This window comes from Ferrimonas balearica (assembly GCF_019802085.1).
GTDB lineage: Bacteria > Pseudomonadota > Gammaproteobacteria > Enterobacterales > Shewanellaceae > Ferrimonas > Ferrimonas balearica_B.
Map to the genome: position 1 here is coordinate 1247215 of NZ_JAHVHV010000001.1, position 114689 is coordinate 1361903.

104 protein-coding genes (2 of these 104 only partly in view) are annotated in these 114689 nt (G+C 63.2%); 46 read left to right on the top strand and 58 right to left on the bottom strand.

The window, feature by feature from the left end:
- The 11 genes from dmpG to KUV81_RS05815 form a co-directional block, all read right to left on the bottom strand.
- A protein-coding gene (dmpG, locus tag KUV81_RS05765; RefSeq protein ID WP_261389201.1) for a 4-hydroxy-2-oxovalerate aldolase crosses the window boundary here: on the bottom strand, positions 1–646 show its 5' portion. The gene continues 380 nt to the left of window position 1, outside the view; 646 of the gene's 1026 nt are visible here — the first part of the coding sequence; it begins with the start codon at positions 644–646; the stop codon falls past the left edge of the window.
- Positions 639–1565 (bottom strand): acetaldehyde dehydrogenase (acetylating), encoded by a 927-nt coding sequence (locus KUV81_RS05770; RefSeq protein ID WP_222542882.1) that lies wholly within the window; start codon positions 1563–1565, stop codon positions 639–641. The genes dmpG and KUV81_RS05770 overlap by 8 nt, the downstream gene beginning before the upstream one ends.
- A 9-nt stretch (positions 1566–1574) precedes the next feature.
- Entirely contained in the window at positions 1575–2363 is a 789-nt protein-coding gene (locus KUV81_RS05775) for a fumarylacetoacetate hydrolase family protein (protein WP_222542883.1), read from the bottom strand.
- 231 nt (positions 2364–2594) lie between these two features.
- Positions 2595–3554: a phosphotransferase gene (locus tag KUV81_RS05780; protein WP_222542884.1), complete on the bottom strand. Its 960-nt coding sequence runs from the start codon at positions 3552–3554 to the stop codon at positions 2595–2597.
- Positions 3551–4147 (bottom strand): DUF2238 domain-containing protein, encoded by a 597-nt coding sequence (locus KUV81_RS05785; protein ID WP_222542885.1) that lies wholly within the window; start codon positions 4145–4147, stop codon positions 3551–3553. The genes KUV81_RS05780 and KUV81_RS05785 overlap by 4 nt, the downstream gene beginning before the upstream one ends.
- Before the next feature lie 56 nt (positions 4148–4203).
- Positions 4204–4656, bottom strand: coding sequence for a hypothetical protein (locus tag KUV81_RS05790; protein WP_222542886.1), 453 nt, complete (start codon positions 4654–4656; stop codon positions 4204–4206).
- A 77-nt stretch (positions 4657–4733) separates the two neighbouring features.
- A complete protein-coding gene (locus tag KUV81_RS05795) occupies positions 4734–5555 on the bottom strand; it encodes a methyltransferase (RefSeq protein ID WP_222542887.1) in 822 nt (273 codons plus the stop codon).
- 411 nt (positions 5556–5966) lie between these two features.
- Positions 5967–7103: a GGDEF domain-containing protein gene (locus tag KUV81_RS05800; protein ID WP_222542888.1), complete on the bottom strand. Its 1137-nt coding sequence runs from the start codon at positions 7101–7103 to the stop codon at positions 5967–5969.
- A 130-nt stretch (positions 7104–7233) separates the two neighbouring features.
- Entirely contained in the window at positions 7234–8580 is a 1347-nt protein-coding gene (gene pssA, locus KUV81_RS05805; RefSeq protein ID WP_222542889.1) for a CDP-diacylglycerol--serine O-phosphatidyltransferase, read from the bottom strand.
- Complete coding sequence (locus KUV81_RS05810) at positions 8564–8899, bottom strand: DUF1904 family protein (protein WP_222542890.1); 336 nt, start codon at positions 8897–8899, stop codon at positions 8564–8566. Before KUV81_RS05810 ends, pssA begins: the two co-directional genes overlap by 17 nt.
- Before the next feature lie 179 nt (positions 8900–9078).
- On the bottom strand, positions 9079–9171 hold the full coding sequence (locus KUV81_RS05815) for a YnhF family membrane protein (protein WP_222542891.1): 93 nt from the start codon (positions 9169–9171) through the stop codon (positions 9079–9081).
- Positions 9172–9253: 82 nt separating this feature from the next.
- Between KUV81_RS05815 and dacB the strand changes: the two genes are divergently transcribed.
- The 3 genes from dacB (at position 9254) to KUV81_RS05830 (ending at position 12414) form a co-directional block, all read left to right on the top strand.
- Positions 9254–10663, top strand: a complete 1410-nt coding sequence (gene dacB / locus KUV81_RS05820) for a D-alanyl-D-alanine carboxypeptidase/D-alanyl-D-alanine-endopeptidase (protein WP_222542892.1) — start codon at positions 9254–9256, stop codon at positions 10661–10663.
- Positions 10664–10683: 20 nt separating this feature from the next.
- The gene (locus KUV81_RS05825) at positions 10684–11961 is read left to right on the top strand and encodes a hypothetical protein (RefSeq protein ID WP_222542893.1); all 1278 of its coding nucleotides are present in this window, start codon (positions 10684–10686) and stop codon (positions 11959–11961) included.
- 135 nt (positions 11962–12096) lie between these two features.
- Positions 12097–12414, top strand: a complete 318-nt coding sequence (locus KUV81_RS05830) for a hypothetical protein (RefSeq protein ID WP_222542894.1) — start codon at positions 12097–12099, stop codon at positions 12412–12414.
- Between the two features lie 56 nt (positions 12415–12470).
- Here KUV81_RS05830 and KUV81_RS05835 read toward each other — a convergent pair whose 3' ends face one another.
- The 12 genes from KUV81_RS05835 to gyrA all read right to left on the bottom strand — a co-directional run bounded on the left by KUV81_RS05835 (position 12471) and on the right by gyrA (position 26661).
- Entirely contained in the window at positions 12471–14231 is a 1761-nt protein-coding gene (locus KUV81_RS05835; protein WP_222542895.1) for an acyl-CoA dehydrogenase family protein, read from the bottom strand.
- Positions 14232–14390: 159 nt separating this feature from the next.
- Positions 14391–15194 (bottom strand): SDR family oxidoreductase, encoded by an 804-nt coding sequence (locus tag KUV81_RS05840; RefSeq protein WP_222542896.1) that lies wholly within the window; start codon positions 15192–15194, stop codon positions 14391–14393.
- A gap of 24 nt (positions 15195–15218) precedes the next feature.
- Positions 15219–15914 carry an orotidine-5'-phosphate decarboxylase gene (gene pyrF / locus KUV81_RS05845; RefSeq protein ID WP_222542897.1) on the bottom strand — a complete coding sequence of 232 codons (696 nt, stop codon included), beginning with the start codon at positions 15912–15914 and terminating at the stop codon, positions 15219–15221.
- Between the two features lie 15 nt (positions 15915–15929).
- Positions 15930–17090: a lipopolysaccharide assembly protein LapB gene (gene lapB, locus KUV81_RS05850; protein WP_222542898.1), complete on the bottom strand. Its 1161-nt coding sequence runs from the start codon at positions 17088–17090 to the stop codon at positions 15930–15932.
- On the bottom strand, positions 17090–17353 hold the full coding sequence (locus KUV81_RS05855; RefSeq protein ID WP_261389202.1) for a LapA family protein: 264 nt from the start codon (positions 17351–17353) through the stop codon (positions 17090–17092). Before KUV81_RS05855 ends, lapB begins: the two co-directional genes overlap by 1 nt.
- 125 nt (positions 17354–17478) lie before the next feature.
- Positions 17479–17763, bottom strand: coding sequence for an integration host factor subunit beta (gene ihfB, locus KUV81_RS05860; protein WP_222542900.1), 285 nt, complete (start codon positions 17761–17763; stop codon positions 17479–17481).
- 66 nt (positions 17764–17829) lie between these two features.
- Positions 17830–19500 (bottom strand): 30S ribosomal protein S1, encoded by a 1671-nt coding sequence (gene rpsA / locus KUV81_RS05865; protein ID WP_222542901.1) that lies wholly within the window; start codon positions 19498–19500, stop codon positions 17830–17832.
- A gap of 95 nt (positions 19501–19595) precedes the next feature.
- Positions 19596–20288, bottom strand: a complete 693-nt coding sequence (gene cmk / locus KUV81_RS05870; protein ID WP_222542902.1) for a (d)CMP kinase — start codon at positions 20286–20288, stop codon at positions 19596–19598.
- Between the two features lie 136 nt (positions 20289–20424).
- Positions 20425–21708, bottom strand: coding sequence for a 3-phosphoshikimate 1-carboxyvinyltransferase (aroA, locus tag KUV81_RS05875; protein ID WP_222542903.1), 1284 nt, complete (start codon positions 21706–21708; stop codon positions 20425–20427).
- A 78-nt stretch (positions 21709–21786) separates the two neighbouring features.
- The gene (gene hisC / locus KUV81_RS05880; protein WP_261389203.1) at positions 21787–22890 is read right to left on the bottom strand and encodes a histidinol-phosphate transaminase; all 1104 of its coding nucleotides are present in this window, start codon (positions 22888–22890) and stop codon (positions 21787–21789) included.
- Between the two features lie 25 nt (positions 22891–22915).
- Positions 22916–23980: a 3-phosphoserine/phosphohydroxythreonine transaminase gene (serC, locus tag KUV81_RS05885; RefSeq protein WP_222542904.1), complete on the bottom strand. Its 1065-nt coding sequence runs from the start codon at positions 23978–23980 to the stop codon at positions 22916–22918.
- Between the two features lie 62 nt (positions 23981–24042).
- Positions 24043–26661 (bottom strand): DNA gyrase subunit A, encoded by a 2619-nt coding sequence (gene gyrA / locus KUV81_RS05890; protein WP_222542905.1) that lies wholly within the window; start codon positions 26659–26661, stop codon positions 24043–24045.
- A gap of 184 nt (positions 26662–26845) precedes the next feature.
- On the opposite strand from gyrA, the gene ubiG reads away from it, so the two are divergent.
- The 5 genes from ubiG to yfaE all read left to right on the top strand — a co-directional run bounded on the left by ubiG (position 26846) and on the right by yfaE (position 32254).
- Positions 26846–27559, top strand: coding sequence for a bifunctional 2-polyprenyl-6-hydroxyphenol methylase/3-demethylubiquinol 3-O-methyltransferase UbiG (ubiG, locus tag KUV81_RS05895; protein ID WP_222542906.1), 714 nt, complete (start codon positions 26846–26848; stop codon positions 27557–27559).
- A complete protein-coding gene (locus KUV81_RS05900; protein WP_222542907.1) occupies positions 27559–28221 on the top strand; it encodes an HAD family hydrolase in 663 nt (220 codons plus the stop codon). The genes ubiG and KUV81_RS05900 overlap by 1 nt, the downstream gene beginning before the upstream one ends.
- A 369-nt stretch (positions 28222–28590) precedes the next feature.
- Positions 28591–30864, top strand: coding sequence for a class 1a ribonucleoside-diphosphate reductase subunit alpha (nrdA, locus tag KUV81_RS05905; RefSeq protein WP_222542908.1), 2274 nt, complete (start codon positions 28591–28593; stop codon positions 30862–30864).
- A gap of 11 nt (positions 30865–30875) precedes the next feature.
- Positions 30876–32012, top strand: coding sequence for a class Ia ribonucleoside-diphosphate reductase subunit beta (nrdB, locus tag KUV81_RS05910; protein WP_222542909.1), 1137 nt, complete (start codon positions 30876–30878; stop codon positions 32010–32012).
- On the top strand, positions 32012–32254 hold the full coding sequence (yfaE, locus tag KUV81_RS05915; protein WP_222542910.1) for a class I ribonucleotide reductase maintenance protein YfaE: 243 nt from the start codon (positions 32012–32014) through the stop codon (positions 32252–32254). The genes nrdB and yfaE overlap by 1 nt, the downstream gene beginning before the upstream one ends.
- A gap of 26 nt (positions 32255–32280) precedes the next feature.
- Here the strand turns inward: yfaE and KUV81_RS05920 are convergent, their stop codons facing one another.
- Together KUV81_RS05920 and KUV81_RS05925 are read right to left on the bottom strand one after the other, a co-directional pair.
- Positions 32281–32754: a VOC family protein gene (locus KUV81_RS05920; RefSeq protein ID WP_222542911.1), complete on the bottom strand. Its 474-nt coding sequence runs from the start codon at positions 32752–32754 to the stop codon at positions 32281–32283.
- A gap of 115 nt (positions 32755–32869) precedes the next feature.
- Positions 32870–34894 carry an FAD-dependent oxidoreductase gene (locus KUV81_RS05925; protein ID WP_222542912.1) on the bottom strand — a complete coding sequence of 675 codons (2025 nt, stop codon included), beginning with the start codon at positions 34892–34894 and terminating at the stop codon, positions 32870–32872.
- 160 nt (positions 34895–35054) lie between these two features.
- Here KUV81_RS05925 and sppA point away from each other — a divergent pair, with 160 nt between their 5' ends.
- Both sppA and ansA read left to right on the top strand, forming a co-directional pair.
- The gene (gene sppA, locus KUV81_RS05930; protein WP_222542913.1) at positions 35055–36890 is read left to right on the top strand and encodes a signal peptide peptidase SppA; all 1836 of its coding nucleotides are present in this window, start codon (positions 35055–35057) and stop codon (positions 36888–36890) included.
- A gap of 99 nt (positions 36891–36989) precedes the next feature.
- Positions 36990–38000 carry an asparaginase gene (gene ansA, locus KUV81_RS05935; protein ID WP_222542914.1) on the top strand — a complete coding sequence of 337 codons (1011 nt, stop codon included), beginning with the start codon at positions 36990–36992 and terminating at the stop codon, positions 37998–38000.
- A 69-nt stretch (positions 38001–38069) separates the two neighbouring features.
- Here ansA and KUV81_RS05940 read toward each other — a convergent pair whose 3' ends face one another.
- The 4 genes from KUV81_RS05940 to KUV81_RS05955 form a co-directional block, all read right to left on the bottom strand.
- Positions 38070–38342, bottom strand: a complete 273-nt coding sequence (locus KUV81_RS05940) for a YeaC family protein (protein ID WP_222542915.1) — start codon at positions 38340–38342, stop codon at positions 38070–38072.
- Positions 38342–38548: a hypothetical protein gene (locus tag KUV81_RS19700; protein ID WP_261389325.1), complete on the bottom strand. Its 207-nt coding sequence runs from the start codon at positions 38546–38548 to the stop codon at positions 38342–38344. Before KUV81_RS19700 ends, KUV81_RS05940 begins: the two co-directional genes overlap by 1 nt.
- A gap of 193 nt (positions 38549–38741) precedes the next feature.
- Positions 38742–39233: a TlpA family protein disulfide reductase gene (locus KUV81_RS05950; protein WP_222542917.1), complete on the bottom strand. Its 492-nt coding sequence runs from the start codon at positions 39231–39233 to the stop codon at positions 38742–38744.
- A gap of 65 nt (positions 39234–39298) precedes the next feature.
- Positions 39299–40723 (bottom strand): glyceraldehyde-3-phosphate dehydrogenase, encoded by a 1425-nt coding sequence (locus KUV81_RS05955; RefSeq protein WP_222542918.1) that lies wholly within the window; start codon positions 40721–40723, stop codon positions 39299–39301.
- A gap of 223 nt (positions 40724–40946) precedes the next feature.
- Here KUV81_RS05955 and KUV81_RS05960 point away from each other — a divergent pair, with 223 nt between their 5' ends.
- Positions 40947–41750, top strand: coding sequence for a DUF2989 domain-containing protein (locus KUV81_RS05960; RefSeq protein WP_222542919.1), 804 nt, complete (start codon positions 40947–40949; stop codon positions 41748–41750).
- A gap of 235 nt (positions 41751–41985) precedes the next feature.
- Complete coding sequence (gene gap, locus KUV81_RS05965; RefSeq protein WP_222542920.1) at positions 41986–42990, top strand: type I glyceraldehyde-3-phosphate dehydrogenase; 1005 nt, start codon at positions 41986–41988, stop codon at positions 42988–42990.
- Between the two features lie 48 nt (positions 42991–43038).
- Here gap and KUV81_RS05970 read toward each other — a convergent pair whose 3' ends face one another.
- The 5 genes from KUV81_RS05970 to zwf all read right to left on the bottom strand — a co-directional run bounded on the left by KUV81_RS05970 (position 43039) and on the right by zwf (position 48203).
- Positions 43039–43452 (bottom strand): WYL domain-containing protein, encoded by a 414-nt coding sequence (locus KUV81_RS05970; protein ID WP_222542921.1) that lies wholly within the window; start codon positions 43450–43452, stop codon positions 43039–43041.
- 117 nt (positions 43453–43569) lie between these two features.
- The gene (locus KUV81_RS05975; RefSeq protein WP_222542922.1) at positions 43570–44205 is read right to left on the bottom strand and encodes a bifunctional 4-hydroxy-2-oxoglutarate aldolase/2-dehydro-3-deoxy-phosphogluconate aldolase; all 636 of its coding nucleotides are present in this window, start codon (positions 44203–44205) and stop codon (positions 43570–43572) included.
- Between the two features lie 9 nt (positions 44206–44214).
- A complete protein-coding gene (gene edd / locus KUV81_RS05980; protein ID WP_409995547.1) occupies positions 44215–46026 on the bottom strand; it encodes a phosphogluconate dehydratase in 1812 nt (603 codons plus the stop codon).
- On the bottom strand, positions 46026–46733 hold the full coding sequence (gene pgl, locus KUV81_RS05985; protein ID WP_222542923.1) for a 6-phosphogluconolactonase: 708 nt from the start codon (positions 46731–46733) through the stop codon (positions 46026–46028). Before pgl ends, edd begins: the two co-directional genes overlap by 1 nt.
- 3 nt (positions 46734–46736) lie before the next feature.
- Positions 46737–48203, bottom strand: coding sequence for a glucose-6-phosphate dehydrogenase (zwf, locus tag KUV81_RS05990; protein WP_222543356.1), 1467 nt, complete (start codon positions 48201–48203; stop codon positions 46737–46739).
- Positions 48204–48466: 263 nt separating this feature from the next.
- Between zwf and KUV81_RS05995 the strand changes: the two genes are divergently transcribed.
- Together KUV81_RS05995 and pyk are read left to right on the top strand one after the other, a co-directional pair.
- A complete protein-coding gene (locus KUV81_RS05995) occupies positions 48467–49321 on the top strand; it encodes a MurR/RpiR family transcriptional regulator (protein WP_222542924.1) in 855 nt (284 codons plus the stop codon).
- A gap of 200 nt (positions 49322–49521) precedes the next feature.
- Positions 49522–50958, top strand: a complete 1437-nt coding sequence (pyk, locus tag KUV81_RS06000) for a pyruvate kinase (RefSeq protein WP_222542925.1) — start codon at positions 49522–49524, stop codon at positions 50956–50958.
- A gap of 57 nt (positions 50959–51015) precedes the next feature.
- On the opposite strand, the gene serS is transcribed toward pyk, so the two are convergent.
- From serS to lrp, 6 genes are all read right to left on the bottom strand, one after another.
- Positions 51016–52305: a serine--tRNA ligase gene (gene serS, locus KUV81_RS06005; protein WP_222542926.1), complete on the bottom strand. Its 1290-nt coding sequence runs from the start codon at positions 52303–52305 to the stop codon at positions 51016–51018.
- 10 nt (positions 52306–52315) lie between these two features.
- The gene (crcB, locus tag KUV81_RS06010) at positions 52316–52693 is read right to left on the bottom strand and encodes a fluoride efflux transporter CrcB (RefSeq protein WP_222542927.1); all 378 of its coding nucleotides are present in this window, start codon (positions 52691–52693) and stop codon (positions 52316–52318) included.
- A complete protein-coding gene (locus KUV81_RS06015) occupies positions 52686–54014 on the bottom strand; it encodes a replication-associated recombination protein A (RefSeq protein ID WP_222542928.1) in 1329 nt (442 codons plus the stop codon). The genes crcB and KUV81_RS06015 overlap by 8 nt, the downstream gene beginning before the upstream one ends.
- Positions 54011–54634, bottom strand: a complete 624-nt coding sequence (gene lolA, locus KUV81_RS06020; protein WP_222542929.1) for an outer membrane lipoprotein chaperone LolA — start codon at positions 54632–54634, stop codon at positions 54011–54013. Before lolA ends, KUV81_RS06015 begins: the two co-directional genes overlap by 4 nt.
- Positions 54631–57021 (bottom strand): DNA translocase FtsK, encoded by a 2391-nt coding sequence (locus KUV81_RS06025; RefSeq protein WP_222543357.1) that lies wholly within the window; start codon positions 57019–57021, stop codon positions 54631–54633. Before KUV81_RS06025 ends, lolA begins: the two co-directional genes overlap by 4 nt.
- A 202-nt stretch (positions 57022–57223) precedes the next feature.
- Complete coding sequence (lrp, locus tag KUV81_RS06030; RefSeq protein WP_222542930.1) at positions 57224–57727, bottom strand: leucine-responsive transcriptional regulator Lrp; 504 nt, start codon at positions 57725–57727, stop codon at positions 57224–57226.
- Positions 57728–57906: 179 nt separating this feature from the next.
- Between lrp and ald the strand changes: the two genes are divergently transcribed.
- From ald to cydC, 4 genes are all read left to right on the top strand, one after another.
- Positions 57907–59025, top strand: a complete 1119-nt coding sequence (gene ald, locus KUV81_RS06035; protein ID WP_222542931.1) for an alanine dehydrogenase — start codon at positions 57907–57909, stop codon at positions 59023–59025.
- 106 nt (positions 59026–59131) lie between these two features.
- Entirely contained in the window at positions 59132–60082 is a 951-nt protein-coding gene (gene trxB / locus KUV81_RS06040; RefSeq protein ID WP_222542932.1) for a thioredoxin-disulfide reductase, read from the top strand.
- Positions 60083–60140: 58 nt separating this feature from the next.
- The gene (cydD, locus tag KUV81_RS06045; RefSeq protein ID WP_222542933.1) at positions 60141–61838 is read left to right on the top strand and encodes a heme ABC transporter permease/ATP-binding protein CydD; all 1698 of its coding nucleotides are present in this window, start codon (positions 60141–60143) and stop codon (positions 61836–61838) included.
- A complete protein-coding gene (gene cydC / locus KUV81_RS06050) occupies positions 61831–63498 on the top strand; it encodes a heme ABC transporter ATP-binding protein/permease CydC (protein ID WP_222542934.1) in 1668 nt (555 codons plus the stop codon). Before cydD ends, cydC begins: the two co-directional genes overlap by 8 nt.
- Positions 63499–63533: 35 nt before the next feature.
- On the opposite strand, the gene KUV81_RS06055 is transcribed toward cydC, so the two are convergent.
- Complete coding sequence (locus KUV81_RS06055) at positions 63534–63980, bottom strand: glycine zipper 2TM domain-containing protein (protein WP_409995562.1); 447 nt, start codon at positions 63978–63980, stop codon at positions 63534–63536.
- Positions 63981–64053: 73 nt separating this feature from the next.
- Here KUV81_RS06055 and aat point away from each other — a divergent pair, with 73 nt between their 5' ends.
- The 3 genes from aat (at position 64054) to infA (ending at position 65751) form a co-directional block, all read left to right on the top strand.
- Positions 64054–64764: a leucyl/phenylalanyl-tRNA--protein transferase gene (aat, locus tag KUV81_RS06060; RefSeq protein ID WP_222543358.1), complete on the top strand. Its 711-nt coding sequence runs from the start codon at positions 64054–64056 to the stop codon at positions 64762–64764.
- Complete coding sequence (locus KUV81_RS06065) at positions 64757–65458, top strand: arginyltransferase (protein ID WP_222542936.1); 702 nt, start codon at positions 64757–64759, stop codon at positions 65456–65458. Before aat ends, KUV81_RS06065 begins: the two co-directional genes overlap by 8 nt.
- Before the next feature lie 74 nt (positions 65459–65532).
- The gene (gene infA, locus KUV81_RS06070) at positions 65533–65751 is read left to right on the top strand and encodes a translation initiation factor IF-1 (RefSeq protein WP_222542937.1); all 219 of its coding nucleotides are present in this window, start codon (positions 65533–65535) and stop codon (positions 65749–65751) included.
- A gap of 48 nt (positions 65752–65799) precedes the next feature.
- Here infA and clpA read toward each other — a convergent pair whose 3' ends face one another.
- Both clpA and clpS read right to left on the bottom strand, forming a co-directional pair.
- Positions 65800–68079, bottom strand: a complete 2280-nt coding sequence (clpA, locus tag KUV81_RS06075; protein WP_222542938.1) for an ATP-dependent Clp protease ATP-binding subunit ClpA — start codon at positions 68077–68079, stop codon at positions 65800–65802.
- A 31-nt stretch (positions 68080–68110) separates the two neighbouring features.
- Positions 68111–68425, bottom strand: coding sequence for an ATP-dependent Clp protease adapter ClpS (clpS, locus tag KUV81_RS06080; RefSeq protein ID WP_222542939.1), 315 nt, complete (start codon positions 68423–68425; stop codon positions 68111–68113).
- 202 nt (positions 68426–68627) lie between these two features.
- Between clpS and cspD the strand changes: the two genes are divergently transcribed.
- Entirely contained in the window at positions 68628–68837 is a 210-nt protein-coding gene (gene cspD, locus KUV81_RS06085) for a cold shock domain-containing protein CspD (protein WP_222542940.1), read from the top strand.
- A gap of 76 nt (positions 68838–68913) precedes the next feature.
- Here cspD and icd read toward each other — a convergent pair whose 3' ends face one another.
- Together icd and KUV81_RS06095 are read right to left on the bottom strand one after the other, a co-directional pair.
- On the bottom strand, positions 68914–70167 hold the full coding sequence (gene icd / locus KUV81_RS06090; protein WP_222542941.1) for an NADP-dependent isocitrate dehydrogenase: 1254 nt from the start codon (positions 70165–70167) through the stop codon (positions 68914–68916).
- Between the two features lie 142 nt (positions 70168–70309).
- The gene (locus KUV81_RS06095) at positions 70310–72568 is read right to left on the bottom strand and encodes an NADP-dependent isocitrate dehydrogenase (RefSeq protein ID WP_222542942.1); all 2259 of its coding nucleotides are present in this window, start codon (positions 72566–72568) and stop codon (positions 70310–70312) included.
- Positions 72569–72708: 140 nt separating this feature from the next.
- On the opposite strand from KUV81_RS06095, the gene rluE reads away from it, so the two are divergent.
- From rluE to KUV81_RS06125, 6 genes are all read left to right on the top strand, one after another.
- The gene (gene rluE / locus KUV81_RS06100) at positions 72709–73353 is read left to right on the top strand and encodes a 23S rRNA pseudouridine(2457) synthase RluE (protein WP_222542943.1); all 645 of its coding nucleotides are present in this window, start codon (positions 72709–72711) and stop codon (positions 73351–73353) included.
- Positions 73350–73799: an NUDIX hydrolase gene (locus KUV81_RS06105; RefSeq protein ID WP_222542944.1), complete on the top strand. Its 450-nt coding sequence runs from the start codon at positions 73350–73352 to the stop codon at positions 73797–73799. The genes rluE and KUV81_RS06105 overlap by 4 nt, the downstream gene beginning before the upstream one ends.
- A gap of 81 nt (positions 73800–73880) precedes the next feature.
- Positions 73881–74984: a tRNA 2-thiouridine(34) synthase MnmA gene (gene mnmA, locus KUV81_RS06110; protein ID WP_222542945.1), complete on the top strand. Its 1104-nt coding sequence runs from the start codon at positions 73881–73883 to the stop codon at positions 74982–74984.
- Between the two features lie 12 nt (positions 74985–74996).
- Positions 74997–75614, top strand: a complete 618-nt coding sequence (gene hflD / locus KUV81_RS06115) for a high frequency lysogenization protein HflD (RefSeq protein WP_222542946.1) — start codon at positions 74997–74999, stop codon at positions 75612–75614.
- 25 nt (positions 75615–75639) lie between these two features.
- The gene (purB, locus tag KUV81_RS06120; RefSeq protein WP_222542947.1) at positions 75640–77007 is read left to right on the top strand and encodes an adenylosuccinate lyase; all 1368 of its coding nucleotides are present in this window, start codon (positions 75640–75642) and stop codon (positions 77005–77007) included.
- Between the two features lie 49 nt (positions 77008–77056).
- Positions 77057–78184 carry a cupin domain-containing protein gene (locus tag KUV81_RS06125; RefSeq protein WP_222542948.1) on the top strand — a complete coding sequence of 376 codons (1128 nt, stop codon included), beginning with the start codon at positions 77057–77059 and terminating at the stop codon, positions 78182–78184.
- 44 nt (positions 78185–78228) lie between these two features.
- Here KUV81_RS06125 and KUV81_RS06130 read toward each other — a convergent pair whose 3' ends face one another.
- A complete protein-coding gene (locus KUV81_RS06130; RefSeq protein ID WP_222542949.1) occupies positions 78229–78651 on the bottom strand; it encodes a DUF4826 family protein in 423 nt (140 codons plus the stop codon).
- A 203-nt stretch (positions 78652–78854) separates the two neighbouring features.
- Here KUV81_RS06130 and KUV81_RS06135 point away from each other — a divergent pair, with 203 nt between their 5' ends.
- Positions 78855–79889 (top strand): Glu/Leu/Phe/Val dehydrogenase dimerization domain-containing protein, encoded by a 1035-nt coding sequence (locus KUV81_RS06135; RefSeq protein WP_222542950.1) that lies wholly within the window; start codon positions 78855–78857, stop codon positions 79887–79889.
- Positions 79890–79932: 43 nt separating this feature from the next.
- Here the strand turns inward: KUV81_RS06135 and KUV81_RS06140 are convergent, their stop codons facing one another.
- Complete coding sequence (locus KUV81_RS06140; RefSeq protein ID WP_222542951.1) at positions 79933–80490, bottom strand: CAP domain-containing protein; 558 nt, start codon at positions 80488–80490, stop codon at positions 79933–79935.
- Between the two features lie 133 nt (positions 80491–80623).
- Here KUV81_RS06140 and KUV81_RS06145 point away from each other — a divergent pair, with 133 nt between their 5' ends.
- From KUV81_RS06145 to KUV81_RS06155, 3 genes are all read left to right on the top strand, one after another.
- Positions 80624–81097, top strand: a complete 474-nt coding sequence (locus KUV81_RS06145; RefSeq protein ID WP_222542952.1) for a YbjN domain-containing protein — start codon at positions 80624–80626, stop codon at positions 81095–81097.
- A gap of 349 nt (positions 81098–81446) precedes the next feature.
- Positions 81447–81860 (top strand): lactoylglutathione lyase, encoded by a 414-nt coding sequence (gloA, locus tag KUV81_RS06150; protein ID WP_222542953.1) that lies wholly within the window; start codon positions 81447–81449, stop codon positions 81858–81860.
- A 35-nt stretch (positions 81861–81895) separates the two neighbouring features.
- Entirely contained in the window at positions 81896–82225 is a 330-nt protein-coding gene (locus KUV81_RS06155; RefSeq protein WP_222542954.1) for a DUF1294 domain-containing protein, read from the top strand.
- A gap of 61 nt (positions 82226–82286) precedes the next feature.
- On the opposite strand, the gene ruvB is transcribed toward KUV81_RS06155, so the two are convergent.
- Both ruvB and ruvA read right to left on the bottom strand, forming a co-directional pair.
- A complete protein-coding gene (gene ruvB / locus KUV81_RS06160; protein ID WP_222542955.1) occupies positions 82287–83294 on the bottom strand; it encodes a Holliday junction branch migration DNA helicase RuvB in 1008 nt (335 codons plus the stop codon).
- Between the two features lie 10 nt (positions 83295–83304).
- Complete coding sequence (ruvA, locus tag KUV81_RS06165) at positions 83305–83928, bottom strand: Holliday junction branch migration protein RuvA (protein WP_222542956.1); 624 nt, start codon at positions 83926–83928, stop codon at positions 83305–83307.
- Between the two features lie 211 nt (positions 83929–84139).
- Here ruvA and KUV81_RS06170 point away from each other — a divergent pair, with 211 nt between their 5' ends.
- Complete coding sequence (locus tag KUV81_RS06170) at positions 84140–84604, top strand: DUF4920 domain-containing protein (RefSeq protein WP_315900043.1); 465 nt, start codon at positions 84140–84142, stop codon at positions 84602–84604.
- 51 nt (positions 84605–84655) lie between these two features.
- Here the strand turns inward: KUV81_RS06170 and KUV81_RS06175 are convergent, their stop codons facing one another.
- From KUV81_RS06175 to KUV81_RS06200, 6 genes are all read right to left on the bottom strand, one after another.
- Positions 84656–85678, bottom strand: coding sequence for a sugar-transfer associated ATP-grasp domain-containing protein (locus KUV81_RS06175; protein WP_222542957.1), 1023 nt, complete (start codon positions 85676–85678; stop codon positions 84656–84658).
- A 208-nt stretch (positions 85679–85886) separates the two neighbouring features.
- Entirely contained in the window at positions 85887–86900 is a 1014-nt protein-coding gene (locus KUV81_RS06180; RefSeq protein ID WP_222542958.1) for a sugar-transfer associated ATP-grasp domain-containing protein, read from the bottom strand.
- A gap of 222 nt (positions 86901–87122) precedes the next feature.
- Positions 87123–87644, bottom strand: coding sequence for a crossover junction endodeoxyribonuclease RuvC (gene ruvC / locus KUV81_RS06185; RefSeq protein ID WP_222542959.1), 522 nt, complete (start codon positions 87642–87644; stop codon positions 87123–87125).
- Positions 87645–87648: 4 nt separating this feature from the next.
- The gene (locus tag KUV81_RS06190; protein WP_222542960.1) at positions 87649–88395 is read right to left on the bottom strand and encodes a YebC/PmpR family DNA-binding transcriptional regulator; all 747 of its coding nucleotides are present in this window, start codon (positions 88393–88395) and stop codon (positions 87649–87651) included.
- Positions 88396–88450: 55 nt separating this feature from the next.
- On the bottom strand, positions 88451–90217 hold the full coding sequence (aspS, locus tag KUV81_RS06195) for an aspartate--tRNA ligase (protein ID WP_222542961.1): 1767 nt from the start codon (positions 90215–90217) through the stop codon (positions 88451–88453).
- Positions 90218–90356: 139 nt separating this feature from the next.
- On the bottom strand, positions 90357–93047 hold the full coding sequence (locus KUV81_RS06200) for a diguanylate cyclase domain-containing protein (RefSeq protein ID WP_222542962.1): 2691 nt from the start codon (positions 93045–93047) through the stop codon (positions 90357–90359).
- Between the two features lie 172 nt (positions 93048–93219).
- On the opposite strand from KUV81_RS06200, the gene cmoA reads away from it, so the two are divergent.
- The 7 genes from cmoA to KUV81_RS06235 are packed head-to-tail and all read left to right on the top strand — an operon-like array spanning position 93220 to position 99840.
- Positions 93220–93951, top strand: a complete 732-nt coding sequence (gene cmoA, locus KUV81_RS06205; RefSeq protein ID WP_222542963.1) for a carboxy-S-adenosyl-L-methionine synthase CmoA — start codon at positions 93220–93222, stop codon at positions 93949–93951.
- On the top strand, positions 93951–94931 hold the full coding sequence (cmoB, locus tag KUV81_RS06210; RefSeq protein WP_222542964.1) for a tRNA 5-methoxyuridine(34)/uridine 5-oxyacetic acid(34) synthase CmoB: 981 nt from the start codon (positions 93951–93953) through the stop codon (positions 94929–94931). The genes cmoA and cmoB overlap by 1 nt, the downstream gene beginning before the upstream one ends.
- 10 nt (positions 94932–94941) lie before the next feature.
- Positions 94942–95703, top strand: a complete 762-nt coding sequence (locus KUV81_RS06215) for an ATP-dependent zinc protease (protein ID WP_261389206.1) — start codon at positions 94942–94944, stop codon at positions 95701–95703.
- 11 nt (positions 95704–95714) lie between these two features.
- Positions 95715–97220: an inactive transglutaminase family protein gene (locus tag KUV81_RS06220; RefSeq protein ID WP_222542966.1), complete on the top strand. Its 1506-nt coding sequence runs from the start codon at positions 95715–95717 to the stop codon at positions 97218–97220.
- Complete coding sequence (locus KUV81_RS06225) at positions 97217–98173, top strand: alpha-L-glutamate ligase-like protein (RefSeq protein WP_222542967.1); 957 nt, start codon at positions 97217–97219, stop codon at positions 98171–98173. Before KUV81_RS06220 ends, KUV81_RS06225 begins: the two co-directional genes overlap by 4 nt.
- Positions 98160–99629, top strand: coding sequence for a M3 family metallopeptidase (locus KUV81_RS06230; protein WP_222542968.1), 1470 nt, complete (start codon positions 98160–98162; stop codon positions 99627–99629). Before KUV81_RS06225 ends, KUV81_RS06230 begins: the two co-directional genes overlap by 14 nt.
- A gap of 34 nt (positions 99630–99663) precedes the next feature.
- The gene (locus tag KUV81_RS06235) at positions 99664–99840 is read left to right on the top strand and encodes a hypothetical protein (RefSeq protein WP_222542969.1); all 177 of its coding nucleotides are present in this window, start codon (positions 99664–99666) and stop codon (positions 99838–99840) included.
- Between the two features lie 121 nt (positions 99841–99961).
- On the opposite strand, the gene KUV81_RS06240 is transcribed toward KUV81_RS06235, so the two are convergent.
- On the bottom strand, positions 99962–100564 hold the full coding sequence (locus KUV81_RS06240; RefSeq protein WP_222542970.1) for an FMN-dependent NADH-azoreductase: 603 nt from the start codon (positions 100562–100564) through the stop codon (positions 99962–99964).
- A gap of 102 nt (positions 100565–100666) precedes the next feature.
- On the opposite strand from KUV81_RS06240, the gene KUV81_RS06245 reads away from it, so the two are divergent.
- From KUV81_RS06245 to KUV81_RS06270, 6 genes are all read left to right on the top strand, one after another.
- Entirely contained in the window at positions 100667–101584 is a 918-nt protein-coding gene (locus tag KUV81_RS06245) for a LysR family transcriptional regulator (RefSeq protein ID WP_222542971.1), read from the top strand.
- 279 nt (positions 101585–101863) lie between these two features.
- Complete coding sequence (locus tag KUV81_RS06250) at positions 101864–103231, top strand: alanine/glycine:cation symporter family protein (protein ID WP_222542972.1); 1368 nt, start codon at positions 101864–101866, stop codon at positions 103229–103231.
- Between the two features lie 201 nt (positions 103232–103432).
- Positions 103433–106492, top strand: a complete 3060-nt coding sequence (locus KUV81_RS06255) for a metallophosphoesterase (protein WP_222542973.1) — start codon at positions 103433–103435, stop codon at positions 106490–106492.
- Positions 106493–106614: 122 nt separating this feature from the next.
- Positions 106615–107925, top strand: coding sequence for a DASH family cryptochrome (locus tag KUV81_RS06260; RefSeq protein WP_222542974.1), 1311 nt, complete (start codon positions 106615–106617; stop codon positions 107923–107925).
- Complete coding sequence (locus KUV81_RS06265) at positions 107922–108059, top strand: DUF2256 domain-containing protein (RefSeq protein WP_222542975.1); 138 nt, start codon at positions 107922–107924, stop codon at positions 108057–108059. Before KUV81_RS06260 ends, KUV81_RS06265 begins: the two co-directional genes overlap by 4 nt.
- Positions 108056–109594: a cryptochrome/photolyase family protein gene (locus KUV81_RS06270; protein WP_222542976.1), complete on the top strand. Its 1539-nt coding sequence runs from the start codon at positions 108056–108058 to the stop codon at positions 109592–109594. The genes KUV81_RS06265 and KUV81_RS06270 overlap by 4 nt, the downstream gene beginning before the upstream one ends.
- A 64-nt stretch (positions 109595–109658) precedes the next feature.
- Here KUV81_RS06270 and pulA read toward each other — a convergent pair whose 3' ends face one another.
- Positions 109659–113975 (bottom strand): pullulanase-type alpha-1,6-glucosidase, encoded by a 4317-nt coding sequence (pulA, locus tag KUV81_RS06275; protein WP_222542977.1) that lies wholly within the window; start codon positions 113973–113975, stop codon positions 109659–109661.
- Between the two features lie 79 nt (positions 113976–114054).
- A protein-coding gene (locus tag KUV81_RS06280; protein WP_222542978.1) for a TonB-dependent receptor crosses the window boundary here: on the bottom strand, positions 114055–114689 show its 3' end. 2302 nt of this gene lie beyond the right edge of the window; only the last 635 of its 2937 coding nucleotides appear in the window; the start codon falls outside the window, past its right edge; its stop codon occupies positions 114055–114057.

Below are 114689 nucleotides of genomic sequence, written 5' to 3' on the forward strand. Positions count from 1 at the left end.
CGGCCTCGATGGCGGCCATGGAGTTGGCCACCCCCATGCCCAGGTTGTGATGGCCGTGAAAGCCCAGCTCGGTGTGTGCGTCGAGTTCCGAGCGCAGCAGCCCGATCCGCTCGGTCACGTCCTCCGGCAGCATGTAGCCGGCGGAATCGGTCACGTAGATGCAGTTGGCCCCGTAACTCTCCATCAGCCGCGCCTGTTCGAGCAGCGTCTCGGGACTGGCCATGTGAGCCATCATCAAAAAGCCAACGGTATCCAGCCCCATCTTGCTGGCCAGTCCGATGTGCTGGGCCGAGACGTCGGCTTCGGTGCAGTGGGTGGCCACCCGCAAGGTGGAGACGCCCAGATCGGCGGCCATGCGCAGATGATCCACGGTGCCGATCCCCGGCAGCAACAGGGCCGAGACTCGTGCCTGGGTCATCTGCGGCACCACCGCCTTGAGGTAGGCCTCGTCGGAGTGGGCGGCGAAGCCGTAATTGACGGAGTTACCCCCCAGACCGTCGCCGTGGGTCACCTCAATCAGGGGAACCCCAGCGGCATCAAGTCCGGTGGCGATGTTCACCATCTCCTCAAGGCTGATCTGATGGGCTTTGGCGTGCATGCCATCGCGCAGGCACATGTCGTGCAGAACAACTTGGCGCTCAGTCATCTTGGCCTCCATGGAAGTTTGGCCAGGTGATCCGGCCGGCAGCGACACCCCGGGCGAGGCTTTCGGCGGTTTCCAGGGCGGCGGCGGTCATGATGTCCAGGTTGCCCGCGTACTTGGGCAGGTGGTCCCCAAGGCCTTCCACTTCGAGGTAGAGGGACACCCTCTGGCCATCGAACACCGGGCCATTCACCAGTCGGTAACCGGGCACATAGCGCTGCACCGCCGCCAGCATCTGCTGGACCGACTCGGTGATGGCGGTGCGATCTGGCGTCCCTTCGGTCAGGCAGTGGACGGTATCGCGCATGATCAGCGGCGGTTCGGCGGGATTGATGATGATGATCGCTTTGCCCTGGGCAGCGCCACCGATCCGCTCGACCCCCAACGCCGTGGTGCGGGTAAACTCATCGATGTTTTGACGCGTGCCCGGCCCCACGGAACGGGACGCCACCGTGGCGATGATCTCGCCGTAGCGCACCGGTTGCACCCGGGAGACCGCCTTGACCATGGGGATGGTGGCCTGGCCACCGCAGGTCACCATATTAAGATTCATGGGCACCGCGCCCTGGTAATCATCCAGATTGACCGGGGGCACACAGAAGGGCCCCAGGGCAGCGGGGGTCAGATCCACCATCACCACCCCAAGGGCATTGAGCTGCTGCGCATGATGGGCGTGGGCCGCGGCCGAGGTGGCGTCGAACGCCAGCTGAATGCCGCTCTCCCGGACCCTGGGCAGCAAACCCTCCAGCCCCTCGGCGGTGGTGTTGATGCCCAGCTGCCGTGCCCGTTCCAGTCCCGGCGAGTCGGGGTCCACCCCCACCATCCACACCGGCTCGATCCACTCACTGCGCTTCATCTTAAGCAGGAGATCGGTGCCAATGTTGCCCGGCCCCAGGATGGCGGCCTTGAGTTTGTTGCTCATCGGGCCCCCTTACACGTCAAACTGCACGGCGCAGGTACCCAGGCCGTCGATGGTCAACTCGAATCGGTCACCGGCCACCACAGGCTCCAGCGGCACCCAGGAACCGGAGAGGATCACCTCCCCGGCCAGCAGCGGGATCCCAAGCTCTCCCAGGGTGTTGGCCAACCAGGCCACCGCCGTCAAGGGGTTGCCCTGCACAGCTCGGCCGAACCCTTCGCTCAAGGGCGCACCGTTCTTGAGTACCCGCATCTGCAGATTGGGCAGGTCCAGGGCACGAGGGTCTCCCGCTTGGTCGCCCAATACGTAGACGCCGCAGGAGGCGTTGTCTGCAACGGTATCTTCAATCCGGATCTGCCAGTTGTGAATGCGCGAGTCCACCACTTCGAAACAGGGGTACACCGCTTCGGTGGCGGCCAGGACCTGCTGCTCGCTCACCCCGGGGCCCTTAAGACTGTCCTTCAGCAAAAAGGCGATCTCCCCCTCCGCCCGGGGCTGGATGAGTCCTGCCCGGCTCAGGCTGACGGTGGCGTCGTTGTCGTACGCCATCGCGTCGGTCAGAAAGCCAAAATCCGGTTGGTGCACGCCCAGCATCTGCTGAACCGCTTCGGAGGTGACGCCGATCTTCTTACCCACCACCTTCTCACCGCTTTCCAAGCGACGGGCCAGCATCTGGCGAGAGATCCGGTAGGCGTCGTTAAGGCTGAGCGTTGTTTCGCTGGTCAGCGGGGGCAAGGTGCGGCCTTCGCGCAGGGCCGCATAGAGGGCATCGCCGTAGCGCTGCCGGGTGTCCTGATCCATGGGGTGTCCTTGTACTCGTTCCGGATTGAGTGAACCAAAGGTCTACCCTAGCACGGCTTTCGTCGCCGGATCTGCCCAAGCGGCCCGAGCCAACCGCCGCTCTCCTGTTGCGCCAGGCTGCCGTTACGCTTGAACGCCCCTTGCCGGTTTCACCCCGCCCTTTGGGCGCTCAAGGGCCAACGCCAAGGCGGCGTCAAGGTGGGGTAACAGGGTGTAAATCATCGAGGCCGCTCAGCGACGCTCGAGCAGCTGAGCCACCAGGGATTTGTTGTAGTCATTGATTTTCCAATGATCCGGCGCCCAACCGTCCAAAAAGCGGGCAAAATCCGCCACCGCCACCGGGTACAGCGCGCGCCAGCAAGATTCAAGATCCGCGCCGTCCACGGGATGCGCCCGAAGGGCCAATAACAACAAATCGAAGTAACGGTCCAGCCAGTAGGGAGTCATCTTGGCCAGGTCGGGGCCCTCATACGCGCACCCGAGCAGATAGGCCAGATCCACCACGCCGACTCCGCCGCCGACGTACTGAAAGTCCACGGCGGCCACCGCCGAATCGGCAAAACAGAAGTTCGCCAGTTTGGCATCGCCGTGTATCAGGGTCTGGTAGGGACAGGTTTTGAGCTGGTCGTCCAACCAATGGGCGGCCCCTTGCAGTCGGGCGTCGGTCATCCGGGCCCACTCCTCGGGCCGGGTATCCAGGTGCCAGTAGCTGCCCTGAGGCCATAGCCCTTCGCTGCTCTGACCCAAATGGGCGGCATGAAACTGCGCCAACCACTGGATGCACAGCTCAATCTGGGTCTCATCGGGTTGGCTCACCCGCAGGGCAAAGCCGCTGGCATCCAGATCTTCAAGCAGCAGCAGGGTCTCCGACTCCAGGCTGGCCACCGCCACGCAGTTTGGCTGGCGCGGCGTCCCCGGCAAGGGCGTACGGCGATACCACTTGGCCTCCACCCGATAGCTGTTGAGCTTGCGCCGATGCGCCAGGTCACTGTTCCAACCACGGGGATGGCTCGCCTGTGCTGGAGGTGCGATCCGTTTGAGGATGATCGTTTGCCCCGGGGAGAGGCGCCACCGCTCCAGGCTGCCGTAGCCGCTCCATAAGCTCTGGATGGTGTCAATGCAGTGCGGATCGGGCGCACCGGTCAGCTTGGACAGTAGTGCCCGGCGGCGGCCCGCCAGTGCGGCGCTCACAGGCGGGCCAACTGGCGATCGTGCCAGCGCCCCAACAGAGTCAGCGCCAGTATGGCCCCCAGCAGGGCAAAGCCCATGTCGCTTTGGGTGTCCCACACGTAGCCCTGGGTGCCCAGGAACGCGTCGGCCCCTTCACCGCTGAGCAGCGCCACCCACCACTCGATGAGCTCATAGAAGGCACTGATGGCCAGACAGACACAGAGGATAAGAAAGTTACGCCAGGCCGCACCGTTCACCACCTTCAGGCGGATCATCAGCTCACGGGCGATGATCGCCGGCACAAACCCCTGCATCAGGTGCCCCACCTTGTCGTAGTTATTGCGCTCAAAACCGAACCAGGGCTTGATGGTGTCGAACAGGGGCACTTCCGCGTAGGTGTAGTGGCCCCCCACCATCAGCACAATGCAGTGCAGCAGGATAAGGCCATAGAGTAAGGGGGTCAGGGGGAATCGCTGGCGGGTGCCCCAAAGAATGGCGGCGCCCAGCAGGGCTGGCAGCACTTCGAGAAACCAGGTGAAGGTGTCCTTCGGTTGATAGCCCGACCAAAGCAGCACCACAACAAAGACCAAGGCCCAAAGTGCGGTTTTCATCATATTGATCCCAATAGCGATTAACTGGCAAGCAGTCTACGCCATGGGGCCGTTCAAGGCTATTTGAGCACCCCTTTGGCGGCCAGGGATTTGGCGTAGAGGTAGAGCAGTAGCGCCACAATGAAGATCACCGCGGTGAACCCCAGGCTGAAGCTGTCACCGATCACCGCCAGACCGTCCACCATCACGTAGTTGTGGATGGTGGTCAGCACCATGCACAACAACGACAACAGAAATACCGGCACCGCCAGGGCCCGGCGCATCAGAAGCAGCACGGAACCCAGAACGCCCCCCCAGACTGCCAGCGCCCAGGCCGCCACCACCCAGGCGGGGAAGCCATAGAAGAACGCCAGCTGGTCCTGACTGAACTGCGCCATGTACTCGGGATTTCGGGTTTGGGTCATCACGTAGTCCAACGCCCCCATGGCGTTCCACAGCAAGGACACCACGGCAATGAGCCACAGGTGCCAGGGGGTTTTGGCGCGTTCGGACTGGAACAGGGGGCGGGCCATGGCAACTCCTTGTTTTCATAGGGAACACCGCTATTAGCTAAGCTAGTCGCGCCCTGCCCGGCCCGCAAGGGAAATGGTTAAATTCTTTCCGCCTGAATCAATAGGTTACGTGGTGTTACCCCCCGTTCCGTAAAACGACTGAGGCGCACCCGGTATCCCTGCTCCTCTAAAAAGCGAACACGGTCAAGCACCAGGTAGAGCTCAACCGGGCGGGCGAACAGCCCCCGAAGCAGGCTGAATCGGCGCAATTGATGCCACTGCTGCCAACCGCTGGCCTCCAGCGCCGCCCAGTCCGGTACGACCTCCAGCACAAAGCCTTTTCGCGCCATGGCCCAACGGCAGAAGGTTTCAAACCCATCACTGAGCTGGGCCTTGGGACAGGAGGGGATCCCTTCGTTGACCCGGGTGGGCCAACGCTCGCGGATCAATGTCCTCAGGCCCAGCCGGTAGGCCATCTCCAGACCCCGCAGTCGACGGACCCGTTGCGGCGCGGTCGCGGTCTCCTGTACCGCGATACGAAGCTCGTCCCGGCTGAGCGCCAGGGCCTGGCGCTGGCCCTGCTGCGACAAGGCTTGGTAGTGCTTGGCTTCGGTCAGGTGGTAACAGCAGGGGCTCAGGGTCAGCCCCTGGCTTTGCGACAAAACAGCGTGTTCCAGCAAGCGACGGTGCAGATCGCCACAGGCGTGCAGCGCAATGGCGTGCAGCTTCGGGGTCAATAACCCAGTGGCCTCGGGCCCCAACGCATCGGCGCAGACAAAACGCTGTTTGGCGTGGGCGCGCTGTGCAAGGCGCTCCCCCTCCTGGCACAGCGTGGGATCCCACTCCAGACTGGTGACCCGAGCCTGACCGGTCAAGGCCACCAGACGGCCCAGGTGCCCTTTACCGGCACACCACTCCAAGACCGGCCCATTCAGGGGCCCCAGAGCGGCGCTGAAGGCTTGGATCTGTTGCCATTTACGTCCCGGGATGTGGCTAAACGCTCTGCCCGGGGCGGCGAGCGAGGCGGGTTCGTCGCTTTGCGGCACAGCAAGCTCTAACTCCTCAAGCCCCTCGACAAAAGGCGAGCAAAGGGCGTGCAACCGCGTCGGTTCCGCTTCCAGTTGGGCAACGTCGTCATCGCTTAGGGCGAGCAGAGCCTGAGCCAGTTCGGGGAACGCTTGGGTCCAGGGAGGCGTGGGAGTACGAAAGGGGTTGGCGCGCCACAGAGGCTCAAGCGCCACAAGGCGGCGATGGAGCTGGGTAAATGGGTTGGCGTAGGTCATGGCGGCCGGTGGCAAGTTCAGGGGCGGGCATTGTACCCGCCCTGGGGGCTAACCCCAAACCGCGCGGTTGCGCCCCTCCTCTTTGGCCCGGTAGAGGGCCCGATCCGCCCGTTTGATCACTGAAGCGACCAGTTCATGGGGCCCGTGACGCTGGGCCACTCCGATGCTGACGGTGAACTGGGCCCGCACGGCGACGCTGCCCTGCTCGTCGGCTTCGTTCTTGGGCTGGGGGATGATCATGGTCTGAGCGTTCAGTGCCCCTTGCAGCTTTTGCAGGGCCGCTTCCACTTCAGCCCGGCTGGCCCGCTTGAACACCAGGGTGAACTCCTCCCCGCCGTAACGGTAGGCTCGGGCACCCCGTACCTTGCGCAGCTGGGAAGCCAGCAGCCTCAGGGCGTTGTCGCCCCAGTTGTGGCCATGGTTGTCATTGAACTCCTTGAAATGGTCCACGTCGATCATGGCGATGTGGGTGCGCTGAGCGGCGTGCTCCAGATCGCCATCCAGGGTCCGCCGAGCCGGAAGCCCGGTCAAGCCATCGCGAAACGCCAGTCGATAGGCCCCGTCAAACACCGAGAGCATCAACAGGGCACTGATCCCGGCATAGAGCAGCACCGCCCCGGGCCAGGGCATCGGCCAGCCACTGACCAGCCAGGCCATGGCCCCCAGCAACAGGGGCGTCAGCATCTCGCTGCGGCCCTGCATCAAACCGAGAAAGTAGCGGGTGGCCGGCAGAAGAAACAGATAGTGCATCGGGGTTTGCACCAGCGCAGGCGGCAGATGGGGCTCCAGCCAATGCCAGGAGAGGCTTTGCAGCAACAGGCACTGCCCCACCAACCAGCCTCCCCACCCCAGCAGGTACCAGGCGTTGGGCGGCGTGCTGGGCAGCCACAACAGGTTCAGGGCCAACAACAGGTAGATGTCGTTATTGCTCAGGACAAAGTACTGCTCCAGGCCGCTGAAAGGCGCCTGGAAGGGATACGCCACCCACAGCAGCAGCCCAAGGTAGCTGTGGTACGCCAAGCGAAACCGCCAGGCCAGGATCACGGTGATCAGCAGCACCACAAAGGGCATCAACTCCACCGACAGGGCGTGGGGATCCAGTTGGGCTTGCCACCAGGGCAATCCCAGGGTCACGGCGGTGACCACCAGGGCACACCAGAGTATTGGGCTCAGTTCCCGAGTCATTGTCACAGTACTTTCAGGGTTCGTCAGTCATGGGCAGCACCGCGGCTTTGAACCGAAATAGCGACCACAGACCGACAGAGGTTAAACGGGGAAGCAAAAGGGCGACCCGGTTGGGTCGCCCTCCTTGGCCTCAGAGCAAGCGTTTGAGCAGCAGGTCCGCCTTGACCCGGCTCAGGCGTCTGAGCAGCTTGGACACCGGCTCCGGGTAGTCCGACAGCCCCTCCAACTCGGCGTGGTTTGATACCCGGCGGGTGTGGGAGAGGATGCACTCCCGCTCCTCGTCAAACTGGCTTTTGATCTCGGCATTGGGGTCCAGCAAAAGCAGTCCGTTCTCCAGGTCCAGCGCCCAGGCTCGGGGGTTTAGGTTGTTGCCGGTCAGCAGGTAGGCGTCGTTGTCCACCTGAATGCCCTTGAGGTGGTAGCTGTTGTCGCCGTGCCACCACAGCTGCAGGTTCAACAGACCGCTGTCGATGTGGCGCTGATGACGCTTGGCGAAGCGCTTGAGGTTGCGCTCGTACAGGTAGGGCAAGGCCCCCACCGGCGAGAACTCGTCGTCCGGTTTGATGTAGAAATCGTTGGCGGTCTTGTCTCCCACCACGATGGTCACCTTCACCCCGCGCTTCATCAACCGGCCGATGGTTTGGGTCAACTGGCTGGGCAGGTTGAAATAGGGGGTGCAGATGAACACCGACGACTCGGCACTGGCCAGCAGTCGGACGATGGTCCGGTTGAGCAGGTTGCCTTGGCGCCCCAGCCCCAACAGCGGGTACACCCGCAATTGATGAGCGCCGGCGCTGCCGGGCAGGCGATACCGGGCTCGGCTCAGCCGCTGCTTCAGCTGCTTGATGCTGCGTCGCAGGGCTTTGGGGCCGGGCACCGGTGCCTCCAGCAGGGAGACCACCGCCTGGCTGTCCAGCAGATCCTCACGCATAAAGGCGTAGAGGCTGTCGGCCAGGGCGCGATTGTGGATCAGGTGGTAACGGTCGTAGCGATAGCGCTCCCCAACCCCCAGGTAGACGTCGTTCAAACTGGCGCCGCTGTAGATCACCCGGTCGTCGATGACAAAGCCCTTGAGGTGCAGCACCCCCGCCCACTCGCGGTTTTTCACCGGAACGCCGTGGATGCCGATCTCGACGCCCGGGTACTGGGCCGCGGTGTCCCGGTAGAACTGGTCGTTACCCACCTGGGGTCCCTTGCCGATCAGGCCTCGCTGAGCGCGGTGATAATCCACCAGCACCTGAACGTCCAGTTCGGGCCGGCGCTGCTTGGCCTGGTAGAGGGCGTGCAGCACCTGGCGTCCCGCGGTGTCGTCCTGTAGGTAGAGCGCTGCCAGGTAGATGCGCTCCTCGGCCGTCTCGATAAGGCGCAGCAGGGTTTCACGGTAGCTGGCGGTATCGAGCAGCACCGTAACCTGGTCCGGGTCAATGGCTTGGCTGGCAAACCCGGTCAGCCACTGGTACTTAGAAATGTTCGCCATTTTCGTAATAATGACGCGGGTCAAGGGCAGTGACGATGACCGCCACGTCGGTCTCCTTCGCACCACTTTGGGCTTGCACGGCCTCGGTGATCAACCGAGCCACCTGGTCCTGAACCGCCAGTCCCCGATCAAACCACAGCAGTTCCACCATGGGGTAACCGCCCCCTTCCTGACCTTGGTAGAAAAAGGTGCTGGGGATGGCTTCGATGGTAATGTGATCGGCGGGGCAGTCGAACAGTTGGCACAGGGGCGCGCTCAGCGTCTTGCTCAACGCCTGAACGTGCTCAACGGCCAGTCCGCGGACTCGCAGGTGGGGCATGCAGAGCTCCAGTAGAATCAAAAATCTAGCGCGCTAGTTAACCAGACCCTCTGGCTTTGGGCAAGGGGCCGCACTTTGATTACTGAGGAATTGAACAACGAATGAGGTTGTCCAACCGATAAGCCGTGAACTGGGTCACGGCTTATTGATTGTATCTGAGCCTGGACAAACCGGTGCCGTCAGGCGTATTGAATAGCTATGACCGCCAGGACGACAATGACCGTCAGGCTTCCCGCCGCGGCCCAGAGGGCGTATCGAAGTTCGGTGCTCATCCTTTTCTCCCTTTGTCAGATCACCTAATCTCATTATGGTCAACACAGAACCCAAATGGCAACAACGGCTTAACACCAAGATATGCGTTACTTTTTTCTCCTGGCCCTGCTGATTGGCCAACCCGCCTGGGGCTCCCCCACGGACTTTCAGGCACTGCTTCCCAAAGGGGCCCAGATGGGCCTGCTGGTTTTGGATGACCAGGGCAGTGTGCTGAGCGCCCACCAGGCGGACACCCTGATGTTGCCCGCCTCAACCATCAAGCTGTTCACCGCCACCGCGGCGTGGCTGGAGTTGGGCGCCGATTTTCGCTACCACACGGAGCTTTCCGGGCCTAAGGTGACCGGCGGCCTGTTGCGGGGTGATCTCACCTTAACCATGCGCGGTGACCCCACCCTCACCCGCGCCGATCTCTTCCACCTGTTCAGCCAACTTCGCCGCCAGGGCGTAGAGCGCATCGACGGGGACCTCATCATCGACGGATTGAGCTTTGAGGGGTACGACCGTGCCCGGGGGTGGCCCTGGGATGATCTTGGGATCTGTTTCGCTGCCCCGGCGTCGGCTTACATCCTGGACCATGGCTGCGCTCACGTTCGCCTCGTGGGCAACGCCCAGCGCTCCAGCGTGCAAAAACCCGCCCATCTGCCCATTACCGTGGACAGCCAGGTCCGCCTCACCGGATTTGAAAAAGCCTGTCCACTGGAGATGGACCGCCTGGGGGACAACCGCTACCGCCTGCGCGGCTGTGCCAACCGCAACACGCCGCTGGCGCTGGCGATCCAGGACCCCGCCCCCTACCTGACCGAGGTGGTCAAACAGCAACTGGCGGAGCTGGGATTGTCCCTGAAGGGCCAGATCCGCTTCGGAGCTGGTGGCGGAGCCGTACTGGTACGCCACCAGTCGGAGCCGCTGGAGTCGCTGCTGCGCACCCTGCTGCACGACTCGGACAACCAGCTGTCGGACAGCTTGCTGCGCACCCTGGCTCAGGCACGCCTCGGTCGGGGCAGCTTTCAGATGGGGGCCGAGGTGATGAATCAGTCCCTCAAACGGCACCTTGGTCTGGACCTGAGCCAGGCTGAGCTGGTGGACGGCTCCGGCCTCTCCCGCTACAACCTGGTGACGCCGAACCAGCTGGGCCAGCTGCTGCACCATTGGCAACACTCCCCCAAACTCCATGGGTTGTCCGAGTTGTTGCCCGTTGCCGGCGTCAGTGGCACCTTGAAACATCGGGCCGGCACCCAACCGGTCAAGGGGCTGTTGCGGGCCAAAAGCGGCAGCTTTGGCCAGGTCGCCAACCTGGCGGGCTTTTTGGATACCCAGGCTGGCGACACCCTTGTGGTGGTGCAGATGGTCAGTGGTTTGGTGGGTGACGAAGCGGCGCGACGCGCTCAGCTCACCGAATTTGAGCAGCTCTGGTACGGCTGCCTGGTCAATCGCTGCCTACCCGAGCTTCAGCGTCAGGCGCAACTGGCCGATACACAGGACAAGGGATAGACAGAACAGGACAACAGCGGATGAGCGAAGGATGGCGACGATTGGCCCAAGCCGCCCGGGGCGAGGCCCTGGTGCACCAGGCTGCACAGGCCTTTTACAGCGAGGGTCGCTGGACGCTTCTGGTGCTGGCCCAACGGGACGGCGACCACGTCCGGGTACTGACCGCCAGTCAGGGGGGGCAACCCCTGGCGCTGGCCGATTACGAGCTTGAACAGGCCCCCTGTCGAGTGCTCTACCAGGCGGAGCGGTTGGTGGACAGCCTGATCTACTGCCCGAACCTGCGCCGTTACGCCGCCTGGCCCCTGGCTCGACAGTTTGAGCTGGGGTGCTACCTGGGGCGCAAGCTGGACCTACCCGCTGCCCTGGGGGAGTTTCACCTCTTCCTGATGGACAAGCTGAGCCGCAGCGAAAAGGAGTTGCCCCAGCGACTGATGAACACCGTTGCCGAGCGTCTGGCGGCGGACCTGCTTCATCAGGCGGAGCGGGCAGAACTGCAAACCCTACGCCAGCTTCAACAAGCCGCGCCCTTTGCCTTTGCCCGGCTGGCCCCCTGGGGCACGCTCCACCAGGTCTCCAAGGGGATGGCGGAGCTGCTGGGCGCCCCCTCCAGCGAACTCAATGGCCAGCCTTTGGCGGATCACCTGGAGCTGGGTACCGGGTTGAGCGTCAAGGCATTGCTGGCGCGCACCAGCGAACTGCGCCAGCCCTGTCAGGTGCAACTGGCCAACGGCCACAGCCGCACCATGGCCCTGCAATTGGTGCCCCTGGACTCCCACCTGGGGTATCTGCTTAGCCTCGCTCCGACGGAGGAGACCGACCCGGTCGCCGACCCATCAATGCCCCTGTCCAACCACCAACAACTGCACAGCCGCCTCCATCAGGAGCTCTCACGGCTTCATCGCAACCACCAGGTCGCGGCGCTGTTCTTTATCGGTATCGAGACGGAGAACTCGCCGGAACCCGCCGCCTGGGCCCAATTGGCGGAGCGGGTCCGCCCCCTTCTGCGCTCCGAGGATCTGGTGGCCCAATTGGACGATCATCACCTGGCGGTACTGACCGCCTGCTTCGATCATCATGGCGAGCCCCCCCGGGCCCAGATGAACGCCATTGCCGGCAAGTTGCATCAACAGGTGGTCGACTGGCAGGCCCCCCTAGGGGGCAAGCTGGTGTTCCGGGGTCGCGTGGTGACCCCCTGGGACAACGATCCCATGGAGGTGCTCGACCCGGGCAAGGCCTCCGACTGGGCCCCCAGCCCGGTCGAATCCGCCCCCTATGGACTGAGCTCGCCCAGCCTCTGAACCCGCTGCCTGCTCAATTGAGACCCAAAATTCAACCCCTTGTTGGGTTTTTCCTTGGGCGCTTTGGCGGATCTCGGCTATACGTTAAAGGGTTAGCTGCACGCTGTATCGCAGTCTGATATGGGAGGCAAAACGATGTCGATGAAGAGTGCGAAAGAGTTTGCAGTGTGGATGATCGATCGCTTCGGCGAGCAGGAGTCCGGTGTGTTCCTCAGCAAGAGTGACCTGAAAGAGCTGTCCGGTCGGCAAACGCTCAGACAGGATTTTATCGCCGATCTCCATTTCGAGTTAACCCGACACGGCATGGGATTCGTCAGTGACGCACTGAAAGAGAAATACTTTCTCTTTTACCTGCCCAACGTGCACTGGAAAGAGGTGGCGGATCGCTACGCGCCACAATCCAACGTGCACAATCTTGCCCGGCCCAGGGTGAGTCAGGGGAACGGTATCTAGCAACAGGGGGCCAACTGGCCCCCTGTTATTCTCAGCTCTGATACCCGCCCGGCGGATTAAAACAGCGCCGCATCCAGATCCATCACCGCCTGTTCCCCGGCGCGCGCCGACGCCAGGTGAGCGCCAAAGCGGGGAAAGAGCCGGGCGAAGTAGAAGCGGGCAATCGCCGCCTTTCGCTCGGTAAACGGGGCGCCGAACTTCGCTTCCTGGCCCTGCGCGGCCGTCACCATCTTAAGCCACAGATAGCCGTAGGTGGCATACCCCAGGGCGTGCAGGTAATCCACTGCCGCGGCGTTCACCGCATCACCGGCGTTATCCCGGGCCTTAAACTCACCGGCAAGATCCAAAAGCTGACCGAAGGCGTCTTCTACCTGGCGCTTCTGTGCAGCCCACTCCTCGCCCACATCGGCAAGATCGCGGCTCACAAGGGCCATCAAGGCCTTCAGTGCAGCGCCCTCTTTGGGCAGCACCTTACGACCCAGCAGATCCAGCGCCTGGATCCCGTTGGTACCCTCGTAGATCTGAGCAATCCTTACGTCTCGGACCAACTGCTCGACGCCGGTCTCACGAATGTAGCCGTGTCCGCCAAACACCTGCTGGGCCAGGACGGTGCTCTCCAGGCCGGTATCGGTCAAAAACGCCTTGGCCAGGGGCACCAGCAGGCCGACCAGGGCGGCAGTGTCCGCTTCCGGTTGGTGCTTGAGTTTGTCCAGTTGAAGACCACTGAGCACCGCCAGGGCCCGCCCGGCCTCGGTCATGGCCGCTACCTGCAACAACATGCGCCGCACGTCCCCGTGAACGATGATGGGATCGGCGCCACTGCCCAGTCCCTGGCCACTGCCCTGCCCCTGCTTACGCTCCCGGGCGTAATCCCGGGCCATCTGGTAGCCGGCCTCGGCACACCCCAGCCCCTGGATCCCGATGGAGAGGCGCTCGTAATTCATCATGGTGAACATGGCGGCCAGGCCTCGATTCACTTGACCGACCAGGTAGCCCTGGGCCTGGTCAAAGTTGATGACGCAGGTAGCTGAGGCTTTGATCCCCATCTTGTGCTCCACCGAGCCACACTCCACGCCGTTGCGCCCGCCCAGGCTGCCGTCGGCGTTGACGGTAAACTTGGGTACCAGGAAAAGGCTTAGGCCGCGGGAGCCGCCGGGCGCGTCCGGCAACTTGGCCAGCACCAGATGGATGACGTTCTCGGCCAGATCGTGATCGCCGCCGGTGATGAAAATTTTGGTGCCGGACAGGCGGTAGCTGCCGTCCTCCTGGGGCACCGCCTTGGTGCGGATGTGGCGCAGATCGGAGCCCGCCTGCGGCTCGGTCATGTCCATGGCACCGGCCCACTGGCCGCTGTATAGCATCGGCAGGTAGCGCTGTTTAAGCTCGTCACTGCCGTGGCTGGCGATGCACAGAGCGGCCCCAGCGGTCAGTGAGCTGTAGAGGGCGAAGGCGTTGGAGGCGCCGTAACACATCTCATCAAACAGCACGCCAAGCATCTTGGGCATCCCCATGCCGCCGTACTCTGGCTCGCCCCCAAGGCCAACCCAGCCCGCTTCGGCGAAGGTGGCGTAGGCCGCTTTAAAGCCGGTGGGGGTGGTCACCTGGCCCGCTTCAAAACGCACCCCCTCTTCATCCCCACCGCGGTTAAGGGGTGCGATCAGCTCGCGGGTGATCCTGGCGCCCTCCTCCAGGATCGCCAACGCGGTATCCATGTCCACAGACTCGGCCAAGGCGGGAGTCTGCTGCCAAAAATCACTGGCCTGGAACACGTCGTCCAATAGGAACTGCATCTCCTGGACTGGGGCCTTGTAGTGCATGGGGGCTCCTTGCAAATGTAAACGATATTTTAAAACGACCGTTTTAGTTTAGAGCCTTGGTCGTCGGGGTCAAGAGGGGCGATGATGGCACAGACGGCGAGTGACCCGGACGATCCGGGTCAAAGAAGGGCAAAGAAAAAGCGGCTCGCGCCGCTTTGTTCAGGAGGAGGCCAGTTGCTGGGCCAGATGACTCATGGCCACGCTGACGCCCCCAAGGGACCAGCCCCCGTCCACGGGCAACACCACGCCGGTGATGTAACTGGCCTGAGGGGAGCTGAGCATCATCGCGGCATCGGCCATGTCCTGCCACTGGCCCAAACGGCCCAGGGGCACAGTCTCCGCCACCTGGCGCTGCAGCGCCTCTCCGGGAGCCAGCCTGTCCATCCCTTCCGTGTTGGCGATGGGGCCGGGCACCAGCGAGTTAACCCGGATCCCTTCCCGCCCCCACTCCATGGCCAGGGTCCGGGTCAGCATATCAACACCGGCCTTGGCCGCGCAGACGTGGGCCTGCATCGGCATGGGTAGGTAAGCCTGGGGCGCGGAGATGTGGATGAGGTGGCCCCCGGGGCGGGTCAAGTGGGCATACCCCAGCCGAGCCACATTGAAGGCCCCCTGCAGATCAATCTCCGCCACGGCTTTGAAACCGTTGGGCGAGAGCTTGGCGGCGGGGACCGGGAAGTTGCCGGCAGCGCCACTGACCAGGATATCGATGCTGGTCCAGTGCTTCGCCAACTGCGCGTAGAGGGCCTCAACCCGTTCCGGTTCGCGCACGTCCACCTCAAGCCCCAGGTGCTGGCCACCGGGGTCCGCCTCCTGAAGCGCCGTCAGAGCCGCCGCCACCTTGTCGGGATTGCGACTGGCCACCGCCAGATGCGCCCCTGCCTGGGCAAAGCCCAAGGCGATCCCCAGATTCAGACCCGAGGTGCCCCCCACCACCAAGACGCGTTTGTCCTTAAACTGCATCGCTCCTCCCGTTCCGCTTTCGGTTTACAGGCTGGCGTTGATCGCCTCGAGGGTCGCCAGGGGATCCTCAGCCTGGGTAATGGGGCGGCCAATCACCAGGTAGTCACTGCCGGCCGCCACCGCTTCCGCCGGGGTCATAACCCGGCGCTGGTCGCCCAAGTCGGCGCCCGCGGGACGGATCCCGGGGGTGACCAGGGCAAAGTCTTCACCCAACTGGGCTTTGAGCAGCCGGGACTCCTGGGCAGAGCACACCACCCCATCCAGACCGGCGTTTTTGGCCAGGGTGGCCAGAGCCAGCACCTGCTCATCATTGCTGCGCTGAACGCCCAGCTCCGGCAGCTCCTCTTCGCCCATGCTGGTCAGCACGGTGACGGCAATGAGTTTGGGGGCCTTGTCACCGTAGGGAGCGAGGGCCGCTTTGGCAGCCACCATCATCTTGCTGCCACCGCTGGCGTGGACGTTAACCATCCAAACGCCCAGTTCGGCCGCGGCGGTCACCGCCTTGGCCACAGTGTTGGGAATGTCGTGAAACTTCAGATCCAGAAATACGTCAAAGCCTCGATTGATGAGGCTTTTTACAAACTCCGGACCAAACAGGGTAAACATCTCCTTGCCCACCTTAAGGCGGCACTGGCTGGGGTCGACGCGGTCGACAAAATCCAGGGCGGCCTGTTGTTGGGCAAAGTCCAGTGCTACCAGCACCTTGGGGTCCGAGTTCATTATGGTCTCCAGTGATTATTCGCCGTCCAAGCCCCGGATCCGTTTGATCTGGCCCCAGGACTTGCACGATGGGCAATGCCAGTAAAGGGTGTGGCCGGGAAAGCCACAGCTCTGGCATCGGTATTTGGGTCTGAGCCGAACCTGCTTCTCCACCAGGTCGGACAGCAGGATCAGGCTGTCTTTGGCCTGGTCTGAGTCCACCAGGTTCAGCTGCATCTTCATCAGGCGGTGAAAGCCACGCATGGTGGGCTGACGCTTGAGCTGGGCCAAGATCAGCTGCTGTGCAACCTCGACCCCGGAGCGGGCCTCCACCAGCTTGGCCAGCGCCAGCAACACCGTCACCTGGCCCTCTTTGCTCAATAGCTGCTCCAACTGCTCATGATAGTCGTCCAACCGCTGAAGGTTGCGATAGGCCGTCTCCATGGCGTCCACCAGTTCCACCGCAAAGCCCCCGTCCTGACGACACAGCCGTTCGAAATGGCCGATGGCTTCTGCCTCTTTGCCCTCGGCCAGCGCCATCCGGGTCAGCTGGATGTTGGCCCGGGCACACTGGCTGTCGGTCTTAAGGGCGGTGGTCAGCAGCTTTTGCTGCGCTTGGGAGTCGGTCTCGGTGGCCGCCAACTCACAATAGTAGTGGGCCACGGTGGGCATCAGGGCCTTGCGGCTGGCGCGCTTGAACCGTTTGGCCACACGGATCGCCTTCCACCACTCCTTGGTGGCCTGGTAGATGGAGAGCAGTTGGCGTTCCGACTCCTCGCTGTGATCCGGGTCTTTGACCAGCTGCAGGAAGATCTCTTCGGCACGGTCGTAGAGGCCGGCGGCCAAAAAGTCCTTACCCAGCTCCATCATGGCCAGATCGCGCTGCTCCAATGACAAGTGGGGCCGGGCAATGAGATTCTGGTGTATGCGGATGGAGCGGTCCACCTCGCCCCGCTTGCGAAACAGGGTGCCCAGGGACAGGTGGGTATCGAAGGTCTCCTCATCCACCTGTAGCAGGTCAATAAAGAGATCCACCGCTTTGTCGGGCTGATCCGACAACAGGAAGTTAAGGCCTTCGTAGTAGTTCTTGGAGAGGGTCTGCTGGCTTTGCTGTTGCCGAATTCGGACGCTGCGCCGGCCCATGTACCAACCATAGGCCGCGGCGATGGGCAACAGCAGAAACAGCAACTCCAGCATCAGTGGGCGTCACTGCCGTTGCCGGAGGTTTCGCCAGAGGCGGCTTTGCCGCGCAACTTTCGGATCGTCAACTTTTGGCGAAGGATGATCCCCAGGGCCAACAGCCAACTGATGGTAAAACCCGCCAGGAAGGTGCCCGCCAGTAGGATCGGCAATGAAAACTCGCCTCTGGCCAGGAAGTAATTGACGGTGACCACTTCATCGTTACGAGCGCCAAAGGCCATCATCAAGACGAACAGCGCCGCGACCACGGCGGTGATCAAAAAGGCTTTCACACTGACCCCGCTAAGCTCTCGTTAAGTAGGAAGGATTATCCATTAAAAACCAGTCTCTTGCCATAAGCGTCAAAAAAAACCCCGCCAGGTTGGCGGGGTTTTATGCGGCTCGCTCATAGCGATTCGTTAACGCGTTCTCGCAGTTCCTTACCGGGTTTGAAGTGAGGGACATACTTGCCGCTCAGTTCGACCGACTCCCCAGTCTTGGGGTTTCGGCCGACGCGGGGAGCGCGGTAGTGCAATGAGAAGCTACCGAAACCGCGGATCTCGATACGATCTCCGTGTTCCAGCGTGCTTGCCATCTGCTCAAGCATCTCCTTGATGGCACCTTCCACCTCTTTACCGGAAAGGTGCGACTGCTTACTGGCCAATCTTTCGATAAGTTCGGACTTAGTCATCCTCGCTCTCCTGCAAGCCAATTACAGTCGCCTACAGGGGAGGAACCCCTCCCCTGATGCAGGCGATCAGTCGTTACGGGCAGCCTTGAAGGCCTCGGCCATGGCGCTGCTGAATACAGTGTCTTCCTGCTGGTTCAGCGCGTCGATGGCTTCTTTCTCTTCCGCTTCGTCCTTCGCTTTGATGGACAGGCTGATGTTGCGGTTCTTGCGGTCTACACCCATGAACTTCGCTTCAACAGACTCGCCCACGCTCAGTACGGTGGAAGCGTCTTCGATACGGTCACGAGAGATGTCAGCTACACGGATGTAGCCTTCGATGTTCTCGCCCAGTTCCACAGTGGCGCCTTTGGCGTCAACGGCGGTAATGGTACCAGTAACAATAGCACCTTTCTTATTGTCGGACAGGTACTTGTTGAACGGGTCTTCTTCGATCTGCTTAACGCCCAGGGAGATGCGCTCGCGCTCGGGGTCAACAGACAGAACAACGGCAGAGATCTCTTCGCCTTTCTTGTACTCGCGTACGGCGTCGTCACCGTTGGCGTTCCAAGAGATGTCGGACAGGTGAACCAGACCGTCGATGCCGCCTTCCAGACCGATGAAGATACCGAAGTCGGTGATGGACTTGATCTTACCGATAACTTTGTCGCCTTTGGCGAAGTTACGGGCAAACTCTTCCCAGGGGTTGGCTTTGCACTGCTTCAGACCCAGGGAGATACGACGACGCTCTTCGTCGATGTCCAGAACCATCACTTCCACGGAATCGCCCAGGTTCACAACCTTGGACGGGTGGATGTTCTTGTTGGTCCAATCCATCTCGGAAACGTGCACCAGACCTTCAACGCCCTCTTCGATCTCAACGAAGCAGCCGTAATCGGTCAGGTTGGTCACGCGACCGGTCAGCTTGGCGCCTTCCGGGTAGCGGTTGGCAATGGATACCCACGGATCTTCGCCCAGCTGCTTCAGACCCAGGGAAACGCGGGTGCGCTCGCGGTCGAACTTCAGCACTTTTACGTTGATCTCATCGCCAACGTTGACGATTTCGCTCGGGTGCTTAACGCGCTTCCAAGCCATGTCAGTGATGTGCAGCAGGCCGTCAACACCACCCAGGTCTACGAAGGCACCGTAGTCGGTCAGGTTCTTAACGATACCCTTAACCTCTTGACCTTCGGCCAGGTTCTCCAGCAGCTGCTCACGCTCAACGCTGTTCTCAGACTCGATAACCGCACGACGGGAAACGACAACGTTGTTGCGCTTCTGGTCCAGCTTGATCACCTTGAATTCCAGGTCTTTGCCTTCCAGGTGAGTGGTATCACGCACCGGACGAACGTCAACCAGGGACCCGGGCAGGAACGCACGGATGCCTTCCAGCTCGACAGTGAAACCGCCCTTGACCTTGCCGTTGATCACACCGATAACGGTTTCCTGATCTTCGGCGGCCTTCTCCAGACGTACCCAAGCTTCGTGGCGCTTGGCCTTCTCGCGAGACAGCTGGGTCTCACCGAAGCCGTCTTCTACCGCGTCCAGAGCGACGTCGACTTCAGCGCCAACTTCGATTTCCAGCTCGCCTTTGGCGTTCTTGAACTGTTCGGCCGGGATCGCGCTTTCGGACTTCAGGCCGGCGTCAACCAGAACGATGCCGTTCTCGATGGCGATTACGGTACCCTTGACGATGGAACCCGGACGGGTTTCCAGGCTCTGCAGGGACTCTTCAAACAGTTGAGCAAATGATTCAGTCATGTAAGTTTAAGTTTCATTAGGTCGTCCACGTTCATCCTGAGCGTGGGGTAGTTGCCTTTCGTTCGCAGCGTCCTGCCGCAAACACCAAAATTGGATCAGCCCAGCTGGGGCTGATCCAAACGCGTCACTACGTGGTTAAGCACCGCATCCAGAACCTGGTCGATGCTCATCCCCGTAGTATCAATTTCCAATGCATCGTCCGCGGGCTTCAGAGGCGCCACCGCACGGGTGGAGTCGCGCTCGTCGCGATCACGGATCTCGCCTAAAAGGCGGTCAATGCTAACATCATAGCCCTTATCCTTCAACTGAGCGAAGCGGCGCTCCGCCCGCTCTTCGGCGCTGGCAGTGAGGAAGATCTTGGCCTGGGCGGTGGGAAACACCACGGTGCCCATGTCGCGCCCATCGGCAATCAGGCCGGGCTGATCCCGAAAGGCCCGCTGACGCCGCAGCAGGGCTTCGCGGACCCGAGGCAGGGCCGCCACCTTGGAAGCCGCGTCTGCGCACTCCTGGGAGCGGATCGCCTTGGACACCTCCTCCCCTTCGAGGATCACCCGGACCCCCTCCTCCGCCGGCTGGAACTGCACATCGAGATGTGCGGCCAGCAGGGAAAGCGCCTCTTCGTTGGCCAACTCCACATCGTGGTGGATGGCGGCCAGGGCCAGGACACGATAGATGGCGCCCGAGTCCAGCAGGTGCCAGCCAAGCTTGTTGGCCAGCAGTTGGCAGATGGTGCCCTTACCGGCCCCACTGGGGCCGTCGATGGTAATAACCGGTGCCTGTTCAGGCATAGTTATCCTCCAAAAAATTCTTGTCTTTCCGACACATCAGTTCAATCACGCCCGGTCGGATGGGCGTGCGCATTATACACGAACTGACGATATTGGCAGGCCAATCTCACCCTTTGGACACATTTTCTTGCCGTTTTCAGCGACTCAGTTGCGCCAGGCGATCAAAGTAGTCCGGAAAGGTTTTGGCGGTGCAGTCGGGATCGTTGATGGTGACCGGAACCCCGCCCACCGCCAACATCGAGAAACACATGGCGATACGGTGATCATTGTAGGTGTCGATCGCGGCATGCTGCAGAGTTTCTACCGGCTCAACCCGCAGGTAATCGTGACCCTCTTCCACCACCGCCCCCACCTTTTTCAGCTCGGTGGCCATGGCGGCCAGACGGTCGGTTTCTTTGACCCGCCAGTTGTAGACGTTGCGGATGGTGGTCGGGCCCTCGGCGAAGAGCGCCGTGGTGGCAATGGTCATGGCGGCATCGGGGATGTGGTTCATGTCCAGGTCCACCCCTTTGAGGGTGCCGCGGCTGGCGGTAATGCTGTCATCCTGCCACTGGATACGCGCGCCCATGGCTTCGAGCACATCGGCAAAGTGCTTGTCCCCCTGCAGGCTCAATCGGCCCACACCGTGGACGGTCACCGGCCCGCCGCCGATGGCGCCGGCGGCCAGAAAGTAGGAGGCGGAGGAGGCATCGCCCTCCACCAGGAAGCGTCCCGGGGAACGGTAACTCTGTCCGGCGGCCACATGGAACACGCGGTAATCCCGGTTCTCCACCTCCACACCGAATCGGGCCATCAGCGCCAGTGTGATGTCGATGTAGGGCTTGGAGACCAGGTCCCCCTCCACTTCGATGGTAAGGCTGTCCTGGCACAGGGGCGCCACCATCAACAGGGCGGTCAGAAACTGAGAGGAGATGGAGCCGTCGATGCTGACCCGACCGCCCTTCAGTATCCCAGCCTGAATTCGCACCGGCGGGTAACCCGCCGCTTCCAGGTATTCAATCTGTGCGGCCAGGGGGCGAAGGGCTTCCACCAGGTGGCCGATGGGCCGCTCCTTCATGCGGGGCTCACCGGTCAGAACGTACTCACCCCGGCCCACCACCAGTGCCGCGCACAGGGGTCGCATGGCGGTCCCTGCGTTGCCCAGGAACAGCTCCAGTGCAGCATCGGATTGAGCGATCGCACCGCCCTGCCCCTTGACCCAGATCTCCCCGGCTTCGGCGTCCCAACGATAGGCCACACCCAACTGTTTCAGGGCATTGAGCATATGGCGGATGTCGTCGGAATCGAGCAGGTTGGTCAGGGTGGTGTCCCCTTCAGCCAGAGCCGCCAACAACAGGGCGCGGTTGGAGATGCTCTTGGAGCCGGGCAGGTAGACGTCACCTTCGACGTGGGCGATGGGGGAGAGAGGTAACTGTTTCATGGTACTCCAAAACGAAAAAGCGGAAGCCGAAGCTTCCGCATAATGGCCTGAAGCCATCGGGATGTCTAGACGGAGAAATCAGCGCTCCGCCAGTACCACATCCATTGCCGCCATAAAGCGGGTATTTTCCTCGGCCGTACCGATGCTGACCCGCAGGTGATTCGGCATGCCGTAGCCAGCGATGGGTCGAACAATCACGCCTTGACGCAGCAGGGCTTCGTAGATGGCACCGGCCTCGCCTACCTCTACCGTGATGAAGTTGCCCACGCTGGGGATATAAGGCAGTTTGCGTTCGGTAAAGTAGGCTTCAAATCGCGCCATCTCGCTGCGGTTAAGCTCGATGCCCGCCGCCAGGTAGGCGTCGTCATCCAGCACCGCGGTGGCCGCGGCCAGGGCCAGGCTGTTGCAGTTAAAGGGCTCGCGCACCCGGTTGAGCAGATCGGCCATCTGGGCGCTGGTCAACGCGTACCCCACGCGCAGGCCTGCCAATCCGTACGCCTTGGAGAAAGTGCGGCTGACCACCAGGTTGGGGTAGCGACTCAGCCACTGGTGGGTGTTGGCGCGCTGCTCGGGCTCAACGTACTCAAAGTAGGCCTCGTCCAGTACCACGATGACCGATTCGGGCACCTTAGCCAGGAAAGCCTCGATGGCGGCCGGGGCCAGATAGGTGCCGGTGGGGTTGTTGGGGTTGGCAACGCAGACCATCCGGGTCTTGTCGGTGATTGCCGCCAGCATGGCGTCCAGGTCGTGTCCCCAGGCTTTGGAGGGGATGGGCACCGCGGTGGCGCCGATGGACTGGGTCAGCAGCGCGTAGACGATAAAGGCGTGCTGGTCGAAGAGCACTTCGCTGTCGGGGGCGACGAAGGTGCGGAACAGGATCTCCAGCACTTCGTTGGACCCGTTGCCCAGGGTGATCTGAGCCGGGTCCACCTGCCAGCGCTCGGCCAGTTTGGCTTTGAGGTAGTAGCCGTTGGCGTCCGGGTAGCGGGTCAGCTCAGTGGTGGCCTGTTCGATGGCCAGGCGCGCCTTGGGGCTCAGCCCCAGCGGGTTTTCGTTGGAGGCCAGCTTGACGATGTTGCTGATCCCCAGTTCACGCTCCAGCTCTTCCACCGGTTTGCCCGGTTGATACGGGTGGAGTCCGTTAACGCCCTGGTTGGCCAGGGTCTTGATATCGATAGACAACGTCCTTTTCCTCTTATATCGGCGCTCAGCGGTGTGAGCGTTCAAACTCTGCCATGAACTGCACCAGGGCCTCGATGCCGGCCATGGGCATGGCGTTGTAGATGCTGGCGCGCATCCCCCCCACGAGGCGGTGGCCCTTGAGGGCGCGCAGGCCGGCGGCCTCCGCTTCGGCCAGGAAGCGCTTGTCCAACTCCGCATCCGCAAGCTGGAATGTTACATTCATTTCCGAGCGATGCCGGGGCGCGACGGCGTTTGAGTAGAAGTCACTGGCGTCAATAAAATCGTACAGCCGCTTGGCCTTGGCCCGGTTCAGCTCCGCCATCGCCGCAACCCCACCGTGCTGCTTGAGCCACTGGAACACCTCGCCGGCCAGGTACCAGGCGAAGGTCGGCGGGGTGTTGTACATGGAGTCGTACTGGGCGTTAAGGCCGTAATCCAGGATGGCCGGACAACGCCGGTCCGCCTGGCCCAGCAGGTCGCGCCGGACGATCACCAGGGTCAGGCCCGCCGGGCCTATGTTTTTTTGTGCCCCGGCGTAGAGCAGCGCGAAACGGGAAACGTCCAGCTCCCGACCCAGGATGCAGGAGGAAAGATCCGCCACCAGGGGCGCGTCCATCGGCAGGTCGTCGTACAGGGCCACGCCGTCCACGGTTTCATTGGGGCAGTAGTGGACGTAGCGGTAGCCAGAGGTGTCCGGGATGCGGCCCAGATCCAGGGTCTGGGCATCACAGCGCAGATCCACCCGGTCGATGGCGCCAAACTTCTCCGCTTCGTTGGCGGCGCCGACGGACCACTGACCGGTCTCCAGATAGAGCGCCTTGCCCTCCCCCAACAGATTCAGTGGCACCGCGGAGAACTGCCCCCGCGCCCCACCGTGGAGAAACAGCACCGCGTAGTTGTCCGGGATCGCCATCAGCTCGCGCAGATCCTGCTCGGCCTTCTCGGCTACCGCCATGTACTCGGCACTGCGGTGGGAGAGCTCCATCACCGACACACCCAGGGACTGAAAGTCACAAAACTCCTGCTGGGCCTTTCGCATCACCGCGGTGGGCAGCATCGCCGGTCCGGCACAAAAGTTGTAAATGGTCACCGTTGTTCTGTCCTTAAAATGAAAAAGAGCGCCCCATGATGAGGCGCTCTTTCACTGGTTGATCACGCAGGTTCGTTGGTCGCGTCGTCGCCACCCTGCTCGGCCGCGTCGTCCGTCGGCGTCTCCCCCTCGAGGGGCTCGAGCTCGTCGGAGACGTCAACCTCGTCGATGCGCTCCATGCCCACCACCTGCTCACCGTCGACCACCCGAATGAGGGTGACGCCCTGGGTGTTCCGGCCCACTTCGGAGACCTCGGAGACCCGGGTGCGCACCAGGGTGCCGCGGTTGGTGATCAGCATGATCTCGTCGTTGTCACCCACCTGGACCGCCCCGACCACCAGGCCGTTGCGCTCGCTCACCTTGATGGAGATCACCCCCTTGGTGGCGCGGCTCTTGGTCGGGTACTCCGCCTGGGGTGTGCGCTTGCCGTAGCCGTTTTCGGTGACGGTCAGGATGGCACCGTCGTGGCGGGGCACAATCAGAGAGACCACGCGGTCGGCGCCTTCGAGGTTGATGCCCCGCACACCGGTGGCGGTTCGGCCCATGGAACGAACCTGGTCTTCGTTAAAGCGCACCACTTTACCGGCGTCGGAGAACAGCATCACCTCGTTGTCGCCTTCGGTGATGTCCACCCCAATCAGCTGATCGTCCTCGGCTAGGTTGATGGCCCGGATCCCGGAGGAAAGCGGACGGCTGTAGGCGTCCAGAGCGGTCTTCTTCACCGTGCCCTTGGCGGTGGCAAAGAGGATGAACTTGTCTGAGGAGTACTCGTCCACCGGCAGAATGGCGGTGATCCGCTCCCCTTCGCTCAGCGGCAGCAGGTTGACGATGGGGCGTCCACGGGCGGTTCGGCTGGCCAGCGGCAACTGGAACACCCGCATCCAGTAGACCTTTCCGATGGATGAGAAGCAGAGGATGGTGTCGTGGGTGTTGGCCACCAGCAGACGCTCAATAAAGTCTTCATCCTTCATCTTGGTGGCGGACTTACCCTTGCCCCCGCGACGCTGAGCTTCGTAATCGGTGAGCGGCTGGTACTTGACGTAGCCCTGGTGAGACAGGGTCACCACCACGTCCTCCTGGGTGATCAGGTCCTCCATGGAGATGTCGGCGGAAGCGGCGCTGATCTCGGTTTGACGGTCGTCGCCATACTGGGCTTTGACGGTCTCCAGCTCTTCGCGGATCACCTCCATCAGGCGCTCGGTGGAGCCCAGGATGTGCAGCAGCTCGGCGATCTGCTCCAGCAGCGCCTTGTACTCGTCCAGGATGCTTTCGTGCTCCAGGCCGGTCAGCTTGTGCAGGCGCAGATCCAGGATCGCTTTAGCCTGATCCAGGGTGAGGTAGTATTTGCCGTCACGAATGCCGTACTCGGCGGTCAGCCACTCGGGGCGGGCCGCATCGTCGCCGGCTTTTTCCAGCATGCCGGCCACGTTGCCCAGATCCCAACCACGGGCCAGCAGGGCCTCGCGGGCCTCTGCCGGAGTCGGGCAGTTGCGGATGAGTTCAATCACCGGATCGATGTTGGCCAGGGCGATGGCCAGGCCTTCGAGGATGTGGGCCCGGTCGCGGGCTTTGCGCAGCTCGAACACGGTCCGGCGGGTGACCACTTCACGGCGATGGCGGATAAAGGCTTCCAGCATCTCCTTGAGGTTGAACACCTTCGGCTGGCCGTTACCCAGGGCCACCATGTTCATGCCGAACACGGTCTGCATCTGGGTTTGGGCATAGAGGTTGTTCAGCACCACCTCGGGCACTTCACCGCGCTTGAGCTCGATAACGATGCGCATGCCGTCCTTGTCGGACTCATCGCGCAGACCGCTGATCCCCTCGATCTTCTTATCCTTCACCAGTTCGGCGATCTTCTCGATCAGACGCGCCTTGTTTACCTGGTAGGGGATCTCGTTAACGATGATGGCTTCTTTGCCGTTCTTGTCGGTCTCCACCTCGGTCTTGGCGCGAACGTAGATCTTGCCGCGACCGGTGCGGTAGGCCTCGAAGATCCCTTTGCGGCCATTGATGATGCCACCGGTGGGGAAGTCCGGGCCGGGGATGATCTCAATCAGCTCATCGATGCTGGCGTGTTCGTTGTCGATCAGGTGCAGACAGCCGTCCACCACTTCGGTGAGGTTGTGGGGCGGGATGTTGGTCGCCATCCCCACCGCAATACCGGAAGCACCGTTGACCAGCAGGTTGGGCACCTTGGTAGGCAGGACCGCCGGGATCTGTTCGGTGCCGTCGTAGTTGGGCACGAAGTCGACGGTCTCTTTCTCCAGATCCGCCAACAGCTCGTGGGCGATCTTGTCCATCCGAACTTCGGTGTAACGCATCGCCGCGGCGGAGTCGCCATCAACGGAACCGAAGTTGCCCTGGCCATCCACCAGGGTGTAACGAAGGGAGAAAGGTTGCGCCATACGGACAATGGTGTCGTACACCGCACTGTCACCGTGCGGGTGGTATTTACCGATGACGTCACCAACCACACGGGCGGATTTCTTGTACGGTTTGTTCCAGTCGTTGCCCAGTTCGTTCATTGCGAACAGCACGCGACGGTGCACGGGCTTGAGGCCATCCCGGACATCGGGCAAAGCACGCCCAACGATCACGCTCATGGCGTAATCCAGATAGGAGCTTTTTAGTTCTTCTTCGATGTTAATCGGCGTGATTTCTGTGGCCAGATCAGTCATAGAAACTTGATTCCCTCACAGCGTCCGTCCCTGCGACGGCCGCCCCGGTCATACCGGAAAAAACAGTGATTTGGCATTCTAACACAAGCATTGAACATGAGAAGGGGCGCGACATGGTTTCGCCCTAGGCCACGGCGTGGATATAATCGGGGGCAGTTCTTGCCAGTCAGTAACGGATAAGTAGATGTATAACAATGCCAATGTGGATCCCAACGAAGTCGCCAAGTTTGAACAGCTGGCCGCCACCTGGTGGGACCCCGAAGGCCACTCCGGCCCCCTGCACAAGATGAACCCGCTGCGCCTGGCCTACATCGAGCGTCATGCCGAGGGTCTGTTCGGCAAGAAGGTGGTGGACGTGGGCTGCGGTGGCGGCTTGCTCAGTGAAGCGATGGCCAAATCCGGCGCCAAGGTCACCGGCCTGGACATGGGCGAAGAGCCCCTCGAAGTGGCCCGACTGCACGCGCTGGAAACCGGGGTCGAGGTGGATTACCTGCAGGCCACCGCCGAGCGTCACGCCGCCGATTTTGGTGGCCAGTACCAGGTGGTGACCTGCATGGAGATGATTGAGCACGTGCCAGACCCGGCCTCCGTGGTTCGAGCCTGCGCCGAATTGGTGGCCCCAGGCGGCCACCTTTACCTCTCCACCATCAACAAGACGCCGCTGGCTTACCTGACCACCATTGTCGGGGCCGAGCAGGTACTCAAAGTGCTGCCCAAGGGCACCCACGACTACAACAAGTACCTGCGCCCTTCCCAGCTCATTCAATGGTGTGAGCAGGCCGGACTCAAGGTGCGGCACGCCGACGGGGTTCGCTACAACCCGCTGACCCAAACCTTCAGCATGACCCGTTCGATGGCCATCAACTACATGATCCACGCCCAAAAGCCGGAGGCCTGATGGCATTTCAAGGGGTTTTGTTTGATCTGGACGGTACCCTGCTGGACACCGCCCTGGATCTGGGGGCCGCCGCCAACCGGGCGCTGACCCGATACGGTTACCCGGTGCTGAGCGAGGCCCACGCCTACCAGCACAGCTCCCACGGTAGCCGAGGCCTGCTCAAGGCGGCGCTGGGGCCCCAGTTTGAGCGCACCGACTTTGAGCCGCTCAAGCAGGCCCTGCTGGACGCCTACCTCGACGCCCTGTGCGTGCACACCCGGCCCTACGACGGGGTGGACACCCTGCTGGACCAGCTGGACGATCGCAATGTCCCCTGGGGCATCGTCACCAATAAGCCCGGCTGGCTGACCGATCCTCTGCTGGATGCCCTGCCCCGCTTTGCCAGCAGCCGGGTGAACATCAGTGGCGACACCTTCGAGGTGGCCAAACCCCATCCCAAACCCCTGCTGGCGGCCGCCGACGCCCTGTCGGTGGCGCCCGGGCAGATCCTCTATGTGGGTGATGCCGAACGGGACATGGTGGCGGCCCAGGCGGCGGGCATGACCGGCTGCGTCGCCCTGTGGGGCTACCTGCGCCCCGAAGACAGGCCATCACAATGGCCCGCCCAGTGGCGCTGCGCCCACCCCGATGAGCTGACGCAAAAACTCGAGGTCGGTGAGTGACTTTTAGGCAAACGATCCCTCGGGATCGTTTTTTTTGATGTCAATTTCCCGCCACAGTCAAAACTGTGTTAGGGCGGGAAAATCCCACTGGCCGCGCCTTTGGGGTTAGGCGTCACTAACCGGGCCAAACTGGCCTCAGGTTACCCACACAATTGTCCACAACCTATCCCTTGAACCCGCCCTTAAACCGCCCTATCTTGTACCTAAAGAAGTAGCGCCACCCATATATAGTGGTAAAAGCGCTTGCAGGCACAAGAGTCGGCTCCGCAGTTTGGTATGTCTCTCAGGCCCCGGGTATCGGGCAGCAGGAACCAACGGCAAGCCGTTTTTTTGTGTGTAGGGATTCCACAAGGACTTAGAGCACAGGGCATGAACAGTAACCTCCTCGTTACCAAGCGAAATGGTCGGAAGGAACCGATCGATCTCGAGAAGATCCACCGCGTCATCTACTGGGCTGCCATGGGACTGGATAACGTTTCCGTCTCCCAGGTTGAACTGGCCGCCCAGATCCACTTCTATGACGGCATCGAGACCGAGGCGATCCACGAAACCATCATCAAGGCCGCTGCGGATCTTATCTCCGCCGATACCCCGGACTACCAGTACCTGGCAGCCCGTCTGGCGGTGTTCCACCTGCGCAAGAAAGCCTACGACAAGTTTGAGCCGCCCCACCTCTATGACCACGTGGTCAAGCTGGTGGAAGCCGGTCGCTACGATCACCACCTGCTGGCGGACTACAGCCGCGAGGAGTTCGAAGAGCTCAACGCCTACATCGACCACTGGCGGGACATGAACTTCTCCTACGCCGCGGTCAAGCAGCTTGAAGGCAAGTACCTGGTGCAAAACCGGGTCACCGGCGAGGTGTTCGAAAGCGCCCAGTTCCTCTATATGCTGGTGGCCGCCTGCCTGTTTGCCGACTACCCCCGAGACGTGCGCCTGAGTTACGTCAAACGTTTCTACGACGCCACCTCCAAGTTCAAGATCTCCCTGCCTACCCCCATCATGAGTGGGGTGCGCACCCCGACGCGCCAGTTCAGCTCCTGTGTGCTGATCGAGTGTGGTGACAGCCTGGACTCCATCAGCGCCACCTCCACCTCCATCGTCAAGTACGTCAGCCAGCGCGCCGGCATCGGCATCAACGCCGGCAACATCCGTGCGTTGGGCAGCCCGATCCGGGGCGGCGAAGCCTTCCACACCGGTATGCTGCCCTTCCTCAAGCATTTCCAGACCGCGGTCAAGTCCTGCTCCCAAGGCGGTGTGCGTGGCGGTGCGGCCACCCTGTTCTACCCCATGTGGCACCTGGAGGTGGAAGATCTGCTGGTGCTGAAGAACAACCGGGGCACCGAAGCCAACCGCATCCGTCATATGGACTACGGGGTGCAGATCAACCGGGCCCTGTACCAGCGTCTGATTGATGGCGGCGACATCACCCTGTTCTCCCCCTCTGACGTGCCGGGTTTGTACGACGCTTTCTTCGCCGACCAAGACGAGTTCGAGCGCCTCTACGTTCAGTACGAGCAAGACGAGAGCATTCGCAAGAAGCGGGTCAAGGCCGTGGAGCTGTTCACCCTGCTGATGCAGGAGCGCGCCTCCACCGGTCGCATCTACATCCAGCACGTGGATCACTGCAACACCCACAGCCCCTTCGATCCCAAGGTAGCGCCGGTTAAGCAGTCCAACCTCTGCCTTGAGATCGCCCTGCCCACCAAACCGCTGGAGCACCCGGAGGATGAGAACGGCGAGATCGCCCTGTGCACCCTCTCCGCCTTCAACCTCGGCGCCATCGAGCAACTGGACGAACTGGAAGAGCTGGCGGACCTGGCGGTACGCGCCCTGGACAGCCTGCTGGATTACCAGGATTACCCCATCAAGGCGGCGAAGATCAGCACCATGAACCGCCGTACTTTGGGGATTGGCGTCATCAACTTTGCCTACTACCTGGCCAAAAATGGCGCCCGCTACTCCGATGGCAGCGGCAACAACCTGACTCACAAGACCTTCGAGGCGATTCAGTTCTACCTGCTCAAAGCGTCTTTGGGCCTGGCCAAAGAGAAAGGCGCCTGCCCGGCGTTCAACGAGACCACCTACAGCCAGGGGATCCTGCCCATCGACAGCTACAAGCAGTCGCTGGACGCCATCTGCGACGAGCCGCTGCACCTGGACTGGGATTGGTTGCGCCAGGAGATCCAAACTCACGGTCTGCGCAACTCCACCCTCTCAGCGCTGATGCCTTCCGAGACCTCCAGCCAGATCTCCAACGCCACCAACGGCATTGAGCCGCCCCGTGGCCTGGTGAGCGTCAAAGGCTCCAAAGACGGCGTGATGAAACAGGTGGTGCCCGGGATCGAAACCCTGCGTCAGCAGTACGAGCTGCTGTGGGACATCCCCAGCAACACCGGCTACCTGCAGCTGGTGGGCCTGATGCAGAAGTTTGTCGACCAGGCGATCTCGGCCAACACCAACTACGATCCCGGCCGTTACGAAGGCAACAAGATGCCGATGAAGGTACTGCTCAAGGACTTGATGCTGGCGTACAAGTACGGTCTTAAGACCCTGTACTACCAGAACACCCGCGATGGCCAGTCCGACAGCCAGAACAAGGCGGACGACAACGACTGCGCCGGCGGCGCCTGCAAGATTTAAGGGACACTACGATGAGCCAACGCTACAGCACCTTCTCGCGCACCCCGAACGACGCGCTGAACGAACCGATGTACCTGGGCAACCCGGTGAACGTGGCCCGTTACGACCAGCAGAAGCACCGCATCTTCGAGGAGCTGATTGAGAAGCAGCTCTCCTTCTTCTGGCGCCCGGAGGAGGTAGACGTCTCCCAGGACCGGATCGACTTCAACGGGTTGCCGGCCCACGAGCAGCACATCTTCATCTCCAACCTGAAGTACCAGACCCTGCTGGACTCCATCCAGGGTCGCAGCCCCAACGTGGCCCTGCTGCCGCTGGTGTCCCTGCCGGAGCTGGAGACCTGGATTGAGACCTGGTCCTTCTATGAGACCATCCACAGCCGCTCCTACACGCACATCATCCGCAACATCGTCAACGCGCCGGGCACCGTGTTCGACGACATCGTGGAGAATGAGGAGATCCAGAAGCGGGCGGCGGACATCGCCCACTACTACGATGACCTCATCCACGCCACTCAGCTGTACCAGCAGTTCGGTGCCGGTGAGCACCAGATCAACGGCGAGACCGTTCAGCTGTCCCTACGGGATCTGAAGAAAAAGCTCTACCTCTGCCTGATGTCGGTCAACGTGCTTGAAGCGGTGCGCTTCTACGTCAGCTTCGCCTGCAGCTTCGCCTTCGCCGAGCGCAAGCTGATGGAGGGCAACGCCAAGATCATCCGCTTTATCGCCCGGGACGAGCAGCTGCACCTGGTGGGCACACAGCACATGATCAACCTGATGGCCGATGGCCGGGACGATCCGGAGATGGCGGAGATCGCCATCGAGTGTCACGCCGAGTCCATCGAGATCTTCCGTCGCGCGGCTGAGCAGGAGAAGGCCTGGGCCGCTTACCTGTTCAAAGACGGCTCCATGCTGGGGCTGAACAAGCAGATCGTCGAAGATTACGTGGAGTTCATCACCAATGAGCGGATGGCGGCCATCGGCCTGCCGACCCTGTTCGACAAGCGCAGCAACCCGCTGCCCTGGATGAGCACCTGGCTGGAGAGTGACACCGTTCAGGTGGCCCCTCAGGAAGTGGAGGTCAGCTCCTACCTGACCAACCAGATCGACAACGACATGTCCTCCGGTGACCTCAAGGACTTCGAGCTCTGATGGCCAAGGTCAGGTTGGCCAGCGGCAAATCGCTGGTCCACCGGGACTGTGAAGGCAGTTTACTGGAGACACTGGAGCAGGAAGGCCACTACAGCGAATGCCGCAGCGGCTATTGCGGGGCCTGCAAGGCCACACTGGCTAAAGGCGAGGTCCGCTACCTGCAAAGCCCCATGGCGTTTTTGCGGGGCCAGGAGATCCTGCCCTGCTGTTGCGTCCCGGAAGGCGACATCGAACTGGCCTGATAACACCGCCCCTTGGGGCGGTTTTTTTATGCCTTCGCCTGGTCCGCCAGGTAGGCGTTAAAGCGGGCCTGCACCTCGGCCTCGGTCAGGTCCTCCTGGTGTGTCGCCAGGGTCCAGACGTGGCCAAACGGGTCCACCAGAGTCCCGGCCCTGTCGCCGTAAAACTGGTCCGTCACCGCCCTCACCTCCTTGGCACCGGCATCGATGGCCCGGGCGAACACCTTGTCGACGTCCGCCACGTAGAGGCAGAAAGAGACCGGGGTGCCACCATAGGCCCCGGGTGCTTTAAAGCCCATCTCGGGAAACTCGTCCGCCAGCATCAGTGCGCTGTCGCCAATCACCATCTCGGCGTGGCCCACCTTGCCGTCGGGCATCGCCATAGTCATGGTGGTGGTGGCCCCAAACACCGACTCATAGAAGGCCATCGCCGCCTTGGCGTCCTGCACCACCAGATAGGGGTTCAGTTGGTTGCCGGTGGGCGAAAAGTGGGGGTCGCTCATATTCCGCTCCTGGTCTGCCCATTCGGGGATACTTCAGGTATGGCAGACCGGGAGGCAATGTACAAAAACGCCCTGGCGAGCAGGGCGTTGTGACTGGCTACCCGGCTATCGCCGGTCAGAGCGCGGCGGCGATCTCCGCCGCCTGTCGGATGGCGCGCTTGGCATCAAGCTCCGCCGCCACATCCGCCCCGCCGACATAACGGAAACCGACGCCGGCATCACCCAACGCCTCCCCCAGGGTGCGGTTGGACTCCTGACCGGCGCAGAGCACTACGGTGTCCACCTCCAGCACCTTCTGTTGGCCATCCTGTTCGATGTGCAATCCCTGGTCCGACACTTTCTGGTAGGCCACCCCGGTAAGCATCTTGACTCCACGGTCCTTCAGCACGGTGCGGTGGATCCAACCGGTGGTTTTCCCCAGCCCCTTGCCGGGCTTGCTGGTTTTACGCTGCAGCAGGTAGATCTCCCGGGCCGACTCGAAGGCGGTGCTGTCCCGCTCAATCAGACCACCATTGGCCTGGTAGTCGGGATCGATCCCCCACTGGGCCAGCCAGGTGCCCGGGTGCAGCGTTGCGGACTCGTGCGCCTCGGAGAGGAACTCCCCCATGTCGAAGCCGATGCCGCCGGCGCCCACCAAGGCCACCCGCCGCCCCACTTCGCACTCACCGCGCAGCACCTGCTGGTAGGTCACCACCTTGGCGTGATCCACACCATCCAGCGGCGGCACCCGCGGCACCACCCCGGTCGCCAGCACCACCTCGTCGAAGGCTTTCAGAGCATCCAGCTCGGCCCGCTCACCCAGCTTGACCTCCACGTTCAGCCGGGCCAGGCGCTGCTCAAAGTAGGCCAGGGTCTCACGAAACTCCTCTTTGCCCGGGATCCGGGCCGCCAGGTTGAACTGGCCCCCCAGTTGGGGCTCCTGTTCAAACAGGGTGACGCTATGGCCACGCTCTGCGGCGTAGCAGGCGGTGGCCATACCTGCGGGGCCGGCCCCCACCACCGCCACCCGTTTGGGCTGAGGTGCCGTACCCAACTTGAGTTCGGTCTCGTAACAGGCGAAGGGGTTAACCAGGCAGGTGGCGCGCTTTAACGAGAAGGTGTGGTCCAGGCAGCCCTGGTTGCAGGCGATGCAGACGTTGATGTCCGCCCGGTCCCCTTCGGCGGCTTTGGCGACGAAACGCGCGTCCGCCAGCAGCGGGCGGGCCATGGACACCATGTCCGCCTGTCCGCTTTCAAGGATGGACTCGGCCACCTCCGGCGTGTTGATGCGATTGGTGGCCACCAAAGGAACGGACACCTCGCTGCGCAACCGCTCGGTGATAAAGGCAAAGGCGGCCCGAGGCACGCTAGTCGCAATGGTGGGGATCCGCGCCTCGTGCCAGCCGATCCCGGTATTGATGATGGTGACGCCGGCCGCTTCCAGCCACTTGGCCAGTTGCACCACCTCCTCCCAGTCGTTGCCCCCCTCCACAAGATCGAGCATCGACAGGCGGAAGATAAGGATAAACTCCTCGCCCACCGCTTCGCGCACCGCACGAACCATCTCGAGCGGAAACCGGGCCCGGTTCTCCAGGCTGCCACCGTACTGGTCTTTGCGCTGGTTGGTTCGGCGACAGAGGAACTGGTTCAGCAGGTAGCCCTCCGAGCCCATCAACTCCACACCGTCGTAACCGGCCTTTTGCGCCAGGCGGGCGCAACGGGCGTAATCCTTGATGGTGCGCTGGATCCCACCGCCACTGAGGGCTCGGGGCTTGAACGGGGTAATGGGGGATTTGACCGGGCTGGCGCTGACGCAGAAGGGGTGGTAGCCGTAGCGCCCCGCGTGGAGGATCTGCAGGCAGATCTTGCCCCCGGCCTGGTGAACCGCCTCGGTCACACGTTTGTGTTTGCCCACCTGCCAGGGGAAGCTCAATTGGCTGGCGTGGGGGGAGAGGCGCCCGCGGAAGTTCGGGGCGATCCCGCCGGTCACAATGAGCCCCACCCCACCGGCGGCCCGCTCGGCATAGAAGGCCGCCAACTTATCAAAGCCGCCCTTCTCCTCTTCGAGCCCTGTGTGCATCGACCCCATTAACACCCGGTTTTTCAACTGGGTAAAACCGAGGTCCAGGGGGGCCAGCATGTGGGGGTATTGGTCGCTCATCCTTAAACACCTAATTCAAACGTTTGTTCTAGGCTAACCCGCTGTGACCTTCATCACAAGCGTGGAGACAGGTGCCTGATTATAAAGCCTTACAATTGCCCCTCCCCGGTTGGGATCGATTGGGATAGCATAGGGTGAAAGTAATTTGGGAAGAGACACCATGTCGACACAACCCTCGTTGTTCAAACGGCTGCTGCGCTTCACCGGCAGCCTCATCAACACCACCCGCAAGGTGATCGTGAACCTGGTGTTCTTTGCGGTCCTGGCGCTGGTCATCGTCGCCTTCAGCGGCGACGAGCTGGAGCCGGTGCCCGATGGCGGCGCCCTGGTGCTGAAGATGGACGGGATCCTGGTGGAGCAGAAACGCCCCATCGATCCCATCGAGATGCTCACCGGTCGCAACGACGATCAGCCCCGCGAGATCCTGATGGCAGACCTCCTGCTGGCCATCGACGAAGCAGCTTCCGATGATCGCATCGCCGGCATCGTCCTCAAGCCGGGCCAACTCATCGCTGGTCTGGCCAAGCTGGAAGAGATCGGCGCGGCGCTGGAGCGGTTCAAGGCCAGCGGCAAGCCGGTGATCGCCCAGGCCGGTTGGCTGGACCAGCGCAACTACTTCGTGGCCAGTTTCGCCGACGAGATCCAACTGAACCCCGGCGGCACCGTCGCCATCGAAGGGTTTGGCATGTACCGGGTCTACTACAAAGACGCGCTGGAGAAGCTGAAGATCAACACCCACCTGTTCCGCGTGGGCAAGTACAAATCGTTCGCCGAGTCATACACCCGCAGCGGCATGTCCGACGAGGCCCGGGAGGCCAACGAGGCCCTGCTGGGGGACCTGTGGGGCGACTACAGCCGCCGGGTCGGTGAGAACCGCGATGTGGATCCGGCCAGCCTGACTGTCAGCCTGGCGGAGCTCAATGCCCGCATGGACGCCGCCGGCGGTGACTTTGGCTTGATGGCGCTGGAGGGGGGCCTGGTGGATCGTCTGATGACCGACATCGAGATGCGCGAAGGCCTTATCGAGCGCTTCGGCACCGAGTCCGAGGACGAGCACAAGATCAAAGCGATCGGCTTCGATGGTTACCTGGCCCACGTTAAGCCCATGATGGAGCCCCAGGGGGACAACCAGATTGCGGTGGTGGTGGCCAAGGGCAGCATCCTCAATGGCGATCAGCCAGCGGGCACCATCGGCGGCGTCAGCACCTCGCGACTGCTGCGCGAGGCCCGTCAGGACGACAAGGTCAAGGCGGTGGTGCTACGGGTCGACAGCGGCGGTGGCAGCGCCTACGCTTCCGAGCAAATTCGCCAGGAGGTGCTGGCGCTTAAGGCCGCCGGTAAGCCGGTGATCGCCTCCATGGGCTCGGTGGCAGCCTCCGGCGGCTACTGGATCTCGGCCAGTACCGACCGCATCTTTGCCCAGCCGACCACCATTACCGGCTCCATCGGCATCATCGGCCTGATTACCACCTTTGAAGACAGTGCCGCTGCACTTGGGATCTACGCCGATGGTGTGGGCACTAGCGAGATGGCCGGCCTGAGCGTGCTGCGCCCCCTGCCGGACGGCTTTAAGACCCTGGTTCAAAAGAGCCTGGATAAGGGCTACCAGGACTTTATCGAGCTGGTGGCCGACTCTCGGGGCTTGCCCCTGGCTCAGGTGGATGAGATGGCCCAAGGCCGGGTTTGGAGCGGTAAAGCCGCACTGGAGCTGGGCCTGGTGGATGAGATGGGCACCCTGGAGGACGCCATCGAAACCGCCGCCAGCCTGGCACAGCTGTCCGACTACGAGACCCGGGTCATCGGCCCCAAGGTCAGCCCGGAGCAGGAGATGCTGCAGAAGTTCCTGGGCGCGACGGCGACCTGGTTGCCCCAGGTGGAGACCCCGCGTTGGCAACAGGTGGTGGAGGCTCTCAGTGCGCCGCTGGAGGCTCAGCTTCAGCTGGACGATCCCAACCACCGCTACCTGCTGTGCCTGGAGTGTGACAGCCTGCTCTGAGCCCCGCTCCCCTTTCCCTAATGCCCGGCCTTGCCGGGCTTTCTTTTGCGCCCTGCCCCGCTATAATCCCGCCAATTGAACGACTAACGAGTCAGCACCATGGAAAGAAAACGGATCTACGTCGCCTACACCGGGGGCACCATCGGCATGCAGCGAACCGAAAACGGTTTCGCACCGGTGGCGGGCTTTTTGACCGAAAGCGTGCAGGCCAACCCGGAGTTCCAGCGTCCGGAGATGCCGGCGTTTGAGATCCACGAGTACGACCAGCTGATCGACAGCTCCAATATGAGCCCCCACGACTGGCAGCTCATCGCCAATGACATCCAGGCACACTACAACGACTTTGACGGCTTTGTGATCCTCCATGGCACCGACACCATGGCGTTCACCGCCTCCGCCCTCTCCTTCATGCTGGAGGGCCTGGAAAAGCCGGTGATCGTCACCGGCTCCCAGATCCCCCTGGCCCAGTTGCGCTCCGACGGCCAGCAAAACCTGCTCAACGCCCTCTACCTCGCCGCCAACTACCCCATCGCCGAGGTGTGCCTATTCTTCAACAACACCCTATTGCGGGGCAACCGCAGCACCAAGGTCCACGCCGACGGATTTGCCGCGTTCGACAGCCCCAACCTGGCGCCCTTGCTGGAAGCGGGGATCGAGATCCGACTGGGCAACGCCGAGCTGGCCCGGCCCAGCGGCCAACCCCTGACGGTGCATGAGATCACCCCTCAACCCATCGGCGTGGTGACCCTCTACCCGGGGATCAGTACCGAGGTGATCGCCAATCTGCTGCAGCAGCCGGTCAAGGCGCTGATCCTCCTCTCCTTCGGCGTCGGTAACGCTCCGGAGCGGGAGGACCTGCTGAGCCTGCTTAAACAGGCGGGTGAGCGGGAGGTCCTGGTGGTAAACCTGACCCAGTGTCTGCAGGGCAAGGTCAATATGGCCGGCTACGCCACCGGCAACGCGCTGTCCCGCTGCGGCGTGATCAGCGGCTACGACATGACCACGGAAGCGGCCCTGGCCAAGCTGCACTACCTGCTCTCCCAGCCCCTGAGCTTCGAGACCCGTCGCCAGCTGATGCAAACCCCCTTAAGAGGCGAACTCAGCCAGTAAGGCAGAAACGGGAAGAAAAGACGTGAAAAAGGCGCCCATTGGCGCCTTTTTTGTATTGCTAACCCGTGCCTACTCGGGCTTTAAGCGAGTCAAAGGGGTCTCCTTGAACTGGCGCTTGAGCTGCGCCTTGGAGAGGTGGATGATCTCGCCATCCGGCCCCACGGTCAGGTGTTGATCCTGGTTACCGTGCTTGGCTTGCCAGGCGATGATCGCCTGCATGGCCGACTCACGCTGCTGCGCGCTTAAGACGGTGCCGTCGGGCCACTTGCCCGTTTCGACACCGGATTGCAGCCGCTCCACCATTTGTGGGGTCAGGCTGTCCACCATTGATTGCCAGTCCATTACCGTCTCCTTTTGGCCAGCAAGATCCGCACCCGGGTAACCAGGTATCCCAGAAAACCAGCGCTCATCAGGCCGATCCCCACCGGCGCGCGCCAGGTGTCTGCTGCCTCACCGCCCCACCACCACAAGGCGAAGCCGCCAACAAAGGCGAACAGTGCCAGGAAGCTGTGGGTCATCAGACTCTGGTGTTGCTGGATCTGTCTCATGCGGGAGGCCCGCTCCAGCGCTTCAGGATCCTTGGAACGAGAGAATTGGCAATGCGGGCAAAATGGGGCTTTGTCGGATATGCGCTTTCCACACGCAGGACAATGGATCAACGCCATTGGGCACTCCCTGTTGATTAGTTCCGGCCCACTATAGGGCCAGCGTGGTCGCCAGTAAAGGGGCCATGAGCGCCGCTCACACCCCATACCACGCCATATACGCCTTCAGTGCCCATTCGGGCAGGTAGCCCACCCGCCGGGCCAAAATGGTGCCCTGGGCATCGACGATGACGTACGCGGGAAACGCCGGCACCCCGTAATCCCGACTGACGGCGTCATGACCCAGCCAGATGGGCCCCAGCCCCGGGTGGCGCTCCAGAAACGCCGACAACTCCGCCCGATTCTGGTAGGACAGGGCCACCAGTTGCACCGGCCGCCCCGAACGCTCCAGCGCCGCTACGTGATCGATGGTCAGATCGCAGATGGTGCACCAGGGGGCGAACAGGTAGAGCAACTGGGCCTCGCCGTCCGATGGCAATACCCCTTCCACACCCTGCCAGTCCACCAGGCGATGTTGCGGAGCGGTCTCGCCCACCGCGGTCATGCTCCAGCCGCGCACCGCGCCGCCAATCCAAACGCCCGCCGCCAAAATCACCAGCAGGACAATAAGCTGTTTCAGGTAATGCATAGCGCCAGCATAAAAAAATCCAGCCCCGTTGCCGAGGCTGGATGGTAAGCGAGTGTGTCCTAGGTTTAGGGCAGAACCAGACCGGTGACGCCCAGCATCTTCTTCATCACGCCGATCACCTGGTTGCTGTAGCCGAACTCGTTGTCGTACCAGACGTACAGAACGGCACGGTCACCGTCGACGATGGTGGCCTGGGAGTCCACGATACCAGCGTAACGGGAGCCCACCAGATCGCTGGAGACGATCTCGGTGGAGGCGGTGTAATCCACCTGGTTCTGCAGGTCGGAGTGCAGCGCGGTCCAGCGCAGGTACTCGTTCAGCTCATCCCGGTCCGTGGCGGTGCCCAGGTTGAGGTTCATGATGGCCATGGACACGTTCGGGGTCGGAACGCGGATGGCGTTGCCGGTCAGCTTGCCCTTGAGCTCAGGCAGTGCCTTGGCCACCGCCTTGGCGGCGCCGGTGGAGGTGATCACCATGTTCAGCGGGGCGCTGCGACCGCGGCGGTCCGCCTTGTGGTAGTTGTCGATCAGGTTCTGATCGTTGGTGTAGGAGTGCACGGTTTCCACGTGACCGTTCTGGATCCCGAACTTGTCGTTCACCGCCTTGAGCACCGGCGTGATGGCGTTGGTGGTGCAGGAGGCCGCGGACATGATGCGGTCCTCGTCCAGGATGTCGGCGTCGTTCACACCATACACGATGTTCTTGATGTTGCCGCTGGCCGGAGCAGTCAGCAGCACCTTGGCGGTGCCCTTGGCCTTCAGGTGCAGACCCAGCCCCTCTTCGTCCTTCCAGATCCCGGTGTTGTCGACGACCAGCGCGTTGTCGATGCCGTACTGGGTGTAATCCACCTGGTCCGGGCTGTTGGCGTAGATCACCTGGATGTAGGTGCCATTGGCGATGATGGCGTTGTTCTCGCTGTCCACTTCAATGGAGCCGTTGAACGGGCCGTGGATGGAGTCACGACGCAGCAGACTGGCGCGCTTCTCCAGGTCGCCCTCGCGTCCGCCACGCACCACGATGGCACGCAGACGCAGGGAGTTGGCAACGCCGGTGCGCTCGATCATCAGGCGAGCCAACAGGCGGCCGATGCGGCCAAAGCCGTACAGCACCACATCACGGGGCTCCAGAGACTTGCCCATGGCCGGGGCCAGCTGGCCGGCCATGTAGGCTTCAATTTCGGAGGCGTCGCTGTGGTTGCGCCAGTAGTTGACGGCCAGTTTGCCGATGTCGACGCGCACGTGCTTGACGTCCAGGCGGCTCAAGGCCTCAACAAAGGGGAAGGATTCGCGCAGACGCAGCTTTTCACCTTCGTACTTGGCGACCAGGCGGTGGGCCTTGGTGATGTCGATGGTGGAGGCGTTCAGCAGCGGGCGGCCATAAACCTGAACCTCAACGCCCTGGTTGCGGTACAGCTTACCGATCAGCGGTTGCATCGCTTCGGCCAGTTCAAAACGCTCTTGCCAACTTTGAAGGTGTTTGTCTGCGGTCATGTACAGAGTCCTATGAAGATGTCTCCCAGACGGGGACGAAGGGGAACACTCATTGAATTATTGTAGATTTCACTTCTGAGAGCCGGCCCTATTGGCGGCCCCGAAAAGCGCGGCTATTCTACTGAAAAGCAGGTGGGGATTTCCAGCACTCCCCTGAGACCAAACTGTTGCTAAACAACAGGTTTTTGAGCCAAGGACGGTCAATTGTGGTAATTCTTCGATCATGAAATCCCTCAGCCTGGGCGCCCTTGCTGGCGCACTTCTGCTCGCCGGCTGTCAGCCGCAACTCACCGTGGGCGAGATCTGCCGGCAGGATCCTCAGATGTGCCAGGACCTCAACCGGGACGGCTGGTGCCGCCAGTCCCGAGCGGAGGTGATCCGTGCGCGCCACCAGGAAGCCAACAGCGACGACCCGCTGTTTCTCTATGACCAACTGGTGGCCCTGGAGGAGTACGTCGACTGCATGGGCCACGTCTCGCGGATCGTCAACACTTCGCCGGCCAAGCCCCGGGAGCAGGAGCGCAATCGCTATTACCTGGCGGGGCTGGCGTCTCTCGAGGCCCTGCAACAGGCCACGCAGGGCCACAGTTCACCGGCGTTAAGTCTCTATCATTGGACGCGATTTAACGATGGGCCGGCGCTGGAACGCTTCCTGGAAGCGGAAGCCCAGGGCCAGTTGGCGGCCACCCGTCTCAAACGGCTGGCGGGGATCTACTTCAGCGCCGAGCAACCCCAAAAAGCCCGAGAATACCTGCTTGAGGTGATCGAAGCGGACCCGGCTGGCGCCCGTCTCGATGAGCAGTTGCTGTTGGAGCTTGGCTTTACCCTTGAACGCCTGGGACAGCGAGAGGCGGCCTACCTGTTCAGCTATCTGGGCCAGCAACGTCTGGCACAGGGCGGTGCCGGTGCCCTGGCTGGGCACCTGGGGATCGGGTCGCGGCAAGCGGCCGAACTGAGGCAGCAGGCCGTGCTGCTGGACGAGGCGATGGCCGACGACAGCTTCGACCGAGAAAGCCTGAATTTGTAATCGAATTTCATCAAAAATCGCCGTTCAGACGGCGATTTTTTTTGCGACTTTTCCGATGAGCGAGTGCCTTTGGTCAAAAAGCTCCCCGCCCTACCCCGGTGTACTACCTTAAAGGGCGTTACGACGGGCGTTTCGAAATGGTTTTTTTACCTACAAAAACGTTAAAAACACTTGACCAGTGCAGCAGATATTGTAATTTTACTACATATTGACAAGGCATTACGGAATCAACGCTATGATCAAAGTCGCTATCAACGGTTACGGTCGAATTGGTCGCAATGTGGTCCGGGCACTCTACGAAAGCGAAAAGCAGTACCCCATCCAGATTGTCGCCATCAATGACTTGGGCGATGCCGCCATCAACGCCCACCTCACCAAATATGACACTGTCCATGGCCGCTTCAATGCCAAAGTCGAACACGACGACAGCGCCATCACCATCAATGGCGACCGCATTCAAACCTTCTCCGAGCGCGACCCCCGTAAGCTGCCCTGGGCAGAGCTGGGGGTCGACGTGGTGTTCGAGTGCACCGGGATCTTCACCACCAAGGCCACGGCTTCCGCCCACATCGAGGCCGGCGCCAAAAAGGTAATCATCTCCGCACCGGGCAAAGAGGTGGACGCCACCGTGGTTTACGGCGTCAACCAGGATGTCATCACCTCGGACATGACGGTGATCTCCAACGCCTCCTGCACCACCAACTGCCTGGCGCCCTTTGCCAAGCCGCTGCACGATGCCCTGGGTATCGAGTCCGGTCTGATGACCACCATCCACGCCTACACCAACGACCAGCGCCTGTCCGACGTGTACCACTCCGACCTGCGCCGGGCTCGTGCCGCCGCCATGAACATGATCCCCACCAAGACCGGTGCCGCTGCCGCGGTTGGCCTGGTGATCCCGGAGTTGGCCGGCAAACTGGACGGCGGCGCCGTGCGCGTGCCCACGGTAAACGTCTCCGTGGTGGACCTGTCCTTTATCGCCAGTCGTGACACTACGGTGGAAGAGGTAAACGCCATCGTGGACAAAGCCGCCAGTCAGGGCGTAATGTCCGAGGTGTTGGCCGTGAACCACGAGCCTTTGGTGTCCATCGATTTTAACCACTGCCCGATGTCCTCCACCTTCGACGCCACCCAGACCCGGGTCAGCGGTCGACTGGTAAAAGTGATGGCCTGGTACGACAACGAGTGGGGCTTCTCCAATCGCATGCTGGACAACGCCGTGGTGCTGATGAACGCCTAAGGCTTGTCACCCCTGTAAAAACGCCGGCTGATGCCGGCGTTTTTTTGTCTATAGCGAAGCGCCGACCACCACGCCCACGAGCAGGCCAAGCAGCGCCAACGCCCAGGGGCTCCGGCTGGCTTTTCCCTTTTGAGGCTGGGCCGGTTCGGCCACCTCCTGACGGATAAGGGCCCCCAGTTGCTCGGGAAAGGTGGCCGGTTGAAACTGAACCCCACTGCCGTGGTGGGTCAGTGCCGATTGCAGCCGGTCGAGGCGGAAGGTGCGCCGGTCGCCTCGAAGGACACAGACCCCCTCCAGGTAATGCCGGCCATCCTCGGTGGTGAAAAACCGGCACAGTCTGAGATCCCGTTTGGAGATCTGCCCTGCCCGGTCGGCGTAATCGAACCGACAGCGGATCACCGGCAAGTCCACGCTGCACAGTTCGGTCAAATCGGGGCTTACCCCGGCGGCGCGTTCCGTCAAAACCCTGTACTCACTTCAATGTTATTAAGTCCCAGATTACCAAAGACAAAACCTGGAGGCAGCGGTCAGGACATAAAAAAGCCCACCGTTCGGTGGGCTTTCTCAATCCGCGCTGACTTACAGGGCCAGAGCCTGGCGAGACAGCTCGGTGATCCTGTCCCAGTCGCCGCTTTCAATGGCATCGCTGGGGGCCACCCAGCTGCCACCGACACAGGCCACGTTGCCCAGGGCCAGGTAATCGCGGTAGTTGCCCGGGCCAATGCCGCCGGTGGGGCAGAAGGTCAGGCCCGCCAGGGGGCCCGCCATGGCTTTGAGCGCCTTGGCACCGCCACTGGCTTCGGCCGGGAAAAACTTGAGGTGATCATAGCCCTGCTCCAGCGCCTTCATGGCATCGGATACCGAGGCCACGCCCGGGATCAGCGCAATGGGCGCCTCCTGCCCCGCCTGCAGCAGGTTCTTGGTGGCGCCGGGGCTGATGGCGAACTGGGCGCCGGCGTCAATCACCGCCTCCAGCTGCTCCGGGGTGATCACCGTACCGGCGCCCACCAGGGCCTCGGGCACCGCCTCGCGGATGGCTCGGATCGCCTCGATGGCGCAATCGGTGCGCAGGGTCACCTCCAGAATCTCAATGCCGCCGGCCACCAGGGCCTTGGCCAGGGGCACGGCGTGCTCCAGCTTCTCGATCACCATCACCGGCACCACCTTGCTTCGACCGAAGATGGCGCTGGGTGAATACAGCCAGGAAGTAGACATAGGATTTCCTTATTTCAACAGAGCCGAGGCGCCCAACTCCGGGCTGGCTAACAGGTTACGGAACTGGCTGAAGAGCTCACGCCCCATGCCTTCATTGTTACCACTGAGTTCCGGCGTGGAGACGACCCGACTGGCCAGCTCCTCATCCGAAACCAGCAGGGTCAGCTCGCCCTTCTTGGCATCCAGGCGGATACGGTCTCCGTCCTGCACCTTGGCCAGCAAGCCACCGTCCAAAGCTTCCGGGGTCACGTGGATCGCGGCGGGCACTTTGCCTGAGGCACCGGACATCCGTCCGTCGGTGACCAGTGCCACCTTGAAGCCCCGGTCCTGCAGTACCGCCAGGGGCGGGGTCAGCTTGTGCAGCTCCGGCATGCCATTGGCCTTGGGCCCCTGGTAGCGCACCACTACGATGCAGTCGCGATCCAGGGCACCGGATTTGAACGCCGCATCCAGGTCGTGTTGATCTTCAAACACCACCGCAGGGGCTTCCACAAAGCGCTGCTCTTCGGCCACCGCGGAGACCTTGATCACCGCCCGGCCCAGGTTGCCATCGAGCAGGTTGAGCCCGCCGCTGGCCTGGAAGGGGTTGTCCACCGGACGCAGCACGCTTTCGTCAGCGGAGTCCGGGTTGGCCTCCACCCAGCGCAGTTGACCCGCTTCGAGCACCGGCTGCTGGGTGTAGAGTGCCAGCCCTTCACCGGCCACAGTGCGCACGTCCGGATGGAGGAAGCCGCCTTTGAGCAGCTCCTTGACCAGAAACGCCATGCCGCCGGCGGCCTGGAAGTGGTTGATGTCCGCCTCGCCGTTGGGGTAGACCCGGGCCAGTAGGGGCACCGCTGCGGAGATCTCGGCAAAGTCCTGCCAGGTCACCAGTACGCCGGCAGCCCGCGCCATGGCCACCAGGTGCATGGTCAGGTTGGTGGAGCCGCCGGTGGCCAGCAAGGCCACGATGCCGTTGACCACGGCCTTCTCGTCGTAGATCTCAGACAGGCTGAAGCCCCCTTCCCCCTGGGCATGGCGACACACCTGCTTGGCCGCCGCGTCGGTAAAGGCCTGACGCAGTTCGCTGTTGGGGTTGACGAAGGAGGAGCCGGGCAGTTGCAGGCCCATGGCTTCGATCACCAGCTGGTTGGAGTTGGCGGTACCGTAGAAGGTGCAGGTACCGGGGCTGTGGTAGGAAGCGGACTCCGCCTCCAACAGGGCGTCATCCCCCACTTTACCCTGGGCGTACTCCTGGCGAACCCGGGCCTTCTCCTTATTGGGCAAGCCGGAAGGCATGGGGCCCGCGGGTACAAACAGGGTCGGCAGATGACCGAAGCTCAGGGCGCCAATGGTGAGCCCGGGCACAATCTTGTCGCAGATCCCCAGCAGCAGCACGCCATCGAACATGGCGTGAGAGAGGCCCACCGCGGTGGACATGGCGATCACCTCACGGCTGAGCAGGCTCAGCTCCATGCCCGGTTGCCCCTGGGTGACACCATCGCACATGGCTGGCACCCCGCCGGCCACCTGGGCCACGCTGCCGATGTCCCGGCAGGCCGCCTTGATGGACTCCGGGTAGGTGGCGTAGGGCTGGTGCGCCGAGAGCATGTCGTTGTAGGCAGTGATGATGCCGATGTTGGACTTGTTGAACTGCTTAAGATCGGACTTGTCTGCCTGACCGCAGCCGGCGAAGCCGTGGGCCAGGTTGGAGCAGGAGAGCTGACGCCGCTGCACCCCAGCCCGGCGCAGCTTGTCCATGCGGTCCAGGTAGTCGCGACGGCTGTCCCGACTGCGCTCGATGATGCGGTCGGTGATGGCGGCTATGGTGGGGTTCAACATCACTGGTTACTCCAATATACGTCCACGGGAACTCGCTGCTGGTCAAGCACGGCCCGGATGGGCATCGCCTTGACGTCACGGCTCGACAGCGCCTCCTCCAGTACGGTGCGCTTGCTGTCCCCGCTCAGGTGCAGGTAGATCTGACGCGCGTTCAGCAGGCTCGCCAAAGAGAGGGAGATCCTCGGGTGCGGCGCCTGGGTCGGGTGCACCGCCAGGCAGACCGCCTCGGTGGTCAGCCCCTCGTCCAACTCCTTGGCGCAGGGGAACAGCGAAGCGGTATGACCGTCGTTGCCCATACCCAGGATCACCACATCGAAGGGCCGCGGCAGGTTGGAGAGGGTGTCGGCGGTCATCGCCGCACCCGCCTCGGGGGTGCCATGGATGTTGTGCAGGCCGCGAAACTTGGCCTTGGCAGCGTTGTCCACCAGCAGATGCTCGCGCACCAGGCGCTCGTTGCTGTCGGCGTGATCCGCCGGAAGCCAGCGTTCATCCGCCAGGGTGATGTAAACCTCCTGCCAGTCGATGGGCAGGGTGCGCAGACGATGAAACAGCGGCACCGGGGTGCTGCCCCCGGATACCACCAGCGAGGCCTGGCCCCGGGTGTCCACCGCCTCTTGCAGGGCATTGGCGATGCGCGTGGCCAGGGCATCGACCAGGGCGTCGCTGCGCTCGAAACTTTTGAACACCGGAAGTTTGATGACTGACATGCCTTACTCCTCCCAGGACCGACCGTCGCGGGTGATCAGCGCCACCGACGCCACCGGCCCCCAGGTCCCCGCCGGGTAGCTCTTGGGCTTTTCATTGGAGCGTGACCAGGCATCGAGGATGGAATCACACCAGGTCCAGGCCTGCTCCACTTCATCCCGGCGAACAAAGAGCGCCTGGTTGCCCAGCATGCACTCCAGCAGCAACCGCTCGTAGGCGTCGGCGATGCGCTGGTTTTTGAAGGTGTCGGAGAAGGAGAGGTCCAGCTTGGTGGTCTGCAGCCGCTGGGTCTGATCCAGGCCCGGTACCTTGTTCATCATCTGGATCTCGACCCCTTCGTGGGGCTGCAGACGGATGGTGAGTTTGTTGGGCGGCAGCTGGCGGTAGCTGTCCCGGTACAGGTTGTGGGGCGGGTTCTTAAAGTGCACCACGATCTCGGAGTGCTTGAACGGCATCCGCTTGCCTGTACGCAGGTAGAAGGGCACGCCGGCCCAGCGCCAGTTGTCGATGTCCACCCGTAGCGCCGCGAAGGTCTCGGTGTTGCTGTCGAGATTGGCGCCCTCTTCCTCCAGGTAACCGGGCACCGGCTGCCCCTTGAGGAAGCCCGCGGTGTATTGGCCGCGGACGGTGTTCTCGTAGATGTTTTCCTGGTTGATTGGGCGCAGGGATTTGATCACCTTCACCTTTTCATCGCGGATGGAGTCGGCATTGAGATTGACCGGCGGGTCCATGGCCACCAGAGCCAGCACCTGCAGCAGGTGGTTCTGGATCATGTCCCGCATCTGGCCGGCCTTGTCGAAGTAGTCCCAGCGCCCCTCGATCCCCACCTCTTCCGCCACGGTGATCTGCACATGGTCGATGGTCCGGTTGTCCCACTTGGAAGCAAACAGGGAGTTGGCAAAGCGCAGGGCCACCAGGTTCTGCACCGTCTCTTTGCCCAGGTAGTGGTCGATGCGGTAGATCTGGCTTTCGTCGAAGTAGGCGGCGACCTGGTCGTTGATCACCCGGCTGCTGCCCAGATCGTGGCCGATGGGTTTTTCCAGCACCACACGGGTATCGGGCTCAATGAGTTCGGCGGCGTGCAAGCCGCTGCAGATGTCGCCGTAGATGGCCGGCGGCGTGGCGAAGTAGTTGACCATCACGTGGTCCGCTTTGACCGCCTCTTTCAGGGCCTGATAACCGGCGGCATCCACAAAATCGAGGCCGACGTAGCTCAAACGGGCCACAAAGCGCGCCAGCGTGGTGTCACACAGTGCCTCTTTAACAAAGGTGGTCAGCGCTTCGTTCACCAGGGCCCGATACTCGTCGAGGCTCTTTTCCTGGCGTGCCACACCGATGACGCGGGTGTCCGGGTGCAGGAGACCCGCTTTGTCCAGCTGATAGAGCGAGGGAAGCAGCTTGCGGCGGGCCAAGTCCCCTTTGGTTCCGAACAGGACAAAATCGCAGGGCTTCATAGCCGAGTCACTTGCCATAGTCACATCCAACTCCTTGTTTCGGCGGCGGACCGCAGAATGATGTAATTTAACTACATTAGAATGAAAAAAGCTTCCGAGCGCAAGTGCTTGCCCCGACCCTTTGCTGGCTTACTTTCAATATTGTTTGTAATATACCGGATCAGAGTCTGCACCGTAGGTTCGGTGGCCAGAGCGTCCCTCCAGTATAAAAGCTGGCGGCCGGTTCTGGGCTCGAGTCAGGATAACGGTGGTACCGCACCAGGGAAAAGAGCTGAGATTGAATGAATACGTTAGAGAAGATCCAAAAGAACCTGGCCAACTTCAGCAAGTCTGAACGCAAAGTGGCCGAGGTGATTCTGGCCAACCCGCAGACGGCCATTCAGTCCAGCATCGCCACGCTGGCCAAGATGGCGGATGTCAGTGAGCCCACGGTCAACCGCTTCTGTCGGCGGCTGGACACCAAGGGCTTCCCGGACTTCAAGCTGCACCTGGCCCAGAGCCTGGCCAACGGCACCCCCTACGTGTCGCGCCACGTTGAGGTGAACGACAGCGCCGACGCCTACAGCAACAAGATTTTCGAGTCCTCCATGGCGGCACTGGACTCGGCCCGTCAGTCCATCGACCCCCAGCAGATCAACCGCGCGGTGGACATGCTGACCCAGGCGGACCAGATCTCCTTTTTCGGCCTCGGCGCCTCGGCCGCCGTGGCCCACGACGCCCTCAACAAGTTCTTCCGCTTCAACGTGCCCGTGGTCTGTTTCGACGACGTGCTGATGATGCGGATGAGCTGCATCAACGCCCGGGAAGGCGCGGTGGTGGTGCTGTTCAGCCACACCGGCCGCACCAAGACCCTGGTGGACATCGCTCGCCTGGCCAAGGAGAACCATGCCCAGGTGATCGCCGTGACCAGCAAGGACAGTCCGCTGTCCAAGGAAGCGACCCTGGCGGTCACCATGGACGTACCGGAAGATACGGATCTCTACATGCCCATGGCGTCCCGTCTGGCCCAGATGGTGGCGGTGGACGTACTGGCCACCGGTTTTACCCTGCGCCGCGGCCCGCGCTTTCGGGAAAATCTCAAGCGGGTCAAAGAGGCGCTCAAAGAGTCGCGCTTCGAGAAGCCCCAACCCCTCTGATCCCCAGCAAAGGGCCGGCGTTCGCCGGCCCTTTTTCTTGCCTCCAGGTTCTACACTTAGCCTGCCCCGCAATCTGGAAAGCCTGGTTGACTGTAGCTGTCATCAAAATTGTATGAAATTTTCTTTCATATCCAATGCCCAGCTTGTTAGCATCAGATAAAATTTGTTGTAACGCACAAGCATTCCTGACGGAGTCAATGATGTTCAGAAGAACCAAGATCGTGACCACCCTAGGGCCGGCCACTGACCGGGATAACAACCTGGAGAAGATCATCCTCGCCGGCGCCAACGTGGTGCGGATGAACTTCTCACACGGCAGCGCCGAGGATCACATCGCCCGAGCCGAACAGGTGCGCGAGCTGGCCAAGAAGCACCATCGCCACGTGGCCATCCTCGGGGATCTCCAGGGGCCCAAGATCCGGGTCTCCACCTTTAAAGAGGGTAAAGTCCAACTGGACGCCGGGGCCGCCTTTGTCCTGGACAGTGAGTTGCCCAAGGGCGAAGGGGACGAGAATGCGGTGGGCTTGGATTACAAGGCCCTGCCCCAGGACGTGGTGCCCGGAGATCTGCTTCTGCTGGACGACGGTCGGGTGCAGCTTCGCGTGGAGCGGGTCGAGGGTGCCAAAGTCCACACCACGGTGACCGTGGCGGGCCCCCTGTCCAACAACAAGGGGATCAACAAGCTCGGCGGCGGCCTGTCCGCCGCGGCGCTGACCGACAAGGATAAAGAAGACATCAAGACTGCGGCCAAGATCGACGTCGACTACCTGGCGGTCTCCTTCCCCCGCTCCGGGGACGATCTCAACTACGCCCGTCAACTGGCCCGGGAAGCGGGTTGCCGCGCGCTGATCGTAGCTAAGGTTGAGCGGGCCGAAGCGGTCGCGGATCAGGCCGCCATGGACGATGTGATCCTCGCCTCCGACGTGGTGATGGTGGCCCGGGGCGATCTCGGCGTTGAGATTGGCGATCCCGAGCTGGTGGGCGTTCAGAAGCAGCTGATCGCCCGCTCCCGCCAGTTGAACCGGGTGGTGATCACCGCCACCCAGATGATGGAGTCGATGATCACCAACCCCATGCCCACCCGGGCAGAGGTGATGGACGTGGCCAACGCCGTGCTCGATGGCACCGATGCAGTGATGCTCTCCGCCGAGACCGCCGCCGGCGACTATCCGGAAGAAACGGTCCAGGCCATGGGCCGGGTCTGCCTGGGGGCCGAGAAACACCCCAGCGTGGTGGTGTCCAAGCACCGCCTGGATGAGAAGTTCAAGACCGTCGAGGAGACCATCGCCCTGGCCACCATGTACGCGGCCAACCACCTCGATGGCGTCAAGGCGATCCTGGCCCTGACCGAGTCGGGCAACACGCCGCTCATCATGAGCCGCATCACCTCGCCGCTGCCCATCATCGCCCTCTCCCGTCACGACGATTGCCTCAACCGGATGGCGCTGTATCGCGGGGTCTACCCGATCCGGTTCGACTCCACCGAGCACACGGAGAACACCATCGTCAAAGCAGCGCTGGATAAGGCGGTGGCCGAAGGTCTGCTGAGCACCGGCGACAAGGTGCTGATGACCAAGGGCGACATGATGGAAACCGTGGGCGGCACCAACACCTGTAAGATCGTCACCGTCGAGTGACGCTAACGCCCCAATAAAAAACCGGCCAATTGGCCGGTTTTTTTGTGCGCGCAGGGTTTAACCGATGTGGGTCAGGCCGCCCATGTAGGACTGCAGCGCCTCGGGAATGGCGATGCGGCCATCCGCTTGCTGGTAGTTCTCCAGGATGGCCACCAGGGTACGACCCACGGCCAGACCGGAACCGTTCAGGGTGTGCAGCAGTTCGGGCTTCTTCTCACCGGAACGGCGGAAACGGGCCTTCATGCGGCGGGCCTGGAAGTCGCCCACGTTGGAGCAGGAGGAGATCTCCCGGTACTTGTCCTGGCTGGGAACCCAGACCTCCAGATCGTAGGTCTTGGTGGCCCCAAAGCCCATGTCACCGGTGCACAGCACCACCTTGCGGTAGGGCAGCTCCAAAAGCTGGAGCACTTTCTCGGCGTGGCCGGTCAGCTCCTCCAGTGCCGCCATGGAGTCTTCCGGCTTCACCAGCTGCACCAGCTCCACCTTGTCGAATTGGTGCTGGCGGATGAGGCCCCGGGTGTCGCGACCGGAGGAGCCCGCTTCGGAGCGGAAACAGGGGGTGTGCGCGGTCATGCGTACCGGCAGATCCGCTTCGTCCAGGATCTCGTCCCGGGCGAAGTTGGTCAGGGGCACCTCGGCGGTGGGGATCAAAGACAGCTTACGATCGCTGTCTTCGGACAGCGGTTCGGTATGGAAGAGATCTTCGCCGAACTTGGGTAGCTGACCGGTGCCGAACAGGCTGTCCGGGTTCACCAGGTAGGGCACGTACATCTCGCTGTAGCCGTGCTCGGTGGTGTGCAGGTCCAGCATGAATTGGGCCAGCGCACGGTGCATGCGAGCCACCTGGCCACGCATCACCACGAAGCGGGAGCCGGAGAGCTTGGCGGCCATGGCAAAGTCGATGCCGTTCATCGCCTCGCCCAGATCCACGTGATCTTTCACCTCGAAGTCGAACTGGCGGGGCGCGCCCCAACGGCTCACCTCGACGTTCTCCTCCTCGTCGGCGCCCACGGGCACGGATTCATGAGGCAGGTTGGGGATGCCGGCGGCGATGCTGTCCAGCTCGTTCATCAGTTCCGCCAGTTCCGCCTTCTTGGCGTCCAGTTGGCCACCGAGCTCGGAGACCTGGGCCAGCAGCGGCGCGATGTCCTCACCCCGGGCCTTGGCCTGGCCGATGGACTTGGAGCGACTGTTGCGCTCCGCTTGCAGCTGCTCGGTTTCCACCTGCAGCGACTTGCGGCGCTCTTCCAGTTCGTTCAGACGGGTGACATCCAGGATGAAACCGCGGGTCGCAAGACGCTCGGCGGTTTGCGCCAGATCGGCACGAAGCAGTTTGCTGTCTAACATATCGCTCTTTTTATTGGCTGTGAGAATAAACCCACTGTTGACCCAGGAACACCATCAGCAGACAGAGCACCAGATTCAGCAGCACATTCAGCAGGGCCTTCACCCACTCCCCCTCCTGCATCAGCAGCAGGGTTTCATTGGAGAAGGTGGAGAAGGTGGTCAGGGCGCCCAGCAGGCCTACGCCCACCAAGGCCTTGACGGTGGGAGACAGGTCAAAGCTGGCGCCGTAGGCGTACAGCGCCCCCATCAGGAAGGACCCCACGCAGTTAACCGCCAGTGTACCAAAGGGAAAGGCGGTACCGAATAGGCGCAGGGCAAGAATTGATGTGCCATAGCGCAAAGTTGCGCCGATTGCGCCGCCGATGGCCACGGCCAACCAGTTACCCATCGCGTTTCACCTCGCTTTGTCGGTCCAGCTGGGCCAGATGGTCCAGCTTTTCGGCGATTTTGCGTTCCAGCCCCCGCTCGGTGGGGTGATAGAGTCGGGTGTCCCACAGCTCGGGGGGCAGATAACGCTCCCCCGCCGCGTAGGCGCCGGGCTCATCGTGGGCATAGCGGTACTCGGCGCCGTGGCCCATCTCCTTAAGGAGCGACGTTGGAGCGTTTCTCAGGTGGATGGGCACCTCGAGGTGGCCGCTCTCCCGGGCCAGCTTTCGGGCGGCCTTGAAGGCGGTGTACACGGCGTTGCTCTTGGGCGCGCAGGCCAGGTAGACCAAAGCCTGGGCAATGGCCCGCTCCCCCTCCGCCGGGCCCACCCGGTGAAAGCAGTCCCAGGCGTTCAGTGCCACCTCCATGGCCCGGGGATCGGCGTTGCCCACATCCTCCGAAGCGATGGCCAGGCAGCGCCGGGCCACGTAAAGCGGATCCCCGCCCCCCTCCAGGATGCGGCAGTACCAGTAGAGGGCCGCGTCCGGATTGCTGCCCCGCACGGACTTGTGCACCGCGGAGATGAGATCATAGAACTGGTCGCCCTTGTTATCGAAACGGGCCACCGGCTCACCGGCCACCTCCTTGAGCTGGGCCTCGGTCAGCTGGCCGTCCTCGCTCATGTCCGCCATCAGCTCCAGCAGGTTGAGCGCCCGTCGTGCATCGCCGTCCACCAGGGACGCCAGTTGATGGGCCACGGTGTCCGGTAGGGTCAGCGCTTGTGCTCCGAGGCCGCGTTCCGCATCGGTCAGGGCCTGGGCCAGGATCCGCCGGATCCCCGCCTCATCAAGCTTCTTGATGAGGTAGACCCGGGTACGGGAAAGCAAGGCGTTATTGACCTCAAAGGAGGGGTTTTCCGTGGTGGCGCCGATAAAGATGACGGTGCCATCTTCGATGTGGGGCAGGAAGGCGTCTTGCTGGCTCTTATTGAAACGGTGGACTTCATCGACGAACAGCAGGGTCTGGCGGCCGTGGGCGGCAGCCACCTCCTTGGCCTTGTCGATGGCGGCCCGGATCTCCTTCACTCCGGAGGTGACCGCTGAGATCCGCTCGACGTGGGCATTGGTGTACTGGGCCACCAGCTCCGCCAGGGTGGTCTTGCCGGTGCCCGGCGGCCCCCACAGCAGCATGGAGTGGGCCCGCCCGGACTCCAGCGCCGCGCGCAGCGGCTTGCCCTGCCCCACCAGATGCTCCTGGCCTACGTACTGATCCAGGGTCTGGGGCCGCATGCGGGCCGCCAGGGGCCGAAAATCCGGACCGAAGTTGAGGCTCAGGGAGGTCATGGGGTGCGCTGATCGTCCACCAGGGTGCCTTGTGGCGGGGTGAACTGGAATCGGTCCGCCGCCAGCGGGGCGGCGCTGAACTGGGCCAGGGCCATGGTGGTGGTGACACTCTGGCTGTCGGTCAGAGACAGGGTGTCGATGCGCTCTCCCTCGAAGCAGACCGTCATACGGGCGATCTCCTGGGCCTCCAGCGGCGTCAGCTCATAGCACTGTGCCGATTGGCTGACCTGGTATTGGGCCCAGGCGGCGTCATCGTCGCTGGCCAGCAGCGACAGGGGCGTCTGGCCGGTTGCCTCCATCAGGGCATAGATGCTGACCTGCTCAAGCATGGGGTCGTAGACGTAGACCGCCTCGCCATCGGAGAGGATCAGGCTCTCCTCCGGAACCATCTGGTGCCAGGAGAAGCGCTGGGGGACGGCGACAGCCAATTGGCCCTCGCCCTCCTGCAGCAACGTGCCATCGAAATCGGTGACCGTCTGAGTGAACTGGGCCTCAAACTGGGGCAGCGCCGCCAGTTTGGCCTGCAGGGCCGCGCGGGCGGCCTCGCTGTCGGTGGGGGCCTCGCCATGGGCCAGGCTGGTGGCCAGCAGGGCCACCAGCGGGGTAAAGCGTCTTATCATTGTTGCGGTCCGGGTACCAATACGTCTCGGTTGCCATTATGGCCTGGTGGGCTTACCAGGCCGCTCTGTTCCATCTGCTCCACCAGGCGAGCCGCCCGGTTGTAGCCAATCTTCAGCTTACGCTGCACGCTGGAGATGGAGGCACGTCGGCTCTCCAACACGAAGGCCACCGCTTCATCGTAGAGGGGATCCGACTCTTCGTCGCCCTCGGCGGCTTCACCGGGCAGCAGCACCTGCTCGCCGCCGGTCTCCCCGGAGAGGATCTCATCGATGTATTGGGGCTTGCCTCGGGCCGCCCAATCCGCCACCACCTTGTGCACCTCGTGATCGTCCACAAAGGCGCCGTGGACCCGAATGGGGACGCCGGTGCCCGGCGGCAGGTAAAGCATGTCACCCTGCCCCAGCAGTTGCTCGGCGCCCTGCTGGTCCAAAATGGTGCGCGAGTCCACCCGGCTGGACACCTGGAAGGCGATGCGGGTGGGGATGTTGGCCTTAATCAGGCCGGTGATCACATCCACCGAGGGACGCTGGGTGGCGAGGATCAGGTGGATCCCTGCCGCCCGGGCCTTCTGGGCGATTCGGGCAATCAGCTCCTCCACCTTCTTGCCGACGATCATCATCATGTCGGCAAACTCGTCCACCACCACCACGATGGCGGGCAACTTCTCAAGCTCAGGTGCTTCGGTCTCCATGGACTGCTCAGGCTGCCAGAAGGGATCCAGGATCGGCTCCCCGGCGGCCTTGGCCTCACTCACCTTGGCGTTGTAGCCCTTAAGGTTACGCACCCCCAGGGCGGACATCAGTTTGTAGCGCCGCTCCATCTCGCCGACGCACCAGCGAAGGGCATTGGACGCCTCTTTCATGTCGGTGACCACCTCGCACAACAGGTGGGGGATCCCCTCGTACACCGACAGCTCCAGCATCTTGGGATCGATCATGATCAGCCGCACCTCGTCCGGCGTGGACTTGTACAGCAGGCTCAGGATCATCACGTTGACCCCCACCGACTTACCGGAGCCGGTGGTGCCGGCCACCAGCAGGTGAGGCATCTTGGCCAGGTCCACCACCACCGGGTAACCGGAGATGTCCTGACCCAGCACCATGGTGAGATCGGACTTGGCCTGGTCAAACTGCTCACAATCGAGCACATCGCGCAGGTAAACCACCTCCCGGTGCTTGTTGGGCAGCTCAAGGCCGATCACCGACTTGCCGGGGATCACCTCCACCACGCGCACCGACACCGCCGACAGCGCCCGGGCCAAGTCCTTGGCCAGGTTGGTGATCTTGGAGACTTTGACCCCAGGGGCCAGGTCCAGTTCAAAACGGGTGATCACCGGCCCGGGGTGGACGTCCACCACGGTGGCGGAAATGTTGAAATCCAGCAGCTTGGCCTCCACCAACCGGGCGATGCCGTCCAGCTCCTCCTGGCTGATGGGGTTCTCCGACTTATTGGGCCTGTCCAGCAGCTCCAGGGTCGGCATGGGCGCCACCGGGGCCGCTGGGGTCGGTTTCACGCCGGCCTTTTCCAGCGCCTCGGCCAGGTAGGGTTCCAACTCAGGGGGGTGGTTCGGTTCGGCCTCGTCCACCCAGGGCGGGGTCAACACCGGCTCCCGGCGGGCGTCCTCCTCATCGAAGTCAGCTGTCAGTACCGGCTCCAGCACCGGCTCAAACTCGGCCTCGTCGCGGGGCTCGCGGGCGACCATGGGTTCAGGGCTGGCGAGCGCCATGTCCTCATCCACGGCTGGTTCCGCCGCCTTCTTGCCTCCCTTAAAGCGCTCCACCAGCTCCATAAAGCCGCGGGTGTCTTCGCTTTCGTCCTTTTCGTGACCGAAGTGTCGGGGCAGGTGCCAAAGAAACAGGGCCGCGGCGATGGTGCCGGCGCCCACCTTTTCCGCCACCGTCAGCCAACTGATCCCCGTCATCAGGGTAAAGCCGGCGCCGATAAAGCAGATGAGGAACAGTGTCGTTCCAATCAGATTGAAATAGGGCAGCATGGCCGCGCTGACCACGTCCCCGACGACACCGCCGGCGGAGAAGTAGTGCACGTCATCGGCGTTTATCGAGCACAGGGCAGCAAAGCTCAGCAGGGTGAGCAGAAAACCGATGATCCTGAGGCCCACGGAGAAATAGTCCAGCTCAGTCAGACGGTACGCCTGGTGAAACGCCAGCCAGCCAATGGCCGCGAATACTGGGGGGATCAGGTAGGCGGTCAGACCGAAGATGAAAAACAGGATGTCCGCCACCCAGGCGCCGACCGCACCGACGGCGTTGTTGATCGGGCCTTCCCAGGCGGTTTGGCTCCAGCCGGGGTCCGCAGGGTGGAAGGTGGCCAGGGCCATCAGGACAAAGAGCGCCAGGATGCAGCTGAGGATCAGCCCCCCTTCCATCAGACGCTGGACCCCGGTCAGGGGCTGCAGATTGGTCGATGACAATTGTCGCTCCTCGACAAGTCAGAAATTCGCTTTTAACTCACCTACCTTACCAAACTCCAGTGGCCCATACCTACCGTCTCGCCGCTATCACCCTGCCAGAAAAACAAAAAGTGCCCACAAGGGGCACTTTTTAGGCAACCGACTTCGCCGGGAGGCGTCAGACGGTGCTGTTGGCGGAGATCTGAACCCGGCTGGTCTGCTTGACCTCCTCCATCACCACGTAGGTGCGCGTGTCCTTCACCGCCGGCAGTTTAAGCAGCGTCTCGGAGAGCAAACGTCGGTAGGCGGTCATGTCGCTGACCCGGGTCTTCAGCAGGTAATCGAAATCACCGGAGACCAGGTGACACTCCTGCACGTCTTCGAGCTCCATCACGGCGCGATTGAACTGGTCAAACACTTCCGGAGTGTCGCGGTTGAGGGAGATCTCCACATACACCAGCAGGGAGGCGCCGAGGTAGTGGGGATTGACCTGTGCGGTGTAGCCGAGAATGAAACCTTGGCGTTCCAAGCGCTTAACACGCTCGAGGCAGGGAGTGGGGCTCAGACCCACTCGCTTGGACAGCTCCACGTTGGAGATCCGGCCATCACGCTGCAGTTCATTTAGGATGTTGCGGTCGATTCTATCAAGTTCTTTTAACGGCTTTTTCTTGTTATATGCCATGAATACTTCCTTAGTTCCCATCTAACGCGGGATATTGTCCTGTGTGCACCCGAATAAATTGAGAGAAATGCTCCCGACGGCAGAATATACTAACTCAGCGACTTAGGCCAAGTAATTTATCGCGAAAATATTAACAGCAAAGCAATCCAACAATAACCCCAATAAGAGGACGGAGAAGCATGATCATCGGTGTACCCAAGGAAATTAAGAATCACGAATACCGGGTGGGCATGGTGCCCGCCAGCGTACGTGAGCTGACCAGCCGCGGTCACGACGTGCTGGTTCAGACCCAAGCGGGCATCGGAATTGGTTGTACCGATCAGGATTACATCGACGCTGGGGCCAAAATTCTGCCCAGCGCCGAGGCGGTCTTCGCGGAAGCGGAGATGATCGTCAAAGTCAAAGAGCCCCAGGCCGTAGAACGTGCCATGCTGCGCCCGGAGCAGATCCTCTTTACCTACCTGCACCTGGCCCCCGACGCGCCCCAGACTGAAGATCTGGTGAACAGCGGTGCCGTCTGCATCGCCTACGAGACCGTCACCGACGGCCGTGGCGGCCTGCCCCTGCTGGCCCCCATGTCCGAAGTGGCCGGCCGCATGTCCATCCAGGCCGGTGCCCAGGCGCTGGAGAAGTCCAACCAGGGTCGCGGCATGCTGCTGGGCGGCGTACCCGGCGTTGAGCCGGCCAAAGTCGTGGTGATCGGCGGTGGCATGGTGGGTCGTAACGCCGCACTGATGGCCGTTGGTCTGGGGGCCGACGTCACCATTCTGGACCGCAACGTCAACGTGCTGCGCGATCTGAACAACCAGTTCGAGAACCGCGCCAAGGTGGTTTACTCCACCGCCGAGGCCCTGGAGAAGCACGTTCTGGAAGCGGATCTGGTGATCGGCGGTGTTCTGATCCCCGGTGCTGCGGCGCCCAAGCTGGTGACCCGTGAGCACATCGCCCAGATGAAGCCCGGTGCCGCCATCGTGGACGTGGCCATCGACCAGGGTGGCTGTGTGGAGACCTCCAAGCCCACCACCCACCAGGATCCCGTCTACATCGTTGACGACGTGGTGCACTACTGTGTGGCCAACATGCCCGGCGCCGTGCCGCGCACCTCCACCTTCGCCCTGAACAACGCCACCCTGCCCTACATCATCGCCCTGGCGGAAAAAGGGTACGCTAAGGCGCTGCTGGACGACGCCCACCTGATGAACGGTCTGAACGTCATTGGCGGCAAGATCACCTGTCTGGAAGTGGCCGAAGCCCTGGGTTACCAGTACCACGATCCCCGTGAGCTGGTGAAAGCCTGATTGAGGCAATCGGGTCTATCGATATAACGGGGGCATCAGCCCCCGTTTCTTTTAGCTGCCCTTTTTCTTACAATCGCCGCACAGCGATAATGACTCGGAGAGTTTGATGAGTGACGTAAAGCATTGCCAGCTGTTGGTCCTGGGTTCTGGCCCCGCCGGTTACACCGCCGCGGTATACGCGGCGCGGGCGAACCTGAACCCGGTCCTGATCACCGGCATGCAGCAGGGAGGCCAACTCACCACCACCACCGAGGTGGAGAACTGGCCTGGCGATCCGGAAGGCCTGACTGGCCCCGGACTGATGGAGCGCATGAAAGCCCACGCCGAGCGCTTCGAAACCGAGATTGTGTTTGATCACATCAACGAGGTGGATCTCAAGTCCCGCCCCTTCCGCCTCAAAGGCGACAACGGCGAGTACACCTGTGATGCGCTGATCATCTCCACCGGTGCCAGCGCCAAGTACCTGGGCCTGGAGTCGGAAACCGCCTTCCAGGGTCGCGGGGTCTCCGCCTGTGCCACCTGTGACGGTTTCTTCTACCGCAACAAGCCGGTGGCCGTCGTGGGCGGGGGCAACACCGCCGTGGAGGAGGCCCTCTACCTCTCCAACATCGCCTCCGAAGTGCACCTGGTGCACCGTCGCGACAGCTTCCGCGCGGAGAAGATCCTGGTCAAGCGCCTGATGGACAAGGTGGAGAATGGCAACATCGTGCTCCACACCGACCGCACCCTGGATGAAGTGCTGGGGGATCCCATGGGCGTCACCGGTGCCCGCATCAAGGACACCCGCTCCGACGCCACCGAAGAGCTCAAGGTCGACGGCGTATTCATCGCCATTGGCCACCAGCCCAACACCGGGATCTTCGAAGGTCAGCTGGAGATGAAGGACGGTTACATCCTGGTCGAGAGCGGCCTGGAGGGCAACGCCACCGCCACCTCGGTGCCCGGCGTCTTTGCCGCTGGCGATGTGATGGATCATAACTACCGTCAGGCCATCACCTCCGCCGGGACCGGCTGCATGGCCGCCCTGGATGCAGAACGCTTCCTCGACGCCCAGTAACGCACGCGTTACCTCGTCCACAATGGGGCCTTCGGGCCCCATTTTTAACAAAGAGCCCATGGACAAAGACACCCAACGTCACCTCACCACCTGGCTGAAATCCGCGGCCCACAGCGGTCGTCGCTGGCAGCGCCTGGCCACCCTGGCCGGGTTTATCAATGGCCTTTTGATCATCGCTCAGGCCTGGCTGATGGCCGGGATCCTGCACGGCCTGATCATCGAGTCCCATCCCCTAAGCCACTTTACCGATCAGCTGCTCATCCTGGTGCTGGTTTTCCCCGCCCGAGGACTGAGCCTCTATCTCAAGGAGATGGCCGGATTCGAAGCCGGCGCGGCGGTACGTCAAAAACTGCGTCAAGGCCTGCTGGACAAGCTCGGCCGCCTTGGGCCCGCCCACGTGCAGCAGCAACCCACCGGCACCTGGAGCGCCATGCTGCTCGAGCAGGTGGAGAGCCTGCAGGAGTTTTACGCCAAGTACCTGCCCCAGATGATGCTGGTGGGGCTTATTCCCGCCGCCATCCTGGTGGTGGTGTTCCCCATCAACTGGGCCGCCGGTCTGATCTTCGTCATTACCGCCCCACTGACGGTGCTCTTTATGGTGGTGGTGGGCATGGGCGCCGCCGACGCCAATAAGCGCAACTTCCTCGCCCTGGCTCGGCTCTCCGGTCAGTTTCTCGACCGCCTGCGGGGCATGAGCACCATCCGTCAATTCGACCGGGTGGACGCCGAGGTCGATCGCATGGCCATGGCCTCCGAGCAGTTTCGTCGCCGTACCATGGAGGTGCTGCGCATGGCCTTCCTCTCCTCGGCGGTACTGGAGTTTTTCGCCTCGGTGTCCATCGCTGTGGTGGCGGTCTACTTCGGTTTCTCCTACCTCGGAGAGCTCAACTTTGGCCACTACGGTCTGGGCGTCACCCTGCTGACCGGTCTGCTGGTATTGATGCTGGCCCCGGAGTTTTTCCAGCCGTTTCGGGATCTGGGGGCCTACTACCACGCCAAGGCGCAGGCCCTGGGGGCCGCCGAGTCACTGATGCGCTTTATGGCCCAGCCCGAGCCGGACAGCGCAGCCCAGAGTCAATTGCAAGATGAGAGAGGCGTTCGAATCGAGGCGACCGACCTGGTGATCACCACCGCCGAGGGCCTGGCGCTGACCGCCCCGGTCAGCTTCGTGGTGGCACCGGGCGAGACCCTGACCGTTGCCGGCGTGACCGGCAGTGGCAAGACCTCCCTGATGCAAGGGCTGATGGGCTTTTTGCCTTACCAGGGCAGCCTGAAGGTTAACGGCGTTGAGCTGGCCGCCCTGCCCCGCCCCGACTGGCTGACCCAGTTGACCTGGCTGGGGCAAAACCCGGTGCTTATCCACGGCAGCGTGGCCGAAAACCTGCGCCTGGCCGCCCCCGAGGCCACCGACGAGGCCCTGTGGGACGCACTGGAGCAGGCCCACGCCGCGGAGTTTGTCCGGCGCCTGCCCGGCCAGTTGGCCTACGGCGTCGGCGATCGCGCCGGCGGGCTGTCGGTGGGCCAGGCCCAGCGGCTGGCCCTGGCCCGGGCCCTGCTCAAACCCTCACCGCTGCTGCTGCTGGATGAGCCCAGCGCCAGCCTCGACCGCGACTCGGAGCGCTGGGTCGACCAGGCCCTCGAGAGGGCCCGTCAGGGCCGCACCACGGTGATGATCAGTCACCGCCCCGAGCAACTGGCCAAGGGCGACCAGCAGCTGACCATGCTGGCGCGCCAACAAGGAGACCAAGATGGGTGATCTCAAGCCGTTTCTCGCCCTCTACCGTCAGCACTGGACCCGGCTGAGCCTCGGCGTCCTGCTGGCGGTGCTGACCCTGATCGCCAGCATTGGCCTGCTTTCGCTCTCCGGCTGGTTCCTCGCCGCCAGCGCGGTGGCGGGACTGGTGATCAGCCGCAGCGCCGAGTTCAACTACATGATGCCCGCCGGCGGGGTGCGCTTCTTGTCGGTCAGCCGCACCGCCGCCCGTTGGGCCGAGCGCGTGGTGAGCCACGACGCCACCTTCCGCTTGCTGGCCACCCTGCGCACCTGGTTCTTCCAACGCCTGGCGCCCCTGGGCCCGGCGGACCTCAAGGACCTGCGCGACGCCGACCTGCTTAACCGCATGGTGGCGGACATCGACGCCCTGGATCACCTCTACCTGCGCTTGATCACGCCGGTACTGGCCGGGGCCCTGGCGATCCTGGCGCTGACCGCCCTTATCGGCCTGTTCGATCTGCGCCTGGCCCTGATCCTCGGTGGTGTGCTCACCGCGTTGCTGGTGGCCTTTCCGCTGCTGTTTTACCGTCTGGGCCAGGGCCCTGGGGCCGGCCTGGCCCGGGGCATGGGCCGGGTTCGCCTGGCCCTGGCCGATCTGCTGGACGCCAACAGCGAACTGGCGGTATTTGGCGCCACACAACGTCAGCGTCAGCGCCTGAGCGACGAGGAGCAGCGCCTGGTGGCCAGCCAGCGGCAGATGGCCCGCCTCACCGGCCTGTCCCAGGCGCTCATCACCACACTCAACGGTTGGGTGCTGCTGCTGATGTTGACCCTGGCGTGGCAGCAGATGGGGGCGGCGACCCCGCCGGGCCCCCTGCTGGCGCTGCTGGTGTTCGCCACCCTGGCCAGCTTCGAAGCCCTGGCCCCGGTGGCCAACGCCTTCCAGCACCTGGCCCACACCCTGGAGTCCGCCCGCCGCCTGAACCCCATCCTTCAGATGACCCCCCAGGTGGCTTACGGCGAGCGCGATGCTGAGGCGCAGTTCGCAGGACTCGAGGTACGCAACCTGAGCTTCCGCTACCCCGGTGGCCTGGACCCGGTGCTGACCGACCTCAACCTGTCCATCGCTCCCGGTGAAAAGCTGGCAATCCTGGGCAAAACCGGCTGCGGCAAGTCCACGTTGCTGGATCTCATTACCCGTCAGTACCCGTTGGCCCAGGGGGAGATCCGGTTGGACGACGTGCCCCTCGAGCAGTACAGTCACGGTGCTCTGCGAGCCCAGATCTGCCACATCAGTCAGCGGGTGCACGTGTTCAGCGACACCCTGGCCAACAACCTGCGACTGGCCAACCCTGAGGCCAGTGACGATCAGCTGGTCGACGCGCTGGAGCAGGTCGAGCTGTCGGGGCTGCTCAGTGGTCAGGGGTTGTCCCAGTGGCTGGGGGAAGGCGGGCGTCAGCTCTCCGGCGGTGAACGACGCCGACTGGGCCTGGCCCGTGCCCTGCTCCATCCGGCGCCCCTGCTGCTGCTGGACGAGCCCACCGAAGGGCTGGACGAGGGTACGGAGCGGCGGGTGCTAGCGGCAATATTGGCCCACCGCCCCGAGCGCAGCCTGCTGTACATCACCCACCGGCGCGCCGCGCTGAGTCAGATGGACCGGGTGCTGACCATGGACGGCGGCAAGCTGGTCGCCACCCACTAGGGGAAAAACTCAGGGGCCCAAACGGGCCCCTGAATTCACATCGCCTTGTCGACCCGCACCTGCCCTCCGGAGAGGTACACCAGCCGGACCTCGTCGCCGGCACGGAACACCATGCCGGGATCGTAATCCTGGATCACCATCAAACGCTCATCGCTCTCCGCCAGGATCATCATCTCCACGATGCGATACTGGCGCACCTGCTGGGCTGAGGCGGAGCGGTTGGCCAGGCCGGCACCGGCCAGGGCGCCGAGGACGGTGGCCACGTCCTGGCCACTGCCGCCACCGAACTGGTTGCCGATGACGCCACCGATCAGTGCGCCTCCGAACACCTTCCAGCCGCGGTTGCGATCCTCAATGAGTTCCTCCTTGGTGATCTCCCGGACCGACTCCACGGCACCGTAGACCACCTTCTCCACCGGCACCGCCTGGTTGCGGTTGTAGTTTGCACCGGCATTGGCCGCTAAAATAAACCCAAGCAGCATCAGGGACAGTCGTTTTCTCAACATCGCATTTCCGTTACTTTGAACAGATGCCTTTACTATACGCCCAAACATGGTGAATGCCGTAAGCTATCTCAACCAGCAGGCCCAGTGGTTTCCCCCTGCCCATCAAGCCCTCGAGGACCCCAATGGCCTGCTCGCCATTGGCGGTGATCTCAGCCAAAGCCGACTGCTCTGCGCCTACCGAAACGGGATCTTCCCCTGGTTCAATCCCGGGGATCCCATCCTCTGGTGGAGCCCGGACCCTCGGGCGGTGTTCGACGTTAGCCAGATGCGACCGGCGCGCAGCCTTAAAAAAGCGGTGCGCCAGGGCAGTTGGCACTTCAGTGTGAACCAGGCGTTCGACGAGGTGATCACCGCCTGTGCCGCCCCCCGCGCCGATCAGGAGGGCACCTGGATTGGACCGGAGATGCAGCAGGCCTACCGAGACCTGCACCGCAGCGGCCACGCCCACTCCATCGAAGTGTGGGATAACGACACCCTGATAGGCGGCCTCTACGGCCTGGCCATCGGCGGCGTGTTCTGTGGCGAGTCGATGTTTCATCGGCGCAGCAACGCCTCCAAGGCGGCGTTCTGGGCCCTCTCTGAGGTGCTCAGAGGCTATGGTGCGGCGTTGATAGACGCCCAGGTGCCCAACGATCACCTGATGCGTCTGGGCGCCACACTGTTGGAACGCCCGGCTTTCCTGGCCCGTCTGGGCCAGTTGCGGGACAAACCGGTGCCCGCGTCCGCCTGGCAGCCCCGACAGGGAGCCTTCGATGTCTGATGTCCGCCACCTGAACCTGGGCCTCAGCCAGAGCTTTCCCTGCAGCTACCTGGCGGATCAAAACGAGCAGCTGCTGATCAACCGCGATCCCATCGATGCCTTGCAGTTCGAACAGCTGCTGGCCCTGGGCTTTCGCCGCTCCGGTGCCCAAGTCTACCGCCCCCACTGCCAACAGTGCGAGGCCTGTGTCCCAGTGCGGGTACCGGTGGCCCGCTTTGTCCCCTCCCGATCGCAAAAGCGCCTGCTGGCCAAGACCGAGGCCCTGACCTGGCGGGCCACCACCCGCCCCACCGCCGCGCAGCAGGCCCTCTACCTGGAGTACATCTGCCAGCGCCACAGCGATGGGCCCATGTACCCGCCGTCGCTCGATCAGTTTGAGCGCTTCTTGGTGTGCGACTGGCTGGATCAGCTGTTCCTGGAGGGGTGGCTGGATGAGGAGCTGGTGGTGGTGGCGGTGACGGATCTGCTGCCCCACGCCCTGTCCGCCACCTACACCTTTTTCCAGCCGGAACAGGCGGCGCTCTCCCTGGGCACCCGGGCGGTGCTGGCCCAGATCGGCCTGGCTCAGCAGCTGGGTCGGGACTATCTATACTTGGGCTACCAAATCGACGATTGCGCCAAGATGGCCTACAAAACCCGCTTTCGCCCCATCGAGCATCTGCAGGGGCATCGATGGCTGGATTGGCCGGGCTGACACCTTTACAGCGATGTGCTTTTGCGGCATGATACGCCGGATTTTTTCTAAGACTTAACGGGATGATTTGCTAGATGGCAAAAGAAGACAGCATTGAGATGCAGGGCACGGTTCTGGAAACCCTGCCCAACACCATGTTCCGAGTGGAACTGGAGAACGGTCACGTGGTTACCGCCCACATCTCCGGCAAAATGCGCAAGCACTACATTCGCATTCTGACCGGCGACACCGTGACCGTTGCGCTGACCCCCTACGATCTGACCAAGGGTCGCATCGTTTTCCGCGCTCGCTGATCCTGTCATCCCCAAAAAGCCCGGCATATGCCGGGCTTTTTGCGTTTCTCAGCTGGTCACTGCCGTGACCGCCTCGGGGTACTTGAACTCCAGCCCCTCGTCGGTGGCGTCCACCACCACGCTGCCCCCTTTCTGCAGCTGACCGAACAGGATCTCGTTGGCCAGGGGCTTCTTGATCTCCTCCTGCACCACCCGGGCCATGGGACGGGCGCCCATGTCGCGGTCGTATCCCTTCTCCGCCAGCCAGACCCGGGCGTCCTCGGTGACCGTCATGCAGACACCGCGACCGTCCAACTGGGCCTGCAGCTCGGTGAGGAACTTGTCCACCACCTTGGCAATGACCTGCATGTCCAGGTGATTGAACCAGATGATGGAGTCCAGGCGGTTGCGAAACTCCGGGGTGAAGACCCGGTTGATCTCGCCCAGGGCGTCGTGGCTGTGGTCCTGCTGCTTAAAGCCGATGGACTTGCGCACCGTCTCCTGAACCCCGGCGTTGGTGGTCATCACCAGGATGACGTTGCGAAAATCCGCCTTGCGACCGTTGTTGTCGGTCAGGGTGCCGTGATCCATCACCTGCAGCAGCAGGTTGTAGACGTCCTGGTGGGCCTTCTCAATCTCATCCAGCAGTACCACCGAGTGGGGGTGCTTGAGCACCGCGTCGGTCAGCAGACCGCCCTGATCGAAGCCCACGTAACCGGGAGGCGCGCCCACCAAACGGCTGACGCTGTGGCGCTCCATGTACTCGGACATGTCGAAGCGAATCAGCTCCACCCCCAACTGGCGGGCCAGTTGCTGGGTGACCTCGGTTTTACCCACCCCGGTGGGGCCGGCAAAGAGGAAGTTGCCCACCGGGCGCCCCTCGTTGCCCAGGCCCGAGCGGGACAGGCGGATGGCGGCGGTCAGGGCGTCGATGGCGGGATCTTGACCGAACACCACCATCTTGAGGTTGCGATCCAGGTTCTCCAGCACCTCTTTGTCGGTGGCAGACACCGACTTCGGCGGGATGCGGGCGATCTTGGCAACGATGGCCTCGATGTCCGATACCGAGATGGTTTTCTTGCGCTTGGAGACCGGCAGCATCGCCATGCGGGCCCCCGCCTCGTCGATGACGTCGATGGCCTTGTCCGGCAGGTGACGCTCGTTGATGTGCTTGGCGGAGAGGCTGGAGGCGGCGCTCAGGGCCGACTGGGTGTAGCGCACCTGGTGGTGCTCCTCGTAGCGGCTCTTCAGCCCCTGCAGAATTTGGGTGGTTTCGGCCACAGTGGGCTCCACCACGTCGATCTTCTGGAAGCGGCGGGCCAGGGCACGATCTTTCTCGAAGATCCCCTGGTACTCCTGGTAGGTGGTCGAACCGATGCAGCGCATCCGGCCGCTGGAGAGCAGCGGTTTCAGCAGGTTGGAGGCGTCCATCATCCCACCACTGGCGGCGCCGGCCCCGATGATGGTGTGGATCTCATCAATAAAGAGGATCGCCTGCTCGTCCCGCTGCAGCTGTTTGAGCACGGATTTGAAGCGCTTCTCGAAGTCACCCCGGTACTTGGTGCCCGCCAGCAGCGCGCCCATGTCCAGGCTGTAGATGGTGCAGCCGCGCATCACCTCGGGCACGTCATCCTGGGTGATGCGGTAAGCCAGGCCCTCGGCAATGGCGGTTTTACCCACCCCGGCCTCGCCCACCAGCAGCGGGTTGTTCTTGCGGCGGCGGCACAGCACCTGGATGGTGCGCTCCAGCTCCTGGTCCCGGCCAATGAGGGGATCGATGCGGCCGCTGCTGGCCAGCTTGTTGAGGTTGGTGGCGAAGTTTTCCAGCTTCTCGCCGCCCTCCTCCTCTTTCTCGGTCAGCGGCGCGTCATTGCTGTCGCTGCTGCTGCCGAAATGATCGTCCGGCTGAGAGTCGCGCTTTACCACTCCGTGGGCGATGAAGTTGACCACATCCAAGCGGGACACGTCGGATTTGCGCAGCAGGTAGACCGCCTGGGACTCCTGCTCACTGAAGATGGCCACCAGGACGTTGGCACCGGATACCTCGTTGCGACCGCTGCTCTGTACGTGGAACACCGCCCGCTGCAACACCCGCTGAAAACCCAGGGTCGGCTGGGTCTCCCGGTCGCTGTCGTCTTCCGGGATCAAGGGGGTGGTTTGTTCGATAAAGACCGACACCTCCTGGCGCAGGTTCTCCACCTTGGCACCGCAGGCTTCCAGCGCCTCCCGGGCCGAGGGATTTTCCAGTAGCGCCAACAGCAGATGCTCCACCGTCATGAACTCGTGACGGCTGCGGCGGGCCTGTTGAAAGGCGTTGTTCAGAGTGATTTCCAGGTCTTTATTCAGCATGTGCGCTCCCCATTACCCCTAGAGTCATGCATCAGGCTTTTTCCGTCGAGCAGAGCAAGGGGTGCTCGTGCTCCCGGGCATAGCGATTCACCTGCGCGGCCTTGGTTTCAGCGACATCGTGAGTAAACACCCCACAAACGCCCTTCCCCTGATAATGAACAGTCAGCATCACCTCGGTCGCCTGCTCGTGGGTCAGGGTGAAAAACTTGGTTAACACCTCAACCACGAACTCCATCGGCGTATAGTCGTCATTGTTCAGGACAACCTTGTACAGCGGAGGCGGCTCCACCGCCTGGCTCTGCTTCTCATGCTCTACGACATGATCCAGTTCGGTGTGTCTGCTCATAGTAAAAGCTTAGTCACTCCATTTCGATGTTGCAGTCAGGCAACTTAGCGTTTACCTCTTGACTACGTTGTTATCTTTTTGTTAATTGGTAAGTGTCAGCGCTCGAACGCTGCCACTCTCCAGTGCTTACTCTCGTTATATGGGCAGCGGAGAGTGATTACAAGATCATTTGGGAAGGACTCAAAAAGAAGGAAGTCGAGGTATGGCTCAAGGAACGGTGAAGTGGTTCAACAATGCGAAAGGTTTCGGGTTCATCTGCCCTGAGGGCGGTGGCGAGGATGTCTTCGCGCATTATTCAACCATTGAGATGGACGGCTATCGCACGTTAAAAGCGGGCCAGGTCGTGGAGTTTGAGATGGAAGCAGGCCCCAAGGGGATGCACGCCTCCAACATCCAACCCGTCAACAAGTGATTGACTGCCTCCTTCGGGCAAGAAGTTCACAAAAAAGCAGACCTTCGGGTCTGCTTTTTTTTTGTGCCTTTCACACTCACATGTTGTGGATCACCGCATCGCCAAACTCGGAGCAGCTGAGTAGGGTCGCGCCCTCCATCAGGCGATCAAAGTCGTAGGTAACCGTCTTGGCGGCGATCGCCCCCTCCATGCCACGGATCACCAGGTCCGCCGCTTCGGTCCAACCCAGGTGGCGCAGCATCATCTCCCCTGAGAGGATGAGTGAGCCCGGGTTCACCTTGTCCAGACCGGCGTACTTGGGCGCGGTACCGTGGGTGGCTTCAAACAGCGCCACACCATCGCCGATGTTGGCCCCCGGGGCGATGCCGATGCCGCCCACCTGGGCCGCCAGGGCATCGGAGATGTAATCGCCGTTGAGGTTCATGGTGGCGATGACGTCGTATTCCGCCGGGCGCAACAGGATCTGCTGCAGGAAGGCGTCGGCGATCACGTCCTTGATGACGATGGTTTTGCCGGTGTTGGGGTTGGTCAACTGACACCAGGGGCCGCCATCGAGCAGCTCGGCGCCAAACTCCCGCTGGGCAAGCTCGTACCCGAAGTCCTTAAAAGCCCCTTCGGTAAACTTCATGATGTTGCCCTTGTGCACCAGGGTCACCGAGTCGCGATCGTTATCGATGGCGTACTGGATGGCGGCCCGGACCAGTCGTTCGGTGCCGGCCTTGGAGATGGGCTTGATGCCGATGCCGCACTGTTCGGTAAAGCGGATCTTGGTGGCGCCCATCTGCTCGGTCAAAAAAGCGATCACCTTGTCGGCCTCGGCGGTGCCCGCCTGCCACTCCACCCCGGCGTAGATGTCTTCGCTGTTTTCGCGGAAGATCACCATGTCGGTCAGCTCCGGCTGCTTGAGCGGGCTGGGGGTGCCCTGGTAGTAGCGCACCGGACGCAGGCAGACATAGAGATCGAGCTCCTGGCGCAGGGCCACGTTCAGCGAGCGGATCCCCCCGCCCACCGGCGTGGTCAGCGGCCCCTTGATCGCCACCTTGTAGTCCTTCACCGCCTGCAGGGTCTCCTCCGGCAGCCAGGTGTCGGCACCGTAGACCTGGGTGGACTTCTCGCCACAGTAGATCTCCATCCACTGGATCTTGCGCTGGCCGCCATAGGCTTTCTCCACGGCGGCGTCGAGCACCTTACGCATGGGCGGGGTAACGTCCACACCGATGCCATCCCCCTCGATAAAGGGGATGATGGGCTGGTCCGGCACCACCAGGGCACCGCCGTCGGCGACCTGGATGACCTCTCCTTCGGTGGGGGCGTGGATCTTCGATTCCATGTTCGACTCCTTGTATCCGGCTGTCAGTGTTGGTGTCTGTTTTTTCGACGCCAAGAATAGATTACCGGGCTTTGCCTTTTCCCGCCAGATACAAAAAAACCGCCGAAATTCGGCGGTTTAGCTATCGATTTACGACCAAAGTTTAAGCCGGCTCGGACACCTGGAAGCGCTCTTCGAGGCTGCCGGTGAAGGCCGAAAGCGCCTGGTTGAAGCTGACGCTGGGGCGCATCGCCTGGCTGACCAGGGCCAGATCCGGGTGGTAATAGCCCCCCAGTTCCACCGCCACGCCTTGAGCGGCGTTGAGCTCAGCTACGATGCTCGCCTCCTGCTCGGTCAGGGCTTCGGCCAGGGGCGCGAACTGGGCCTGCAACTCGGCATCCTCGGTCTGGGCGGCCATCACTTGGGACCAGTAGAGCGCCAGGTAGAAGTGGCTGCCCCGGTTGTCCAGCTCGTTAACCTTGCGCGACGGTGACTTGTTGTTCTCCAGGAACAAGCCGTTGGCCACGTTCAGCCCCTCCGCCAGCACCTTGGCCTTGTGGTTGCCGGTCTTGGCCGCCAGGTCCTCCAGGGAGACCGCCAGGGCCAGGAATTCGCCCAGGGAATCCCAGCGCAGGTGGTTCTCCTCGACAAACTGCTGAACGTGCTTGGGCGCGGAACCGCCGGCACCGGTTTCGAACAGGCCGCCGCCGCTGAGCAGGGGCACGATGGAGAGCATCTTGGCGGAGGTGCCCAGCTCCAGGATGGGGAAGAGATCGGTCAGGTAGTCGCGCAGCACGTTACCGGTCACGGAGATGGTGTCCTGCCCCGCCTTGACCCGCTCCAGGGTGAAGGCCATCGCCTCCACCGGCGCCAGGATCTTGATCTCCAGGCCGGTGATGTCGTGACTGGCCAGGTAGGCGTTGACCTTGGTGATGAGGTTGGCGTCGTGGGCACGCTCGGCGTCCAGCCAGAACACCGCGGCGCTGCCGGTGGCCCGGGCGCGGTTCACCGCCAGTTTCACCCAGTCCTTGATGGGGGCGTCCTTGGTCTGGCACATGCGCCAGATGTCACCGGCCTCCACCGCGTGCTGCATCAGCACCTCGCCGGACTGGCTGACCACGCGCACGGTGCCGGCCTTGGCCAGCTTGAAGGTCTTGTCGTGGGAGCCGTACTCCTCGGCCTTTTGGGCCATCAAGCCGACGTTGGCCACGTTGCCCATGGTGGTAGGGTCAAAGGCGCCGTTGGTTTTGCAAAACTCGATGGTGGCCTGGTAGATCCCGGCGTAGCAGCGGTCCGGGATCACCGCCTTGGTGTCCTGCTGCTGATCATCCTTGTTCCACATCTGACCGGAGGCGCGGATCATCGCCGGCATGGAGGCGTCGATGATCACATCGGAGGGCACGTGCAGGTTGGTGATCCCCTTGTAGGAGTTGACCATCGCCAGGTCCGGACCCTGGGCCAGGGCCGCGGTCAGGTCCGCTTCGATGGCCTGACGCTGGGCCTCGGGCAGCTTGCTGATCTTGGCGTAGACGTCACCCAGGCCGTTGCTGGCGTCCACACCCAGCTGCTCGAAGGCGGCGGCGTGCTTGGCAAACACCTCGGCGAAGAAGGTCTCCACGCAGTAGCCGAACATGATGGGGTCGGAGACCTTCATCATGGTGGCTTTCAGGTGCAGGGAGAACAGCAGACCACGCGCCTTGGCATCGGCGATCTGCTCGGCGAAAAACGCTTTGAGGGCCCGGCTGCTCATGCGGGCGGCGTCGATCACCTCACCGGCCTGCAGGGGCGTTTCGGCCTTCAGCAGGGTCACCTCACCCTGCTCGTCCAGCAGCTCGATACGCACGGTGTCGGCCTCGACACTCACGTGGGACTGCTCGCTGCTGTAGAAGTCGCCGTCGGCCATGTGGGCCACGTGGGACTGGGAGTCGGCGGACCAAGCCCCCATGGAGTGGGGGTTGGCCTTAGCGTACTGCTTCACGGCGTCCGCCACCCGGCGATCGGAGTTGCCTTCGCGCAGGACCGGGTTGACCGCACTGCCCAGCACCTTGGCGTAGCGGGCCTGGATGGCACGCTCGGCGTCGTTCTGGGGCTCTTCGGGGTAGTTAGGCACGTCGTAGCCGTGGGCCTGCAGCTCGGCGATGGCCGCTTGCAGCTGGGGAATGGAGGCGGAGATGTTGGGCAGCTTGATGATGTTGGCGTCCGGGGTCTTGGCCAGTTCGCCCAGCTCCGCCAAGGCATCCTCGATGCGCTGGGCGTCGGTCAGGTTTTCCGGGAAGTTGGCGATGATCCGACCGGACAGGGAGATGTCGCGGGTCTCCACCTCGATGTCCGCCGCCCGGGTAAAGGCGTTGACGATGGGGAGCAGAGATTGGGTTGCCAGTGCCGGCGCTTCGTCCGTGTGGGTATAGATTATTTTAGACATGCGGTTGTCCTTGTTATGGTGGGCACGAAAAGTGGCGGGCCCAAGTCTCAAAATCGCGAGCCATGATAGATCAATCACAAAGTGAACGAAACGCCGTTCTGGTCTAACCGCTATACCAATGTGGAAAGTAAAATACCCATATGCATCAACGTAATAGAACCACAGCTGGTCAGGCCAGAAACCCCAAACGGGGTCAAAAAGCGCACAGCAAGGGGCCGCGACGGCCCAAGGGCCCAAGAAAAATCGTCTTGTTTAACAAGCCTTTTGATGTGCTTAGCCAATTTACCGATGAGGGCAATCGCGCCACCCTAAAGAATTTCATTCCAGAGTCTGACGTCTACGCCGCCGGGCGACTCGACCGGGACTCCGAGGGCCTGTTGCTGCTCACCAATGACGGTGCGTTGCAGGCCAAGCTGACCCAACCGGGCCGCAAAACCAGCAAAACCTACTACGTGCAGGTGGAGGGAGAGCCGGACGACGCAGCCCTGGAAGCCCTGCGCCAGGGCGTCGATCTCAAGGACGGCCTCACCCTGCCCGCCAAGGTCAACCGCATCGAGCCTCCCCACTGGCTCTGGCCCCGGGTGCCGCCCATCCGGGAGCGCAAGGCGATCCCCACCTGCTGGCTCAGCATCACCCTGGTGGAGGGGCGCAACCGTCAGGTCCGACGCATGACCGCCCACGTGGGCCACCCCACCCTGCGCCTGATCCGCTACCGCATCGGCAGTTGGACCCTGGATGGCCTGGCCAATGGCCAGTACCGGGTGCTGGAGGATCCCAACGGATGAATCGCCACCGCCCCAACGTCACTGTCGCCTGCGTCATTCAGGCCGGGGACCGCTTCCTTCTGGTAGAGGAAGCGATCGACGGGCAGCTCCGTTTCAATCAACCCGCCGGCCACCTGGAAGCCGGCGAGTCCCTGGCCGCGGCCTGTGCCCGGGAGGTGTTCGAGGAGACCGGTTTGGCGCTCCAGCCGGAGCGCCTGGTGCGGGTGCACCAGTGGGCCGCCCCCTCGGGCACCGAGTTTCTGCGCTTCAGTTTTGGCATTCACCTGACCGAGCCGTTGGCCACCGCCCCCCGGGACCCGCAGATCCTGGCCTGCCACTGGCTGACCCTGGCGCAGATCCGCGCCCTGGGACCGGCCCTTCGCAGCCCCCTGGTGGTCAGTGCCATCGAGGATCATTTGGCCGATTCTGGCGCCCCTTTGTCCTTGTTTGACAACCGCCTGCCCTGATTCGCGCACCCGGGGCAATCGTGATAGAATACGCGCCCCAAATTTCCAATCTCCATGAGTACCAGCGGAAAGCGAATTACGATGTCAGAGAACCGCAACAAGAAGGTGATCGTCGGCATGTCCGGCGGCGTCGATTCCTCAGTGTCAGCCTACCTGCTGCTGCAACAGGGCTACCAGGTGGAAGGCCTGTTCATGAAAAACTGGGAAGAAGACGACACCGACGAATACTGTGCCGCCTCCGAAGACCTGGCCGACGCCCAAGCGGTGTGCGACAAGCTGGGGATCGAACTGCACAGCGTGAACTTTGCGGCCGAATACTGGGACAACGTGTTCGAGTACTTCCTGGCGGAGTACAAGGCCGGGCGCACCCCCAACCCGGACATCATGTGCAACAAGGAGATCAAGTTCAAAGCCTTCCTGGAGTTCGCCGCCGAGGCCCTCGGGGCGGACTACATCGCCACCGGTCACTACGTGCGCCGACGCCAGCGTCAGGACGGCCAGTTCGAGATGTTGCGCGGTCTGGACGGCAACAAGGACCAGAGCTACTTCCTCTACACCCTGGGCCACGAGCACGTGGCGCAAACCCTGTTCCCCGTTGGCGAGCTGGAGAAGCCGGAAGTGCGTCGCATCGCCGAAGCTCAGGACCTGGTCACCGCCGACAAGAAGGACAGCACCGGGATCTGCTTTATCGGTGAGCGCAAGTTCAAAGACTTCCTGGCCAAGTACCTGCCGGCCCAGCCCGGTGACATCGAGACCACCGAGGGTGAGGTGATCGGCCAGCACGACGGTCTGATGTACCACACCCTGGGTCAGCGCAAGGGCCTGCGGATCGGCGGCCTGAAAGACGCCGGCGACGCCCCCTGGTACGTGGTGGACAAGGACTTGGAGCGCAACGTGCTCGTCGTTGGCCAGGGCGCCGACAACCCGCGCCTTTACTCCCAAGGCCTGGTGGCCAACCAACTGCACTGGGTAGACCGCGAAGGGCCGAGCACCAGCGCCAAGCTCACCGTCAAAACCCGCTACCGTCAGCAGGACATCCCCTGCACCGTCACGCCCCTGGCCGATGGCGAGCTGGAGGTGATTTTCGACGAGCCGGTAAGCGCCGTCACCCCGGGCCAGTCCGCGGTGTTCTATCTCAACGAAGTCTGCCTGGGCGGCGGCATCATCGACCGCGTGATTCGCTAACGGAAACCGACAATGAGCCACAACATTCATCAAAGCAACATGGCCTTTGCCGGGATCTGCCTGGCCGTTCACCAGGTGCGGGAGCTGTCCCGCCACGGGCGGGTGGACGACGAACTGCTCGCCTCCACGTTGGAGACGGTGCTGATCACCGATCCGGAGCAGCCCGCCGACGTCTACGCCCACTGCGATCTGCGCCCGGGCTATCAGACCCTCTCCGATCAACTGGGCGACGGCGGCCGCAAAGACGTGGACCTGACCCGCTACGTGGTGGGGATCCTGGCACTGGAGCGCAAACTGGCCAGTAAGCCGGCGGCCCTGTCCATGCTGGCCGAGCGCCTCTCTCAGGTGAAGCGACAACGCCACCATTTCGAGATCACCGACGAGCAGGTGCTCTCCAACATGGCGTCCGTTTACGCCGATGTGATCAGCCCCCTGGGCGCGCGCATTCAGGTGGTGGGTTCCCCCGGCCACCTGCAGCTGCCGATCAACCAATACCGAATTCGTGCCCTACTGCTTGCCGCGATCCGATCCGCGGTGCTCTGGCGCCAACTGGGCGGCAAACGCCGTCAGCTGGTTCTGTCCCGACGCGCCATGGTGAAAGACGCCACGCAAGCACTACAACATCTATAACAATCGACCTCATCAAGGAGCTTACATGGAGCTTTCCAGCCTGAACGCCGTTTCCCCGGTGGATGGCCGCTATGGCAGCAAAACCCAGGAATTGCGCGGGATCTTCAGTGAATTTGGCCTGATCAAATACCGAGTCCAGGTGGAGATCGCCTGGCTCAAGCTGTTGGCCACCTGCCCGGAGATCACCGAGGTGCCCTGCTTCAGCGAAGCCGCCCTGGCGCACCTGGATGCCATCAACGAAAACTTCAGCGAAGCGGACGCCGCTCGGGTCAAAGAGATCGAGCGCACCACCAACCACGACGTGAAGGCGGTGGAGTACTTCTTGAAGGAGCGCATCGCCGACAACGCCGAACTGAACGCCGTGGGCGAGTTTGTGCACTTTGCCTGCACCAGTGAGGACATCAACAACCTGTCCCACGGTCTGATGCTGCACAACGCCCGCGAGCAGGTGATCCTGCCCTACTGCCACCAGCTTATCGACGCCATCAACGACCTGGCCAAGCGCTACGCCACCATCCCCATGATGGCCCGCACCCACGGTCAGCCGGCCTCCCCCAGCACCATGGGCAAGGAGATGGCCAACGTCGCCAAGCGCCTGGAGCGTCAGCTTAAGCAGATCCAACAGGTTGAGCTGCTGGGCAAGATCAACGGCGCCGTGGGCAACTACAACGCCCACCTCTCCGCCTACCCGGCGGTGGACTGGCACCAGCTGTCCGAGCGCTTCGTCACCAGCCTGGGCCTGACCTGGAACCCCTGGACCACCCAGATCGAGCCCCACGACTACATCGCCGAGCTGTTCGACGCCCTGGCCCGCTTCAACACCATCCTGATCGACTTCGACCGGGACATCTGGGGCTACATCGCCCTGGGGCACTTCAAGCAGAAGACCGTGGCCGGGGAGATCGGCTCCTCCACCATGCCCCACAAGGTCAACCCCATCGACTTCGAGAACTCCGAAGGCAACCTGGGTCTGGCCAACGCCCTGTTCCAGCACCTGGCGGCCAAGCTGCCCATCTCCCGCTGGCAGCGTGACCTCACCGACTCCACCGTGCTGCGCAACCTGGGCGTCGGCGTGGGCTACAGCCTCATTGGCTACCAGTCCACCCTCAAGGGGATCTCCAAGCTGGAGGTGAACGAGCAGAGCCTGGCGGACGAGTTGGACAGCAACTGGGAGCTGCTGGCCGAGCCAATCCAGACCGTGATGCGCCGCTACGGCATCGAGAAGCCCTACGAGAAGCTCAAGGAGCTGACCCGGGGCAAGCGCGTCAACCAGCAGATCATGGCTGAGTTCATCGACGGCCTGGCCCTGCCGGACGAGGTCAAGGCCGAGCTCAAGCAGCTCACCCCCGCCGGGTACACCGGCTACGCCGCCCAGTTTATGGAGCAGCTGTAAAATCGCCAACGCGCCGCCCTCGGGCGGCGCTTTTTTTATGGAGCCGGCGATGCCCTACCGACTCAATCTTGATACCGACGATTTCCTACAACGTTACTGGCAACGCACGCCGGTGGTGATCCGCCAAGCCCTGCCGGGCTTTGCCGATCCCCTGTCACCGGATGAGTTGGCCGGCCTGGCCCTGGAGGAGAACGTCGCCAGTCGGGTGATCCTCCGAAAGGACGACCAGTGGCAGGCCCAACCCGGGCCGCCCGAGGATTACGCCGCGCTGGGAGAGCAGGACTGGCAGCTGCTGGTGCAGGCGGTGAACCACCACCACGGGCCCGCCCAGGCGCTGTGCGATGCCTTTCGCTTCCTGCCGGACTGGCGGTTCGACGACCTGATGGCTTCCTTCGCCGTGCCCGGCGGGGGCGTAGGCCCCCACATCGACAACTACGACGTGTTTATCCTCCAGGGGGAGGGGCGTCGACGCTGGCAGGTAGGCCAACGGGGTGAGCACCGGCCTCGGCCCGGCAGTGAAGGCCTGGCCCTGGTGGCGGATTTTGACCCCATCATCGACGTGGAGCTGGCCCCCGGGGATCTGCTCTACATCCCTCCCGGTTACCCCCATTGTGGTCAGACCCTGACCCCCTCCCTCTCCTACTCACTGGGGTACCGCGCCCCCAGTCAGCAGGAGCTGCTGAGCGCCCTGGCGGACCACCTGCTGGACACCGGCGACGGCCAGCGGCGCTTCACCTCGCAGCAGGAGCCAGCCGAGCCGGCCCGGGTCAGCCTGGCCCATCAGCAGGGGATGGCCCAGCTGCTCACAACGCTCTTTGACCAGGGCGAGGCCTGGCAGCAGGCCCTTGGGTTGACCCTGAGCCAGAACCGCTTTGAGCTGGATCTCTGGCCCTCTGACGAGCCGCTGACCCCCACCGAACTGTCCCAGTGCCACCAGCAGGGGCATTCCCTGGTGCGTTTGGGGGGCCTTAAGGTGTTGCAGCTGGAGGGTCTGGCGCCCGAGCAGCTGTTTCTCGACGGCCAGCGCTGGGTGCTGCCACAAGGACTGGGCGCGACGGCCACGCTCCTGGCCCGTCAGCGGCGGCTCAGCGCCGAGCAGTGGGCCCCCCTGGTGGCGGCCTGCCCCGAGGCGCTGTGCCACTGGCTAAACCAGGGCTACTGGCAGTTGGAGACCTAAAAAAAGCCGCCCCAGGGCGGCTTTTTTATATTCGTATTAACGACTCAGGCGGTGGCGCTCATCTCGCCCCACAGTCGGTCGTCCTGGTGCATCTTGCCCAGACCTTCGGCGCGGCCGATCAGCAGTCGTGCCAGCTCCTGCTGGGTGGTGTCGTCGCTGCGCAGCAGGTTTTCCGCCTTGAGCTGCCAGGCCAGGGCGAAGTGGCGAACCACCTCACGGGCGTCGGGTGCGCTGCCGTCCGGGGTCAGGTCCGTCGGCAGATCGCCGGTCAGCACCCAGTACTGACGCTTACGGGGGCCATTCTCCTCGATCTTCCAGATAGCCACCAGCGGCGGCAGGTGGCGACACTCCTTCACGATCACCTTACCGGGCAAAATCCCCTTCTCCGCCATAAACTTGTTCGCTTTCTGAAACTGCTCGCGCACCCAGGCCGCTTGTTGTTCTTCTACCTTTGCCTGTTCCGTCATTTTTCCTTCCTGGCGAAATGTGATGGTGATCAAACTGCGCAAAATGTTCATTACGTTAACGTAAATGTCAAGATGCGTTTCCAGTTCCCTTACCGGGCCCCACTGCTCGGATTTGGTGGAGCCGGGCCTCACTGGTAAGGTGCCCCCATAATCACAACGAATGGGCCAAAGTACAAGGCCCTCACTGGCACGGAGTAAGCAAGGTGGCACTGTTTTCACACCCCTCTTTTGACCATCACGAGCAGGTGATGTTCGTCCACGATGAAGCTTCCGGTCTGAAGGCGATCATCGCCGTTCACGACACCACCCTGGGTCCGGCCGTTGGCGGTTGCCGCATGTGGCCCTACGCCTCCGAAGAAGAAGCGATCAACGATGTGCTGCGTCTGTCCCGTGGCATGACCTACAAGAACGCCCTGGCCGGACTGGAGTTCGGTGGCGGCAAGTCCGTGATCATCGGCGATCCCAAGAGCGACAAGTCCGAAGCGCTGTTCCGCGCTTTCGGCCGCTTCGTCGACTCCCTCGGTGGCCGCTACTACTCCGCCGAAGACGTGGGGATCACCACCGCGGACATCATGCTCGCTCACCAGGAAACCCCCTACATGGCGGGCCTGGAAGGCAAGAGCGGCGATCCCTCCCCTTACACCGCCCTGGGTACCTACCTGGGGATCAAGGCGGCGGTCAAGCACCAGCGCAACATCGACGCCCTCAAAGGCATCAAGGTCGCCGTTCAGGGCCTGGGGCACGTGGGCTTTCACCTGTGCCGTCACCTGCACGAAGCCGGTGCCAAACTGGTGGTCTGTGATCTGAGCGAGACCCAGCTGCAGCGCGCCCAGGAGGAGTTCGGTGCCGAGGTGGTGGCTCTGGATGAGATCTACCGTCAGGACGTGGACGTCTACGCCCCCTGTGCCCTGGGCGCCACCATCAACGACGACACCCTGCCCCAGCTCAAGGCCACCATCGTCGCCGGCTGCGCCAACAACCAGCTGGCCGAGCCGCGCCACGGTGAGATCCTCAAAGAGAAAGGGATCCTCTACGCCCCGGATTACGTCATCAACGCCGGCGGCATCATCAACGTCTCCTTCGAGCGGGATTACAACCCGGACAAGGCGGAAGCCAAGGTGCGTAAGATCTACGACACCCTGCTGACCATCTTCACCGAGGCGGACAGCAGCGGCAAAACCACCGCCGTGGTGGCCGACGAGATGGCCCGCGCCATCATCGAAAACGCCAAAGGCTAAGCGCGACTCGCGCCATCAAAAAGGGGCCTTCCGGCCCCTTTTTCTATTCCAGCTCCACCGACAGACTCTTGGGTTTGCTGACCAGCACCAAGGGGGTTTCGCCGCCGCTGTCCTTGCGCGCCACGTACACCACCCAGTGATCCACATTCGGGGTGTCCCAGTCGTAGTAGTAACCCACCGCAATCTCATCCTGCTCCTGGTAGAGGGGGTGCTCCCCCAGCAGATGACGGCGATGGCCAAAGGAGTCTTTGAACGCCTCCCACATCGCTTCAGGATCGCCAATGCCGCCGGCCACCGCTTCAATCTGGTTGGCCATGCCGATGCCGTAGCGTTTATCCAGGGGGTATCCGGCGTTCACCACCCGGGCATTGGCGCCGCCCTCCCCCATGTGACTGACGTGTCGCCGCTCGGCCATCTCGCGGGCCTTTTGCTGCGCCACCCAGGCCAACAGACCATCGCATTTGAGGCTGAGCCGCTGCTGATCCGGGTCTTCGATAATAAGCCGCGCCAAGGCTCGGGCCTTGGGGTGAAAGCCGCACTCTACGGGGACCGCACTTTGGGTCAGTGCGGCCGCCGTCAGCAGGTAGATTGCCATCGTCATCGTTCGGTCCTTCTAATAGATGCGCCCTGTGCCTAAGGTGCCACAGCCCCCCCGACGCCGCAAAGCGGATGCATTTGGGGCCGCCAAGGGGTATCCTAGGCGGCTGCGATTCAGGCGAGTTTAAGAGAGCACCATGCCGGCATTACCGATCCCAGACCACGAGATGCTCAAAGCGTGGCTGGAGCAGTATCAGATCGAATACTACCTCTGCAACAGCTGTGAAGGGCTGCACCTGCCCCAGCTGCAAGACGTTAACGGCATCTACGACGCCAAGGTGGAGATCGAGGGCGACTTCCTCTACTGCTCCGCCTCCATCGAGCTGCGGCCCACCGGCGTCATGCCCGCCCATGCGGAGCTGGGTCGTTGGAACAGCGAGTTCCCCACCCTCAAGATCTTCATCGAGATGGTGGACGACACCCTGCCCCGGCTGGTGCTGTGCCACAACCTGGCGCTGCGCCCCGGCGTGGAGGAGGCTCAGTTTATCTACTTCGTTCGGGATTGCATCGAGCAGATGGAACAGGCGGCGAAAGAGGTGAAACAGCTGGGGGTGATCTACTTCCCCGAGGACGCCAACGATAAGCCCACCGAGGCCACCCTGGTGCACTAAAAAAAAACGCCGGCAGATGCCGGCGTTTTTACAGTCAAGAAAAGATCAATGCACTGAGGGCGACGATCATCGACAGGCTGCCAACGGTGGCGCCCAAGGCGAACTTCAGATCTTTGTTCACTGGTGTATCTCCAAATCTAACGAATTGGCTGTCCCCGCCAGTAGAGTAGGGATTGTGGCCATCAAGCACTATGCTCAACCGGTGGAAATGGGAGCGGGATCACACTTGTTTCGCCCCTCATCCGCTACGCATTCGCCCCCCGAATTGGCGGGGGTAAAAGTGTCGTAAACAGGGCTCCACAACTCTGCTAGTATTGGCCACCAAGCTGTTTTGCAAAGGTTATTTACCATGTCACAAGTACTGCACACCATGCTCCGCGTAGGCGACCTGGATCGCGCCATCCAGTTTTACACCGACGTACTGGGAATGCGCCTGCTGCGCCAGTCCACCAACGAAGAGTACAAGTACACCCTGGCCTTTGTCGGCTACGGCGAGGAGCAGGATGGCCACGCGGTGATCGAGCTGACCTTCAACTGGGGCGTGGACAGCTACGAACAGGGCACCGCCTTCGGGCACATCGCCCTGGGGTTTGAAAACATCTACGACGCCTGCGACAAGATCCGTGCCGCCGGTGGCAAAATCAGCCGCGAGCCCGGTCCGGTGCTGGGGGGCTCCACCCACATCGCCTTCGTGGAAGACCCGGACGGCTACAAGATTGAGCTGATCCAGCGCAGTCAGGCCGGTCAGGGCGTCGGCGCCTGACCCTTGGGGCGTACAGAGCGCCCCGGCTCGTTGTTATGACACTGCTGGTTATTACCCTCTTTCTGGCCCTGGTGATGGTCACCGGCGAGCTTATCGCCCTGCCCGCCTACCTGGCGGTCAGCCTCATTACCCTGCTGGCCTTTGGCCTGGATAAGCGCCGGGCGTTGACCCAGGGTTGGCGCCTGCCGGAGCGACTGCTTCATATTCTGGCTCTGATGGGGGGCTGGCCCGGCGCCCTGGTGGGGATCCGCCAGTTTCGCCACAAGACCCAGAAAAAGGCCTTCCTCTGGGTGCTCTTCGCCATCGTCGCCGTGCACTACCTGGTGTGGGGCACCCTGGCCTGGCAGCGCATAAGCGGCGCCTGAGTCACGAAGGCCGACAAAAAAAGCCAGCCCCTGGGGCTGGCTTTTATAATGGCGCACGGCGTTACTCCGGCCGGGTCAGGCCAAAGTGCTGGTAGGCCCGGTCTGTGGCCATCCGCCCCCGGGGGGTGCGCTGCAGGAAACCCTGCTGAATCAGATAGGGCTCCAGCACATCCTCGATGGTTTCCCGCTCTTCGCCGATGGCCGCCGCCAGGTTCTCCAGCCCCACCGGGCCGCCGGCAAACTTGTCGATAATGCTGGTCAGCAGCTTGCGGTCCAGGTAGTCGAACCCTTCGCTGTCCACGTCCAGCAGATCCAGGGCCTGGGCCGCCACCTCGGCGGTGATCACCCCGTCGAATTTCACCTCGGCAAAATCCCGCACCCGTCGCAAAAGGCGGTTGGCGATCCGCGGGGTGCCGCGGCTGCGCCGGGCGATCTCCCCGGCCCCCGCCGGCTCCATCTCCAGTCCCAGCACCTCGGCGCTGCGCTGAACGATGTGGGTCAGATCCCGAACGTTGTAAAACTCCAGGCGCAAGGGAATGCCGAAGCGCGCCCGTAGGGGCGAGGTCAGAGCCCCGGCCCGGGTGGTGGCCCCAATCAGGGTGAAGGGAGGCAAGTCCAGCTTGATGGAGCGGGCCGCCGGGCCCTCACCAATCATGATGTCCAGTTGGTAATCCTCCATCGCCGGGTAGAGCACCTCCTCCACCACGGGGCTAAGGCGATGGATCTCGTCGATAAAGAGCACGTCGTGGGGTTCGAGGTTGGTCAACAGCGCCGCCAGATCACCGGCTTTCTCCAGCACCGGGCCGGAGGTGGATTTGATGTTCACCCCCATCTCGTTGGCGACGATGTTGGCCAGGGTGGTCTTGCCCAGCCCTGGCGGGCCGAAGATCAGCAGGTGATCCAGCGCTTCGCCCCGGTTGCGGGCGGCCTGGACGAACACCTCCAACTGGGCCTTGGCTTCGGCCTGGCCGGTGTAGTCGGTGAGCATCTTGGGCCGCATCGCCCGATCGATCACCTCCTCTTCCCGGCTCTCCACCGGGGCCGCCACCAGGCGGTCCGCTTCAATCATCTCGCTCTCCTCAGAGCATCGCCTTCAGGGCGTCTTTAATCAGCTGTTCGGAGCTCATGCCGGGGGCGGCCACCTTGGCCACCACCTTGCTGGCCGCCGGCGCCTTGTAGCCCAGAGCCACCAGGGCCGCGATGGCGTCCTCCTCCGGATCCGGTACCGTCACCAGGGTCTGCTCCACCGGGTTGGTACCCGCCAGGCGATCGGCATAGGGGGTCAGCAGTGGGCCACCGAAGTTCTTGAGGCGATCCCGCATCTCCACCACCAGACGCTCGGCGGTTTTCTTGCCCACCCCGGGCAGCTTGGTCAGGCCGGCGATGTTCTCCGCCTGCACCGCATCGACAAACTGCTCGGCGGACATGCCGGAGAGGATCGCCAGGGCCATCTTGGGGCCGACGCCGTTGGTCTTGATGAGCTCCCGAAACAGCGCCCGCTCCTCCTTGGAGGCAAAACCGTAGAGCAACTGGGCGTCCTCACGGACCACGAAGTGGGTGAAGATCACCGCTTCATTGCCCGCTTCCGGTAACTGGTAGAAGCTGGTCATCGGCAGTTGAACCTCGTAGCCCACACCGCCGCACTCCAGCACCACTTCCGGTGCGGTTTTCTCCACCAGCATTCCTCGAAGGCGTCCAATCACGGTTCCTCTCCCCTAAACAGTGGGCCCTTGGGCCCTTAAGACAGCGTCCGTTGGAAACACTGTCGATATTTACAGTATGTGGGTGATCCTATCGGTTTTTTCCGGCCTCGTCATCCACTAAGGTGAGCCGGGTGTGACGGCGGTACGTACCCTAGGGCAACACCGTGGTATCTTTAAACCCTTGGCATTCAGAGCAAGCCCGGAGATCAACGTGAAAACCCTGACCCTGCTTATCAGCGCCGCCCTGCTCAGCACGGCGGTCCACGCCAAAACCCTGGAATTCGGTGACGCCGTCGATATGACCGCCCAGGTGCCCCTGACCACCCTGATGGCCGAACCGGACCAGTACCTGGACAAGCCGGTCACCATCGAGGGGGAGATCACCGGGGTGTGCCAGAAAAAAGGCTGCTGGATGACCCTCACCAGCGATCCCGCCTACCCGGATCTGCGCATCAAGGTGCGCGACGGCGACATGGTGTTCCCGGTCAGCGCCAAGGGGCGCAAGGCGGTGGCCACCGGCACCCTGAAGAAAATGGAGATGGATATCGAGCAGACCCGCCGCTTCCTCGCCCACCAGGCCGAGGAGCAGGGGGAGGCCTTTGACCCGGCCAGCGTCACCGAACCCATGGCGTTTTATCAACTGGTGCCCACCGGGGTGCAGATCCTAGCGCCCTGACCGGCAAAGCCCATCAAAAGAAAAAGCAGGCCTAAGCCTGCTTTTTTTCGTTCAGCGGTAACGCTCCCAGTTAAGGCCGGTAAAACAGGGCCCTGTAGTGGCCTCGGAGAAGGTGATGGTGTTGTGGCCGCCGTTCCACTCGATAAACACCGGATTGCCCTGTCGGTCTACCGTCAGATCCCAGCCCACTACCCGCACAAACGGCAAGCGGGTGTGCAACTGGACGACGAAGTCGACGCAGGCCTTAAACGACGGCACCTGCTGCCCGGCGAAGCGCATCTGGCTGGAGGGGTGAACCCGGGTGGCCTGCCAGTTGGCCTGGAAGCCCGTCTCGGAAAAGGCCCCGGTGGCCATATCCAAAGGCACCCGCACGGCACTGGCGCTCATCACATGGGTATCGTCCCCCACCCCCAGGCGCAGGTAACCCGCCCGGGCCTCGACGCTGCCATCGTCCAATACGACGGTGGTCAGTCGCAGGGTGGCCACCGAGTTGGGGGCAAAGGCATCGAACAACTCGTGCTGTTCGATGTAGCGCTCCGCAACCCCGTCCCCCAGGCGCTTCATCGCAGCCAGGTCAAAGCCCGCTTTACTGAAGAAGTGGATCCCCTTCCCCTGGTAGGAGTCGTCCACCTTGAACACAAAACGATCGTCGTCAGCGAACAGGCACGCCTCAAGTTCAGCGTCGTCCATGGCCCGCATCTCACCGTCCAGGTACAGGCCGTTGACCACGGTGGCGATGTTCTGGCGGTTGGCCACCCGGAACAGGCTGTTGGAGAGGGTGCCGAAATCGGACAGGGTGTCGTAGCGACCTTTGAGGTGGGGCATCACCTTTAGGCAGTAGAAGTTGTCCGGGATCCAGCCCTCTTTGAACTCTCCGGCCATGGCGCTGTACACCTTGAGCCAGGGACTGTACTCCCGGCCCCCCAGCACCTCTTTGGCGTACTCATCGCACTGGCGCGCCAGGGCCGGCGGCAAGGGCCCCTTGTCCTTCGCGATGGTACGAAGAATTTTGCCGGCACGGCGATTCTGTTTGCGGTTGTAATTGAGGCGGGAGATGAAGTTTTTGCGTTTCATCGAAGGCTATCCGTAACCCTAAAAAGAAGAAATCCTGCTCTGATACTACCGGAAAGCGGGGCTGCACGGTAAGCGGTCGTTGGCCATTTTGCCCCCAGTTAAACCGACAGTGCGCTCCCCTGCCCCTAACACCGTGTTTAGGGAGTTGCAGGCACAAAAAAAGCAGGCTTTCGCCTGCTTTTTGGGGGGTGAAACGGGTCGACTCGGCTCAGTGCCAGTTCAGGTCCTTAAAGCAGGGGCCGGTGGTGGCTTCGGAGAACTTGATGCCGTTATGGCCGCCGTTCCACTCGATGAACACCGGCTTGCCCGCCTTGTCCACCGTCAGATCCCAGCCGATCACTCGAACAAAGGGCAGCTTGGTGTGCAGCTCGCGCACGTAATCCACGCAGGCCTGGAAGGACGGCACCCTGTTACCGGCGATCGCTTTGCCGCTGGTGGGGTGCTTTTCGGTCAGGCGCCAGTTGGCCATGTAACCCACATCCGCGAAGCGGCCATCACGCAGATCGATGGGCACCTTGATGGCGCTGTTGGTCTTCACATGGGTATCCTCCCCCACCCCAAGGCGCAGGTAGGCGGCCCGAGCCTCCACGGTGCCGTCGTCTTTGACCACCGTGGTGATCCGAAGCGTGGCCACGGAGTTGGGGGCAAACTCGTCGAACAGCGGGTGCTGCTCGATAAAGCGCTCCACCAGGCCATCCCCCAGGCGGGTCAAGTCCGCCATGTTAAAGCGGTCCTGATGGAAGATGTGGATCCCTTTGCCCTGGTAGGAGTCGTCCGCCTTGAACACGACACGGTCGCCGCTTTGGAACAGCCGCTCGGCCAGGGTCTCCTGGCTCATCACCTGCATGTCCGGTCCCAGGAAGAGGCCGTTCACCGCGGTGGCGATGTTTTGCTGGTTTTGCACCTGGAACAGGCTGTTGGACAGGGTGCCGAAATCCGACAGGCTGTGGTAGCGCCCCTTCTGCTTGGGCATCACCTCAAGGCAGTAGTAGTTGTCCGGGATCCAGCCCTCTTTGAACTGACCGGAAACCGCCGCATAGACCTGCAGCCAGGGGCTGTACTCCCGGCCGCCCAGCACCCCGTGGGCGTACTCGTCACACAGCCGGCGCATCCCCGGGGAAAGCTTGCCACTGTCCTGCTCAACCAGCTTGAGCACCTTGCGGGCCCGGCGATTCTGAATGCGGTTGTAGTTCAGCCTGGAAATGAAACTTTTTTCTTTCATAGAGGGTGCGCCCGGTAACAGTGTCACAGTATGAAATTTCGGCGCAGTATATTTTTCGCGATGTATAAGCGAAATACCCGATGTGCAAGAGCCGCGGGTGGATCACAGTTTTTGACGGGATTGGGAACAGAAAAGTGAAGGTGGTGGTCTTAGGGGCTCCGCCCTTTAAGCTTGCTAAGTAATTGTTATTAAGCCACAAAGCGATAACCCTGTGGCCTAATCCTAGCGGTATCGGCCGCCGACGCGGCTGGACGCCTTGCCCGCCAGGGCCACCAGGCCCCGCTGCATATTGGCGTGGGTGATGGCGATGGCCAGGGCGTCGGCGGCGTCCGCCTGGGGGGTGCCGGGCAGTTTCAGCAGCTGCTTCACCATGTGCTGGATCTGCTCCTTCTTGGCACCGCCCGTGCCCACCACGGCGTTTTTGATCTGGGTGGGGCTGTACTCCGCCACCGGCAGCTCGGCGTTCATGGCGGCAACGATGGCCGCCCCCCGGGCCTGACCCAGCTTGAGCGCGGAGTCGGCGTTGCGGCCCAGGAACACCCGCTCCACGGCGAACTCCTGGGGCTGAAACTGGGCCACCAGCTCGCTCACCCCGTCGTAGATGATCTTCAGCCGTGCCGGCAGGTCCGCCTCCGGCAATCGGATGCAGCCGCTGCCCAGGTAGTGAAACTGGCGGCCATCGAAGCGGATGACGCCGTAGCCGGTCAAACGGGAGCCGGGATCGATCCCCAATATCACGCTCACCGCATCAACCCAGCTGGGCCAGCACCTCATCGGAGAGGTCGGCGTTGTGGTACACCTCCTGGACGTCGTCCAGGTCTTCCAGCTTGTCCACCAGGCGCAGGAACTTCTCCGCGGTGGCCAAATCCAGCTCGGCTTTGGTGGAGGGGATCATGGTCACCTCGGCGTTCACCGCGTCCAGCCCGGCCCCATCCAGGGCGTCCTTGACGCCGCCGAAGGCCTCCGGGGTGGTGTAGACGTCGATGGCGCCATCCTCGGCGGTCTCCACATCCTCGGCGCCGGCTTCCAGCGCCGCGTCCATCACCGCCTCTTCGTCGGTACCCGGGGCGTAGGAGATCACCCCGCTTTTGGTGAACAGGTAGGCCACCGAGCCGTCGGTGCCCAGGTTGCCGCCGGCCTTGCTGAAGGCGTGGCGCACCTCGGAGACGGTGCGGTTGCGGTTGTCGGTCATGGTTTCCACCATCACCGCGGTGCCGCCGGGGCCGTACCCCTCGTAGACGATGGTTTCCAGCTCCTGACCATCCAGCTCACCGGCGCCCCGCTTGACCGCCCGCTCGATGGTGTCGCGGGTCATGTTGTTGGACAGCGCCTTATCGATGGCGGCCCGCAGGCGGGGGTTGGAGTCCGCGTCCGAGCCCCCTTCACGGGCGGCCACGGTCAGCTCGCGGATGAGCTTGGTGAAGATCTTGCCGCGCTTGGCGTCCTGGGCGGCTTTACGGTGTTTGATGTTGGACCACTTACTGTGACCGGCCATGCATGCACTCCGTTATGATGAGAAACCGCCCGGCGGGGCCGGGCGGTATTCGGTGTTACTCGGTGTCGGCGGTGGGGATGGGTTGGATCCCCAGCTCCACCAGTTGCTCGGCGTTGGCCTGGCCCGGTGCGTTGGTCAGCGGGCAGGCGGCGGTGGTGGTCTTCGGGAAGGCCATCACCTCGCGGATGGACTCCGCCCCCACCATCAGCATCACCAGGCGATCCAGGCCGAAGGCCAAACCGGCGTGGGGCGGGGTGCCGTACTTGAGGGCGTCCAGCAGGAAGCCGAACTTCTCCTGGGCCTCTTCGTCATCAATGCCCAGCACGCGGAAGGCCGCGGCCTGCATCTCGGCACGGTGGATACGGACGGAACCGCCCCCCACTTCGCAGCCGTTCAGGACCATGTCGTAGGCGTTGGACAGGGCACCATCGGGGTTGGCTTCCAGCTCCTCGGGGGTCATGTCCCGCGGGGCGGTGAAGGGGTGGTGCAGCGCGTAGTAACGCCCATCGGCCTTCTCGAACATCGGGAAGTCCACCACCCACAGCGGGGCCCAGCCCTCGGCCACCAGGTCGAAGTCTTCGCCGGCCTTCAGGCGCAGGGCGCCCATGGCGTCGGCCACCACCTTGGCGTCATCGGCACCAAAGAGCACGATGTCTCCGGCTTCGGCGCCGCTGCGCTCGACGATGGCGTTGACGATGTCGTCAGAGAGGAACTTGGCCACCGGGGACTGCACGCCCTCGATCCCCTTGCCCGCCTCGTTGACCTTCATCCAGGCCAGGCCCTTGGCGCCGTAGATCCCGACGTACTTGGTGTACTCGTCGATCTGCTTGCGGGAGAGGCTGGCGCCACCGGGGATCCGCAGGGCGGTCACACGGCCTTCCGGATCGTTGGCGGGGCCGGAGAACACTTTGAACTCCACGTCGGTAAGCAGGTCCGCCACGTCGGTCAGCTCCAGCGGGTTACGCAGGTCCGGCTTGTCGGAGCCGAAGCGGCGCATCGCCTCTTCGTAGCTCATGTGGGGGAACTGGGGCAGATCCACGTCCAGCATCTTCTTGAAGATGGTGCGGATCATCGCCTCGGTCACCGCCATCACCTCATCGGCGCTCATAAAGGAGGTTTCGATGTCGATCTGGGTGAACTCCGGCTGACGATCGGCCCGCAGGTCCTCGTCGCGGAAGCACTTCACGATCTGGTAGTAGCGGTCCATGCCGGACATCATCAGCAGCTGCTTGAACAGCTGGGGCGACTGGGGCAGTGCAAAGAACTGGCCCTTGTGGGTGCGGCTGGGCACCAGGTAGTCGCGGGCCCCTTCCGGGGTGGCGGCGGTGAGGATCGGGGTTTCCACGTCCATAAAGCCTTCGCCGTCAAGGAAGCGGCGCACCTCGGAGGTGAAGCGGGCACGGAACTTCATCTTCTCGGCCATCTCCGGACGGCGCAGGTCCAGATAGCGGTACTTCAGCCGCTGCTCTTCTGAGACGTCGGTGTTGAAGTCGATGGGCAGGGGCTCGGCCTTGTTGATGATGCTCAGCTCACGGCCCAGCACCTCGATGGCGCCGGTGGCCATGTTGGCGTTCACCTGGCTGTCGGGTCGGGCGCGCACCAGGCCTTTGACCTGGACACAGAACTCGCCACGCAGATTGGACGCGGTGTCGAACACCTCCGGCAGGTCCGGATCGTAGACCACCTGGACGATCCCTTCACGGTCACGCAGGTCGAGGAAGATCACGCCCCCGAGATCGCGACGGCGGTTCACCCAGCCAACCAAAGTAACTTCTTGTCCGATAAGCGTTTCGGTAACGTGTCCGCAGTAATGGCTGCGCATCGACAGCTCCTGTATTCAATGCTGGTGGAGAGGGACGCCAGGCCCCCGCTCCGGGAAAAATGGCAAAGCCGGCATTATAGAGAAAAGTTCAAACAAGCAGAAGGGCCAGACCCCCGTCCGGAGCGACTTTGCTCGATACTCAGGCAACCTGGTAATCGTTGCCGCCCTGCCCCTTAATGCGCTTGAGTTGCGCATCGGCGGCCTGGAGCAAACTGATGGGATCGCCGCCGTGCAGCGGAAACAGCGCCACACCGATGCTGGCGGTGAGGGTCACCGACTGACCGCGCACCCGAAAAGGGGTCTCCAGCTCCATCAGCAGCATCTGCGCCACGTGCCGGGCGGCGCCCACATCCTGGATCTGGTTGAGCACCACCACGAACTGGTCTCCGTCGAAGCGGGCCAGGGTATCGGAGCGGCGCAAACCGCTGCTCCAGCGCTGGGCCAACTGGGCCAGCAACGCATCGCCACCGCCCCACCCCAGCTTGCGATTCAGCGCCCCAAAACCGTCCACATCCAGCAGCAGCACCGCCATCTGTCGCTGTTCCCGTCCATGACGCAGTACCGCCTGGGCCAGGCGGTCATCCAACACCTGGCGGCCCGGCAGCGCGGTGATCGGGTCCAGCCCCTCCCCCTGATCGGCCTGACGGAGAAGCTCACTGCGCTGCAGCTGCTCCCAGCGCCAGTTGCGGTACACCCACACCAGCGCCAGGGCCAACGCCAGGATCACCGCCGCCGCCACCCAGATCGCCACCTGGAACGCCATGGCCGGCCGGGTGCTGGGCAGCGGCCCCTCCAGCCGGGGCTGCCAGCTCAGCAGCGCCAGGGCCAGGTTGATGCGACCCTGCCAGCCATGCAAGGAGGCCGGCAGGTCCAGGTAGAGCCCCACCTGGGGGCCGTCGGTCAACAGGGCACTGTCCAGACCCGGATCGCGGATCTGCGCCGCCTGCCATTGGGCGGTGGAGACCAGCAGCCTGGCCCCCTGGTGCACCGCATTTCGCGCCTCCTCGAGACTGCGCACCACCTTGGTGGGCACCGAGGGGTGTTTTTGAGCCAGCCAGGCCTGCTCGGGGCTGCGGTTGAGCACCGCCACCGTCCCCTCCAACGTGTTCAGGCTGATGCGCTTGGGCTGGGGGCCGGCACCGATCAGTCGGTACTCCAGGCTCACCAGGGGCTGCTCCACCGGGTCCAGGGGGCCCGGTGCGGGCCGAAGCACCAGGGCCACCGGCGGGCGCGCCGCACTGCCCGGCTCCTCCGCCAGGGTCACGCCTAAGATTTCCGAGAGCTCATCCAGCGCCTCGGGCACCGCCAGGCTCTGTCGGGCCCAGCTGGGCACTTCCGCCAGGGACACCGGCCAATGCCCGCCCTGGGGCATCAGGGGGCCGGTCAGGGCTCCGGCCAGTGGCTCCGAGAGTCGACCCAGTCCCGGGCGCTGCCAGTGCTGCTGAATGGCCAGTATCGGCTCCGCCGGCAGTTCGGCGAACCCCCGTTTGACCCGCTCCGCCAGGGCCTGATCACCGGTGGCCACCAGCACATTGAGCGCCACTTCATACTGCGCCATGGGGTGGCGGACCACCCCCGGCTGAGGTGCACCGGCCATCACCTCCGGCAACAGCACCGCCTCGACCCGCCCCTCCTTGAGCATCTCAATCAGGTCGCTTGGCTTATCGGAGCGAAACAGGGTCACCGACGCGCTGCCCAGGGCCAGGCGCTCCTCGTAACCGACGTTGGCCAACACACCAAGGGCGCCGACCCAGGGCGGATCGGGCTGAAAGGTCGAATCGCTGCAGGTGAGCAGCACACTGGGCACACGAAACAGCTCGTAGGCCTTATCCAGCCCCAGCTTGCCCACCTGATGGGCCAGGTGGGCACCGTAGACATCCAGCTCCCCTTTGTGCAGCGCATTGAGCCCGGCTTGGCCCAGGCCCGAGGGGACGAAGCGCACCGCCACGCCACTTTGGTGGGACCAGGCCCGCCAGAGATCCACCAACAGCCCCTTGGCCTCGCCCTGCTCCCCCAGGTGCATCAGCGGCGGAAGGTCATCCGCCACCCCCACCAGCAAGGGGCCCCGGTCGTCGTTGATCCCAAGCCAGCGTCGGGCCAGCTGGCCCCGCTCCCGCTCGCCGATGCGACCGAGCCCGGTATTGATGGTCTCGATAAGCGCCTCACGGCCCGGGGCCACCGCGGCCACCAGATCGATGGTGGCCAGGGGCAGGCGGTGGTGGGCCGGGTAGACCCGGCTGATCCGCTGCTGCCGCTCCGAGCGCTGCAGGTAGCCATCCATATTGGCGAACACCTTCACCTCGCCGGCCAGGGCCGCATCAAAGAGGCTGTCACGGTCGGGAAAGGTCACCATGGTGGGGTGGGTCATCTGGGCCGCCAGCAGCTCCTGGTGCACCGAGTCGACGATGGCGCCGATGCGATACGGTGTCAGCTCGGCCAAGTCGGTCATCTTGGGCAGGCTGCGGTGGACAAACACTTTGAGGGGGATCTGCGCCACCGGCGCGGTGAACCCGAACCGCGCAGCCCGTTCGGCGCTGTAGGCCATGCCGGCATGGATGTCCGCCCGCCCTTCGGCCACGGCGTCCAGGCTTTCCTGCCAGGGCATCACCTCGAAGCGCACCGAGCGGCCACTGGCCACGGACCAGCGCTGCCACAGCTCGATAAGATAGCCGGAGGCGTCGCCGTCGGGGCCGCGAAACTGGTAGGGGTAGCTGTCCTTGGACACCGCGATGATGAGCGGCGATTCGGCGGCATCCGATCGGGCCTGGGCCGAAACGGCCAGGCCCAACAAAAGCATCAAGAGCAGAAGGGGTCGTCGGAGGGCGTTCACTGCATTTCCTTGTGAGAGTCCACACCTGTTGGCCAGCTAACCTCCTGTCAGCGGCCAGTTCTTCACCGGGTTGTTCCTATATTAACCGGCTTTTGACTTCTGGCAACGTTGCAGGTTGCCGGGATTCGCCGCGCGGCGCTACAATATTTTGTTGATCCTTCAGGAAGCTATCATGACCTCCGACCAAGACCGATTGTTCTCCAAACCCTTGGCCCAGGTGGCCGATTTCCGGTTCGACGAAAAAGTCGCGTCGGTGTTCCCAGACATGATCTCCCGCTCCATCCCCGGTTACGGTCAAATTTTGCACACCCTGGGGGAGTTGGCCCAACGCTTTGCCCGCCCCGACACCCGCATCTACGATCTGGGTTGCTCCCTGGGGGCAGCCACCAGCGCCATGCGCCGGGCCCTGGGAGAGCGGTCACTGGAGATCGTGGCGGTGGACAACTCCGAGGCGATGGTCAAGCGGGCCCAGGAGCACCTGGAGGCCTACCGCAGCCCCATCCCGGTGGAGCTGGTGTGCGCCGACATTCGCGACATTGAGATCGCCAACGCCTCCATGGTGGTGCTGAACTTCACCCTGCAGTTTCTGGCCCCGGAGGATCGCGACGCCTTGATCCGCAACGTCTGTGCCGGCCTGAACCCCGGTGGAGTGCTGGTGGTCTCAGAGAAGCTGGTGTTCGACCAGCCCAGCATTCACGCCCTGTTGGACGAACTGCACCTGGACTTCAAGCGGGCCAACGGATACTCGGAGCTGGAGATCAGCCAAAAGCGCAACGCCCTGGAGAACGTGATGCGCCCCGACACCCTGGCCCAGCACCAAGCACGCTTCAGCGAGGCCGGCTTCCACGCCTCGGGATTGTGGTTCCAATGTTTTAACTTTGCCTCCATGGTGGCGATCAAGTAATGAATTTTTCCGGGTTCTACCAACGCATCGCGGGCAGCAAACTCAGCCACTGGCTGGAGACCGCCCCGGCCCAGCTCTCCGCCTGGCAGCGGTTCCACCGCCACGGCCAGTTTCCCAAGTGGGAGAAGGTGCTGGCCAAGCTGCCCGGGCGGCCGCCGGCCCTGCGGGAACTTCGCGACGCGGTGCGCATCGGCGGCGCCGAGGAGCTCAGCCCCGGCGACAGCAAAAAGCTCAATAATCTGCTGCGCTGCCTGCACCCCTGGCGCAAGGGCCCTTTTGATCTCTACGGCATCCACATCGACACCGAGTGGCGCTCCGACTGGAAGTGGGATCGCCTCAAGCCCCACATCGCCCCGCTCAAGCATCGCACCGTGCTGGATGTCGGCTGTGGCAGCGGCTACCACATGTGGCGGATGCTGGGCGAAGAGGCGGAGCTGGTGATCGGCATCGATCCCTCCGATCTGTTCCTGGCCCAGTTCGAGGCGGTCAAGAAGCTCTACGGCGGCCACCCGGACATTCACCTGCTGCCCCTGGGGATCCAGGATCTGCCCAAATTGCACGCCTTTGACACCGTCTTCTCCATGGGCGTGCTCTACCACCGTCGCTCACCCATTGACCACTTGATTCAACTGCAGGACCAATTGCAGCACGGCGGTGAACTCATTCTCGAAACCCTGGTCATTGATGGTGATGAAAATCAGGTACTTGTTCCCAGTGATCGTTATGGAAAGATGAATAATGTCTGGTACATTCCTTCATCAAAGGCCCTGATGCTCTGGCTGCGCAAATGTGGCTTCGTCAACGTCCGCCTGGTGGACGAGGCGATGACCTCCACTGACGAGCAGCGCCGCACCGAATGGATGACCAACGAATCACTGGCGGACTACCTGGATCCACAGGATCCCACCCGCACCGTCGAAGGGTACCCGGCGCCCAAGCGCGCCATCATTATTGCCAATAAAGCCTCAAGCACCGGATAAGGAACACATGATGAAGCACACAGGTTCACTGCTCCTGGCTGCCGCCACCCTGGCCGTCACTGGCTGCGCCCAGAAGCCCGTCCCGGCGACCGAACAGCAGCTGACCAACGCCATGGCCACCCAGCTGGCCCAGATCGAAACCATGCTGATCAAGCGTTGCGACTCCGAAGTCGCCGCCAATCACGAGTACCAGACCCAGGTGGTCAACGAGCTCAGCGGCATGAACGTCGGGCTGCTGGCCCTGGCCGAGCAGGCCGCTCAGCAACCGGTGATCTGCCCCGAGGTGGAGGTCGATCCCCACAACCTGGGCGATAAGATCGTGCTTGGCGAGGTGGAGCGGGTGTTTGTGCAGGAAGTGGGCGACGCCTTTGACGCCCGGGTGGACACCGGGGCGGTGAGCTCCTCCATCAGCGCCACCAACATCCGGCTGTTTGAACGCAATGGCGATCAATGGGTGCGCTTCGACATCCCCTCGGCCCAGCCCGCGGAGGGCGAAGAGGCCGCCCCGGCGGACACCGTGGAAGCCCGGGTCTCCCGGTTTGTCTCCATCAAGAAAGCCTCGAGCGAAGAGCCGCAGCGCCGCCCGGTGATCCGCGCCCGGGTCAAGCTGGGGGATTACGTCACCGAGACGGATCTCAACCTGGCGGATCGCAGCCACATGGAGTACCCGGTGCTCCTCGGCCGCCAGTTCTTCCAGGACATCGCGGTGGTGGACGTCAGCCGCAAGTACATCCACTCCGGTGACGCCAACGGCGCCAAACCCACGGAATAAGGACGGTAACCGTGTCTCGTAAACCCTTTTACCTGCTGATTTTCATCCTGATCTCGGCTGGCGTCGGCTACAACTACCAGCGCCACGTAAACGATGGGATCCCCTTCCTGCCGGGCACCAGCCAAACCACCTGGACGGTGGAGGCGCGCATCACCTTCAACGGCCAGGGGCCGGTGGAGGCCAGCTTCGCCCTGCCCACGGATCCCGCCTTCCAGACCCTCAGCGAGTCCGCCGCTTCCCCGGGCTACGGCCTGTCGATGAGCTACGAAGGGGACGCGCGTCGCGCCACCTGGACCACCCGCGAGGGGATCGGCCGTCAGGAGCTCTACTACACCGCCAACCTGGTGCCCACCGGGGATCTGACCCTGGATGAAATTGCCGAGATCCCCACCCCGGAGCCGGTGGTGTGGGACGAGGGGCTGGATACCGCCGCCAAGGCGGTGATCGACAAGGCCTGGCAGAAGAGCGCCAGCAACACCTCCTTTGCCCGGGAGATCGCCCAGGCGGTCAGCCAGCCGGAGCAGCAACAGAACGTGGCCCTGCTGCTGGCCCGCTACGAGCCGGCGGCCCTGATGAGCCGCCTGGTGCGCAGCGCCGGCGTCCCGGCCCGCCAGGTGTACGCCCTGAACCTGGAAGACGGCCGCCGTCGCCAGGCGCTGATGCCCATGGTGGAGGTGCTGGACAAGCAGCAGTGGCACCTGTTTAACCCCGCCACCGGTGCCCAGGGTCGCGACGACAAGCTGCTGCTGTGGCAGCGCTACAGCACCTCGGTGCTGGATTTGGCCGGCGGCACCAACTCCAACGTCTCCTTCTCCATGATTGAGGACACCCGCCCTGCCCTGGCCACCGCCATCGACATGATGGAAAGTGGCGGCCTGGCGTCCCTGTCGCTCTACAACCTACCGCTGGAGGAGCAGAGCCTGTTGCGGGGGCTGTTCCTGATCCCCATCGGCGTGCTGGTGGTGGTGTTCTTGCGGGTGATCATCGGCCTTAAGACCTCCGGGACCTTTATGCCGGTGCTGATCGCCCTGGCCTTTATCCAGACCAAGCTGCTGACCGGTCTGATCGGGTTCCTGCTGATCGTCGCCGCCGGTCTGGTGATCCGCTCCTACCTGTCGAACCTCAACCTGTTGCTGATCTCGAGGATCAGCGCCGTGGTGATCGTGGTGCTTGGGATCATCGCCGGCTTTACCCTGCTGGCCTTTAACCTGGGGCTGACCGAGGGGCTGACCATCACCTTCTTCCCGATGATCATCCTGGCCTGGACCATCGAGCGGATGTCCATCCTCTGGGAGGAGGAAGGGGCCAAAGAGGTGTTCGTCCAGGGCGGCGGCAGCCTGCTGGTGGCGGTGATCACCTACCTGGCGATGGACAACGACCTGGTGCGCCACTGGGCCTTCAACTTCCTCGGCATTCACCTGGTGATCCTGGCCTTCATCCTGCTGATCGGTCAGTACACCGGTTACCGCCTGCTTGAGCTGCGCCGCTTCCGTCCCCTGGCGGGAGAGAAGTCATGATCTTCTGCGATCCGAGGCGACTGAAAAGTCGCGGCATCATGGGGATGAACAAGCGCAACATCAGCTACATCGGGCGCTATAACCCCCGCAGCCTCTACAAGCAGGTGGACGACAAGCTGATAACCAAGCAGCTGGCGCTGAAGAACGCCATCGACACGCCGGATCTCATCTCGGTGATCAGCGAGCAGCACGAGATTGAAGAGGTCAACGACCGGGTCAAGGGCCACGACGGTTTCTGCATCAAACCGGCCCAGGGCTCCGGCGGCAAAGGGATTTTGGTGATCACCAAGGTCGAGGATGGCCGCTACTTCAAGCCCTCCGGCGAGGAGGTCACCCAGGTGGAGATGGCCCGCCACTGCTCCAACATCCTGGCGGGCCTGTTCAGCCTTGGGGGCAAGAACGACGTGGCGGTGGTCGAGGCGCTGATCCGCTTCGACCCCGTGTTCGACGGGATCTCCTACGAGGGGGTGCCGGACATCCGCCTTATCATCTTCAAAGGCTACCCGGTGATGGGGATGCTGCGCTGCTCCACCCACGCCTCCGACGGCAAGGCCAACCTGCACCAGGGCGCCGTGGGCATCGGGGTCGACATCGCCACCGGACAGGCCATCCGGGCGGTACAGTACGATGAGCCGGTCAGCCACCATCCGGACACCGGCGAGGATCTGTTCAAGGTGCAGGTGCCCCACTGGGACCGCCTGCTGGAGCTGGCCTCCGGCTGTTTCGAGATGTCGGGCCTGGGCTACCTGGGCACCGACATGGTGCTGGACAAGGAGCGCGGCCCCCTGCTGCTGGAGCTCAATGCCCGTCCGGGTCTGGCGATTCAGATCGCCAACAACCACGGACTGCTGCCCCGGCTGCGCAAAATCGAATCCCTCGGCGACGCCCCGGTCCCGGTAACCCAGCGCATCGCCCTGGCCAAGCAGTGGTTTGGTACGGATGGGGAGTATTAAAGGCGTTCTCGCCGCCTTGGGCGCCCTGGTGATCACCGGGGCGCCCTCACTTTCGGCCCAGGCCAATGATCTTCTGCCCTACTGCCTGAACCAGATTGAGGGGGTGGGCGCCCCCGCCGACGCCCCCCTGACCCGTCACCGCCAGTTTGGCCAGTTGGTGCTGCTGCAGGACCAGCTCAAGTACCTGGCCCAGCAAACCGACGACGAAGCCCTGGGGCGCTGCAGCTTGATGCTGAGCCGCGCCCTGGCCGAGTACCGGCCCCAACCCTTGCTCGACCCCACCCAACTGGCCCTGGAAGCCCAGCTGCGCCACCTGGAGCAGCGGGATCTCAAGCGCCTCACCATCGGCGCCGCACGCTGCTGGCAAGGGTTTCCCGAGGGCACCCCCACCGAGTTGGACCTGTCCGAGCCGGCGGTCTCCCGCTACCTCAACCTGGCCGAAGACACCCTGTGTCGAGAGCGGGTCTGGGTGGCCTACCAAAACCGCGGCTACCCGGATGCCCAGCCGGTGCTGGAAGCCCATCGCCAACTCAGTGACCAGCTCGCCCGCCACCAGGGGTTTGCCAGTGACGCCCACCGGCAATTGGACGGCACGCCGCTCTCCAGCCCCGAAGAGGTGGCCCAGTTCCTGGCGCAGCTGACCGTCGAAGGCGATCGCCTGCCCTGGGCCGCCCGGCCGCCGCAAACCGCGCTGGACGCATCGTCCGATAAACTGGCTTGGGAGGCCCTGCACTACCTGGTGGCCCTCTACGGTTTGACCCTGGCGCCCATCAGCGATAATCAGATGCAGCTGTGGGAGGGCGAACGCTTGCTGGGCTACCTGACCCTGGAGGGGGCCGAGCGCCACCGGGTGGTGTCGCCCCAGGGCCATTGGATTGGCCTCAGCCCCGCACTGGTCACCCTGGAGTACCGCGAAGGGCCCTGGTACCCCCGTCACTGGGTGCAGTATCTGGCGCAGCTCAGCGAAACCCTGGTGCAGATGGCCGGCCAGCCTCTACCCTACCAGGGGCCCGTGCTGGCCGGCGGCGGCTACGGATTCGGCCGGGCCCTGGCCCGCCAACCCCAGGTGCAAAACGCGCTGTTGGGGCACACCTTGACGCCACGGCCACTGTTCCCCGCGGCACGGCTCTACCAGGCCCAAATGGCCCTGGCGGTGGCCAGCCAGGCGCGCTTGGACGCCGTCCTGCTGGCCGAGCACAGCCACCGCTGGTTCGCCCAGTACTTTGGTCGTCCCGCCCCCAAGGATCTCAAGCCCTGGTTCAGCCACAGTGACTGGGCCATCGCCGGGGCCCGGGACTACCTGCCCCTGTGGCACGCCCACCAGGGCCAAAACTGGGCCCAGCAGTGGGCGGAGGATGCGTTGTCCGGCGCCCAGATCTGGCGGGATCTGACGACGTGGGCACCCAAACCCCGGGCGCCCAAGGTGCCCGCCGAACTCACCGCCGGGGTCAACTGAGCGTCCCCCAAGCCATTGCAAGGAGTGCAACCGGATGAAAGCGGCACTGGCCAACCCCTACACTCGAGTTGCCCTGACCGGCTTTGCCTTCGGCGTGGTCGGCATCGCACAGCACATTCTGCCCTTGTGGTTGTGTGCCCTCTCCCTGCTGCCCTGGATAGTGGTGGGGGCCCGAGCAACAACCCAGCTGTTAAACGATGACGAGGGGTAGTAACCCGCCTCTCCCCCTCTTTGCCCGGTGGGCTCTTCCCGGTTATTCCACCCAAAAACAAAGCCGGCCACCCGCGTCATAAACGAGGGTGACCGGCTTAAGGCATGAGCCGCTAAAGGGGTCAGGCGGCCAGCTTGGCGATCGCTTCCCGAGCCTGGGCCAGGCCCTCTTCGCCGCGGGCCACCCCTTCGGCGTTGATCACCGCCACGTCGGTGATGCCGACAAAGCCCATCACGGTACGCAGGTAGGTGTCCTGGTGGTTAAAGGCGTGGGCCGGGCTGCCGGCGCTGTAGTTGCCGCCACGGGCGCTGATGAGCACCGCCTTGGTGTCTCCCAGCAGGCCCTCGGGGCCGTTGCTGGTGTAGCGGAAGGTGACGCCGACCCGGCAGATGTGGTCAATCCAGGCCTTGAGGCCGGAGGTGACCGAGAAGTTGTGCATCGGCGCACCGATCACCACCTCGTCCGCCGCCAGCAGTTCCCCCACCAGCTCATCGGACAGAGCGATGGCGGCCTGGGCCTCAGGGGTGCGGTCCCCTTCTGGGGTGTAGTAGGCGCCGATGGTGGGGCCGTCGATGTGCGGCGGCGGGTTGATGCCCACATCCCGGTATACCACGGTGCCGGTGGGGTGCTTGCTTTGCCAGGCGGTGACGTACTGGTCAACCAGGGCGCGGGTGTGGGAGTGTTCCAGGTTGGGGCTGGAGTTAACGACGAGCAGGCTGGGCATGATGGACTCTCCTTGAGTTCGGTATGGAGCCCATTTTAGGTTCACTTATGCGAATTAAAATCGCATAATCCCGGCTAATCATTTCGAAAAAATTGGATCATCATGTACCGACCCCACTCAACCCTGGAGCAATGGCGGATCCTGCAGGCGGTCGTCGACTGCGGTGGTTACGCCAAGGCCGCCGCCGAGCTGAACAAGAGCCAGTCCTCGTTAAATCACGCCGTGGCCAAGTTGCAACAGTTGATGGGGGTGCCGCTGTTGGAGGTCAAAGGGCGCAAGGCCGAGCTGACGCCCCAGGGCCGGGTGCTGCTGCGCCGCTCCCGCACCCTGACCGCCGAGATTGAGCAACTGGAGCTGCTGGCCACCAACCTGGAGCAGGGCTGGGAGCCGGAGATCAAGGTCTCCCGGGAGATCCTCTACCCCACCCAGGCGCTCTACCAGGCGATGAGCCGCTTTTACCCCGAAAGCCGGGGCACCCGGGTCACAGTGATCGACAACGTCATCAGCGGCACCACCCACGCCATCTCCGGCCCCAGTTACGATCTGGTGATCTCCGGGCGCACTCCACCCGGCCACCGCGGCGAGGCCCTGGGGGTGATCAAGATGATCCTGGTGTGCCATCCGGCCCACCCCCTGGCCCGTGAAACCGAAGTGGACGAGAAACGCCTGGCCCAGGAGCTTCAGATCGTCATCCGAGACACCGGCCCTGAGGCGGACAAGGACCTGGGCTGGCTCAAGGCGGAGCATCGCTGGACCTTCTCCAACTTCCACGAGGCGATCGCCATCCTCAAAGAGGGGGTGGGGTTTTGCTGGGTGCCCGAGCACCTGGTCTGCCCGCACCTGAGCGACGGCAGTTTGGTGCACCTGAGCCAGGCCCGGGTGGATTTTGCCATGATCCCCATGACGCTGATCGTCCCCAATCCGGACCGCCTCGGCCCCGCTGCCACCCGCTTTGCCGAGCTACTGGTGGAGGCCAGTCCCCAGGCCCAGCAGGCCAATACCTTCCCCGGCGGTCGTTAATCCGCCGCCCGGACGGCCAGGGTTTTGTGTCGCCCCATGCCCCCCGTGGCGGCGACATCCCCTGGCCTTGACCCCATCGGGCCGAAACCCCTGTTGACCCACCCCCATTCGCCGCCGTTTTCCCCTACGTCATCGCCCTCGACTTCCAGTCACAACATGCTGTTTTCCCTACCTTAAGCCTCAGGATTGTGATACAGATCATGCCCTGAGCCGCCATTCCTCTCCCCGGGGCCAAGCCGGCCCCCATGGGAAGAACAAGAACGAACAAGGAGTCATTGAATGGAAATGGTTAATGAACTGGTGGGGACCATCAACGGCATCGTCTGGGGGGTGCCCATGCTGGTGCTCATCCTCGGCGTGGGCCTGTTCCTCACCGCCGGGCTGCGCCTGATGCCCATTCTCAAACTCCCCACCGGTTTCCGCCTGCTGTGGCAGGGCCGTAAAGACTCCGGCGAGAAGGGCGACATCAGCGCCTTCAACGCCCTGATGACCTCTCTGTCCGCCACCATCGGTACCGGTAATATCGCTGGTGTGGCCACCGCCATCGCCCTGGGGGGCCCCGGGGCCCTGTTCTGGATGTGGTGCACCGCGCTGGTGGGCATGGCCACCAAGTACGCCGAGGCGGTGTGCGCGGTGAAATTCCGTGAAAAGGCCCCCAACGGCGAGTTTGTCGGCGGGCCCATGTACTACATCAAAAACGGCCTCTCCTCCAAGTGGACCTGGCTGGCCACCGCCTTTGCCCTGTTCGGCTCCATCGCCGGCTTCGGCATCGGCAACGGCGTGCAATCCAACTCCGTGGCCTCCGCGCTGCAGGACAGCTTCGGCATTCCGGTAGAAGCCACCGGCATCGTGCTGATGCTGCTGGTGGGCGCCGTGCTGATGGGCGGCATCAAGCGGATCGCCACCGTGGCCGGTAAGCTGGTGCCCCTGATGGCCTTCTTCTACATCGGCGCCGGCCTGATTGTCCTTATCATGAACGCCGGTGCCGTGCCCGGGGCCATCGCCCTGGTGGTGGAGAGCGCCTTCACCCCGGTGGCCGCCCAAGGGGGCTTTGCCGGTGCCGCGGTATGGGCCGCCATCCGCTTCGGTGTGGCCCGGGGCGTGTTCTCCAACGAGGCGGGCCTGGGTTCTGCGCCCATCGCCCACGCCTCCGCCAAGACCAACAACCCGGTGCGCCAGGGCCTTATCGCCATGCTGGGCACCTTTATCGACACCCTGATCGTCTGCTCGGTCACCGGCCTGGCCATCGTGGTCACCGGGGAGTGGACCAGCGGCGTCTCCGGCGCCCCGCTCACCTCCGCCGCGTTTGGCTCGGCGGTGCCCCAGGGCCAGGTGATCGTGGCCATCGCCCTGGCGGTGTTCGCCTTCACCACCATCCTCGGCTGGAGCGTCTACTGCGAGCGCTGCGTCCAGTACCTGTTGGGGGACAAGGCGGTCAAACCCTTCCGCCTGGTCTTCACCCTGGCGGTACCCGTGGGGGCCATCGCCTCGCTGGACTTCGTCTGGCTGCTGGCGGACACCCTGAACGCCATGATGGCGATCCCCAACCTCATCGCCCTGGTGCTGTTAAGCCCCGTGGTGTTCAAGCTGACCCGGGATTACTTCGCCGGCAAGGACACCAGCCTGCCCGCCTCCGAGCAAAGCTAAACGAAAACGCCCCGGCCCAGTGCCGGGGCGCTTTTTTCCATCAAATCCACTCCCACCGCTGGCGCTTCGCGCCCCCTCGCCTAGAGTTAGTTTTCGCAGCGCCAAACAGTTCATTTTCTCCAGGCTTTGAGGTGGGTTATGGCCAGGTGGTTGGGAAGGGCAGTACTGTGTTTCTGGGCGTGCTTCTGCTGTGCAGGGGCCTTGGCTTACGACATCCTCCTCTCGGATTCGCCGGACCGCAGCGATCCCCGGCCTTTGGCCGGCGCCAGCGTCTCCGGCCCCATCTACGTCTTTATCAGTCCCGATACCGGGCTCGACCAGGTGCAGTTCTTTATCGACGGCAGCCGGGTGAAAACGGAGAACGTCTCCCCCTGGGACCTGGGGGGCACCGCCTCAGACCGCAGCGCCCTGCCCTTCGACGCCGACAGCCTGGCCGACGGCCCCCATCAGATGAGCGTCACCCTGCTGCTGGATGACGGCAGCAGCGAAACCCGCCAGGCGGATTTCCAGGCCGGTGATGCCGGTCCGACTCTGGTGGTCAGCCCCACCTCGGTCGCCCTGCAAAGCCCCGACGGCGGTGCCGTCTCAGACCAGGTCGATGTCGCCATCAGCGATGGCAGCGCGCTGTCCGTGGCGGTGAGCGAATCCCTGCCCTGGCTGAGCGTCACCCCCACCGCCTCGGTGACCCCCTTTAGCCTGACCCTCAATGCCGACCCCAGTGGCCTGACCGATGGCGTCTATGAAGGACAGGTCAATCTCAGCGCCGATGGCGTGCCCGGCACCTCGCTGACCGTCCGACTGAGCGTGGGGGAAACCAGCGGAGACGATGCGCCGCAACTGCATCTGACCTGGGACCACGCCCAAAACAGCTTCACCGCGGTGTGGTTTACCCCGGACAACGGCGCCCAGTCGGAGCTTCAGTACCGGCTGCTGGGCAGTACAGCCTGGCAGAGCGTGATTGGGTCGGTGCGACACAGCAACGAGGATGGCTGGTACCACCAGGCCAGCGTGGCCACGACCCGCGGGGCCACCTACCAGTACCGGGTGCGGCTGGACAGCACCGGCTTCAGCCGGGTCTACCAGGTGCGCGCCCACCCGGCCGCCGACGAACCCTGGGATCTCACCTTCGTGGCGGACACCGGCCTGCTGGGGCGCCTCGATGGGCTAACCAACGGCACCCAGGCGGTGATCGACGCCATGAAGGCGATCGACCCCCACCTTATCCTGCTGGGGGGAGATTACGCCTATTACGATAAGGACAAGCGCTACGGCACCCTGGAGCGCACCATCGACGCCTGGTTTAATCAGATGGCTCCCCTGGCGCCCTACGCCCCCATGATGCCCATTTGGGGCAACCACGAGATCCTCAACAACGAAGGGTTCGAGTTCTGGCACGCCCGCTTCCCCACCCCGGACCACTGGGAGTGGGACGGTGGGCGCATGTACGCCTTCGACGTGGGCGACGTGCACTTTGTCGGGGTATTCGCCCTGCGCGAGTCCAACGACGGGATCCCCCTGGAGGCGGTTGCCTGGCTGGAAAACCACCTGAACCAGGTCAAGGACGCGGGCTATCGCTGGATCATCCCCTACCTGCACGCCGCCCCCTTCTCCGACGGCAGCAACCACGTCTCGGCGGAAACCATCCGCGGCCATGTGGCGCCGCTGTTCGAAGCGGCCGGGGTCAAGCTGGTGCTCTCCGCCCACGACCAGTCCTACGAGCGCACCTACCCGCTGCTGGACGCCGCCGGTGACATCGTGGTGACCACCACGGACCTGGACTGCTACGACCGCAGCCAGGGGATCACCTGGATGAAGATCAGCCCCGGCGGCAAGATGAGCGACAAAAACGGCAGCTTCTCCGAGTGGCTGACGGTGCCGCCCCCCTACTGGACCGCCCGGCGCGACAACACCGCGCACCACTTCGGCCACCTGGAGTTTGACCCCGGCGGCGACATCACCGTCTCGGTCTACCAGGTCACCGACGGCGAGACGCCCACGGTGTTCGACCAGTTCCGGCTTACTGAAGATTGCAACGACGAGGGGATCGCCGCCAGTCCTGCCGAGCTCAGTTTCTCCCTGGCCCCCGATGAGCAGGGCACCCAGTCCCTGACCCTGAGCCTGACCGACGCCGGCAGCCTGAGCGTCAGCGAAGCCCTGTCCTGGCTGAGCGTCAACCCCAGCAGCGGGGCCTCGCCGCTGACAACGTCCGTCACCGCCGACAGCACCGGCCTGGTGGATGGCATCTACCGCGGCACCCTCAATGTCACCGGCAATGGCCTCTCCCGTGGGGTACCGGTGAGCCTCACCGTCAGTGGCGGGGGTTACCAGCTGGTGCGCACCGAGGACGCTCAGCGCAACGGGCCCAGCCCGATGAACGGCGCCTCGGTCAGTGGCGAGATCTTCGTCCAGCTGCTGCCGGAAGAGGGCGTGCAGCGAGTGCGCTTCTACATCGACGGCAGCCGGGTCAAAACCGAAGGCGTGGCCCCCTTCGACATCGGCGGCACCGAAGGCAACGACGATGCGAAGCCCTTCAGCCTGGCCGGTTACGCCGATGGGCCGCACCAGATGCGCGCGGACCTGGAGCTGTCGAGCGGCAGCACCGCCTCGGTCTTTGCCGATTTCACCATAGGTGCGGTGGGCGATTACCTGAGCTTCAGCCCCGCCAGCCTTGCGCTGTCGGTGACCCGGCCACAGACCCTGGCCCAGGGCGACGTCACCCTGAGCGGCTCCCAAGCCACCCAGGCGGACATAGAAAGCTCCGCCGCCTGGCTGCAGGTGGCCCCCAATCCGGCGGACACTCCGGCCAACCTGACGGTCACCGCCGACAGCAGCGCCCTCTCCCCGGGCCGGCACAGCGCCACCTTGACCGCCACCAGCCCCCTGGGCAGCGACAGCCTGGCCGTCACCCTGGATGTGCTGGCCGAACCCAGCGACACCCCGGTCCTGCTGTCCCTGTCGCCGGATCGCAGTGGCGCCGTTGGGCTGGATGGCCAGAGCGTCAGCGGCCTTATCTACGTCTTTGTGGATGCCGACGGCGCCGACCGAGTGCGCTTCTACCTGAACGATCCGGGCCGCAGCAGCCCGACCCAGACGGAGTACAACGCCCCCTGGGATCTGGCCGGCACCAACAGCGACTCGGCCCGCTCCGCCAAGCCGTTCGATACCGCCACCCTCAGCACCGGCAGCCACACATTGGAGGTGGAGGTGGTGCAGGGGGGCAGCAGCACCTTCTACCAGGCGGTGTTTAACGTCACCCGGTAGGAAACGGCTCTGAACGCCCCCGCCCGGGGGCGTTCTTTTTTCGGCGCCACTGGACCAAGCGCCAATGAAATTCGTACAGAGGCCAACCCAATCACCCACGCCAACACCAAAGGCCAACGCCCATGAAGCGCACCCTGTTCTGGTTCCGCCAGGATCTGAGACTGGACGACAACCCGGCGCTGCTGGAGGCCGCCGACGGCAGTGATGAACTGCTCTGCCTCTACTGTATCGACCCGGCCTGGTTCCGGCCCGGGCGTTACCAGAGCCGGCCGGTGGGGGCACGGCCCTGGCGCTTTATCCGGGAAAGCCTGGAGGATCTGGCGGTGGCCCTACGAGGTTTGGGGCAGCAGTTGGTGATCCGCCAGGGGGATCCCCTGTCGGTGATCCCCACTCTTTTGACCCGACACGGCATCGAACGGGTGGTGTGCACCGCCCCCATCGGCTGGCAGGAGCGTCAGCAGTGGCTCGCCCTGCAAACCCGTCACCCCGAGGTACGCTTCGAGGCCCTGCAGTCCTTCACCCTCTACGAGTTGGACCGCCTGCCCTTCGCGTTAAAAGACCTCCCCAAAACCTTCAGCCAGTTTCGCAAACGGGTGGGCCACATCCCGCTGCGTCCCCGCTTTCCCGCCGCCCGGCAACTGCCTCCGCCGCCGCTGGATATGGCCAGCGATCCCCTGCCCCAGGCAAGGGCACCGCTCAATCGCGACTTCCAGGGGGGCGCCTCCGCCGCGCTGGTCCACCTGCAGCACTACTTCGCCGGCGACGCCGCCAGTCGCTACAAGCTGACCCGCAACGCCCTGGACGACTGGTCCAGCTCCACCAAGTTCTCCCCCTGGCTGGCCCAGGGTTGCCTGTCGCCCCGTCAGGTGCTCAGCGCACTGGACCGCTACGAACGCCACGCCGGGGCCAACGAGTCCACCGACTGGATCCGCTTCGAGCTTCTGTGGCGGGAGTATTTCCAGTGGTATGCCCTGGCCCACGGGGTGCGGCTGTTCGCCTTTACCGGGGTGCAGCGGGTGCGCCGCCCCACCGCCTTCTACCCTGAGCGCTTTGCCCGCTGGACCCAGGGCCACACCCCCTACCCCATCATCAACGCCGCCATGCACCAACTGGACGCCACCGGCTTTCTCTCCAACCGCGCCCGCCAGCTGGTGGCCAGCGCCTTCGTCCATGAATTGGGGCTGGACTGGCGCTACGGCGCAGCCTATTTCCAGGAGCGGCTGCTGGATCATGACGTGGCCAGCAACTGGGGCAACTGGCAGTACCTGGCCGGCGTCGGCGCGGATCCCCGGGGCTGGCGCCGCTTCGATCTGGCCCGCCAAAGCGAGCTTTATGATCCAGAGGGCGAGTACGTGACCCGCTGGTGCGGGGAGACGGTGGCCCCCTTGGACAGCCTGGATGGGGCCGACTGGCCGGTGGAGACCACGCCGTGACGCCGAACAAGATCTGTCCTGTGTGCGACCGACCCTTCTCCTGGCGGCGCAAATGGCGCCGCTGCTGGGATGACGTACGCTATTGCAGCGCCCGCTGCCGCGCCCGGCGCCGACATCGACGGGCGACGTCATGACCCACACCCTACGCCTTATCCTCGGCGACCAACTCAACGCCCACCACAGCTGGTACCAAACCCAGGATCCCGGGGTCCTCTACGTCATCGCCGAGCTTCACCAGGAAACCGGCTACGTCCGCCACCACATCCAGAAGCTGTGCGCCTTCTTCGCCGCCATGGCGGAGTTTGCCAAGGCCCTTGGGCAAGCCGGCCACCGGGTGCAGCACCTGACGTTGGATGACACCGCCCCCTACCCGGACCTGCCCGCGCTGCTTCGGGCCCTGATAGCGCAAAGCGGCGCCCGCCGCCTGGAGGTGCAGCGACCGGACGAATACCGGCTGCTAGCCCAACTGACGGATATGGATCTGCCGGTGGCGATATCCCTGGTGGACAGCGAACATTTCCTCCTGCCCTTTGAGGAACTGGACCGCCACTTCCAGCGCGGCACCGCCCACCGGATGGAACCCTTCTACCGCAAGATGCGCAAGCGCTACGACCTGCTGATGGATAAGGGCGCCCCCCTGGGGGGGCAGTGGAATTTCGATAAGGAGAACCGCCAGGCCCTCACGCCCGCCGACTTTGACCGGGTACCCCAACCTTTGTGCTTTGCCAACGACGTCGAGGCCATCAGGGCGCGGCTCGCTCGCCATGGCGTCCAGTCCATGGGACGACTGGAGGGCCCCCTGCTCTGGCCGGTCACCCGTGCCCAGGCCCGGGAGCTGCTGGCCCACTTCTGCCGCTGCGCCCTGCCCGCCTTCGGCCGTTATCAGGACGCCTTGTCGCAGCAGGCCCCCCACAGCTGGAGCCTGTTTCACGCCCGCTTAAGCTTTGCCCTCAACAGCAAGATGCTGCACCCCATGGAGGTGATCCGGGCGGCCATCACCGCCTTCGAGACCGACGAAACCATCAATCTGGCCCAGGTGGAGGGCTTTGTCCGCCAGATTTTGGGCTGGCGGGAGTACGTGCGGGGGATCTACTGGGCCAACATGCCCGGCTACGACAGCCTCAACCACTTCGACGCCCACCGCCCCCTGCCCAGCTGGTACTGGAGCGGCGAGACCCGGATGGCCTGCCTGAGGGCCGCCATCGGGCAGTCACTGGAGTACGCCTACGCCCACCACATTCAGCGGCTGATGGTCACCGGCACCTTTGCGATGTTGATCGGCGCCGAACCGGACCAGGTGGATGCCTGGTACCTGGGGGTCTACATCGACGCCATCGAGTGGGTGGAGCTGCCCAACACCCGGGGGATGAGCCAGTACGCCGACGGCGGCCTGCTGGCCTCCAAGCCCTACGCCGCCAGCGGCAACTACCTCAACAAGATGGGGGATCACTGCGCCCAGTGTCCCTACGACGTCAAGGACAAGGCGGGCCCCAACGCCTGCCCCTTCAACAGCCTCTACTGGCACTTTATGGCCCGGCACGACCGGGAGCTGGCCCGCAACCCGCGCATCACCATGGTCTACCGGGGTTGGGACAACCGTCCGGAATCGGAGCGACAGGCGATCCTCGAGCGGGGCCAGTGGTGCCTGGACAACCTGGAGCGTCTCTAGCACCCTGGCCTCGACACAAAAAAAGCCCGGCTTGCGCCGGGCTTTGAGTTCAAGACAGGGAAAATCAGTTGAGTTTGCTGACCGTCAGGGTCGGTGAAGCGATGTCCGGCCCGGTGACGGTAAAGCGGTAGGTGCCCGCCTCGGCGCCGGACAGGGTCATGTTGGCGCCCTTGGACGCCAGGGGTTTGACCGCATCCAGCACCACGGCTTCATCGCCGCCGATGGCGCCCAGATCCACGGTGGACCAGTCACCGGTGGCCACCTTGAACTCGTGGTCGCCGGCCTCCAGCACGATGTCCACGCTGTAGCTGGACAGGCCCTGGTAGCTCAGCATGTCCACCTCGCCCCAGCCGTTCATGCTGCCGCGCACGTAGACCACATTGGTACCGAACATCTCCGCCGGGTACACCGCCAGGGTGGGCTCGTTGAGATCCGAGGCATCGAAGATAAAGGCGTAGGTGGTGTCCACCGCCGCAGTGAACAACATGTTCGCCCCGGCCACCGCCAGCAGCTCCTCCTGGCCTTCGGTCACCGTCGGATCCGCCTCGCCGGAGCCGTAATCCACGGTGGACCAGTCCTCGGAGGCCACCTTGAACTCGTAGTCGCCGGCACTCAGGGCCACGTCCACCCGGTAGATCCCGCCGCCCAGGTAGGCCAGTTCGTTGTCGGTGCTCCAGCCGTTCAGGCTGCCACGCAGGTAGACCGGGGTGCCCACAAAGGGCTCCTCGTTGAACACCGTCAGGATGGGGTTCTCTGCATCGGAGGCGTCCAGGGAGAAGACGTAGGTGGCGTCGATCCCGGCGTTGAAGTGCAGGTTGTCACCGGCACGGCGCAGCGGCTCGGCAACGCCCTCCTCCACCTGGGCCTCGGCCGCGCTCAGTCCACCGAAGTCCACGGTGCTCCAGTCGGCGGAGGCCACCTTGAACTCGTAGTCGCCGGCGGCCAGGGTGATCGCCACCCGGTACTCGCCGTCGCCCACGTAGGTCATGCTGTCCACTTCGCCCCAGCCGTTCATGCTGCCGCGGACAAACACCTCGGTGCTGCCGTAGGGCACCACGTCCGGCGCACCGACGGTGGCGTTGGCGGAGAGGCCCTCGCCCTGTTCACCCACCTGGGGCTTGATGAACACCGCGGTGGTCAGCGCCGGCACGGTGAAGGTGCCCTCGCCTTCGCCGGCGGCAAAGCTGGCGCCCCGCACCCGGCTGTCCAGGGAGGCGGTCAGAGTCGGGTGCAGCTCGAAGCCGGCGGCGGTGGGCACGGTGTGGCTCACCTCGTTGGCGCTGCCGTTCACCATCACCACCATGGCGTCCACCATGGGATCGAGATCCGCAAGGCCGATGCCGTCGTCCAGGCTCATCACGATGACGCCCTGGGTCTGACGCTTGCCGACGTTGTGGAAACCCAGTCGGGCCACCACGTCCGCCTCGCTGGTCAGGCGCAGCAGCGGGCTGTCGCGACGGATGCTCAGCACCTCCTGGAACAGGGTGGCAGCCAGGTCGATCTCCTGCATGGAGACCTGGGCGTTGGGGTTGGCCGAGATCCCGGCGATGGTCTCCCAGTTATTCTGGTTGTCCTGGGCCAGGGGCAGGCCCACGTTCCAGTTGTTGCTGGTCTTGGTGAAGTCCACGTAGTTGAACCAGTCACCGGCGTCGTAGGTGTTGCGGTCCATGGACTTGGAGCGCAGCATGTCCCCGCCCATCTGCAGGAAGGGGATCCCCTGACTGAGCAGCGGCACGGTGGCGGCGATGTGCTGGACCCGTACCCGATCCTCAAGGCTCAGCCCCACACCGTGGTGGTAGTGCAGCTGATCCCACAGAGTCTCGTTGTCGTGCTTGGAGACGTAGTTGATGCTGTCCGCCGGATCCAGGGCGTAGGCCGTGGGCTGGCCGTTCCAGCTAAAGGCGTTGCCGGTGGCAGAGTTGCCGTTGAAGTCCTTGAGCACGTAGTTTTGCAGGTTGCCCGCCATGGACAGGCGCAGGGTGTCCTGATCCCGCAGGCGCTCGTCGGACTCGGTTTCGGCAAACAGGCGCCCCTGGCGCACCGCTTCGCGGATGCGGTCGTTGAAGGTGCCCACCTCGGAGCCGGCCATGTCAGCCTGCTTGGCCTGGACGAACAGGCGGTTGTCCGCCACCTCGCCGAAGTTCCAGCCCTCACCGTAGAAGTAGTTGTCCGGGTCCACCGCCTGCACCGCGTCCCGGGCCGCCAGGATCCCCGCCTTGGGGTGGTGGCCCATGATGTCGAAGCGGAAACCGTCGTAGCCGTACTGCTGGGCCAGGATCACCAGGGAGTCGGAGACGAACTTGTCCATCATCCGATGTTCGGTAGCGGTGTTCTCACAGCAGGTGGAGCGCTCGATGTCGCCGCTCTCCTCGTTGTAGCGGTGGTAATACCCGGGCACCAGCTTGTCGAACACCGAGTTGTCCCACAATCCGGAGGAGCTGGTGTGGTTGTACACCACGTCCAGCACCACCCGCAGGCCCATCTCGTGCAGGGCCTGGTTCATGGCCCGCAGTTCGAGGATGCGCGCCACACCGTCGGGATCGGAGGCGTAGCTGCCCTCGGGAACGATAAAGTGGTGGGGATCGTACCCCCAGTTGAAGCCGTCCAGGCCGCGCATGGCGTTGACCAGCTCCTGGGCGTCGGCGGAGCCCGGCAGGGCCTGCTCCAGCAAGCTCAGGATGGTGGCACCGTGATCCTCGGTGGCACAGGCCGGCGTGGCGTTGTCCGTCATCTCGCACAGGGTGCCCAGGGTGTCGGTGATCTCCACCCGCTCCTCACGCAGCTCCTTGACGGTGGCCATGTCGGTCACCGGCAGCACGTGGAAGTGGGTCATCCCCGCCTGGGCCAGGGCGCTCAGGTGGTCCACCGGTGCGGTGCCCTGCTCGGCAAAGGCCAGGTACTTGCCCCGCACCGCTTCCGGGGTGCTCTCATCCCGGGCGCTGAAATCGCGCACGTGGCCTTCGTAGATCACCGCATCTTCCGGATTGACCACGGTGGGCACCGTGTGGCCGTCCCAGCCGGCGGGCTTGAGATCGTCATCCTCCAGGTTCACAAACTGGCTGTAGCGGCCATTGGCGGAAAGGCTCAGTGAGTAGGGATCCGTCGACTCGATGGTCTCGATCTGACCGGTCAGCGGGTGGTAGACGGTCACCTCGTAGCGGTAGAACTGGCGGTCCAGGCTCATGTCCCCGCTGTGGGACCACACCCCGGTGTGCTCATCCAACGTCATCCCCTGGCTGCTCACCAGGTTCTTGTCCGCGTCGTAGACGTTCAGCGCCAGCGCCTGAGCGGTGGGCGCCCAGACCGAAGCGGTGATCACATCGCCCTCGTAGTGCACCCCAAGGGCGGCCTCATCGGCATCGGCCTCACCGAAGGTGTAGAGCGCGTCCAGCACCTTGGCGTGCTGCACGCCGGTGGCCATCACCGGCAGATCCTCGGCGTCGTAGCCCACCACCAGCATCTGGGCCTTGGCGATCGCCTTGGCCTCGTCGGCACTGAGGTTGGTGCTGTAGGCCGGCCAGCCGGCCAGGTGCGGCACCCGGGCGGCCTGCTCCGGCGTCAGGGTGGTTGCCACCAGTTCCAGGCTTTGGCCCCCTTCGATGCGATCCGGCTCGGTCATCAACTCCAGGCCGGCGTTGGCGTCGTAGTGCAGCTTGATGGCACTGAGGCCGCTGTTATCGGCATTCCACAGCAGGGTGTCCGCATCCAGCCAGTGGGCGCTGGCGCCGTCGATGGTCAGCGGCTGCGGGCCCAGGCTCAGGATCGGGTACTCGTAGACGGTGGCGTGGGCGTGGAAGGTGAAGCTCATCCGCTGGGCCCGCTCATCCGCCTGGTTGAGGATAAGCTTGGCGTCGAAGTCACCCAGGGCCTTGCCGGAGCCCTCGGTACCGATGTGGATGATGAAGTTACCGCACTCGCCGTAACCCTCTTTGAGGTTCAGGATCCAGTAGGCGCCGTAGTTGGGGTCGATGCCGACGTAGTCGTGGCCGTTGGCCCAGTCGGTTGAGTCGTGGGGCGGCGCGTAGGCGTCACACTCCTCGTTATTCCAGGTGTGCAGCTTGTAGCCGACGTAGCTCTCGTCGGTGTCCCCCATGCGGTTGTAGTAGAGCACCGCTTCGTTCTCCCCGGGGACGGCCACCGGGGCCGGCAGGTCCGGGTTGTAGCCGATGATGCATTGCTCGTTGTTTTCGTCCGGGAAGCTGGGGGCCGGACACTGGATCGGCTCGGGATCCACGCACTGGGTGCCGGCGGCATTGGGCACCTGGGGCGCGCTGCAGGTCAGCAGCACCTCGCCGGACTCGGACGAGTCGCCGCAGCCCCACAACAGGGCGCTGCCAAGGGCGATGGCCGCCAGTTTTCCTTGATGAGACAGTCTCAACATGGGTCGATTCTCCTAACGTTTTGGGCGCGCGATGGCGACAAACTCGATGACGTTGGTTGTGGTTCGAGGTGTCATGGGGTTACAGCGCATAGGTCACGCCCAAGAAGTATTCCCGGCCAAAGTACTGCAGGGTGCCGGTGCGGTTTTCGTTACCGAAGTAGCTCTTGGTGGGTTCGTCAGTCAGGTTGTTGACCTGGAACAGCACACCGAAGTGATCGTTGATTTGGTAGGAGGTCTGGAAGTCCACCACGGTTTCATCGTCGAAGTTGACCACCTGCTCGTTCACCGCCACCTGTTCAGAGACAAAGTCGCTGCGGTAGCGGGCGCTGATGCGGGTGTCGAAGCCCTCGTAGCTGTAGAACAAAGTGGCGGTGGCCACGTGCTCGGACAGCCCCGGCAGCATCTGGGTGACGGTTTCACCGCCCAGATCGGTCTGGGACTCCACCTCGGACTCGGTGAAGGAGTAGCTGGCGTTCAGACCCAGGCCGGACCAGGCTCCCGGCAAGCCGGTGAAGATCTGGGTGTAGGCCAACTCCAGGCCACGGATGTAGCCGCCCTCGGCGTTGTTCACCGCGGTGGTGTAGGTGCCGTTGGTGGTTTCGATCTGCTCGCCGCTCTCGGGATCGACGATGTAGTCCGGCACGTTGAAGCCGTTGCCTTTGAAGTCGAAGCCCTCGATGGCGATGGTGTCGATAAAGGAGTCGATGTTCTTGT

Excerpts from the sequence above, each read along its gene's own strand:
- KUV81_RS05810 (WP_222542890.1), bottom strand. The coding sequence starts at position 8,899 with ATGCCCCACCTGCGAGTCCGCGGACTGGCCGTTGAGCACGTTCAGGCG.
- ansA (WP_222542914.1), top strand. The coding sequence starts at position 36,990 with ATGGAAAGAAAACGGATCTACGTCGCCTACACCGGGGGCACCATCGGC.
- KUV81_RS06260 (WP_222542974.1), top strand. The coding sequence starts at position 106,615 with ATGAAGCGCACCCTGTTCTGGTTCCGCCAGGATCTGAGACTGGACGAC.
- KUV81_RS06250 (WP_222542972.1), top strand. The coding sequence starts at position 101,864 with ATGGAAATGGTTAATGAACTGGTGGGGACCATCAACGGCATCGTCTGG.
- KUV81_RS06125 (WP_222542948.1), top strand. The coding sequence starts at position 77,057 with ATGCCCTACCGACTCAATCTTGATACCGACGATTTCCTACAACGTTAC.
- KUV81_RS05800 (WP_222542888.1), bottom strand. The coding sequence starts at position 7,103 with ATGACTCGGGAACTGAGCCCAATACTCTGGTGTGCCCTGGTGGTCACC.
- pulA (WP_222542977.1), bottom strand. The coding sequence starts at position 113,975 with ATGTTGAGACTGTCTCATCAAGGAAAACTGGCGGCCATCGCCCTTGGC.
- icd (WP_222542941.1), bottom strand. The coding sequence starts at position 70,167 with ATGGAATCGAAGATCCACGCCCCCACCGAAGGAGAGGTCATCCAGGTC.
- KUV81_RS06240 (WP_222542970.1), bottom strand. The coding sequence starts at position 100,564 with ATGCCCAGCCTGCTCGTCGTTAACTCCAGCCCCAACCTGGAACACTCC.
- KUV81_RS05925 (WP_222542912.1), bottom strand. The coding sequence starts at position 34,894 with ATGAGCGACCAATACCCCCACATGCTGGCCCCCCTGGACCTCGGTTTT.
- KUV81_RS06175 (WP_222542957.1), bottom strand. The coding sequence starts at position 85,678 with ATGAAACGCAAAAACTTCATCTCCCGCCTCAATTACAACCGCAAACAG.
- ald (WP_222542931.1), top strand. The coding sequence starts at position 57,907 with ATGATCATCGGTGTACCCAAGGAAATTAAGAATCACGAATACCGGGTG.
- pssA (WP_222542889.1), bottom strand. The coding sequence starts at position 8,580 with ATGGCGAACATTTCTAAGTACCAGTGGCTGACCGGGTTTGCCAGCCAA.
- cmoB (WP_222542964.1), top strand. The coding sequence starts at position 93,951 with ATGAATTTTTCCGGGTTCTACCAACGCATCGCGGGCAGCAAACTCAGC.
- lrp (WP_222542930.1), bottom strand. The coding sequence starts at position 57,727 with ATGGCATATAACAAGAAAAAGCCGTTAAAAGAACTTGATAGAATCGAC.
- KUV81_RS06225 (WP_222542967.1), top strand. The coding sequence starts at position 97,217 with ATGATCTTCTGCGATCCGAGGCGACTGAAAAGTCGCGGCATCATGGGG.
- cydC (WP_222542934.1), top strand. The coding sequence starts at position 61,831 with ATGGGTGATCTCAAGCCGTTTCTCGCCCTCTACCGTCAGCACTGGACC.
- KUV81_RS05955 (WP_222542918.1), bottom strand. The coding sequence starts at position 40,723 with ATGACCGCAGACAAACACCTTCAAAGTTGGCAAGAGCGTTTTGAACTG.
- aroA (WP_222542903.1), bottom strand. The coding sequence starts at position 21,708 with ATGAAACAGTTACCTCTCTCCCCCATCGCCCACGTCGAAGGTGACGTC.
- pgl (WP_222542923.1), bottom strand. The coding sequence starts at position 46,733 with ATGTCAGTCATCAAACTTCCGGTGTTCAAAAGTTTCGAGCGCAGCGAC.
- crcB (WP_222542927.1), bottom strand. The coding sequence starts at position 52,693 with ATGGGTAACTGGTTGGCCGTGGCCATCGGCGGCGCAATCGGCGCAACT.
- KUV81_RS06230 (WP_222542968.1), top strand. The coding sequence starts at position 98,160 with ATGGGGAGTATTAAAGGCGTTCTCGCCGCCTTGGGCGCCCTGGTGATC.
- clpA (WP_222542938.1), bottom strand. The coding sequence starts at position 68,079 with ATGCTGAATAAAGACCTGGAAATCACTCTGAACAACGCCTTTCAACAG.
- cspD (WP_222542940.1), top strand. The coding sequence starts at position 68,628 with ATGGCTCAAGGAACGGTGAAGTGGTTCAACAATGCGAAAGGTTTCGGG.
- KUV81_RS06055 (WP_409995562.1), bottom strand. The coding sequence starts at position 63,980 with ATGCTGCTTGGGTTTATTTTAGCGGCCAATGCCGGTGCAAACTACAAC.
- cmk (WP_222542902.1), bottom strand. The coding sequence starts at position 20,288 with ATGCCTGAACAGGCACCGGTTATTACCATCGACGGCCCCAGTGGGGCC.
- KUV81_RS06140 (WP_222542951.1), bottom strand. The coding sequence starts at position 80,490 with ATGACGATGGCAATCTACCTGCTGACGGCGGCCGCACTGACCCAAAGT.
- aspS (WP_222542961.1), bottom strand. The coding sequence starts at position 90,217 with ATGCGCAGCCATTACTGCGGACACGTTACCGAAACGCTTATCGGACAA.
- trxB (WP_222542932.1), top strand. The coding sequence starts at position 59,132 with ATGAGTGACGTAAAGCATTGCCAGCTGTTGGTCCTGGGTTCTGGCCCC.
- KUV81_RS06105 (WP_222542944.1), top strand. The coding sequence starts at position 73,350 with ATGAATCGCCACCGCCCCAACGTCACTGTCGCCTGCGTCATTCAGGCC.
- lolA (WP_222542929.1), bottom strand. The coding sequence starts at position 54,634 with ATGATAAGACGCTTTACCCCGCTGGTGGCCCTGCTGGCCACCAGCCTG.
- pyrF (WP_222542897.1), bottom strand. The coding sequence starts at position 15,914 with ATGAACTCGGACCCCAAGGTGCTGGTAGCACTGGACTTTGCCCAACAA.
- rpsA (WP_222542901.1), bottom strand. The coding sequence starts at position 19,500 with ATGACTGAATCATTTGCTCAACTGTTTGAAGAGTCCCTGCAGAGCCTG.
- nrdB (WP_222542909.1), top strand. The coding sequence starts at position 30,876 with ATGAGCCAACGCTACAGCACCTTCTCGCGCACCCCGAACGACGCGCTG.
- gap (WP_222542920.1), top strand. The coding sequence starts at position 41,986 with ATGATCAAAGTCGCTATCAACGGTTACGGTCGAATTGGTCGCAATGTG.
- mnmA (WP_222542945.1), top strand. The coding sequence starts at position 73,881 with ATGTCAGAGAACCGCAACAAGAAGGTGATCGTCGGCATGTCCGGCGGC.
- KUV81_RS05960 (WP_222542919.1), top strand. The coding sequence starts at position 40,947 with ATGAAATCCCTCAGCCTGGGCGCCCTTGCTGGCGCACTTCTGCTCGCC.
- zwf (WP_222543356.1), bottom strand. The coding sequence starts at position 48,203 with ATGGCAAGTGACTCGGCTATGAAGCCCTGCGATTTTGTCCTGTTCGGA.
- rluE (WP_222542943.1), top strand. The coding sequence starts at position 72,709 with ATGCATCAACGTAATAGAACCACAGCTGGTCAGGCCAGAAACCCCAAA.
- nrdA (WP_222542908.1), top strand. The coding sequence starts at position 28,591 with ATGAACAGTAACCTCCTCGTTACCAAGCGAAATGGTCGGAAGGAACCG.
- sppA (WP_222542913.1), top strand. The coding sequence starts at position 35,055 with ATGTCGACACAACCCTCGTTGTTCAAACGGCTGCTGCGCTTCACCGGC.
- KUV81_RS05920 (WP_222542911.1), bottom strand. The coding sequence starts at position 32,754 with ATGAGCGACCCCCACTTTTCGCCCACCGGCAACCAACTGAACCCCTAT.
- infA (WP_222542937.1), top strand. The coding sequence starts at position 65,533 with ATGGCAAAAGAAGACAGCATTGAGATGCAGGGCACGGTTCTGGAAACC.
- KUV81_RS19700 (WP_261389325.1), bottom strand. The coding sequence starts at position 38,548 with ATGAGACAGATCCAGCAACACCAGAGTCTGATGACCCACAGCTTCCTG.
- KUV81_RS05830 (WP_222542894.1), top strand. The coding sequence starts at position 12,097 with ATGTCGATGAAGAGTGCGAAAGAGTTTGCAGTGTGGATGATCGATCGC.
- KUV81_RS06130 (WP_222542949.1), bottom strand. The coding sequence starts at position 78,651 with ATGACGGAACAGGCAAAGGTAGAAGAACAACAAGCGGCCTGGGTGCGC.
- KUV81_RS06215 (WP_261389206.1), top strand. The coding sequence starts at position 94,942 with ATGAAGCACACAGGTTCACTGCTCCTGGCTGCCGCCACCCTGGCCGTC.
- clpS (WP_222542939.1), bottom strand. The coding sequence starts at position 68,425 with ATGAGCAGACACACCGAACTGGATCATGTCGTAGAGCATGAGAAGCAG.
- ubiG (WP_222542906.1), top strand. The coding sequence starts at position 26,846 with ATGTATAACAATGCCAATGTGGATCCCAACGAAGTCGCCAAGTTTGAA.
- KUV81_RS06065 (WP_222542936.1), top strand. The coding sequence starts at position 64,757 with ATGTCTGATGTCCGCCACCTGAACCTGGGCCTCAGCCAGAGCTTTCCC.
- KUV81_RS05900 (WP_222542907.1), top strand. The coding sequence starts at position 27,559 with ATGGCATTTCAAGGGGTTTTGTTTGATCTGGACGGTACCCTGCTGGAC.
- yfaE (WP_222542910.1), top strand. The coding sequence starts at position 32,012 with ATGGCCAAGGTCAGGTTGGCCAGCGGCAAATCGCTGGTCCACCGGGAC.
- ihfB (WP_222542900.1), bottom strand. The coding sequence starts at position 17,763 with ATGACTAAGTCCGAACTTATCGAAAGATTGGCCAGTAAGCAGTCGCAC.
- KUV81_RS05815 (WP_222542891.1), bottom strand. The coding sequence starts at position 9,171 with ATGAGCACCGAACTTCGATACGCCCTCTGGGCCGCGGCGGGAAGCCTG.
- pyk (WP_222542925.1), top strand. The coding sequence starts at position 49,522 with ATGTTCAGAAGAACCAAGATCGTGACCACCCTAGGGCCGGCCACTGAC.
- KUV81_RS05785 (WP_222542885.1), bottom strand. The coding sequence starts at position 4,147 with ATGATGAAAACCGCACTTTGGGCCTTGGTCTTTGTTGTGGTGCTGCTT.
- purB (WP_222542947.1), top strand. The coding sequence starts at position 75,640 with ATGGAGCTTTCCAGCCTGAACGCCGTTTCCCCGGTGGATGGCCGCTAT.
- ruvB (WP_222542955.1), bottom strand. The coding sequence starts at position 83,294 with ATGATTGAAGCGGACCGCCTGGTGGCGGCCCCGGTGGAGAGCCGGGAA.
- edd (WP_409995547.1), bottom strand. The coding sequence starts at position 46,026 with ATGTTGAACCCCACCATAGCCGCCATCACCGACCGCATCATCGAGCGC.
- KUV81_RS05950 (WP_222542917.1), bottom strand. The coding sequence starts at position 39,233 with ATGCATTACCTGAAACAGCTTATTGTCCTGCTGGTGATTTTGGCGGCG.
- dacB (WP_222542892.1), top strand. The coding sequence starts at position 9,254 with ATGCGTTACTTTTTTCTCCTGGCCCTGCTGATTGGCCAACCCGCCTGG.
- KUV81_RS05790 (WP_222542886.1), bottom strand. The coding sequence starts at position 4,656 with ATGGCCCGCCCCCTGTTCCAGTCCGAACGCGCCAAAACCCCCTGGCAC.
- KUV81_RS05940 (WP_222542915.1), bottom strand. The coding sequence starts at position 38,342 with ATGGACTGGCAATCAATGGTGGACAGCCTGACCCCACAAATGGTGGAG.
- KUV81_RS06155 (WP_222542954.1), top strand. The coding sequence starts at position 81,896 with ATGACACTGCTGGTTATTACCCTCTTTCTGGCCCTGGTGATGGTCACC.
- KUV81_RS05825 (WP_222542893.1), top strand. The coding sequence starts at position 10,684 with ATGAGCGAAGGATGGCGACGATTGGCCCAAGCCGCCCGGGGCGAGGCC.
- KUV81_RS06015 (WP_222542928.1), bottom strand. The coding sequence starts at position 54,014 with ATGACCTCCCTGAGCCTCAACTTCGGTCCGGATTTTCGGCCCCTGGCG.
- gyrA (WP_222542905.1), bottom strand. The coding sequence starts at position 26,661 with ATGACTGATCTGGCCACAGAAATCACGCCGATTAACATCGAAGAAGAA.
- hflD (WP_222542946.1), top strand. The coding sequence starts at position 74,997 with ATGAGCCACAACATTCATCAAAGCAACATGGCCTTTGCCGGGATCTGC.
- KUV81_RS05775 (WP_222542883.1), bottom strand. The coding sequence starts at position 2,363 with ATGGATCAGGACACCCGGCAGCGCTACGGCGATGCCCTCTATGCGGCC.
- lapB (WP_222542898.1), bottom strand. The coding sequence starts at position 17,090 with ATGCTGGAGTTGCTGTTTCTGCTGTTGCCCATCGCCGCGGCCTATGGT.
- KUV81_RS06235 (WP_222542969.1), top strand. The coding sequence starts at position 99,664 with ATGAAAGCGGCACTGGCCAACCCCTACACTCGAGTTGCCCTGACCGGC.
- KUV81_RS06270 (WP_222542976.1), top strand. The coding sequence starts at position 108,056 with ATGACCCACACCCTACGCCTTATCCTCGGCGACCAACTCAACGCCCAC.
- KUV81_RS06180 (WP_222542958.1), bottom strand. The coding sequence starts at position 86,900 with ATGAAAGAAAAAAGTTTCATTTCCAGGCTGAACTACAACCGCATTCAG.
- KUV81_RS05840 (WP_222542896.1), bottom strand. The coding sequence starts at position 15,194 with ATGCAGTTTAAGGACAAACGCGTCTTGGTGGTGGGGGGCACCTCGGGT.
- gloA (WP_222542953.1), top strand. The coding sequence starts at position 81,447 with ATGTCACAAGTACTGCACACCATGCTCCGCGTAGGCGACCTGGATCGC.
- cydD (WP_222542933.1), top strand. The coding sequence starts at position 60,141 with ATGGACAAAGACACCCAACGTCACCTCACCACCTGGCTGAAATCCGCG.
- KUV81_RS05835 (WP_222542895.1), bottom strand. The coding sequence starts at position 14,231 with ATGCACTACAAGGCCCCAGTCCAGGAGATGCAGTTCCTATTGGACGAC.
- KUV81_RS06025 (WP_222543357.1), bottom strand. The coding sequence starts at position 57,021 with ATGGAAGGGGGGCTGATCCTCAGCTGCATCCTGGCGCTCTTTGTCCTG.
- KUV81_RS06095 (WP_222542942.1), bottom strand. The coding sequence starts at position 72,568 with ATGTCTAAAATAATCTATACCCACACGGACGAAGCGCCGGCACTGGCA.
- KUV81_RS05995 (WP_222542924.1), top strand. The coding sequence starts at position 48,467 with ATGAATACGTTAGAGAAGATCCAAAAGAACCTGGCCAACTTCAGCAAG.
- KUV81_RS05770 (WP_222542882.1), bottom strand. The coding sequence starts at position 1,565 with ATGAGCAACAAACTCAAGGCCGCCATCCTGGGGCCGGGCAACATTGGC.
- KUV81_RS05975 (WP_222542922.1), bottom strand. The coding sequence starts at position 44,205 with ATGTCTACTTCCTGGCTGTATTCACCCAGCGCCATCTTCGGTCGAAGC.
- KUV81_RS06245 (WP_222542971.1), top strand. The coding sequence starts at position 100,667 with ATGTACCGACCCCACTCAACCCTGGAGCAATGGCGGATCCTGCAGGCG.
- KUV81_RS06190 (WP_222542960.1), bottom strand. The coding sequence starts at position 88,395 with ATGGCCGGTCACAGTAAGTGGTCCAACATCAAACACCGTAAAGCCGCC.
- cmoA (WP_222542963.1), top strand. The coding sequence starts at position 93,220 with ATGACCTCCGACCAAGACCGATTGTTCTCCAAACCCTTGGCCCAGGTG.
- serS (WP_222542926.1), bottom strand. The coding sequence starts at position 52,305 with ATGTTAGACAGCAAACTGCTTCGTGCCGATCTGGCGCAAACCGCCGAG.
- KUV81_RS06145 (WP_222542952.1), top strand. The coding sequence starts at position 80,624 with ATGCCGGCATTACCGATCCCAGACCACGAGATGCTCAAAGCGTGGCTG.